Below are 113,009 nucleotides of genomic sequence, written 5' to 3'. Positions count from 1 at the left end.
CACGCCCTTCACGTCCTTGCCGGCCACCGCGACCTGCGAGCCCTGGAGCAGGGGCAGGGTCGGCAGGTCGGCGGCGACGTCGTCCTGGATCTGGCCGATGAGCTCGGCGCGCTTCGTGGAGTCGGACTCCGACAGCTGCTGCGTGATGAGGTCCGTCACGGTGGGGTTGTCGTAGTGGTTCTTCACGAAGGACGTCGGGGAGAAGAACGGCGTCAGGTAGTTGTCCGCGTCCGAGTAGTCGGGGAACCAGCCGAGCTGGTACGCGGGGTACTCGTCGTTGACGCGGGCCTTGCTGTACTGGTCCCAGATCGTGGACTGCAGGTTGACCTGGAACAGGCCGGTCGACTCGAGCTGCTGCTTGATGAGCGCGTACTCGTCGTCCGAGCCGGCCCCGTAGTGGTCCGGGTTGAACTGGAGCTGCAGCGCGACGGGCGTCTGCACGCCGGCGTCCGAGAGGGCCTTCGCGGCCTTGTCGGCGTCCGGCCCGCCGTTCCCGTCGCCGTAGAGGCCCTTGAGCGCCTCGTTGGCGCCGGAGAGGCCGTCGGCCACGTAGGAGTAGAGCGGCGTGTACGTGCCGTTGTAGACCTGGGTCGACAGCTCCTCGCGGTCGACGAGGTCGGCGGCCGCCTTCCGCACCGCGAGGGCCTTGGCCGGGTCGGCCTCGCCCGTCGTCGAGCCGAACGGCTGCGTGTTCAGGTTGAACGTGATGTAGCGGATCTCGCCGCCGGGGCCGTCGATGACCTGGACGGAGTCGTCCTTCTTGAGGTCCGCGATGTCGGTCGCGCCGAGCGAGCGGCCCGCGACGTCGATCTCGCCGTTCTGCACGGCGAGCTTCATCGTGGTCTCGTCCGCGTAGTAGCGGGCGGTGACGCCGCCGTTCGCGGCCTTCGGCAGGACGCCCTGGTAGTCGGGGTTCGGCGCGTAGGCGACGAGCTGGTTGAGCTGGAAGTCGGTGATGACGTACTGGCCCGCGAAGGCGTTCGCCGCGACGATGGCGGCCGGGTCGGCCAGCTTGTCGGCCGGGAAGACCTCCTCGTCGACGATGGGGCCGGCGGGGCTCGAGAGCACCTGCTCGAAGGTCTGGTCGTTCGCGGTCTTCAGCGTGAAGACGACCGTGGTGTCGTCGGGTGCCGCGACGGACTCGACGTTGGCGAGGAGCGACGACGGGCCGTTGCCGTTGTCGGCGCCGTTCGCCGCGATGGTCGCGATGCGGTCGAACGTGAACTTGACGTCGCTCGCGGTGAGCGCGTGGCCGTTCGCGAACTTCAGGTCGGGCTTGAGCTTCACGGTGAAGTCGTTCGGCGAGGTGTACTCGCCGGAGACCGCGAGGTCGGGCTCGACGTCCGGGCTGCCGTACGGGCTGTTGAACAGGAACGGGTAGACCTGGTTCTGGACCGCGAACGAGCCGTTGTCGTAGGAGCCGGCCGGGTCGAGCGAGAGCACCTTGTCGGTCGTGCCGACGACGATGGAGCCGCCGCCGGACGCGCCGTCCTCGGCGAGCGGGTCGCCGGATCCGCCGGAGCAGCCGGCGAGGACGAGGGCCGCGGCGGAGAATCCGGCCGTGGCGAGCAGGACGCGTGAGCGCCGGGGGAATGCGGACGTCATGTTCCGAGAGCCTCTTTCATGAAGGGGATTCGCGCCCGCGCATCGAGACGACACGGACGCTGTGCTGTGCATGATTTCTAACACACAGGAAACAGCAGCCCGGACCCCGGGGACGCGCGCGGACGCTTCTTCACACGAATGAAACATGGCCCGCGCGGCGGGATCCGTCGCGGGACGCGGTCCTCGCGGACGGATCGCGCCTATTCGCGCAGCGCGCGGCGCTCGGCCTCGACCTGCATCAGCTCGCGCTGGATCTCCTGGTAGCGCTCGCGTTCGTGGGTCGCGTCGGTGCGCTGCAGCCGGCCGATGAGGTCGGCCTTGCGGCGCAGCAGGTCGCGCCCGACGAGCTCCGCCGTGACGCCCTTCACGTAGACGGCGAGCTTGTCGGCGTCACCGCGGTTCGGCAGCGGCGCGACGCCGAGCTGCTTGACGAGCGTCGCGAACGACTCCGGCACCTCGAGGGCGACGCGCGACAGCCAGTCCGCGCCGCCGAGCGCCTCCATGCTGGCGATCACGCCGTCCCGCACCACGGCGAGGCTCTCGTTGACGAAGGCGACCTGGGCGGCGCGCATCACGAGGTCGTTCCCGACGAGCTCGGGGTGCTGCAGCATCGCCATCAGGGCGTCGCGCTCGAGGCGGGTCGCGAGGTCGGTCGGGAGGTCCATGAGCGACATCGAGCGGGACGCGTCCAGGGCGCCGTCGTCGTCCGGGCCGTGCCCGCCCGGGGAGTGGCGGCCCTGCGGCGACCCGCCCGAGCGGTCGGCGCCGTCCGCGGGCATGCTGCGTCCGGCGGTCTGGACGGCGCGGCCGACCTCGGTGAGGTCCATGCCGAGCCATCCGGCCAGCTCCCGCGCGTAGCCCGGGCGGAGCGACGGATCGCGGATGTCCGCGACGACGGGCGCGGCGGCGCGCAGCGCGGCGACCCGGCCCTCGACGGTGTCGAGGTCGTGGTCGGCCAGGATCTGCTTGATCGCGAACTCGAACATGGGCTTCTTGCCCTGGATCATGCGGCGCACGGCGTCGTCGCCGCGCGTGAGGCGCAGGTCGCACGGATCCAGCCCCTCGGGGCCGACCGCGACGTAGGTCTGCGCGGCGAACCGGCGCTCCTCGGAGAACGCGCGCATCGCGGCCTTCTGCCCGGCCGCGTCGGGGTCGAACGTGAAGACGACCTCGCCGAGGCCGCTGTCGTCGCCGAGCACGCGTCGGAGGACCTTGATGTGGTCGACGCCGAACGAGGTGCCGCATGTGGCGACGGCCGTGGTGACGCCCGCGAGGTGGCACGCCATGACGTCGGTGTAGCCCTCCACCACGACGACCTGGCGGCCGCGGCTCACGTCGCGCTTGGCGAGGTCGAGCCCGTAGAGCACGGAGCTCTTGTGGTACACGGGCGTCTCCGGGGTGTTGAGGTACTTCGGGCCCTTGTCGTCCTCGCGGAGGCGGCGCGCGCCGAATCCGACGGTGGATCCCGTCAGGTCGCGGATGGGCCACACCAGCCGGCCCCGGAACCGGTCGTAGGCGCCGCGGTCGCCCTGGCTGAGGAGCCCGGCGGTCACGAGCTCGGCCTCCGTGTAGCCCTTGGCCTTCAGATGCGAGGACAGCGCGTCCCAGCTCTGCGGGGCGAAGCCCACGCCGAAGCGCTGCGCCGCGCCCTGGTCGAAGCCGCGCTCCCCGAGGAAGGTGCGGCCGATCTCCGCCTCCTCGGATCCGAGCTGCTCGACGAAGAACTCCGCCGCGGCCTCGTTCGCGCCGAGGAGCCGCGAGCGGTTGCCCTGGTCGGTGGCGGCCTGGCCGTCCTCGTAGTGCAGCTGGTAGCCGATCCGCTGCGCCATCCGCTCGACGGCCTCGGCGAAGGTCACGTGGTCCATCCGCTGCAGGAACGTGTAGACGTCGCCGCCCTCGCCGCAGCCGAAGCAGTGGTAGAAGCCGACCTGCGACCGCACGTGGAAGCTCGGGGTGCGCTCGTCGTGGAAGGGGCAGAGGCCCTTCAGGGATCCGACGCCGGCGGACTTGAGGGTGACGTACTCCCCCACCACGTCGCCCAGGTTGACCCGGGAGCGGACCTCGTCGATGTCGCTCTTGCGGATCAGGGCCATTGGCTCATCCTACGTCCGGGGTCCGGGGCGATCCGGGGCCCTGGACCGTTCCCCGCACGCGTCAGAAGACGGGCCGCGCGCACAGGCGCTCGTACCAGGAGATGGCCGACTGGTCGGTGAGGCTGGCGACCTGGTCGACGATCACCCGCTTGCGCGCCTGGTCGTCGGCGGCCTCCCGCCAGTCGCCCGCGAAGCCCGGGTCGAGCTCGTCGGCGCCGCGCGCGTGCAGCGCGTCAGCGAGGCCCGCGAGCACCTCGCGCTGGCGCGCGTAGATGGGCTGGCGCGTGTTCTTCGACATGACGAACGCGGCGACGATGCCCTTGAGCACGGCGATCTCCGCCTGGATGGCGCGCGGCACGACGACGTGCGCGCCGAAGCGGATGAGGCTGCGGTCGGTGTGCGTGGCGCGCGTGAGCTGCGTGGCGGCGCCCGCGAACCGGCCGATGAGCTGGCTCGTGAGGTCCTTCAGCGCCGCCTGGGCGCCGCGGCCCCCGTCGTACTCATCGACCCACACGTCGAGGGAGTCGAGCCGGTCGAACGCCTGGATCAGCTCATCGTGCGAGTGCGCCCCGCCGATCCACGCGACCATCGAGTCGACGAGCTCCTCGTGGTCGACCCGGGCGCCGAGGGCGCGCACGTCGACGTAGCCCCCGACGATGGCGTCCTCGAAGTCGTGCACGGAGTACGCGATGTCGTCGCTGAGGTCCATGACCTCGGCCTCGATGCAGCGGCGGCCCGTGGGCGCGCCCTCCCGGAGCCAGGCGAAGGCGGCCACGTCGTCGTCGTAGAAGCCGAACTTGCCGCGGCCGGACGGATCCGGCACCGACTGCGAGCTCGGCCACGGGTACTTGCAGCTGGCGTCGAGGCTCGCGCGCGTGAGGTTGAGGCCGTAGGGGCGTCCCTCCGGCCCGATGACCTTGGGCTCGAGCCGCGTGAGCAGGCGCAGCGTCTGCGCGTTGCCCTCGAAGCCGCCGATGTCGGCGGCCCAGTCGTTGAGGGCCCGCTCGCCGTTGTGGCCGAACGGCGGGTGGCCGATGTCGTGCGCGAGGCACGCGGTGTCGACCACGTCGGGATCGAGGTCGAGGCTGGAGGCGAGCTCGCGGCCCACCTGCGCCACCTCGAGGGAGTGCGTGAGGCGGTTGCGCGCGAAGTCGAGGCCGGCCATGGGGCTGAGGACCTGCGTCTTCGCGGCCAGGCGTCGGAGCGCGCTGGAGTGCAGGAGCCGGGCGCGGTCGCGCGCGAAGTCGCTGCGGCGGGACGAGTGCTGCTCCGGGTACCAGCGCTCCGCGTCCGTCTCGCTGTACGTGGACCTCGTCGTCATGCCGTCAACCGCCACTGTTGTGGATCTCCCCGTCCGCGATGTCCATCGCATCCTGCGCGTCGATGTCGCGGCTCTCGAGCCAGCGGTCCGGCAGCGCCGTGCGCTTCATGCTGCCCTGGCGGCCCCGCGCGCCCTCGGCGCCGGCGCCCGGGTAGGGCTGGTCGCGGTCGAGCGTGGCGAGCAGGCCGTCGATCTCCTCGAGCGACGAGGCCGAGGCGAGCGCGGCCCGCAGGTCGCCGCCCACGGGATAGCCCTTGAAGTACCAGGCGACGTGCTTGCGCGCGTCCCGGCAGCCGCGCTCCTCGCTCTCGAAGAACTCGGCGAGGAGCTCGACGTGGCGGCGGAAGGTGTCGGCGACCTGGCCCTGCGACGGGTGCGCGCGCGGGGTGTCGGCGGGATCGAGCCCGGCGGCGCGCGCGTGGAAGGCGGCCGCGAGGTCGCCGAAGAGCCAGGGGCGCCCGAGGCAGCCGCGACCGACCACGACGCCGTCCGCCCCGGTCTCGTCCATCATCCGGATGGCGTCCTCCGCGGCCCAGATGTCGCCGTTGCCGAGCACGGGCACGCTCCGGATGGCCTGCTTGAGCTTCGCGATGGCGGACCAGTCGGCGTGGCCGCTGTAGTAGTCGCTCGCCGTGCGCGCGTGCAGGGCGATGGACGCGACCCCCGCACCCTCGGCGGCGCGGCCCGCCTCGAGGTAGGTGAGGTGGTCGGCGTCGATGCCCTTGCGCATCTTGACCGTGAGGGGGATGTCGCCCGCGGCCTTCACGGCGCCCTCGACGATGTCGGTGAAGAGCCCGAGCTTCCACGGCAGCGCCGCTCCGCCGCCCTTGCGGGTGACCTTGGGCACGGGGCAGCCGAAGTTGAGGTCGATGTGGTCGGCGCGGTCCTCCGCGACGAGCATGGTGACGGCCTCGCGGACGGTCTTCGGATCCACCCCGTAGAGCTGGATGGAGCGCACCTTCTCCGACGGGTGGTGCGTGATGAGCCGCATCGACTCGGGCGTGCGCTCGACGAGCGCGCGGCTCGTGATCATCTCGCTGACGTAGAGGCCGGCGCCGAACTCGCGGCACAGGCGCCGGAACGCGGTGTTGGTGATGCCGGCCATGGGCGCGAGCACCACGGGCACGTCGAGCGGGATGCCGCCGATGCGGAGGGCGGGCTCGGCGGCGGGCGCCGGGGCGCCGGGCGCGTCGGCCGCGGAGGGGACGGGGGCGAGGGTCGGAGAGGACATGACGGCTCGATTCTCCCAGACGGGACGGCGGGCGGCGGACGCGGGGCGCGATCCCCTGCTGAGGCCAGGCGCTGGCGCCTGGGGAGGGACGGTCAGATGGCCCGACCGGCGTCGATCGCGTCGCGGACCCGCGCGAGGTCGGCGGCGCGGGAGGCGTCGGCCGCCACGCCCTCCTCGGCGGACGGCGCACCCGGCACGAGGCACGCGTCGCCCTGGCAGGCGGCCGCGTCCGCGGCGCCGAGCATAGTGAACGGGCTCGCGGCGACGGGCAGCGCACCGGTGGCCGGCGCGGCGCTCATCGGGCCGCCTCCTCGCCCGCGACGACGCGGACCGTGTCGCCGTCGCGCGCGGCGAGGGCCTCGCCGAGCGCGGAGGCGAACACCGTCGGGTCCTGCGCGCCGGAGATGCCGAAGCGCTCGTCGATCACGAAGAAGGGCACGCCCTGGATCCCGTACGCCACGGCCTGCGCCTGGTCGGCGCGCACGTCGTCGAGGTGCCGGTGCGACTCGAGCGCGTCCCGCACCTCGTCGGCGTCGAGGCCCACCTCGACCGCGAGGTCGACGAGGTCCGGCACGCGGCCCACATGGCGACCCTCGGTGAAGTACGCCTTCAGGAGCCGCTCCACCATGTCGAGCTGCACGCCGCGCACGCGCGCCAGGTGCAGCAGCTCGTGGGCGAGGACCGTGTTGGTGTGCTGGAGGGCGTCGTAGTCGTAGGCGAGTCCCTCGGCGGCGGCGAGCCGGGTCATGTCCTCGAGCATCGTCGCGACGCGGTCGGCCGGGATGCCCTTGTGGCCCGCGAGGAAGTCGACCTCGGTGCCCTGGAAGTCGACCGGGGTGTCGGGTGCGAGCTCGAAGGAGCGGTAGGTGATCTCGATCTCCGGGGCGCCCGGCGTCCGCGTCTGGAAGTCGCGCGCGCCGGCCTCGAAGCGCCGCTTGCCGACGTAGCACCACGGGCAGGCGATGTCCGACCAGACGTCGACGCGGATGGCGGGCAGGGCGGGGGCGGAGGAGTCGGTCACGGGTGGGCAACCGGTCGGGAAGGCCGGGCATTCCCGTGGTGTTGCCCGAGCATGGCCGACAGCTCCCCCTCCCCCGTCCCGCCCGCATCCGAGGAGGTCGCTCCGCGCGGCCGCGAGCGCGTGCTCGCCCATGCCGCGCGCCTCGGCATCGACGTGGAGGTCGTCGACCGGCCGGCCGCGGACTCCCTCGAGGAGGCCGCACGCGGGCTCGGCATCCCGCCGTCGCACCTCGTCAAGTCCCTCGTGGTGAAGCGCCACGACGGCGCGCTCCTCCTCGCGCTCGTGCCGGGCGACCGGCAGATCAGCTGGGCGAAGCTGCGCGCGCTCGTGGGCGTCAACAAGCTCTCGATGCCCGCGCCCGAGGTCGCGCTCGAGGCCACGGGGTACGCGCGCGGGACGATCACGCCCCTCGGCGCCCACGGCGACCTGCCCGTCTACGCGGACGCGCGCGTCGCGGGCCGCCGCATCGGCATGGGCGGCGGGGAGCACGGCGTCTCGGCGCTCGTGGACGCGGACGCGCTCGTGGCCGCGCTGGGCGCCACCGTCGGCGACATCACGGACGAACTGACGATCCGCCGCCCCTGATCCGCGCGAGGCGGGTCGGGGACGGCGGATCGGCCGTGCGGCGGAGGTGGGTCAGGCGCCGATGAGCTGCCCGGCCAGGTACCCCACGAGCTGGTCGAGCGGGATGCGCTCCTGCGCCATGGTGTCGCGCTCGCGCACCGTGACGGCCTGGTCGTCCAGGGTGTCGAAGTCGATCGTCACGCAGAACGGCGTGCCGATCTCGTCCTGGCGGCGGTAGCGGCGTCCGATGGCCCCCGCGTCGTCGAACTCGATGTTCCAGACCTTGCGGAGCTCCGCGGCGAGCTCGCGCGCGACCGGCGAGAGCCTCTCGTTGCGCGACAGCGGCAGCACGGCGACCTTCACGGGCGCGAGCCGGCGGTCGAGGCGGAGGACCGTGCGCTTGTCGACGCCGCCCTTCGCGTTCGGCGCCTCGTCCTCGTGGTACGCGTCGACGAGGAACGCCATCATCGACCGGGTGAGGCCGGCCGCGGGCTCGATGACGTAGGGGATCCAGCGCTCGTTCTTCGTCTGGTCGAAGTAGGAGAGGTCCTGGCCGGACGCCTCGGAGTGCGTCCGGAGGTCGTAGTCGGTGCGGTTCGCGATGCCCTCGAGCTCGCCCCACGCGCCGCCGGCGAAGCCGAAGCGGTACTCGATGTCGACCGTGCGGGTCGAGTAGTGCGAGAGCTTCTCCGCGGGGTGCTCGAAGAGGCGCAGGTTCTCGGGGTCGATGCCGAGGTCGGTGTACCAGGCGTAGCGGGCGTCGATCCAGTACTGGTGCCACTCGGCGTCGGTGCCGGGCTCGACGAAGAACTCCATCTCCATCTGCTCGAACTCGCGCGTGCGGAAGATCCAGTTCTGCGGCGTGATCTCGTTGCGGAAGCTCTTGCCGATCTGGCCGATGCCGAACGGCGGCTTCTGGCGCGCCGCGCTCAGCACGTTCGCGAAGTTGACGAAGATGCCCTGCGCGGTCTCGGGACGGAGGTAGTGCAGGCCCTCCTGGTTGTCGACGGGGCCGAGGAAGGTCTTGAGGAGGCCCGAGAAGTTCTGCGGCTCGGTCCAGGATCCGGGCTGGCCGGTGTCGGGGTCGTTGACGTCGGCGAGGCCGTTGACGGGCGGGTGTCCGTGCTTCGCCTCGTACGCCTCGATGAGGTGGTCGGCCCGGTAGCGCTTGTGCGTGTGCAGGGACTCGACGAGCGGGTCGCTGAAGACCTCGACGTGGCCGGACGCCTCCCACACGCGGCGGGGCAGGATCACCGAGGAGTCGAGGCCCACGACGTCGTCGCGGCCGTTGACCATGGTCTGCCACCACTGGCGCTTGATGTTCTCCTTCAGCGCCACGCCGAGCGGCCCGTAGTCCCACGCGGAGCGGGAGCCGCCGTAGATCTCACCCGCCTGGAAGACGAACCCGCGCCGCTTGGCGAGGTTGATGACCGGGTCGAGACGCGAGGGGGTTGCCACGTTTGCTCCTTGGTGGGGCCGGACTGGGTGCCCGGTCGGCGGACGGCGACCGCCGGCGGGATGCCGGCGTCGCCGGGAAAGGCGGCCCCCAGTCTACGGGCGCGGCTCGCTCAGTCCTCGTCGCCCGCGGACCGGCGGTGCGCCAGCTCGACGATGCGGACGGTCTCGAGCGAGTCGCGCGGCTCCACCGGCACGGGCCCGCGGCCGCGCACTGCGTCGGCCATGGCTGCGTAGAAGTCGGCGTAGCGGCCGCGCTCGGTGGGCAGGCGCTCGCCCGCCGGATCGCCCGCCGCCTCGACGAGCGTGCCCCACTCGGCCTCGGGCGCCTCGCCGAAGCCGGGGTCGGTCGGCGCCGCGCCCTGCTTGAGGAGCGGCTCCTGCGGGTCCAGCCCGTGCACGGCGTACGCGCCCGCGGTGCCGAGCACGCGGAAGCGGGGGCCCGCGAGGGCGGCGACCCGGCTGACGGTGATGTGGGACTGCACCCCCGACTCGTGCAGCAGCGAGTAGAAGGCGTCGTCGTCGCTCGCGGATCCGTCGCGCACGGTGGCGAGCTCCGCGGCGAAGTCGGCGACGGGACCGAACAGCTCGAGCGCCTGGTCGATGAGGTGGCTGCCGAGGTCGTACGAGATGCCCGCGGCGTCGGCCGGCGTCTCGCGGTCCTGCCAGCGGTCGCGCACGGGCCCGCCCCAGCGCTCGAACGTCGACTCGAAGCGGTGGACCTCGCCCAGGCGGCCCGACGCGATGAGCGCCTTCACGGTGAGGAAGTCGCCGTCGAGGCGCCGGTTCTGGAAGACGGAGAACGGCACGCCGAGCGCCTCGGCGCGCTCGATGAGCATGAGCGCCTCGTCCACGGTGGCCACGAACGGCTTGTCCATCACGACGGCCAGGTGCGCGTCGAGCGCCTGGAGCCCCTGGCGGAGGTGCGCGGACGCCGGCGACGCGATGACGACCATGTCGAGCTCGGCGGAGCGCGCGAACAGCTCGTCGGCGGACGCGACGACGTCGGCGCCGGGGTGGCGCTCGCGCACCTGCGCGGCACGATCCGGATCCGACGTCGCGACGAGGGCGATGCGGTACTCGGGGCTCGCCGCGAGGAAGGGCGCGTGGAACACGCGGCCGGCGAGGCCGTAGCCGACGATCCCCACGCGGATGGGGGCGTCTCGGGGGTCGTCGGACGGGGCGGCGGGGGCGGTGTCGGGGGTGCTCACCCGACCGATGCTACTGAGCGCCGCGCCCCGGGTCGCCTGCCTCCGGGGCCTCCGGGTCCTCGGCGGACCCCGCGTCGTCGCCTTTCGCGTGCGCGTCGACGGCGCCGCCGAACCGCCGGTCGCGGTGCACGTAGCTCTCGACCGCGTCCCAGAGGTCCTTCCGCCGGAAGTCGGGCCAGAGCCGGTCGAGGAACACCATCTCCGCGTACGCCGACTGCCAGAGCAGGAAGTTGCTCGTGCGCTGCTCGCCGGAGCTGCGGACGAAGAGGTCGACGTCGGGGACGTCCGGCAGGTAGAGGTAGCGCTGGATCGTGCGCTCGTCGACCCGTGACGCCTTGAGCCGGCCGGCGTCCACGTCCTCGGCGATGCGCTTCACGGCGTCGCCGATCTCCGTGCGGCCGCCGTAGTTGATGCACATCGTGAGCGTCATGCCGGTGTTGTCCTTCGTCATCTCCTCGGCGACCTGCAGGTCGTCGATGACGCTGCGCCAGAGGCGGGGTCGTCGGCCGGCCCAGCGGATGCGGACGTTCCACGCGTTCAGCTGGTCGCGGCGGCGGTGGATCACGTCGCGGTTGAAGCCCATGAGGAAGCGGACCTCGGCGGGCGAGCGCTTCCAGTTCTCGGTGGAGAACGCGTAGACGGACAGGTGCGTCGCCCCGAGCTGCACGGCGCCCGCGACGGTGTCGAACCACGCCTCCTCGCCCGCCTGGTGCCCGGCGGTGCGCGGCAGGCCGCGCTGGTTGGCCCAGCGGCCGTTGCCGTCCATCACGACCGCGATGTGCTTCGGCACGAGGTCGGCGGGGATCGCGGGCGGCTGCTCGCCCGTCCAGTCGAGCGGGAGGTCGGTGCGGCCGGGGACCTCGGGGCGTCGGCTCATGGGGTCGTCTCCTGTGCTCGGGGGTGGTCGACGGGGGGCGCGTGCGAGGCATCCGGGTCGGGATCCGCGGCGCGGGGCGTCGCACGGACGACCGAGGCGGTCGCGGCGGCGAGGGCGGCGGCGGGATCCGGGTCCGCGCCGTCGAGGACGGGCGCGTCGAGCGGCACGGGATGCTCGGTGGGCGGCAGCAGCTGGCGCGCGTCGCTGCGGTCCACGAGGCCGAGCGAGCGGATCCCCCGGTCGAGGTGCCACTGCGCGTACGCCGCGACGACCCCGCTCGCGCGGGCCTGCGAACGGAGCGTCGCCGACTCGGCGTGCGGCCAGTCGCCCGTGAGGAGGGCCGAGAGGAGCGCGAGGGTGTCGGGGTCGAGCCGCGGGGATCCGGGCGGGGCGGCCGCGTCCGCCACCACGCCGCCCAGCTGCACGACGAACGCGGAGTGCGGTCCGGGGGCGCCCGTCACGGCGCAGTCCTGGAAGCTCGGCGCCCACCCGGCCATCGAGAGGCTCCGGAGCAGGTACGAGTCGAGCGTGAGGCTCGCGCCGTGCTCCCGTCGGCTGAGCGAGCGGAGCGCGCCGACGAGGAGCAGGTACTGCTGGAGCGAGCCCTCGTCCTCGGTGACGCGGTCGGCCGTCTCGACCATGGCGCTGGCGGCCGTGTAGCTGCCGTAGTCGGCGGCGATGAGGGCGCCGTAGGAGGCGATGGACTCGGCCTGCGTGATGATGTCGAGGGTCCGGCCCTCGAAGAACTGGGCGTCGGCGACCATGAACGGCTCGAGCCGCGCGCCGAACTTCGACTGCGTGCGCCGCACGCCCTTGGCCACCGCGCGGATCTTGCCGTGCTGCCGGGAGAGCATCGTGACGATCCGGTCCGCCTCGCCCAGCTTGTGGGTGCGCAGGACGACGATCTCGTCACGGTAGAGGGGCACCCCTCGATTATCCGCCCCGCGACCGCGCTCCCCCGCCGTCGCCGCGCGGACGGGCCCGGGCCGCCCGGCGTCACGCGGCGGGGCGCGACAGCCGCCCTGTGCTATCAAGGGGAGGCCATGGATCCCGTCCCCCTCACCATCCCGCTCTGGGCGGACCTCCTGGCGGTCAGCATCGGCAGCCTCCAGGGCGCCATGTTCGCCGCGGGCTTCCGCGACCGGCGGCTCGACCTGCTCGGCGTCGCCATCATCGGCACGGCCACGGGCCTCGGCGGCGGCCTCCTCCGCGACGTGTTCCTCGACGTGACGCCCGCGGCGCTCTCCAGCAACTGGCTCATGCTCGTCGCGGTCGCCGCGGCCCTCGGCGGCATGCTCCTCGAGCGGATCTTCACCCGCCTCGACGTGGTCATCACCGCCCTCGACGCGCTCACCATCGGCCTGTTCTGCGCCATCGGCACGTCGAAGGCGCTGGCGGCCGGCGTGCCGGGGGTGCCCGCCGTCTTCATCGGCGTCGTCTCGGCGGTCGGCGGCTCGTTCGTGCGCGACCTGCTGCTCAACCTGCCCATCGCGATGATGCACGTGGGCTCGCTCTACGCCGTCGCGGCGGGCGTGGGCGCGGTCATCGTCGTCGTGCTCGCGGCGTTCGGCGTGCCCATGTGGGTCGCGGCCATCGTGTGCGTCGCCGTCACGGCCACGACGCGGCTCCTCGCGGTGCGCTTCGGCTGGAGCCTGCCGGAGCAGCGCGCGCTCAGCCGCCTGCGCTTCACGGCCCTGCGCCGCCCGCGCCCGCGTCGCTGACGCACGACGGCCGGGCGTCGCCGCCCGGCCGTCGTACATGCGCGGCGTCGCGCGGAGCGGGTCAGACCGCGGCCAGCTCCGGCTCGCGCACGGTGCGGCGGATCGCCCGGTTGACCCCGGAGACGATCGCCTCGAGCGACGCGGTCGAGCTGTCCTCGTCGATGCCGACGCCCCAGAGGCGCACGCCCTCGACCTCGAGCTCCACGTACGACGCGGCCAGCGCGTCGCCGCTCGCGCTCAGCGCGTGCTCCACGTAGTCGAGGAGGCGCACGTCGACGCCCTGGTCGGCCAGCACCTGCAGGAACGCGGCGATGGGCCCGTTGCCGGACGCGGACGCCGCGCGCACCTCGTCGCCGTCGCGGAGCTCGACCTCGAGGGACACGGATCCGCCCATGTCGCTCGACGTGCGCGTGGAGGTCAGCTCGAAGCGGCCCCACTTCTCCTCGGCGCGGTCGAGCGGCGCGGGGAGGTACTCGTCCTGAAAGATCGACCAGATCTGCGCGCTCGTCACCTCGCCGCCCTCGGCGTCGGTCGTGGCCTGCACCACGCCGGAGAACTCGATCTGCAGGCGGCGCGGCAGGTCGAGCGAGTGGTCGGCCTTCAGCAGGTACGCGACGCCGCCCTTGCCCGACTGCGAGTTGACGCGGATCACGGCCTCGTAGGAGCGGCCGAGGTCCTGCGGGTCGACCGGCAGGTACGGCACGGCCCACGGGATCTCGTCCACGGTGACGCCCCGCGCGGCGGCGTCGACGGCCATGGCCTCGAACCCCTTCTTGATGGCGTCCTGGTGGGATCCGCTGAACGCCGTGTAGACGAGGTCGCCCGCCCACGGGCTCCGCTCGGGCACGGCCAGCTGGTTGCAGTGCTCGGCCGTGCGCTTGATCCCGTCGAGGTCGCTGAAGTCGATCTGCGGGTCGATGCCCTGCGTGAACAGGTTGATGCCGAGCGCGACGAGGTCGACGTTGCCCGTGCGCTCCCCGTTGCCGAAGAGGCATCCCTCGATGCGGTCGGCGCCGGCCAGGTAGCCGAGCTCCGCGGCGGCCACGGCCGTGCCGCGGTCGTTGTGCGGGTGCAGCGAGACGAGGACCTCGTCGCGGCGGTCGATGTGGCGGCACATCCACTCGATGGAGTCGGCGTAGACGTTCGGCGTCGCCATCTCGACGGTGGCCGGCAGGTTGAGGATCACCTTGCGCTCGGGCGTGGGGTCGAAGACCTCGACGACGCGGTTGCAGATCTCCGCGGCGAACTCGAGCTCCGTGCCCGTGTAGCTCTCGGGCGAGTACTCGTAGTAGACGTCCACCTCGGGGATCGTCTCCTCATACCGCTTGCAGAGGCGCGCCCCCTCGAGCGCGATGTCGATGATCCCCTGGCGGTCCGTGCGGAACACGACGTCGCGCTGGAGGACGCTCGTCGAGTTGTAGAGGTGCACGATGGCCTGCTTCGCGCCGCGCAGCGACTCGTAGGTGCGGGCGATGAGGTGCTCGCGCGCCTGCGTGAGGACCTGGATGGTGACGTCGTCCGGGATCGCGTCCTCCTCGATGAGGCTGCGGACGAAGTCGAAGTCGGTCTGGCTCGCCGACGGGAAGCCGACCTCGATCTCCTTGTAGCCCATGCGCACCAGCAGGTCGAACATGATCCGCTTGCGCTCGGGGCTCATCGGGTCGATGAGCGCCTGGTTGCCGTCGCGGAGGTCGACCGCGCACCAGCGCGGCGCCTCGGTGATCCGGCGGGCGGGCCAGGTGCGGTCGGGCAGGTCGACGGCGATCTGCTCGTGGTACGGGCGGTACTTGTGGACGGGCATCCCGCTGGGGGTCTGCGTGCTCTTCATGGTCGTCTCCTCGTCTGGTTCGGGTCAGCCGTGACGGGACTCCGCGACGAGGAGGGCCGGATCAGGCCTCGCCGCGGCGACTAAGGAGGAGGCGGCCGGACTGCATGGACCCACGGTACACCGGCGCCGCGGGGATCCGCACCCGCCGCGGCGCCTGCGCGGCGCCCGCGCGGCGCTCAGCGGGCGGAGCGGAGCACGCGCGTGAGGTCGCGCACGGACGTCGACGGCAGGTACGCCCGGGTGAGGGCGAGGCCCACGGTCGGCAGGGCGGTCGCGTCCGGGTACGCCATGATCAGCGGCACGAGCTCCGGCTGGAACTTGCGCTTGAACTCCAGCAGCGAGCGGAAGCCGTAGACCGGCTCCAGCGAGTCGGCGAGGAACTCGAGGATCCGCTCGACCGCGCCCTCCTGCCCCTCCGATCCGGCGTCCGCGTCCGCGTGCTCGCCCCGCGGGGAGGCGGCGCGCGTCTGCGCGAGCGGCGCGGCGGACAGGCTCATGAACTCGATGCCGTCCTCCTTCATGCGCATGGCCGAGCGGGCGATGAGGAACTCCATCACGCCGTTGATGCCGTCCGGCCGGCGGCGCATGAAGTCGAGCGTCCAGCCGATCACCTCGCCGTCGCGCCACGTGGGCAGCCAGCTCGTGGCGGCCTGCACGCGGTCGTCGCCGTCGATGGCGAGCATGAGCCGCACGGCGGGATCGCGGAGCTCCTCCACGCCGCCCAGCGTGAAGCCCATCTCGGGCAGCTCCTTCTCCGCAACCCACTCCTCGGACATCTGCTCGATCTGGCTCGCCCACGCGAGCGGGAGCTCGGCCCACGTCGTCCACTCGGCGCGGATGCCCGCGCGATCGGCCCGGTTGATGGACGTGCGCACGTCCTGCCACTTCTTGCCCGTGGTCTGCCAGGTGCCCGGGCGCACGACGGTCTCCTCGGCGACGACGAGCGTCTCCCAGCCCATGTCGAGGAACAGCGGGGCCATCGACGCGGGCACGCTGTAGAAGACGGGCGTCCACCCGTTGTCGTCGGCGAAGCGCGCGAACTGGCCGAGGACGTCGCGGAGTGCCCCGTCGTCGTCGGGCGGACCGAGCGGCGCGGCGGTCGTGATGGCGACGCTGCCCACGACGCGGTACGCCACGACCGTCTGCCCGTCTGCGGCGATCCAGTACGAGTTCCCCGGCCACGTCGCCATGTGCGACAGCGAGCCGATCGCCCCGCGGCGGAGGGCCGGCGCGACGCGCGCCTGCGCCCGGGGCACCGCGGCGATGCGGACGTCCGCGATGGCGCGCAGGCTCGCGATCACCAGGATGATCCAGAACGCCGGCCCGACGCCGCGGTAGACGATGTCGGTGATCGGGTCGGTCGGCAGGAAGTCCAGGGACTCGCCGCGCAGGAACGACGCCGGGATGAAGCGGTCGGGCGCCTCGGCCAGCAGGTCGTTGAGGTCCACCGGCCGGGTGAAGGCATCGGAGAGCGCCAGCCCGGTCGCCACGAACAGCGCCATGAGCCCGGCCAGGGCCACGCCCGTCGTCACGAGGAACCGTCGGATCGCGGGGGCCGTCGACAGGATCGTGAAGTGCCGGCGCAGGAGCACGAGGACGATCGCGCTGCCGAGCGGCAGCGCCACCGACGCGACGAGCGCGGCCACCGCCTCCGGGTGCGCGGACGGGGACGCCGACAGGCGCGGCGAGACCATGTCGCGGTGCACGAGCATGCCGAACGCGTAGGCGGACAGCACGGCCAGGAGCGTGTTCACGCTCACGGCCAGCCACACGGCGAAGCGCCGCCCGCGCGCCAGCCCGTACGCGGCGACGAGCAGCGCCAGCAGCGGGGCCACGGAGAGCAGGATCGGACCGACCCCGCCGCCGATCCGCGCCAGCATGATCTCCTGCAGGCAGTCGTGCGTGAAGTCGCTCGACAGGCAGCGGGTCGAGATCGCGTCTCCCGGCACCCGGTCGTCGACGAAGAGCAGCGCGATGGGGGCGAGCGGGCCGTAGCGGCTGCGGGACAGCAGGGCGATGACGGGGCCCGTGCCGAGGATGGCGACGACGGCCGCGAGCATCACGCGCACCTCGTGGTGGGAGCTGCGCTGCCAACGCGCTCCCCCGGCCGGCCGGTGCAGCAGCGCGCCGAGGACCCCGCCGACGAGGATCGCGAGCAGACGGTAGAGGTCGCTCGGCTGGCCCGAGTAGAGCAGGAACACGAGCACGACGACGACGATGACCACGCGGATCCGCCGCCGCCACAGGACGCCGGCCCACGCGCTCGACAGGGCGAGCACCCCCGCGACCGCCGTGAGCGGGTCCGCCGTCGCCACGCCGCGCACGCCGTGCGACCAGAGCTCGCCGTCCACGAGCCCGAGCGCCTGCACGGCGATGCCGAGGAGCGATCCGACGGCGCCGGTCAGCACGAACCCGAGGAGCGTGCGCCACCAGCCCATGAGGTGCTCCGCCACGCCGACGAGCACCAGGACCGCCAGGAGCGAGACGACGAGCTCCACGGGCCCGTCGGTGAGGAACGCCGCCGTGGCGGTCGTCCACCAGTGTCCGCGCTCGACGACCGCCTCGTAGCCGGTGGCCAGCTGGTGGTGGACGACGCGGCGCCAGACCTCCGAGACGGCGGGCAGCACGGCGAGCAGCAGGACGACCCCGGCGATCCCGAGGGTCACCGGCTGCGCGACGAGCCGCCCGAGGAGGGCCCGGGCGGCGCCCTGGATCGTCAGGATGCGCGGACGCGCCGTCATCGGGTCAGTCCCAGGCGCTGGCCGAGCGTGGGCAGGGCGTCGGCCGTGCACCACTTCACCGTCCCCCAGTCGTGCGAGCTGCCGGGCGCGATGCTCAGCCGCGCGTCGATGCCGGCGGCGACCGCGGCGGCCTCCACCTGCTCCACGCCGGGACGGTACCCGGAATCCTCCTCGCCCACGCAGAACACGGCCTGGGTGTCGGCGTAGGGCGCTCGGCTCGCCATGACGGCCGACGGGATCGACGCCGCGTACCGGTCGTGCGACCCGCCGAAGGCGACGTCGATGGTCGTGGGACCCGCCCACGGGCCGATCTCGCCGGAGATGTCCACGAACGAGCCGTACACCTCCGGGTGCGCGGCCCCGAGCTGCGCGGCGCACGTGCCGCCCTGCGAGAAGCCGAGCAGGGCCCAGGACGTGCGGTCGTCCAGCACCCGGAGGTTCGCACGGATCCAGGTGGGCACGTCGACCGTGAGGTACGTCTCCGAGTTCCCGAGGGACGAGTCGATGCACATGGGGTTCGCGTCCGACGCGCCCAGCTGGTCGGGCATGACGACGATGGGCGCGAGGCCGTGGTGGGCTGCGGCGTAGGAGTCGAGGATCATCTCGAAGCGGCCCGACGCGAGCAGGTCGAGCGGCTTGCCCGGCTGTCCGGACATGGCGATGAGCACGGGCAGCTCCGGGGCGTCCGGCACCAGGGCCGCGGGCGGGAGGTACACGATGGCGTCGCGCGCCGTGAAGCCCGACTGCGTGCCCGGGATGGTGACGGTCCCGACGCGGCCGTGGCCGGGGATCTCCTCGCCCGGCGTCCACGACTCCTCGATCGGCACGGTGGAGTCCGCGGCCGGCTCCCCGGGGGCGGGCTGCGGCGACGCGAGGTCGGAGGTGTCGAGCGGACCGACGCGGGTGAGGCCGAAGGCGGCCGCCACGTTCGGGTACTCCTGCAGGTCCGCGTTGATCCCGATGGCCGAGGTGAGCACGACCAGGGGCACGACGAGCACGGCCAGCACGCGGTGGAGGACGCGGAGACGGCGCGACGGCCTCCCGGAACCGCCGACCCCGGTGACGCTGCGGCCGCTGCGCACGACGGCGACGACGAGGATGCCGAGGCCCATGCCGCCGACCGCCGTCCAGCCGCGCGTCGGCAGCGACAGCACCACGCCGAACAGGTCCATGACGTCGCCGAGCACGAAGGCGAGGGCCAGGCCGCCCAGCGCGCCGACGAGGGCGCCGAGGGCGAGCTCGCCCGCGGTGCGCCGGGGGTCCGCCGCACGTGCGCCCGTCGTCTGGCGGGCCCGGCGGGCCACGACCGCGAGGAGGATGAGCCCGATCACGGGTGCGAGCGTCGCGGCGGTGACGGTCGACGCGGTCAGCAGCGACAGGTCTTCGAGATCGTGGAGCACGGTGGTCCTCTTGCGAAGGGAGCGGGCAGGCGAGGGGAATCTAGCCGACGGGGATGCGAGCGGCCTCCCGCCGATCGGGAGTGGCTACCCCTGGGTCGGCGATCCGGTGAGCCGGTGCTCGAAGGCGAAGACCACGAGCTGGACGCGGTCGCGGAGGCTGAGCTTCGCGAGGATGCGGCTCACGTGCGTCTTCACCGTCGCCTCGCTGAGGAACTCCGCCTGCGCGATCTCCGCGTTGCTCAGCCCGCGCGCGGCGAGGACGAAGATCTCCCGCTCGCGCGAGGTCAGCGAGGCGAACGCGGGCGGGGCGACGCGGGGCCTCGAGCCCGGGTCGAAGTGCTCGAGCAGCTGACGCGTCGCGGACGCCGCGATGACCGAGTTGCCGGCGTGGACGGTGCGGATGGCGGCGAGCAGGAACTCGGGGTCGGCGTCCTTGAGGACGAAGCCGCTCGCCCCCGCGCGGATGGCGCGCGCGGCGCTCTCGTCGAGGTCGAAGGTCGTGAGGACGAGGACGCGCGGCGGCCGATCGCCCCGCGCGTCGGCCGCGCGCAGGACCTCGGCCGTGGCCTGGATGCCGTCCATCACCGGCATGCGGATGTCCATGAGGATCACGTCGGGACGCTCGGTGCGCGCGAGCTCCACCGCCTCCTGGCCGTTGGCGGCCTCGCCGGCGAACTCCAGGTCGGGCTGCGAGGAGATGAGCATGCGGACGCCCGTGCGGAACAGGGCCTGGTCGTCGACCAGGGCGACGCGGATGGGTGGGGTGGGCACGGGAGGGTCCTTCGATCGAGGTCGGCGGGGGGAGCGTATCGCGTGGGCGCGGCGGGTCAGGATCCGGCGGGCCGGTCGTCGCGGGCGCGACGCGCCGCGGAGGCGGCGGCCCCGCGGGCGGCCGCGGTGCGGTGCGGGCTGACGGGCGCCGCGGGAACGCCGGGGGTCGCCGTGCCCGCGGCCGCGGCCTCCGGCGGGAACAGCTCGTCGAGGGTGAGGGGACGGCTGGGCGCGTCCGCTCCCGTGCCGACCGACGCGCCGGCGACGGGGACGCGGGGGACGGGGCGCGTGGCGGGCGCGAACGGGATCCACGCCGACACGGTCCACACGCCCTCGCGCACGCCCGCGGAGAAGCGGCCGCCGGACAGCGTGGCGCGCTCGCGCATCCCGGCGAGGCCGTGGCCGACGGGCTGCGCGGGGGTGGCGGGGGCGGGAGGGAGCACGGGCAGGGCGATGATGCCCGTCGCGGTGCGCGCCGGGCGCACCGGCTCCGGGAGCGTGCGGCTGCGCACCGTCACCGAGACGCCGTCCGGCTCCCACGCGAGCTCCACCTCGACGGGGTGGCCCACGTCGCCGTGCCGCAGCACGTTGGTCAGCGCCTCCTGCACGATCCGGTACACCGCGAGCTGCTGCCCGGTGCCGAACTCGCCGGGCTGGCCCGTCTCGAGGAACTCGATCGTGAGCCCCGTCGAGCGCATCTGGTCGATGAGGTCGCTGAGCTCCTTCAGCTCGGGCTGCGGGGCGTCGTCCTCGCTGTGCCGGAGCTGCGCCAGCAGGATCCGCACGTCGCCGAGCGCCTGCCGGGCGGTGGTGGAGATCGTGCGGAGCGCCTCGTCCGCGGCCTCGGGATCCACCAGCCGGGCGTAGCGCGCGCCGTCGGCCTGCGCGATCACCACGGCGAGCGAGTGGGCGACCACGTCGTGCATGTCCCGCGCGATCCGGTTGCGCTCCTGCTCGACCACGACGTCCTGCAGCGCCCGGGCCTGGTCGCGCTCGGCGGCCTCCTGCGCGTCGCGGCTGGCGTGCGACGCGCGGGACGCGACGACGAGGCGGCCCGCCGTCCACGACGCGAGCAGCACGCTCCACGCGCAGAGGAGGAGGAAGAGGAAGAGGGTCGCGAACGCGGTCCACTCCCCCGAGCTGAACGCGGCGCTGCCGATGGGGACGCGGCCCGAGGCGTAGGACAGGTAGCAGGCGGCGACCACGCCACCGACGATGGCGGAGGCGAGGCCGAGCGCGCGGACGATCCGGCCGCCGTACGCCGCGGTGCAGTAGACGACGAACGCGATGGCGATGTCGCCGGGCTCGACCGCGGCTCCGGCGCCCATCTGGATGATCGCGCCCGCCCACGCGACGGCCAGCGAGAGCCCCGGCGCGAGTCGACGGACGGCCAGGGCCGCGCCCATGAGCAGCACGAGGACCAGCGAGACCTGGGAGGTCGCGAACGAGAAGACCCCGAACGCGCTCGCGGCGGCGACGCCCACCGATCCGGGGGCGAGGAGGACGACGAAGGCCGCGGCGAGGACGACGTCGAGGACGAGCTGGTACCTCGGGATCCGTCGGAGCATGCGACCACCGTACGTGCCGCGCCCGGCCGGGGCGCGCTCGCGGGCGGATGATCCCCGCGCAGGCGCCCCGATCTCATCCGCGGGATGTACGGCCCGGGGCCCCGCGGATCAGAAGCCGAGTCGGCCGAGCAGCTTCGGGTCGCGCTGCCAGTCCTTGGCGATCTTCACGCGGAGCGACAGGAACACGCGCGTCCCGACGAGCGGCTCGATCTGCGCGCGCGCCACCTGCCCCACGTGCTTCAGCCGCGAGCCCTGCGCGCCGATGACGATGCCCTTCTGGCTGTCGCGCTCGACGAAGAGGTTCGCGTAGATCTCGAGCAGCTCCTTGTCCTCGCGCTGGATCATGTCGTCGATCGTCACGGCGAGCGAGTGCGGCAGCTCGTCCTGGACGCCCTCGAGCGCGGCCTCGCGGATGAGCTCCGAGATGCGTGCCTCGAGCCCCTCCTCGGTGACGGCGTCGGACGGGTAGAGCTGCTCCGACACGGGCAGCGCCTTCAGAAGCTCGCCCACGAGCGCGTCGAGCTGGATCGCCTCGACGGCCGAGACCGGCACGATCGCGTCCCAGTCGCGCAGCTCCTGCACGGCGAGGAGCTGCTCGGCGACCGCGTGCCGGGAGGCGGAGTCGGTCTTGGTGACGATGGCGATCTTGCGGGCGCGCGGGTACTCGTCGAGCTGCTCGTTGATGAAGCGGTCGCCCGGGCCGATGCGCTCGTCCGCGGGGATGCACAGCCCGATGACGTCCACGTCGCCGAGCGTCGTCTGCACCAGCGCGTTCAGCCGCTCGCCGAGCAGCGTCCGCGGCCGGTGGATCCCGGGGGTGTCGACGAGGATGAGCTGCCCGTCCGGCCGGTGCACGATCCCGCGGATGGCCTTGCGCGTCGTCTGCGGCTTGGAGCTCGTGATGGCGACCTTCTCGCCCACCAGGGCGTTCGTGAGCGTGGACTTCCCCACGTTCGGGCGGCCGACGAAGGAGACGAAGCCCGCGCGGTAGGCGGGCGCTCCCCCGCGCGGCTTGCGCTTCGCGCGCGACGGCTCCGCGTCGCGGTCGATGCCCCAGGCCTCGTCCGACAGCGGTGCGGGCGCGGCGGCATCCTCCGCAGGCGCCTCGCGCACCGCCTCGGCGGCCGCGTCGTCGGGCATCCCGTCGTCCTGGGGATCAGTCATGGTCGTGTCCTCTGCTGGCGGCGGCGCCCGCGGGGGCCGCCTCGTGGTCGTCGTCGGCATCGTCCGCGCGGTCGCGCTCGACGAGGATCGTGCTGATGCGCGTGCGGCGCCCCTCGACCCGGTCGGCCGTGAGGACGAGGCCGCCGACGCGCACCACGGATCCGCGCTCGGGCAGACGGCCCAGGGTCTTGGCGAGGAGTCCGCCGGCGCTGTCCACGTCGTCGTCGTCGAGCTCGAGCCCGAACAGGTCGCCCAGCTCGTCGATCGGCAGCCGGGCGCTCACACGGTACACGCCGTCCCCCAGGTCCTCGAACTCGGGGACGTCGCGGTCGTACTCGTCGCTGATGTCGCCCACGAGCTCCTCGATGAGGTCCTCGAGCGTCACGAGCCCGGCGATGCCGCCGTACTCGTCCACGACCATCGCGAGGTGGTTCGACTCGAGCTGCATCTGCCGGAGCAGCGCGTCGGCCTTCTGCGACTCGGGGACGAACACGGCGGGGCGCGCGAGCTGGTCCACGGTGGTGCGCTCCGCCTCCTCGGGCCGCTCGTAGACCATGCGCGCGAGGTCGCGCAGGTACAGCACGCCCTCGATCTCGTCGGAGTCGCGACCCGTGACGGGAGCGCGGGAGATGCCGCGGGAGAGGAAGAGCCCGAGCGCGGATCCCACGAGCACGCTCTGCTCCACCACCACCATGTCGGTGCGCGGGATCATCACCTCGCGGACCACGGTGTCGTTGAACTCGAAGATGGAGTGGATGAGCTCGCGGTCGTCCTCCTCGAGCACCTCGAGCTCGGTGGCCTCGTCGACCATGCTCAGCAGCTGCTCCTCGCTGGTGAACGTCGCGACGGTCTTGGGGCGGCCGGGCGTCACGCGGTTGCCGAGGGCGACGAGGGCGTCGGCGACGGGGCCGATGGCCACGCGGATCACGCGCACGAGCAGCGCCGTCCACGACAGCAGCGGGCGCGCGTGCACCCGGCCGACCGAGCGCGGGCTCGCGCCCACGAGCACGAACGAGACGGCCGTCATGATCGCTGCGGCGACCAGCAGCGTGATCCACCACTCGTCGATCGTCGACGCCAGCGCGAGCGTCACGAGGACCGCGGCGCCGGTCTCGGCGATGATGCGCACGAAGCCGAGCGCGTTGATGTACGCCCCCGTGTCGACCGAGATCGCGAGCATCGAGCGGCGGGCGCGCGAGGTGATCGCGAGCTCCTGGATGTCCGCGCGGGACAGCGAGGAGATGGCGGACTCGGCGGCGGCGAAGAGGCCGCCGAGGACGACCAGGAGGAACGCGGGGAGGAGGAGGGTGAGCATCGAGGCGGTCAGCGCCCGCGCTCGCTCATGGCGAAGCCGATCAGGATGTCGCGCTGGAGCCCGAACATCTCGCGCTCCTCGTCGGGCTCGGCGTGGTCGAAGCCGAGCAGGTGCAGGATGCCGTGCGCCGTCAGCAGCAGGATCTCCTCCATCGTGGAGTGCCCGGCCGTCACCGCCTGCTCGGCCGCGACCTGCGGGCACACGACGATGTCGCCGAGGAGGCCGGCGGGCGTCGGGCGGTCCTCGGTGCCGGGGCGCAGCTCGTCCATGGGGAAGCTGAGGACGTCGGTGGGGCCCGGCTCGTCCATCCACTGCACGTGCAGCTGCTCCATGGCGCCCTCGTCCACCATCACGATGGCGAGCTCCGCGTCGGGGTGCACGTGCAGGGTGTCGAGCGCGTACGTGGCGAGCCGCTGGATGAGCGGTTCATCGACCTCCACGGCCGACTCGTTGTTGATCTCGATGCTCATCGGGTGCTCCCAGGGGCGGTGCGGCGCTCGGCGCGGAGGTGGTCGGCGGCCTGGCGCTCCGCGTCGTAGCGCGTGTACGCGTCCACGATGCGGCCGACCAGGGTGTGCCGCACGACGTCGTCGCTCGTGAGGCGGGAGAAGTGGATGTCGTCCATGCCGTCCAGCACGCGCGTGACCAGCTGCAGCCCGCTGGACCCGGTGGGCAGGTCGACCTGCGTAATGTCGCCCGTGACGACCATCTTCGAGCCGAAGCCGAGGCGCGTGAGGAACATCTTCATCTGCTCGGGCGTGGTGTTCTGCGCCTCGTCGAGCACGACGAACGCGTTGTTGAGCGTGCGACCGCGCATGTAGGCGAGCGGCGCGACCTCGATGGTGTTCGAGGCCATGAGCCTCGGGACGAGCTCGGGATCCATCATCTCGTTGAGCGCGTCGAACAGCGGGCGCAGGTACGGGTCGATCTTGTCGGTGAGGGAGCCGGGCAGGTAGCCGAGCCGCTCCCCCGCCTCGACGGCCGGACGCGTGAGGATGATCCGCTCGACCTCCTTGCGCTGCAGCGCCTGCACGGCCTTCGCCATGGCGAGGTAGGTCTTGCCGGTGCCGGCGGGGCCGATGCCGAACACGATGGTGTTCTCGTCGATGGCCTGCACGTACTGCTTCTGGCCCTGCGTCTTGGGCCGGACCGTGCGGCCGCGCGACTGCACGATCGCCTCGCTCAGCACGTCGGACAGGGTCCGCGCGTCGTCCTCGCCGAGCCGGCGCGCGCTCGTCTCGATCTCCTGGGGTTCCACGTGCTGTCCGTCCTCCACCATCGCCACGACCTCGTCGATGAGCCGACGGGCCGCGGCCACGTCCGCCCGGGTGCCGACGAGCGTGATCTCGTTGCCGCGGACCCGGACGTCGACGTCCGGGTGCTCGCGCTCGATCTGCCGGAGCAGCCGGTCCTGCGGCCCGAGGAGGCGCACCATGAGCACGCCGTCCATCGTCGCCGTCTGCTCGACGCGGTCCGCCTCAGGCGACGCGCCGCCCCGCGGGTCAGAGCCCGACATGGTCCCCCTGGGCGAAGCCGGCGAGCACGTGCGCGTGCACGTGGAAGACGGTCTGGCCGGCGTCGGCCCCCGTGTTGAACAGGAGGCGGAACTGGCCGCCCGCGCGCTCCGCGGCGATGCGCGACGCGACCTCGACGACCTCCGCGAGGAGCGCGGGATCGCCCGCGGCGAGCTCGACGACGTCGCGGTACGCGGCCGTCTTGGGCACCACGAGCACGTGCACGGGCGCCTTGGGCGCGATGTCCTCGAAGGCGATGACGCGGTCGGTCTCCGCGACGATCTCGGCCGGGATCTCCCGCGCGACGATGCGCTCGAAGACGGTGGGCTCTGCGCTGCTGGTCATGCGCCCAGCCTACGCGGGACCCGCGACGTCACCAGCGCCCGAGCGCGGCGTTGACGAGCGCCAGCGCGGCGGGCCCGGCGGTGGACGTGCGGAGGATCCCGGACCCGAGCGCCACGGGGATCGCGCCCGCCGAGCGGAGCGCCTCCACCTCGGCCGGGCCGATGCCGCCCTCCGGTCCCACGACGAGGAGCACATCCGACGTCGCGTCGCGTCCGCACGCGGTGAGGTCGAGCCGGGAGAGCCGCGCGTCGGCGGTCGGATCGAGCACGAGCACGCGCGCGGTCTGCGCCCGGCGCACGAGGTCCTTCGTGGACGCGAGCTCCTCCACCGCGGGCACGCGGGGCCGGATGGACTGCTTCACGGCCTCGCGGACGATCGCGCGCCAGCGCTCCCGGCCCTTGGCGACCTTGGCGCCCTCCCACCGGGAGACGGAGCGCTGCGCCTGCCACGGGATCACGGCGTCGACACCCAGCTCGGTGGCCGCCTGCACGGCGAGCTCGTCGCGGTCCCCCTTCGCCAGCGCCTGCACGAGGACGACGCGCGGCGACGGCTCCGGGTGCTCCTCGACGGACTCCACGCGCAGCTCGAGCCGCTGCGGATCCGCCGTCGTGACGACGCACGACGCGATGACGCCGCGGCCGTCCCCGACGAGCAGTCCCTCGCCCGCGCGGATCCGCCCGACCGTCACGGCGTGCCGCGACTCCTGCGGTCCGAGCGCGACGGCCCGGCCGACGGCGAGGTCGGTCGCGTCGAGGTCGTCGGCGAGGTGGAAGTGCGCCACGGTCAGACGTTGAGGAAGCGGTCGCGGAGCTTCTGGAACAGGCCCTGCTGGAAGTGGGCCAGGTGCGGCGCCGGCGCCTTGTGGCGGCGCGCGAACTGCTGGATGAGGTCGCGCTCCTTGTGGTCCAGCTTCTGCGGCGTGACGACCTGGATGCCGATCTTGAGGTCGCCGCGCCCGGAGCCGCGGAGCTTCGTCACGCCGCGCCCGCGGACCGTGATGATCTCCGCGCTCTGGATGCCGGGGCGCAGCTCCAGGTCGACGTCGCCGTCGAGCGCCTCGATGCGCGCGTCGCTGCCGAGGATCGCGTCGACCATGCTCACCTCGACGGTGGCCAGCAGGTCGTCGCCGTTGCGGCTGAAGACGTCGTGGTGCGCGACCTTGATCTCGAGGTAGAGGTCGCCGTTCGGCCCGCCCGCGGGGCCGACCTCGCCGGAGCCGGGCATCTGGAGGCGGAGGCCCGTGTCGACGCCCGCCGGGATGTCGACCGGGACGGTGCGACGCGCGCGGACGCGACCCTGGCCCTGGCAGGTGGGGCACGGGTGCGGGATGACGGTGCCGTAGCCGCGGCAGGTGCCGCAGGGGCTCGACGTCATCACGTTGCCGAGGAGCGAGCGCACCTGGCGCTGGATGCTGCCGGAGCCGCGGCAGATGTCGCACGTGACGGCGCTCGTGCCGGGCTGCGCGCAGGATCCGTGGCAGGTGTCGCACACGACCGCGGTGTCGATCTCGAGGTCGCGGTGCACGCCGAAGATGACCTCGTCGAGCTCGACCTCGACGCGGAGGAGCGCGTCCTGGCCGCGCTCCTGGCGCGAGCGCGGACCGCGTCCGCCGCCGCCCTGCTGGCCGCCGAAGAAGGTCTCGAAGATGTCGCCGAACCCGCCGAAGCCCTGGCCGCCGCCCCCGAAGCCCGCCTGCGGGCCGAGGTCGTACTGCTGGCGCTGCTGGGGATCCGACAGCACGTCGTACGCGTGCGTCACGAGCTTGAACCGCTCGGCGGCGTCCGGAGCGTCGTTGACGTCCGGGTGGAGCTGGCGCGCCTGCTTGCGGTACGCCTTCTTGATCTCCTCGGGCGTCGCCTCGCGGCTCACGCCCAGTACTTCGTAGTGGTCAGCCACGTCGGGCCCTTCGGTGGTGATGGTCGTGGGAACAGGGGGCGGTGCGCCGGCGTGCGGGCGTCACCGCTCCTCGAGCAGGCGCGAGAGGTAGCGCGCGACCGCGCGCACCGACGCCATGTTGGTGGAGTAGTCCATCCGGGTCGGGCCCAGCACGCCGAGGCGCGCGAGGACGCCGCCGGAGGAGCTGTAGCCGCTCGTGAGCACGCTGGTCTCCCCGAGGCCGAACGGGGCGTTCTCCCGGCCGATGCTCACGGAGACGCCGTGCTGGTCGGCCTCCATCTCGCCGAGCAGGCGCAGGAGCACCACCTGCTCCTCGATGGCCTCGAGGACGGGCGAGATGCTGCCGGGGAAGTCCCGCTCCGTGCGGGCGAGGTTCGCGGATCCGGCGAGGAGCAACCGCTCCTGCCTGTTCGCGAGCACCTGCTCGACGAGCGTGCCCGCGAGGACGGATGCCGCCGCCCGCTGCGCCGGCTCGACCTCGTCGGCCAGGGTCTCGAGCCGGGTCGCCGCCTCCGCGAGGCCGAGCCCGCCGACCGCCTGGTTGATGCGCGTGCGCATGATCGCCAGGAACGCGTCGTCCGGGTCGCCCGCGAGCTCGACGACACGCTGCTCCACGCGCCCCGTGTCGGTGATGAGCACCGTGAGCACGCGCGTGGTCGACAGCGCCACCAGCTCGACGTGCTTGACGTGGCTCGTGGCGAGCGACGGGTACTGGACGAGCGCGACCTGGTTGGTGAGCTGCGCGAGGAGCCGGACGGTCCGCGCGAGCACGTCGTCGAGGTCGACGGACTCGCCGAGGAACACGTGGATCGCCTGGCGTTGCGCGGGCGTGAGCGGGCGCACGTCGGCGAGCTGGTCCACGAAGAGGCGGTACCCCTTGTCGGTGGGCACCCGGCCGGACGACGTGTGCGGGGCGGCGATGAGCTCCTCCTCCTCGAGGAGGGCCATGTCGTTGCGGATCGTGGCGGCCGACACCCCGAAGGCATGGCGCTCCACGATGGACTTGGAGCCCACGGGCTCCCGCGAGGACACGTAGTCCTGCACGATCACCCGGAGGACGTCGAGTCCGCGTTCCGAGACCATGGCCGCTCCCTCCTGGCACTCGTCGGTTCTGACTGCCAATCGTACCGCGGGTGCGGGGATGGTCGACATTGCCGGTCGCGCGTCGTCGGCGGTACCGTGGAGGGGCCCGGTGCTACCAGGCCCCACCCACGATCCGTCCGCGTCCGCCGATCCCCGGTCGTCGCCCGGCACCGAGAGGCTCCCCGCGATGTCCGCACCCGATCCCCACCCCTACGGGGCGCCCGCTCCGCTCACCCCGAGCGAGGACCGCCTGTGGGCGTCGCTCACGCACTTCCTCGCGATCCTCATAGTGCCGTCGTTCATCGTGTGGCTCGTGTTCCGGGAGCGCGGCCGGTTCACCGACCAGGAGGGCAAGGAGGCGACCAACTGGACCATCAACGTCGCCGGCGCGCTGGTCATCCTCAACGTGCTGCAGGTGGTCTTCGGGGTCATCCCGTTCCTCGGCGTGATCATCTCCCTGCTGCTCGGCCTCGTGATCTTCGCGGTGGTCGTGGTCAACATCGTGTTCGCCATCATCGGCGGCACCCGCGTGCAGGCCGGACGGCCGTACCGCTACCCGCTCAACATCCGGTGGATCAAGTAGGCGGTCGTCCGTGAGCGCCAGGATCCGGCACGTCGCGATAGACTGCGGCGATCCGCACGCGCTCTCCCTCTTCTGGGCCGGTGTGACCGGCTTCGAGGAGGATCCGGACGAGCCCAACCTCCCCGGCGAGGACGCCGCGTGGCTCGGCGATCCCGTGTCCGGGCTCGGCATCATCCTGCAGCGCGCCCAGACGCCGAAGACCGCGAAGAACCGGGTCCACCTGGACCTCGCCCCCGACGACCGCACGCGCGACGAGGAGGTCGACCGCGTGCTGGCCCTCGGGGCGTCGCTCGTCGCCGACCGGCGCAACGCCGACGGCAGCGGCTGGGTGGTGCTCGCGGACCCCGAGGGCAACGAGTTCTGCGTGGAGCGCAGCGACGCCGAGCGCGAGGCCGGCGACGAGGTGGGCGCGGTCGTCCTCTGAGGTGTCCCCGCGGCGCTCCGGGCGGGCCCCGGCCTAGTCCTCGAGGAGCCGGCGCACGACCGCGTCGGCCAGCAGGCGCCCCTGCAGCGTGAGCACGAGGGTGCCCGACAGCGCGGCGCGCGGATCCACCAGGCCGTCGGCGATGAGCCCGGCGACCTGGCGGCGGCCCTCGGCCGTGAGCGTCGGGATGGCGAGGCCGTCGCGGATGCGGGCCCCGAGCAGCACGCGCTCCACCTCGCGCGTCGCGTCGTCGAGCGACTCGCGTCCCGCGCCCGGTGACGCGCCCGCGAGCACGCGGTCGGCGTAGGCGGCCGGGTGCTTGACGTTCCACCAGCGGACGCCGCCCACGTGGCTGTGCGCGCCCGGGCCGACGCCCCACCAGTCGTGGCCCTGCCAGTAGGCGAGGTTGTGGCGGCTGCGGCGGCCGTCGCGGGCCCAGTTGCTCACCTCGTACCATTCGTAGCCCGCCTCGCCGAGCATGCGGTCGGCGAGCTCGTACATGTCGGCCTGGAGGTCCTCGTCGGGTTCGGGCACCTCGCCGCGGCGGATCTGCCGTGCGAGCTTGGTCCCCGGCTCCACGATGAGCGCGTACGCGGAGAGGTGGTCCGGCTCCTGCGCGATCGCCTGCTCGAGGGAGGCGCGCCAGTCGTCGATGGTCTCCCCCGGCGTCCCGTAGATGAGGTCGAGGCTCACCTCGAGGCCGGCCGCCCGGGCACCGCGGACGACGGGCGCGATGCGGGCCGGGTCGTGCGTGCGCTCCAGGGTCGCGAGCACGCGCGGGACGGCGGACTGCATGCCGAAGGACACGCGCGTGAAGCCGCCCGCGGCGAGGGCCGCGAGGTAGGCGTCGTCGACGCTGTCGGGATTGGCCTCCGTCGTGACCTCGGCGCCCTCGGCGACGCCCCACGTGTCGCGCACGGCGTCGAGCATCCGGACGAGGTCATCGACCGGGAGGAGCGTCGGCGTGCCGCCGCCGAGGAAGACGGTGGACGCGGGACGCGGGGGCACGCCGGAGTCCCGCAGCGCGGATCCGGCGAAGCGCACCTCCTGCACGGCCTGCGACGCGTAGTCGGACTGCTTCACGCCGCGCAGCTCCGGCGCCGTGTAGGTGTTGAAGTCGCAGTAGCCGCAGCGGACGCGGCAGAACGGGACGTGCAGGTAGACGCCGAATGCGCGGTCGTCCGCGCCGACCGACGCCGAGGCGGGGAGCAGGCCGTCGGCGGGGGCGGGATCGGCGAGGGGCAGGGCGGACGGCATCCGTCCATCATCCCCCGGCCGGCGGGCGCGTCGGTGCGCGCGCCCGGGGTGGCCCTCCGCTCCGGCAGGATGGGGGCATGACCGACGCGCGAACGTCCCGGCCCCTGCACGTCCTCTGGGACGTCGACGGCACGCTCCTCCTCAACGGCCCGCGCGCCGGCAGCATGTACCACCGGGCGATCGAGCTCGCCGCGGGCGAGGCGCTCGAGGACCGCACCGTGCACGCGCACGGGAAGACGGATGGCCAGATCATCTGGGAGACCCTCGACCTCTACGGTCTGCCGGAGTCGCTGCACGCGGCCGTGCGGGAGCAGCTCGAGGGCATGTCGCGCGTCGAGCACTACGGCGCGGGTCGGCGGGAGGTGCCGGTCGGCGTTCCGCGCCTCGTCGCCGACGTGGCCGCACGCGGCTGGGTCAACGCGCTGCTGACGGGCAACTCGCCGCTGCGGGCCCGCTACAAGCTCGACGGCGCGGGGCTCGACGTCGACCTGTTCGACTGGGAGGCGTCGTTCTTCGGGCACGAGGCGCGGATCCGCAGCGACCTCACGCGCCGCGCGGCGGAGGCGCTGGCCGGGGCAACGGTCGTGATCATCGGCGACACCCCGGCGGACGGCGTCGCCGCCGACGCCGCGGGCTTCCCGTTCGTCGCCGTCGCGACGGGCGCCTACGACGTCGCGCAGCTCCGGTCGCCGGATGCGCACGCCGCCGTGGTGGTGTCGGACCTCCAGGCCGGCCACGACGAGGTCATGGCCTACCTGGACGGGCTCGCCGCGCGCTGACGCCGCTCGGCGAGCAGCGGATCAGGCGGACGCGACCGCCGGGTGCAGCGACCGCAGGTACCGGCGCATGAACACGCCCTGCACGATGCGGAGCACGGGGCTCGCGAGCCGCATCGGCCACGATGCGGGCCGGGAGAACACGCGCAGGGTGAGCCAGACGCTGCCGTCCGGCTCCCGGGAGACGAGGAACGCCTCCTCGCCGCTCAGCGGGTGCCCGTGCACCGTGCCGTACGCGAAGCCGACGCGGTCGGTCTCCTGCACCGTGTACACGACGCGGACGGGCGCCTCGGGGCGGAACGGGCCGAACGGCATGCGGAGCACGGCGGACGTGCCGGACGTGATCCACGCGGTGCCGTCGTCGCCGTACAGCGCCTCGCGCGGGCGGTCGGCGGGGACCTGCGGCACCCCGTCCCCGTCGAACTCCAGCCCCTGGTAGCCGGGCTCGTCGGGGACCTCCTGCTCGATGCGGGTGACGTCGATGCCGCTGCCCCGCTGCACGCCCCAGGTCATGAGGAGGGCGACGGCCTGCTCGAAGCGCTCGTCGCCGCTGCCGAGCCGGGCGCTCGCCTCCGCGGGACGGTAGCCCTCGGGCGGATAGGTCATGAGGTCGACGGCCTGGGTGCCGCCGACGGAGCCGTACGTGACGGCGGTCGCGGTGTAGGTGCTGCGGCGCATGCCGATCAGACTACGGCGTGTCGCTGGACGTCCCGGCGCGCGCCGGGCGGGGCACACCGGGTCGGCCGCCGCCGCCCCCGCTCGGGGGCGGCAGCGGGGGTCATGCGGCGCCCGAGGAGCCCGACGTCATCCGCCCGGATTACCCGCCCCACCAGGTCCTCAGCCCTGCGCTGTACGGGGTCCCGGACCGTCATCGGATCGAGACCTGGGAGCCCATCGCCGTTCCCCGCGGAGCCATAGCCTTCACTCGACGCCGGGCTCCCCGAGCGCCGCCCCACCCCACCCCATTCCCGACGCTCGTCGTCGCTCCCCGGAAGGCCCTCCCGTGCTCCGCTCCCTCACCGCCCTCGCCATCGCCGGCACCCTCGCCGTCGGCGGGCTCGCGGTCGCGACCCCCGCATCCGCCGCATCGGCCAGCGGCACGTTCTACTCGGTGCCCTATGACTCCACCCTCTTCAAGGTGACGACCGTCGACGGCCGCCCGGAGGCCGGCCCCGCCACCTTCCAGGACTGGTCGGCTGCCGGCCGCCCCGCCCCGCGCGCTGCCGCCACCGTCTACGTGCGCTTCACATGGGAGTCCACGGTCCAGGCCGACAGCACGGCGGGCGGCGCGCGGTTCTCGACGTCCCTGTCCGCCGATGACTGGCGCCGCGCCGGCTCGCCCACCCCGCGGACCGACCGCCTCCCGGCCGCGGCGAGCATCCTGCAGTACGACGCGTCGGACGAGCTCTTCGTCGTGGAGGGGTTCTCCTCCTTCTCCGACGTCATCGCGTACCACCAGCTGACCTTCGCCGAGTGGACGCACCTCGGCTCCCCTGCCGTGGACCGGATGTCGCCGCGCCCCTTCTCGAAGCTCTCGTGGTACGCCACGCTCGTCGGCCCGATCTCGGACGACGGCACGACCGGCCCCGTGTCCTTCGAGATCTGGGACAGCTACGCCCGCCCCACGCCCGAGGTGGTCTCGTCCTACCCCGGTGACAAGTACTGCCGGGCCGCCGGCGCGCAGGAGATCCGCTACATCGGGAAGGCCGCCCCGGACGGCGTGGCGATGACGTTCGACCAGTGGCTCGCCGCCAGCAAGCCGCAGCCCGGCATCTGCTGAGCCCCGCTCCGATCAGACGACGCGCCCCCCGCCTCCCCGGCGGGGGGCGCGTCGTGCGTCCGGGCTCCGGCAGCCGATCGGGACATAGCACGGGTCGGATCCCCTGTCATCACCCCGCGTGGTGACGGCCTCTCATCCCCTCGCGCCACCCCGTCCAGGGGTCATTTCCTACGTGATGAAACCGTGATCAGAAAGGGATTCCGGCGACGTGGGGAACCGCTAGCTTGAGCGTGCGACGGCAAGCCGGAACGGGTCGGAGCGGATCGGGTCACCCGATGCGCACGTGCCACATGGACGCCGCAGCTCCTGTTCCCCTCCACCCCATCCACCCTCTCCGACGCTCGTCGTCGACCACCGGAAGGCCACCATGAACCGCTCACTGCCCGCCCTCGCCCTCGTCGGGGCGCTCGCCCTCGGCGGCTCGCTGCTCGCCGCGGCGCCCGCCCAGGCCGCCGCCGGGGGGACCTACTACTCGGTCCCCTTCAGCGACTCCCTCATCCTGGAGTCCTCCATCTCCGCCGACGAGCCCGGCGTCGGGTACGCGTCCTACGCGGAGTGGAAGGCCGACGGCTTCCCGCGTCCCGTGCCCGCCGACGTGGAGTACCGCGTGCTCCCCTGGGACAGCACCGTCTTCGCCGACGTGATCGGCACGCACTCCGGCCTCACCGCGACGCTGTCCGGTGCCGAGTGGCGCCGCGCGGGATCGCCGACCCCCACGCGCAACGTGCTCCCGATCTCCTCCCTCGTCGTCCAGTACGACACGTCCGACGAGCTGCTCGTCCGCACCGGCACGCTCTGGGGCTCGGACGCCGCCGAGTGGCACACGATGACCTTCTCCGAGTGGCGGACCCTCGGCTACCCCGCCGTCGACTACCGCCCCGGGACCGGCTTCTCACGGCTGGCCTGGCTCGACACGATCGTCGGCCCGGACCCCGTCACGGGCGAGGACGCTCCCATCTCCTACGACACGTGGCTCGACGCCGGGCGCCCGACGCCGAAGGTCCTGCAGGCCTTCCCGTTCGACAAGTACTGCTCCGCCCCCGGCAGCACCGAGATCCGCTACATCGGCATGGCCGCTCCCGAGGGGCTCGCGCTGACGTTCCGCCAGTGGGTCGCCGCCGGCTCGCGGACGCCGACCGCCTGCTGACGCTCCCTCCCCGCACGCGACGCGCCCCCTGCCTCTGAGGCAGGGGGCGCGTCGTGCGTGCGGCCAGGATGAGACGGATCCGTGACCGCGCGGGGTCGCCCGCTCGCCGCCCAGGACCTACGGTGGAGATCCGACCGCAGCCCTCGCGACTCGACGGGCGGACACCGATCTCCTCGGGAGGTCGTCGGGAGCGGCGACGATGCCGCCGCCGGGAAGGTCGTCATGCACCGCTCGATCACCGCCCTCGTCATCGGCGCCGCGCTCGCCCTAGGCGGAGCCGTCGCGCTCCCCGCGCCGGCCGAGGCACTTCCCGGGAGGCCGTACTACTCGTTGCCGTTCACCGACGCGCTCGTCTACACCCCGCGGTATCCGGACCGCGGCTACGCCTTCGCCACGACCGAGCAGTACCAGGCCGACGGGTCGCCCGTCCCGATCCCGGCGACGGTCGCGTATCGGCTCCTCCCGTGGGATTCCACGGTGTACGCCGACGTGCACGTGGGCATCTCGGACTTCGGGCTGGCCCTGGACGCCGCCCAGTGGCGACGCGCGGGATCACCCGAGCCGTCCCGGGGCGTCCTGCCCGAGGCGTCGGAGATCTGGCAGCACCCCGGCTCCGACGAGCTCCTCGTCCGGACGAGCTCCGGATGGGACCAGCACTCCGCGGTCTGGCACACGATGAGCTTCCCCGAGTGGCGGACGCTCGGGTTCCCGCCCGTCGACCGGCGCGGCGAGTACGTCTACGAGCGGCTCAGCTGGCTGGAGACCGTCATGGCGCGACCGGATCGCGGGGTCGACAGGCACCGCGTCTCCTTCGACGAGTGGTCGGAGGCGGGCCGACCGACCCCCGGCGTCGTCGCGGCGTTCCCGGGCGACCGGTACTGCTCGGTGCCGGGGAGCGGGGAGATCCGTTACGTCGGCATCGCGGAGCCCAACGGCCTCGCGCTGTCCTTCGAACGGTGGATCGCCGCGGGATCACCCCAGCCGTCCGGCTCCTGCTGACGCGTCGGGCTACTTGGCCTTCTTCTCCGTGTCGCCCGAGAGCGCGGCGATGAACGCCTCCTGGGGGACCTCGACGCGGCCGACCATCTTCATGCGCTTCTTGCCCTCCTTCTGCTTCTCGAGCAGCTTGCGCTTGCGGGTGATGTCGCCGCCGTAGCACTTGGCGAGGACGTCCTTCCGCATGGCGCGGATGGACTCGCGGGCGATGATCCGCGCGCCGATGGCGGCCTGGATCGGCACCTCGAACTGCTGGCGCGGGATGAGCTCGCGGAGGCGGCCCGTCATGAGCACGCCGTACGCGTACGCCTTGTCGCGGTGCACGATGGCGCTGAACGCGTCGACCTGCTCGCCCTGCAGCAGGATGTCGACCTTCACGAGGTCGGAGTCCTGCGAGCCCGCGGGCTCGTAGTCCAGCGACGCGTAGCCGGCGGTCTTGCTCTTGAGGTTGTCGAAGAAGTCGAACACGATCTCGCCCAGCGGCATCGTGTATCGGATCTCCACCCGGTCCTCGCCCAGGTACTCCATGCCGAGCAGGACCCCGCGCCGCGACTGGCACAGCTCCATGATCGTGCCGACGTAGTCCTTGGGCGCGAGGATCGCGGCCTTCACCACCGGCTCGGAGACGCTGACGATCTTGCCGCCCGGGAACTCGCTCGGGTTGGTGACCGTGACCGTCTTCTTGTCCTCGCTGGTGACCTCGTAGATCACGCTCGGGGCCGTGGTGATGAGGTCGAGGCCGAACTCGCGCGAGAGGCGCTCGGTGATGATCTCGAGGTGCAGGAGGCCGAGGAAGCCGCAGCGGAAGCCGAAGCCGAGCGCGACCGAGGTCTCGGGCTCGTAGACGAGCGCGGCGTCGGAGAGCTTGAGCTTGTCGAGGGCGTCACGGAGGTCGGGGTAGTCGGATCCGTCGATCGGGTAGAGCCCGGAGAAGACCATCGGCAGCGGCTCGGTGTAGCCCGGCAGCGCCTCGGTCGCCGGGCGCGCGGCGGTCGTGACGGTGTCGCCGACCTTGGACTGCCGCACGTCCTTCACGCCGGTGATGAGGTAGCCCACCTCGCCGACGCCCAGTCCGTCGGAGGGCGTGGGCTCGGGCGAGCTGACGCCGATCTCGAGGATCTCGTGGGTGGCGCGCGTCGACATCATCGAGATCTTCTCGCGCGGGCTGAGCTTGCCGTCGATCATGCGGACGTAGGTGACCACGCCGCGGTAGGCGTCGTAGACCGAATCGAAGATCATGGCCCGCGCGGCGGCGTCGGGGTCGCCGACGGGGGCGGGGATGGTGCGCGAGACGCGGTCGAGGAGGTCCTCGACGCCGGCGCCGGTCTTGCCGGAGACGCGGAGGACGTCGGACGGGTCGCCGCCGATGAGGGAGGCGAGCTCGGCCGCGTACTTGTCGGGGTCGGCCGCAGGGAGGTCGATCTTGTTGAGCACCGGGATGATGGTGAGGTCGTTCTCGAGCGCGAGGTAGAGGTTCGCGAGCGTCTGCGCCTCGATGCCCTGCGCGGCGTCGACGAGGAGGATCGCGCCCTCGCACGCGGCGAGCGACCGGCTCACCTCGTAGGAGAAGTCGACGTGGCCCGGGGTGTCGATCATGTTGAGCGCGTACGTCTGGCCGTCCAGCTCCCACGGCATGCGGACCGCCTGGCTCTTGATCGTGATGCCGCGCTCGCGCTCGATGTCCATGCGGTCGAGGTACTGGGCGCGCATGGAGCGCGAGTCGACGACGCCCGTCATCTGCAGCATGCGGTCGGCCAGCGTGGACTTGCCGTGGTCGATGTGGGCGATGATGCAGAAGTTGCGGATGGACGCGGGGTCGGTCGCGGCGGGCCGGAGGGCCTTCGTTGCTAGGGGGCTCACGCGTTCCTTACGGGTCTTGTCGGTGGAGCGGAACCACGATCATCCCATGGCAGGCCCGCCGAGCCGTCGTCGCGGCGAGCGACCCGCCCCGCGGTCGCGCGCCGCGGCGCGGTCAGCGGCGCACGATGTCGGCGACGGCCGCGTCGAGCTCGGGCCACCGGAACCGGTACCCCGCGGCCTCGAGCGTCTCCGGCACGACCCAGCGGCTCTTGAGGACGAGCTCGGGCTCCGTGCGGAACAGCCACATGCCGACCTCGAGCATCCACCGGTTCGCCGCGAGCCCGACGGGCATGCCGACCGCGCGGCGGAGGACCTTCATCAGCCGGCGGTTCGTGACGGGCGCGGGGCTCGACGCGTTGACCGGACCCTCGAGCGACGGGGTGTCGCGCACGAATCGGATGATGCCGACCAGGTCGTCGATGTGCAGCCAGCTGAAGACCTGGCGGCCGTGGGTGGGCTGGTACGCGTGGTGGGCGCCCGCGCGGATACGCGACGGACGGCCCGGGAAGCGGCCGTCGAGCTGGGGGCCGCCGAGGCCGAAGCGCGCGAGGCCGAGGAGCGGGTGGAGGGCGCCGTCGCGACCGAGCACGATCGCGATCCGGAGCGCCACGCGCCGGGTGGACGGCAGCGGGGGCGCGAAGAACGCCCGCTCCCAGGCGCGGCCGACCGAGGGCGAGAAGTCGTCGCCGAGCTCCCCCGTCGACTCGGTCTGCGGCCGGTCGGTCGCGTGGCGGTACACCGTGGCGGTGGAGGCGTTGATCCACACGGGCACGGGTCGGGCGCTGTCGGCGACGGCGCGGGCGAGCTCGGCGGTCGTCTCCACGCGCGACCGCAGGATCTCCCGTCTGTTCGCGACGCCGTAGCGGCAGTTCACGCTCTTGCCCGCCAGGTTCACGAGGAGGTCGGCGCCGTCGACGATGCGGCGGATCCCGTCCTCGTCGCCCCAGCGCGCGTCCGCCCCCGAGCGGCCCACGGTGAGCACGCGGTAGCCCTCGTCGGCGAGCTCCCGCACGAGCACCTGTCCGATGAAGCCCGATGCTCCCGCGACGACCGCGGTGCGCGCGGGGGCCGACCCCGGTGCGTCGCTCATGCGCCGAAGCGCGTGCGGCGCTCGACCGTCGTGCCCTGGCCGTCGGCCCAGGTGTAGACCGTGCTGCCGCCGATGATGACGTGCTCGGCGCGGGACCGGACGTCGAGCGGGTCGCCCGACCAGATCACGACGTCGGCGTCGAGGCCCGGCGTGAGCGCGCCGACGCGGTGGTCGAGGCGGAGGATCGCGGCCGGGTTCGCCGTGATGGCGCGGAGGGCGACGTCGGCCGGCAGGCCGTCCTTCACCGCGAAGGACGCCTGGTGCACGAGGAAGTCGATCGGCACGACGGGCGCGTCGGTCGTGATGGCCACGAGGACGCCCGCGCGGTGCAGCGCCGCGAGGTTCGCGACGGCGCGGTCGCGGAGCTCGACCTTGGAGCGCGAGGTGATCATCGGGCCGAAGATCACGGGGATGCCGCGCTCGGCGAGCACGTCCGCGATCTTGTCGCCCTCGGTGCCGTGGTTGACGACGAGGCGGTAGCCGAACTCGTCGGCGAGGCGGATCGCGGTGGCGATGTCGTCGTGGCGGTGCGTGTGCTGATCCCAGGCGAGCTCGCCGTCGAGCACCCGCACGAGCGTCTCCTTGCCGAGGTCGCGGGAGAACGGCGTGCCCTCCTTCGCGGCGTGGTCGCGGGCGGCGCGGTAGTCCTCGGCGTCGCGGAAGGCGCGGCGGATCACCATGGCCACGCCCAGGCGCGTCGACGGCGTGCGGTCCTTGGCGCCGTAGACGCGCTTCGGGTTCTCGCCGAGCGCGCTCTTGACGCTCACCGCGTCGCTGACCACCTGCTCGTCGATCGTGCGGCCGCCCCACGACTTGATGGCGACGGACTGGCCGCCAATCGGGTTGCCCGAGCCGGGCTTGACGACGATGGTCGTGACGCCGCCCTTGAGCGCGTCGCGGAAGCCCTCGTCGTCGATGTCGATGGCGTCGATCGCGCGCACCGAGCTCATGTCCGGGTCGGTCATCTCGTTCGTGTCGTCGCCCGCGGGGCCGTTGGCCTCCTCGTGGATGCCCACGTGGCCGTGCGCCTCGACGAAGCCGGGGAGCACCCAGCGGCCGGTCGCGTCGATGACGGTCGCGCCCCCGGGGACCTCGACGTCGCCGGCCTGGCCGACCGCGGCGACGAGGCCGTCGCGGAGGAGGACGGTGCCGCCCGGGATCGGGGCGCCGTCGACGGGGACGACGTGGCCGCCGACGATGGCGGTGACGGAGCTGGCGGATGCGCGGACGGGGGCGGTGCTGTCGGGGAGGGGCATGCTCCGAGCCTAGGACGCGGGCCGGACGCGGCGGGCGATGCGGGGCATCCGGTGCCGGCGGGACGCCGCCGGGGTGTCGGTACGCTCGGGGGATGGGCATCCCCGACTTCATCGTCTCCCTCCGCGAGCGGGTCGGCACCGCTCCCCTGTGGCTCTCGGGCGTGACCGCCGTGATCCTCGACGGACCCCGCGTGCTCCTGGTCCGTCGCGGGGACACCGGAGCGTGGGCGCCCGTCTCGGGGATCCTCGAGCCCGGCGAGGAGCCCGCCGTCGGCGCCTGGCGGGAGGCCGAGGAGGAGACCGGCGTGACCGTGGAGGTGGAGCGGCTGGTCGGCGTCGGCACGACCGGCGAGATCACCTACCCCAACGGCGACCGCGCGAGCTACCTCGACCTCACCTTCCGCTGCCGCTACCTCTCGGGCGAGGCGCGCGTCAACGACGACGAGTCGCTCGAGGTCGCGTGGTGGCCGGTGGACGCGCTGCCGGACATGCCCGCGGACTTCCTCGGGCGGATCCGCGCCGCGGTCGACGACGAGCCCGAGACCCGGTTCGTGCGGCCGGGCGACGACGCCCCGCGCCCGTCCCGCGACGCGCGCGGCTCCGCGGCCTGATTTCCGGCCCGCGACCTGGTATCGTCGCCTGTTGGCTTGCGTGTGATCCTCCCCGATCACGCGGTATCGCCGCAGGCGCCCTCTCTCGCTGAGCGGCAACTCATACGACGACAACTCGAACGGAAGACATAACACGTGGCAAACATCAAGTCGCAGATCAAGCGCATCGGCACCAACAAGAAGGCCCAGGAGCGCAACAAGGCCGTCAAGAGCGAGCTGAAGACGGCCATCCGCTCCGTCAAGACGGCCATCACCGCGGGCGACAAGGACGCGGCCGTCAAGGCCGTCAGCCTCGCGGGCAAGAAGCTCGACAAGGCGGCCAGCAAGGGCGTCATCCACAAGAACCAGGCCGCGAACCGCAAGGGCGCGATCGCCAAGCAGGTCGCCAAGATCGGCTGACCTCCCCTGGTGTGAACGACGGGCCCCGCGCATCGCGCGGGGCCCGTCGTCATGTCCGGGCGCGGATCGCGGGGGCCGGCGCTCGGCTGTCAGCGGTCGGCGGCCTCAGTCGCGGCCGCGGGAGGCGACGGTGCGCACCATGCGCTCCAGCGAGTAGACGGGATCGCGCCCGCCGCCCTTGACCCGCGCGTCCGCCTCGGCGAGGGCCTCGATGGCCCGGCCGAGGCCCTGGTCGTCCCACAGCTGCAGGTCGCGCCGGGCGCGGTCGACCTGCCAGGGCGCCATGCCCAGCTTCGAGGCCAGCTGACCCGATGCGCCGGAGACGCCGGAGACCTTCGCCATGGTGCGGATCTTCATGGCGAACGCCGCGATGAGCGGCACCGGGTCCGCACCCGAGGTGAGCGCGTGCCGGAGCAGCACGAGCGCCTCGCCGCTGCGGCCGGCGATCGCCGAGTCCGCGACGGCGAAGGCGTTGATCTCGACGCGCCCGCCGTAGTACTGGTCGACCGTGACCTCGGTGATGTCGTGGGCGGTGTCGGAGATCAGCTGCTGGCACGCGGAGGCGAGCTCGCTCACGTCGTCCTGGAACGCGGCCACCAGCTGTCGCACCGCGCCCGGGGTGATGGAGCGCTTGGCGGCCCGGAACTCTGCGACGGCGAAGTCGTGCTTCTCGCTGTCCTTCTTGAGCTCCGCGCACACGATCTCGATGCCGCCACCGGTGCCCGCGCGCACGGCGTCGAGGAGCTTCTTGCCGCGCACTCCCCCGGCGTGCCGGAGCACGACGTACGTGTCGTCCGCCGGCGAGTCGAGGTACGCGACGGCATCCACCAGGAACTGGTCGGAGCACTTCTCCACGTTGACCACGCGGATGAGCCGCGGTTCCGCGAACAGGGACGGGCTCGCCAGCGTGATGAGCTCGCCCGGCGCGTAGGAGTCGGCCTCGATGTCGGACACCTCGATGCGGGGATCCTCCGCCGTGAGGATGTCGCGGAGGCGTCGCATCGCCCGGTCGGCGAGGAGGGCCTCGGTGCCGGACACGAGGACGATGGGGGCCGGCCGCACCGCGTCCCAGGAGAGCTGCGGGATGGCCGCGGAGGGCTTCGCCGCCGGGCTGCGGGACGTCCTGGTCGCCATGCGGGTCCTTCCGGGTGGGTGCGGGGTGCGGCGTGAGCGGGGCGGTGTCGTGCGCCGGGCGGGCCGGCGGTCGGGCGCATCCAGGTTAGCCGTCGGGTGCGACGTCGACCGGCCCGGCGACGGGACCCGGAGGATGCCGGGGCGGGTCAGGTCGGCCGAGCGCGACCACCGCGACGACCAGGGCTATCGCGACCGCGAGGGCGATGACGCCCGCCGGCCCCGACGCCCACGGCACGCGGCCCGCGGGGAGGCGGGACATGACGGAGGCGACGGCGGCGATCCACGCGGCGGGCAGCCACGCCAACCGCAGCACCAGCCCGCCCGCCGCCGGCCAGATCGGGAGGACGACGCACGCGACCAGACCGCCGATGGTGGCGGGTGCGGCAGCGGGCTCGGCGAGGACGTTCGCGAGGACCCCGTGCACGGGCAGACCCGGTTGCAGCACGAGGAGGACCGGCTGGCACGCCACCTGCGCGGCGACGGGGATCGCGAGCGCCTCGGCCAGGCGGCGGGGCAGGTGACGCGACAGGCGCTCCGCGAGCGGTGGGGCCAGGACGAGGAGCCCGGCCGTCGCCAGCACGCTCAGGGCGAAGCCGAGGTCGCGCGCCAGCCAGGGATCGCTCGTGAGCAGGACGACCACCGCCAGGGAGAGGCCGGGCAGGCCGCGCGACGGCCGGCCGGACGCGGTGGACACGATGAGCACGGCGGCCATGACGGCGGCGCGCAGCACGCTGGGCTGCGGGGTCACCAGGATCACGAACGCGCCGAGGGCCGCCAGCGCCGCGACCGCGCGCGCGGGTCGTCGGAGCCCGGCGGCGGCCGCCAGCGCGAGCACGAGTCCGACGATGACCGCGCAGTTCGCGCCCGAGACGGCCGTGAGGTGCGTGAGCGAGCTGTCCTTCATGGTCTGCGCGAGCGCGGGTGTCACGGCCGACACGTCCCCGATCGCGAGGCCGGGCAGGAGCTGCGCCCCCGGTCCGCGGAGGTCGGCGGCCGCACCGGCGAGGCCGGAACGGAGGTCGTCCGCGATCCCGAGCGGCCCGACGGGATCGCCCACGGGCTCGGGTGCGCCGCGCGCGAGGAGGAGGTACGCCGCGCGATCACCCGGATCCGCGTCATGGACGGCGGCGCTCAGCCGCACGACGACGCCCACGCCCAGGCGGCCGACGCCGGATCCGCCGCCACGGCCGCCGCCGCCCGTGGCGAACACCGCGACGGGCACCGGGGCCGGCAGTCGGACCGTCTCGTCGACCGTGCGTCCGCCCGCCTCGCGGCCGACGTGGACGGCGGTGAGGTGCGCGACGAGACGCACCCGCGCGGCGCCGCTCCCGGCGCCCTTCCCGGAGTGCGAGGCCATCGGGGCGGGCGGCTCGTCGACGACGGCGTCCGCGACCACCGTTCCGTCCGCGTGCGCGGCGCTCTCCAGGATCTCCGGGTGACGTGACGGCTCCCGGGCGGCGGCCGCGCCGAGGACCATGGCCGTCACCCCGGCGGCGACGGCCAGCGCCGCCGCACCTCGGCGGAACCGGGCGCCCGACTCCGCATCCGCGCGCCGTGACCGCCGTCGGCGGACGCGGGGCCCATCGCTGGCCGTCGCCGTCGCCGTCGTGGAGGCAGGCACCCGCGAGCGCACGGCCCACCGGACGGCGATCCCGGCGGACACCAGCGCCAGCGCCGCCGCGGCGACGGCCGACGGCGCCGACGCACCGCGGACGCCGATCGCGGCCGCCGCGCTCGCCCAGCCGGCGGCGGCGGGGACCGCCAGCCGGAGGTCGATGTCCGCCGTGATCGCGCGCGACCACCCGCGCGACGGTCGGCCCGAGCCGCCGGCGCCCAGCGACCTCCGCGTCACACCCGCACCAGCGGGGTGAGCGACGCGAGCGTGCGATCGCCGATGCCCGGGACGCGTCCCAGGTCGGCGACGCGCGTGAAGCGCCCGTGCGCGGACCGCCAGGCGATGATGCGCGCGGCCAGGGAGGGGCCGACGCGCGGCAGTGTCTCCAGCTGCTCCGCCGTCGCGGTGTTGAGGTCGACCGGCGCGGACGGGCTCGCGCTCCCGCCGACGGCGCCGGACGCGCCGGACGGGGCCGCCGGCGTCTCCCCCTGGCGCGGGACGACGAGCTGCTCGCCGTCGGACAGGACGCGCGCCAGGTTCACGCCCGCCGTGTCCGCCCCGTCGGCGAAGCCGTGCGCCGCGGCGAGCGCGTCGACGACGCGGCTGCCCGGCGCCAGGGGGAACAGCCCCGGGGAGACGACCGCGCCGACCACGTGGACGTAGATCGGCGTCCGGTCGCCGGCCGCGGATGCGCCGGTCGCGCCGTCCGCGTCGCCCGCGTCGGAGGGATCCGCCGCCCCGGGGGACCCGGCCGCCTGACCGTCCTCGGGAGCAGCGTCCACGGTGTCGGAGCCCGTGCTCGCGTGCGACGACGGGCTCGGGCGCCCGGCCTCGGGTGCCGACGAGGCGGACCCGTCGGCCGACTGGACGGCGGTGACGAGGACCGTCACCACGAGCGCCGCGCCGACCAGCAGGGCCGCCGCCCCGATGCCGACGCGGAGCCGGACGCGCACCCTCTGGCCGGGCAGCGGATGCGCGTCAGCGGGCGCTTCGGCCGCGGGCGCGGGGTCGACGGCCCGCTCGGCGTCCACGGGCGCACGTCGGGGCGGCCCGGCGTCCCAGGGCCATGCCGCGTCGGGCTCCCCGTCGTGGCCCGCCCATCGCGGCTGCTCGCCCGCATCGGGTCCGGGACGGGGACGGCGGAGGGGGCGCATGCGGGCACGGTAGGCGGTGCGCGCCAGCGCCAGCGCCGTTCGGCGGGGTCTGGGGATCGCCGTCGCGGATCCGCCCTGGGATGGAGCGGGGCGGCCCGTCGCCGGACCGCCCCGTCTCACCGCGACGCGGGGTCGCGGGCCGTCCCTCAGGGAGCCGGCGTGGTGGTGATGCTCACGATCTTCGGCGCGCGGACGATGACCTTGTCGATCGTGCGCCCCGCGGTGGAGCGCTTGACGCCCGCCGTCTCACGCGCGAGCGCCTCCAGGTCCTCCGCGGTGATCTTCGCGTCGACGTCGAGCTTGTCGCGCACCTTGCCGTCGACCTGCACGACCGCGGTCACCGTGTTCACGACGAGCAGGTTGCGCTCCGCCTTGCGCCACCCCGCGAACGCCACGGAGCCCTCGCGGCCGAGGCGCTTCCACATGTCCTCCGCCGTGTACGGCGCGAACAGGCTGAGGGCGACGGCGACGACCTCCGTCGCCTCACGCACGGCCGCGTCCCCGCCGCCGGGGCCCTGGTCGATGGTCTTGCGGATGGCGTTGACGAGCTCCATGGTGCGGGCGATGACGACGTTGAACTTGAACGCCTCGAGCATCCCGGGCGCCTCCGCGAGGAAGCGGTGGGTGACGCGGCGGAGCGCCTCGTCCCCCGACTTCCACTCGATCTCGGGCGCGCTCGTGATGTCCCCGGTGAGGCGCCACGCGCGGGCCAGGAACTTCGCGGAGCCCGACGGGGACACGTCCTCCCAGTCGATGTCGTCCTCCGGCGGGCCGGCGAAGGCCATGGTGAGGCGGATGGCGTCGACACCGTGACGGTCCATCTCGCTTCCGAGGTCGACGCCGCCCTTGCTCTTCGACATCTTGCTGCCGCCGGAGAGCACCATCCCCTGGTTGAGCAGCGCGCTGAACGGCTCCGTGAAGGTGACGTAGCCGAGGTCGAACAGGACCTTGGTGATGAAGCGCGAGTACAGCAGGTGCAGGATCGCGTGCTCCACGCCGCCCACGTACTGGTCGATGGGCGCCCAGCGGTCGGCGTCGGCCGGGTCGAACGCCTTCGTGGCGTCGTTGGGCGACAGGAAGCGCAGCCAGTACCAGGAGCTGTCCATGAACGTGTCCATGGTGTCGGGGTCGCGCGTGGCCGGGCTGCCGTCCACGGGGCTCGGCACGTTCGTCCACTCCGTGGCGGCCGCCAGCGGCGACTTGCCCTTCGGCGTGAGGTCGAGCCCCTCGGTGTCCGGCAGGCGGACGGGCAGCTGGTCCTCCGGCACGCGGATCTCGTTGCCCTCGGCGTCGTAGACGATCGGGATGGGGGTGCCCCAGAAGCGCTGGCGCGAGATGAGCCAGTCGCGCAGGCGGTAGTTCTTCGCCGCGCGGCCGCGGCCCTCCGCCTCCAGCTGCTCGATGACGCGCTTGATCGCGGGCTGCTTGCTCAGGCCGTTCAGCGAGCCGGAGTTGATGAGGCGGCCCTCGCCGGGCAGCGCGACACCCGTGCGGCCGGGCAGCACCTCCTCGAGGTCCGGCAGCTCGCCGTCCTCGGGGATGATGCGGATCGCGCCCGTGACGGGCTGCGTCGTGTCGACCACGACGCGCACCGGCAGGTCGAAGGCGCGCGCGAAGTCGAGGTCGCGCTGGTCGTGCGCGGGCACGGCCATGACCGCGCCGGTGCCGTAGTCGGCGAGCACGTAGTCGGCCGCCCAGACGGGGATCCGCTCGCCGTTGACCGGGTTGATCGCGGTGCGGCCGAGCGGGATGCCGGTCTTCGGACGGTCGGTCGTGGAGCGCTCGATCTCGTTGAGGCGCTGCGTGCGCTCGAGGTAGCCGCGGAAGTCCGCGCGGACCTCGTCCGACGCGCCCTCGACGAGCTCGGCGGCCAGGTCGCTGTCGGGCGCGACGACCATGAAGGTCGCGCCGTGCAGCGTGTCGGGACGCGTGGTGAAGACCGTGACCGGCTCGTCGCGGCCCTCGACGACGAAGTCGACCTCGGCGCCGATGGACCGGCCGATCCAGTTGCGCTGCATGCTGAGGACCTTCGCCGGCCATGTGCCCTCGAGCTGGTTGAGGTCGTCGACGAGGCGGTCGGCGTAGTCGGTGATGCGCAGGTACCACTGCGTGAGCTTCTTCTTGACGACCACGGCGCCCGAGCGGTCGGACGTGCCGTCCGGCAGCACCTGCTCGTTGGCCAGCACCGTCTGGTCCACCGGGTCCCAGTTGACCCAGCTGTCCTTGCGGTAGGCGAGGCCCTTCTCGTGCATCTTGAGGAACAGCCACTGGTTCCACGTGTAGTACTCGGGGTCGCTCGTGTGGAGCTCGCGCTCCCAGTCGAAGGACAGGCCGTAGCGCTTCATCGACTGCTTCTGCGTGGCGATGTTCGCGTAGGTCCACTCGCGCGGGTCGACCCCGCGCTTGATGGCGGCGTTCTCCGCGGGCAGGCCGAAGGAGTCCCAGCCGATGGGGTGCAGAACGTTGAAGCCCTGCTGGCGCCAGTAGCGCGCGACCGCGTCGCCGAGCGCGAACGCCTCCGCGTGGCCCATGTGGAGGTCGCCGGAGGGGTACGGGAACATGTCGAGGATGTACTTGCGGGGGCGGGTGTCGCTCGCGTCCGGCGTGCGGAACGGCTGCTCGCGCTCCCAGACCTCCGACCACTCGGCCTCGATGGCGCGGAAGTCGTAGGTGTCGCCGGGGGTGTCGGGGGTCTCGTGTGCCAAGGGCGCTCTCGATTCGATGCGGGGGTCGCGGCCGTGAAGGCCTCGACAAGACTAGTGAACGCGCGAGGCCCGTCCCGAACCCGTGGGAGGGGCTGCCGGTCAGGCCGGGTGGCGCGCGCTGGGGAGGGACGGACCCGCCCCGCCTGCACCGCCGGGCGACGTGGCCACGCGAGCCGCGCGGACGGCGGCCAGGAGCGGCGCGGCCTTCACGCGCACCTCCTCGAGCTCCTCCCGGGGGACGGAGAGCGCGGTGATCCCCCCGCCCGCGCCGACGGTGGCGTGGCCGCGGGTGACGACGACCGAGCGGATCACCATGGCGAGGTCGACGCGACCGTCGTCGCCGAACCAGCCGAACGCGCCCGCGTAGACGCCGCGCGGACCGCGCTCGAGCGCGGCGAGGATGCCGACGGCCGCGGACTTGGGGGCGCCCGTCATGGATCCCGCCGGGAAGAGCGCCCGCACCGCGTCGACGGCGGTGACGCCCGGGGCGAGCTCCCCCTCGACGCGGCTCACGAGCTGGTGCACCTGCGCGTAGGCCTCCACGGCGAACAGGCTCGTGACGCGCACGGATCCGAGGACGCACACGCGGCTGAGGTCGTTGCGCATGAGGTCGACGATCATCACGTTCTCGGCGCGCTCCTTCTCGCTGGCGAGGAGCTCGGCGCGCGCCCGGGCGTCGGCGGCGGGATCCGCGTGGCGGGGGCGCGTGCCCTTGATCGGCAGGGTGCGGAGCGTGCGGGCCGCGTCGACCTCCACGAACCGCTCGGGCGAGGCGCTGACGAGGGTCGTGTGGCCCACGCGGAGGAACGCGCCGTGGTGGGTGGGGCTGAGGGCGCGGAGCGCGAGGTGCACGAGGACCGGGTCGACCTCGCCGGGGACCTCCGCGCTGTTGGTGAGGCACAGCTGGTACGCGTCGCCGCGCCGGATGGACTCCTGGCAGGAGCGGATGAGTCCGAGGTAGGCGTCGTCGTCGTGGCGCCAGACGGGGGTCGCGTCGGCGGCGTCCTCGGCGCGCGGCACGGGGTGCGTGCCGGGGCGCGTGCCGGTCGCGCCCACGCGGGCGAGCTCCGCCCCGACCGACTCCGGCCAGGGATCCCCCGGGCGCGCGACGGCCCACACCTCGCCGGCCCGGTGGTCGAAGGCGATGAGGCGATCGACGCGCATGGCGGCGGCGGGGACCTCGCCCGCGGCGTCCGCCGGCGCGCTCGGCGGGGCGTGGTGGAGCGGCACGGTCTCCCTCCACGCGTCGTGCGGGATCCAGCCCACGACGCCGAGCCGGAAGGCGAGGCCGTCCGGGAGGCCGTCGGGGTCGGAGTCGGCGTCGGCGGATGCGGCGCGCGCCCCGGTGGGCGCGGGGAGGAGCTCCGCCAGCCCCGCGAAGACGCCGTGCGGCCACTCCGCGACGGTGCAGGCGGAGGCCGCGAGGTAGCTCCACCCCTCCCCCGCCGAGTCGTCGAGCCACGCCACGTCGCCGACGGTCTCCGCGGCGAAGAGCGCGAGGAAGACCGCCTCCGGATCGTGCCAGCCGTCCAGCCGCCGGCCGACGATCCGCGGCGCGGGCTGCGCGTCGCCCTCGTGCATGCTCGGCCTCCCGGTGTCGTGAGCGCACCCGACGGCCGCCTAGCCTCAAGGGTATGAGTTCCGAGACGATCCTCCGGTGGAGCGCGGCCGGATGGGCGACGACGGCCCCGGATCCCGCCGGTGGAGGAGCCGAGGAGCCGCGACCCGCCGCCCATCGGGTGCTCGCGGCCGACTCGTTCCTCGTCGACGACGGCCGCGTGCTCGCGCTCGACGTGCACCGGCAGCGGTTCCTCGCGTCGCTGCGCCTGCAGTCCGCCGCCGTGCCGGATCCCGCCGCCTTCCTCGACGCCGCGGTGGCCGCGCTGCCCCGCGAGGGCGCGTGGTTCCCGCGCGTGGAGGCGCTCCGCGGGCCCGACGGCGACGTCGCGCGACTCCTGGTGCGGCCGGCGCCGGAGCGCACGGCGTCGGTGGTCCTCCGCGACCACGACGGCCCGGATCCGCGCACGATGCCGCGCGTCAAGGGACCGGACCTGCACGCGCTCGGCGCGCTGCGGAGCCGCGCGGCCCGGTACGGCGCAGGCGAGGCGGTGATCCTCGCGGATGACGGCACGATCGTGGAGGGCGCGTACAGCGCGATCCTGTGGTGGCACGGCGACGCGCTCGCGGTCGTCGAGGGGGACGTGCCGCGGATCCCGAGCGTCACGGAGCGCAGCATCGTCGCCCTGGCCACGGCCCTCGGCGTCGACGTGCTGCACGAGCGCGCGCGGCCGGCCGACCTCGACGGCCGCGAGGTGTGGGCGGTCAGCGCGCTGCACGGGATCCGCCTGGTGCGCGGCTGGATCGACGGGCCGGCCACCGCGGCCGAGCCCGGCCGCGTGCGCGCCTGGCGGACGCGGCTCGACGCGCTGCGGCGCGAGCTGCCCGCGGGCTGACGCCGGCCCTCAACCCGTCCGGGCGCCGTCCGTCCGGACGCGCAGCTCGACCGTCCGGTCCACGAGGTCGCCGGGCACCTCCGTGTGCGTGAGCAGGAGCACCCCGCGGCCGCGCTCCCGGGCCGCGACCAGCACGTCCCGCAGCACCGCCTGCGCGCGTCCCGCGTCGACGTCGGCCGTCGGCTCGTCGAGCACCAGCACCGGGAAGTCCGCGAGCAGCGCGCGGGCGAGGGCGATGCGCTGCGCCTGGCCGCCGGAGACGAGGCCGCCGCGGTCGCCGACGCGCGCGTCGAGGCCGCCCCGCTCGGCCGTCCACCCCGCCAGGCCCACGCGCGCGAGGGCGGCGAGGAGATCGTCGTCGGTCGCGTCGTCGCGGGCGAAGAGCAGGTTCTGCCGGACGCTCGCGTCGAACAGGTGGGGCGCCTGCTCGCAGAGGCCGACGATCCCCCGCACGGCAGACGGGGCCATCGACCGGGCGTCCCGGCCGTCCAGCTCGTAGGCGCCGTCCGACTCCAGGAACCGGGCGAGGGCGGCCGCGAGCGACGACTTGCCGGATCCGCTCGGGCCGCGCACGACGACGGTCTCCCCCGGCCGCACCACGAGCGACACGGGCGCGAGGGCGTCCTGCCCGGCGCCCGGCCAGCGCGTGACGAGGTCGCGGACCGCGAGCGTCGTGCCCCCGGGCGGCGTGGCCTCCGGGACGGGCTCCCCGGCGGAGGCGTCCGGCTCGCGCGGGATCTCCGCGGGCACCGCCTCCGGCACGACCCCCGCCACGCGCTCCGCGCTCGTGCGCACGCGCCGCCACGCCTGCACCGCGAGCGGCACGGCGGTCGCCTGCTCGACGAGCGCGAGCGGGACCAGCGCGGCCAGGGCCAGCCAGGCGGGATCCAGCGTCCCGGAGGCGAGCCCCGGCACGCCCTGCAGCACGGTCCAGCCGGCGACCGTGCCCGTGCCGGCGAGCACCACGCCCGTCGTGACGCCCGCGGCGGAGGCGCTGCGGAGCTCCGCGCGCCCCAGGTCGGAGGCGGCGCGGTCGATGGCGGCGAGGCGCGCGTCCACCGCCCCGAACGCGGTCAGGACGTCGAGGCCGCCGACGAGGTCGAGCACCAGGTCCTGCAGCCGGGCGCGGAGCGGCGCGATGCGCGTCTCGGCGCGTCCCGCGATCGCCGTGGTCGCGCCGACCCCGACCGCGAGGCCCAGCGCGAGCACGACGGCGAGCGCGATCCCCGCCGCCGGCAGCACAGCCGCCACGACCGCGACGCTGGCCACCTGCACGATCACCGACACCGCGAGCGGCTGCACGACGCGCAGCGGCAGGTCCTGGAGCCGGTCGACGTCGCCGACGAGCCGGGTGAGGAGATCACCGCGACGTGTGTCGCGGAGCCCGGCGGGCGCGAACGGCAGGAGGCGCTCGAAGACGCCCACGCGCAGCGTCGACAGCGCCCGGAACGCCGCGTCGTGGCTCGTGATGCGCTCGAGGTAGCGGAACGCGGCGCGGCCGAGCGCGAACGCGCGGACGCCCACGATGGCCATGCCGAGGAACAGGATCGGCGGCTGCTCGGACGCGCGCGTGATGAGCCAGGCCGAGGTCGCGAGCAGCGCCACGGCGCCGACCGCGCTCGCGAGACCCGCGGCGAGGCCGGGCAGGGCGCGGCGCGCGGGCGGCTGCGCGAGGCGGAGGACGTCGTCGCGGTTCACGGCGCCACCTGCGCGCGCCAGGCCGGCTCGGGGGCGATGCGCGCGGGGGCGGGGGTGGCCGCACGGTCGTCGCCGGCCGCGGGGCCGGTGTCCGCCGGCATGGGCTCCGCAGCGGATCCGTCGCCCAGCCGCAGCTCCGCGTCCGCCGCCCGCACGAGCGCGCCGCGGTGGGTCACGACCACGACCGCGCGTCCCTGGTCGGCGAGCACCCGGATCCCCGCGGCCAGCCGCTCCTCGGCTGCCGCGTCGAGCGCGGAGCTGGGCTCGTCGAGCAGCACCAGCGGGCAGTCGAGGGCGAGCGCGCGGTGCACCGCGCGCGCGACGGCGACCCGCTGCGCCTGCCCGCCCGAGAGGCCCTGCCCGCCGACGCCGAGCACGAGGTCGGGGTCGATGCCGTCGGCCGCCGCCAGGTCGAGCGCGCGCCGGACGACCGCGTCGTCGGGATCCGCGACGCCCAGCGCCACGTTCTCGCGCACCGTCCCCGCGACGAGCCCCGGCCGCTGACCGGCCCACGCGATCTGGGTCGGGACGGGCGGGCGCGGCGTCGGGTCGTCCGCGCCGTCGACCCAGCCGACGGATCCGCCCGCCGGCAGCTGCTCGAGCACCGCCTGCAGGAGCGAGGACTTCCCCACGCCGCTCGGCCCGGTGACGGCCGTGACGCGTCCCCGCGGGAACCGCGCGGAGACGCCCGCGAGCACGGCCTGGTCGCCCCGCGCGACGACGAGGTCGCGGATCACGAGCGCGTCGCCGGCAGCGGGCGGCCCGGTCGCGGGACCCGCCGTGGGACGCGTCGCGCGCATCGCCCGCTCCTCCTCGAGGATCCCGAGCACGTCGTCGGCGGCCGCGACCCCCGCGGCGGCGGCGTGGAACTGCACGCCCACCTGCCGGATCGGCAGGAACGCCTCGGGCGCGAGCAGCAGCACGAAGAGCCCGACCTCGAGGTCCAGCTGCCCGCCGATGAGGCGCACGCCCACCGACACCGCCACGATCGCGACCGACAGCGACGCCGCGAGCTCCAGCACGAAGCCGGAGAGGAACGAGATGCGGAGCACCCGCATGGTCTCGACGCGGTACTCCTCCGTCACCCGGCGGATGCGGGCGGTCTGGCGCCGCGCGCGTCCGTACACCAGGAGCGTCGACAGCCCGTCGACCACCTCGAGGAAGCCCGACGCGAGGTCCGTGAGGCGCGACCACTGCCGCCGCTGCACCTCCTGCGTCGCCCAGCCGACGAGCACCATGAACACCGGGATCACGGGCAGCGTCGCGAGCACGGTCACGCCCGTGAGCGGGTCGGAGACGAGGAGCACGGCCACCACGATCGGGGTGGCGAGCGCCGTGAGGATCAGCTGGGGCACGTAGCGCGCGAAGTACGGGTCGAGCGCGTCGAGACCGGGACCCGCGATCGTCACGAGGCGCCCGCGGCTGCGACCGGCCGTCCAGGCGGGGCCGAGGCCGGCGATCGCCCGGAGCGCGCGTCGGCGCAGCTCCGCGGTGACCTGTGCGGCGCCGCGCGCGCCGGCCACCTCGAGGAGCCATGACGCGGCGCCGCGCCCGACCGCGGATCCGACCGCGAGCGCGAGCACGGGCGCGAGCGCGGACTGGTCCGCCCCGCCGATCGCCCGCACGACGAGCTGCGTGAGCGACCAGCAGAAGGCCACGAGCGCGATGGTCTGCACCACGCCGAGCAGGGCGCCGATGACGAGCATCGTCCGCGCCGACGCGGAGTGCCGCAGCAGCCGGGGATCCAGGGGCTTCACGTCGCCCCTAGTGCGCGGCCTGGGCGATCACGGCGCGCGTGATGCGCTTCCGGAACACCCAGTACGTCCACGCCTGGTAGGCGAGGATCAGCGGCAGCGCGAACCCGGCGACCCACGTCATGATCGTGAGCGTGTACGGCGACGAGGACGCGTTCTCGAGCGTGAGCCCGTTCGCGGGATCGTTCGACGCGGGCATGACGAACGGGTGCAGCGCCGTGAAGAGGCTCGCGACCGCGAGCGCGATGGTCGCCGCGAGCAGCCCGAACGCCCACCGCTCGCGCCCCCGCACGTTGGCGAGGTACGACCCGACGAGGGCGACGGCCGCGAGCGCGGACACGAGCCCCGACAGCGCCGTCCCGTGCGCGAGCGTCGTCCAGACGAGGAAGGTCGCCGCGATCACGATGGTCACGGCGCCGACGCGCATCGAGAGCAGCCGGGCGCGGGCGCGGATCGGCCCGTCGGTCTTGAGCGCCGCGAACTGCAGCCCGTTCACGAGGAACAGCGAGAGCGTCGTGAGGCCGCCGAGGAGCGCGTACGGGTTCAGCAGGTCGAGCGTGGATCCCGTGTAGTCGTGGTGCCGGTCCATCGGCACGCCGCGCACCACGTTCGCGAACACGACGCCCCAGAGGAACGACGGCACCGCGGATCCGACCACGATCATCGCGTCGAACCACCCGCGCCACCGGTCCGACGCCCCCTGGTGGCGGAACTCGAACGAGACCCCGCGGAGGATGAGCGTGAGGAGGATCGCGACGAGCAGCAGGTAGAAGCCGCTGAACATCGTGGCGTACCACCCGGGGAACGCCGCGAAGAGCGCGGCGCCCGCGACGATGAGCCACGTCTCGTTGAGGTCCCACACCGGCCCGATGGTGTTGATCAGCACGCGGCGGTCGGTGTCGTCCTTCGCGAGGAACGGCAGGCTCATCCCCACGCCGAAGTCGAAGCCGTCGAGCACGAAGTAGCCGACGAAGAGGAAGGCGATGACGCCGAACCAGATGGTGGGCAGGTCCATCAGTACACGCTCGCTTCCCGGGCGAGCTCGCCCGTCTCGGGGTCCGGCTCCCGCTCGGGATCCGGCCCCTTCTGCGCGGCCTTCAGGATGAGGCGGAACTCGACCACCGCGAGCGACCCGTAGACGAGCGTGAACGCGACGAGCGAGAGCAGCACCTGGATCCCGGTGACGTTCGGCGAGACCGCGGACGAGGTCTGCAGCAGGCTGAAGACGATCCAGGGCTGGCGGCCCATCTCCGTGAAGATCCAGCCGACCGTCATCGCGAGCAGCGGCAGCGGGGCGGCCCAGATGGCGACCCTCCACATCCAGGCGCGAGTGATGCGGCGGCCCCGGCGGGTGAACCAGAGGCCCGCGACCGCGACGGCGATGGCGGCCATGCCGAAGCCCATCATCCAGCGGAACGCCCAGTAGGTGACCCAGATGGTGGGCGTGTAGTCGCCGGGTCCGTAGCTCGCCACGTACTGCGCCTGCAGGTCGTTGATGCCCTGCACGGTGCCGTCGAGGGTGTGCGTCGAGAGGAACGACAGCAGGTACGGGATCCGGATGGAGAACAGCTCGCTCGACCCGTCCGGCGTGCCCCAGGTGAAGAGCGAGAACGACGCGGCGGCGCCGGAGGAGGTGTCGTAGTGCGCCTCGGCCGCGGCCATCTTCATGGGCTGCGTCTGCACCATGGCCAGTCCCAGCTGGTCGCCCGACAGGATGGTGAGCGCGCCGGAGACGACCATGAACCACATGCCGAACCTGAGCGCCGGCATCATCGTCTCGGGGTGCTGGTTGCGCGACAGGTGCCAGGCGGCGACCGAGATGATCACGGCGGCCGCGCACATGAAGGCCGCGAAGATCGTGTGGGGGAACGCCGCGAGGGCGACCTTGTTGGTGAGGAGCGCCCCGATGTCGGTGAGCTCGGCGCGTCCGCGGGCCTCGTCGATGCGGTAGCCCACGGGGTTCTGCATGAACGCGTTGGCCGACAGGATGAAGTAGGCCGACAGGATCGACGCGATCGACACCACCCAGATGGACGCGAGGTGCAGCCGCTTCGGGAGCTTGTCCCAGCCGAAGATCCACACGCCGATGAACGACGCCTCGAGGAAGAACGCGAGGAGCCCCTCGAGGGCGAGCGGGGCGCCGAACACGTCGCCGACGAAGCGCGAGTACTCGGACCAGTTCATGCCGAACTGGAACTCCTGCACGATGCCGGTGACGGTGCCCATCGCGAAGTTGATGAGGAAGATCCTCCCGAAGAACCGCGTGAGCCGCAGGTAGTGCTGCCTCCCCGTGCGCACCCAGGCCGTCTGGTACAGCGCGCAGACGAAGGCCATGCCGATCGTGAGCGGCACGAAGAGGAAGTGGTAGACGGTCGTGAGGCCGAACTGCCAGCGCGAGAGGAGGAGCGGGTCGAGGAGGTCGTTCACTCGGGGCGACCGCTCGGGCGACGGCCGGCCGCGGCGGGATCTGCGGGGCGGGGACCTGCGGGGCTGGTGCCCGCGGCGAGGTGCTGCGGTGTCATGGCGACCGGATGCGCTTCCTGTGGAGGGCGGATCATGCGGGGGTGAGGCTCCATCGCGACGCTTCGATTCTACGTCTTGTAGACGATCCGCGCGAGCCCGGCGCGCGGATCCCGGCCGCGTCGCGTTGGCCGGCCGGCGGCGCGCGCGACACCGGGCGTTCACCCGGCCGGGCGAGGGTCGGAGCACGCTGCCGGATCGACGTCGACCCGGTGCGCCCACGCGCGTGGCCGGCACCGGCCCCGCGCCCGCCGTCGGCATCCGGATCCGGCACCGCACCCACCCGCACCGCGCACGTCGACCGAAGGGCCGCCGCCATGACCTCCTCCGCCCCCGCCTCCTCCGCGTCCGGCCTCACCCGCGGATCCGTCGCGGCGACCGCGCCCGCCGCGGGCGCGCCCGCCGCGGGCGCGCCCGCATCCGCGTTCGTCGCCCTGCTGGTGGCCGACGGCGCGCACGTCACGGCACGGGTCGCCGAGGCGGCCGACCGCCTCGCGGCCGGAGAGGACACCGCGCGCTACGAGGCACGCACCGCCTCCGTCGAGGACGCCGTCGTCGTGGCCCTCGCGCTCGTGGCCGGCGGGCTCGACGTCCGCGACGCCGCGCAGCACGCCGTGGACGGGGATCCCGCGCCCGTCATCCAGGCGCTCCAGTCGCTCGCCGGACGCGGCGGCGTGGAGCCGTACCTCCTGCGCAACGGGCTCACGGTCGACCAGTTCCACGCGCTCCGCGACGCCGTCGTCGCGGTCGGCGGACGCGAGCTCGACGAGTCCCAGGACTGACCCGACGGCGGGCGCCGTCCCGCTCGCCGGACGCGCCCCTCCTTCTGGGGCCACCCCGGGGTGTCCGCACAAATGAGGACACGGCTAGAGTCGGCGATGAGCGCACGGCCCTTACCCCCCCTTGGGCCTGGCGCTCGCAACCCGACGAGCACGTCCGTCCACCCCCCCCGGATCGGACGGCTCCCGGACCACGGAGATCGCCCGTCCCCCGAAGGACCGCGATCACCGGAGAGGCCCGGCACCCGTGGCGTTCCCGCGCCCCGTGCCGGGCCTCTCGATCGTCCGCCGCCGCGGGACCGCGCGCGTCAGCCCGCCTGGCCGGGATGCCCGCCGGCCGCGTCGTCGACCAGCGGCAGATGCAGGATGGCGAGATCCAGCGGCCGGCCGAACTTCCAGCCGATGCCGGGCAGCAGCCCGACCTGCCGGAATCCGAGCCGCTCGTGCAGGCGGATGGAGCCGGTGTTGCCGGCCTCGATGTCGGCGAACACGGCGCGCTTGCCGGCGTCCCGCGCGTGCGCGACGACCGCCTCGACGAGCGCGCGGCCGATGCCCCGCCCCTGGAAGGCGTCGCGCACGTAGACCGAGTCCTCCACCGAGAAGCGGTAGCCGGAGAGGCGCCGCCACGGGCCGTAGGTGCCGTAGCCCGCGAAGGCCCCGTCGACCTCGGCGACGAGGATCGGGTCGCCCGCCGCCGTCGTCTCCCGGAACCACGCCTCGCGGTCGGCGCGATCCACGGGCTCCTCGGTCCAGAGGGCGGTGCCGGTGAGGATCGCGTGGTTGCGGATCTCCAGCAGGTCGTCGATGTCACGGGGCTCGGCGGGGCGGATCCTCATCCCGGAAGGGTAGCGGAGCGGTCGGGCGACGCCGTGCGGCAGGATCGACGCATGGACCTCACCATCTCGCGGGTCGCGTGGGACGACGACGCGGCCGTCTCCCTCCGCGCCGCTCAGCGCGCCGAGCTCGACCTCCGCTACGGCGGCGACACGGAGCCGGGCACGAAGCCCACGGCCGACGACGTGGCCGCGTTCCTCGTCGCGCGCGACGCGGACGGGACGCCCGTCGGCTGCGGCGGGATCCGGCCGCTCGGCGACCGCGGCGACGGGACGCCGTGGGCGGAGCTCAAGCGCATGTACGTGGTGCCCGCCGTCCGCGGCACGGGCGTCGCGACGGCCCTCCTCCGCGCCCTCGAGGAGGCGTCCCGCGAGCTCGGCGTGGTCGACCTGGTGCTGGAGACCGGCCCGGAGCAGCCCGACGCCATGCGGTTCTACGTCCGCGAGGGCTGGACGGAGATCCCCCGGTTCGGCGCCTACGCCGACTCCGAGGGCTCACGCTGCTACGGGCTGACGCTCGCGTGATCCGCCGCCTCCGTCTCCTCGCGCTCTCCTCGCACCCGGGCCCGACGGCCACCGTCACCGTGCTGGCCGCCGTGCTCGCGATCGCGCTCGGCCACGGCCCCGGGCGCGTGGTCGCGGTGGCGCTGGCGGTGCTCCTCGGGCAGCTGTCCATCGGGCTGTCCAACGACTGGATCGACGCCGAGCGCGACCGCAGCGTCGCTCGCGTCGACAAGCCGGTGGCGCGCGGCGAGATCACGGTCGGCCAGGTGCGCGCCGCCGCGCTCGCGACGGCGGCCGCCTGCCTGGTCGCGTCGGCGGCGCTCGGACCCGCGTTCCTCCTCGCGCACGTCGTGCTGGTCGGCGCCGGCTGGGCCTACAACGCGGGGCTCAAGCGCACCGCCGTCAGCGTGGCGCCGTTCGTCGTGGCCTTCGGGATCCTGCCGACCGTGGTCGCCCTCGGCGCCGCGGACCCCGTGCCGGCGGCCGCCTGGGCCATGGCGACGGGCGCGGTGCTCGGCGTCTCCATCCACTTCACCAACGTGCTGCCCGACCTCGAGGACGACGCGCGCACGGGCGTGCGCGGCCTCCCGCACCGGCTGGGACGCGTGCCATCCGGCCTCGTCGCGTTCGGGGCGCTCGCGCTCGGCGCGGTCGTGGTCGCGGTCGGACCGGTGCTCGCGGATCCCGCGCACACCGTGACCCCGCTCGCCGTGGTCGGGCTCGTCGTCACGCTGGGCATCGCCGCGTGGGGCGCCGTGCTCGTCGTCACCCGGCCCCCGGGACGCCTGCTGTTCCAGCTGATCATGGCGGCGTCGCTGCTGCTCGTCGCCCAGCTCGCGCTGAACGCGACGCGCCTCACCTGACGCGCGCGCCCGCGTCCCGGCCCATGGCGTAGACGGAGGCGAGCCCGGCGGCGGCGGCGGGCGAGGCGAGGACCGCGCGCAGTCCCGCGTCGCGCACCAGCCGGGTGAGGCCCCGGACGGGCCGCCCGAGGGCGGTGTTGATCTCCGACTGCACGGCCGCGCGCCGCGCGCTGGCGAGCCGGTCGCGCTCCCAGCGGCCCAGGCGGGCGGCATCCGGCACGCCGCCGCGTGTGCGCACGGCATCGACCAGGATCGGCGCGAGGGCGTCCGCGTCGAGCCAGCCGAGGTTCATGCCCTGCCCGCCGATGGGGCTGATCTCGTGGGCCGCGTCGCCGATCAGGAGGCCGCGTCCGGCGGCCATGCGGCGGGCGAGGCGCCGGCGCACCCCGAAGCCGCTGACCGGATCGAGCTCCGCCGCCGCCACGAGGTGCCCGGTGCGCTCGGCCACGGCACGGGACAGGACGGTCGCCGGATCCCCCTCCCGCTCCCCCGGGCGGAGGCCCACGACGAAGCGCCGCCGGCCGGCGGGCAGCGGGAAGGACTCGACGACGCCGTCCGGATGCAGCGTGACGACCGCGTCGTCGCCGCCGCCGGTGCGGTCGGGCGCGTCGCCCATGAGGAAGCGGTCGGGCAGGGGGCGCTCGTCGACGCCGATCCCCAGGAGCCCGCGGACGGCACCGCGCGTGCCGTCCGCGCCGATCACGAGGGACGCGGTGACCTCGACGGCGGCGCCCGCAGCGTCCCGCCCGCGCGCGCGGACGCCGCCGCCCGGCAGCCGCACGGGATCCGCGTCGAGGTCCGTGAGCGTGACCCCGCGACGGACGGCGTCGGGCGCGAGCGCGTCCAGGCGCCGGGTGAGGATCGCCTCGGTGCGCCACTGCGGGAGCGCCGCGACATAGGGGTGCGTGGCCGAGACCCCCGCGAACGAGACGCGTCCGAGCTCCCCGCGGGGCCCCATCGCGATCCCCTGCCGGACCAGCACCGCCTCCGCGACCATCTCGCCCGCCACGCCGAGCCGGTCGAACGCGTCGAGCGACGGCGCGTGGATGCCGATGGCGCGGGACAGCAGCGCGGGGGCGGGGCGCGCCTCCCACACGCGCACGTCGAGCCCAGCCCGGGCGAGGAGCGCGGCGAGGTGGATCCCCACGGGCCCGCCGCCCACGACCAGCGCGTCGACGCGGGTCATCGGCCCGTGCGCCGGACGAGGCCCCCGCCGGCCGCGGCCGGGTCGCGGACCACGAGCACGCGGAACGGCACGGCGCCCTCGACGCGCCAGCCCGCGGGCACGCGGAGGGCGAGCTCCGCGGGCGTCCAGCTCCGGCGGATCGACCGGAGCCCGTCGACGTGCACGAAGGAGCCGCGAGCGACGAGCCGGGATGCCGGCCCGTACAGGGCGTAGGCGAGCCGGCCGCGCGCGATGTCGCCGTGGATCGCGCGCGGCGCGAGCGCGGCGGAGTCGGCGAGGAGCGCGTCGAACGCCGCCTCGTCGAGGTGGTGGAGCACGTGGTTGCTCGTCACGATGTCGAAGCGGCGGCCCTCGGCCACGAGCTCGGCGCTCGACGCGGGGAGGAACGCCACGTCCGGATCCGCGGGCCGGGCGGACGCGAAGGCGGCCGCGCGCGGATCCGGGTCGATGCCCGTGATGCGCAGCCGCAGCCCGTCGCGCCGGGCCCACCGCGCGAGCGCGATCGGCACGTCGCCGCCGCCCGACCCGATGTCGAGGAGCGTCGTCTCCCGCTCGCCGGACAGCAGCGGCCGGATCCGGGACCGGTAGACCCCGCGCCATCCCGCGACCACGCGGTTGACGAGCGCGAACCGCGCGTACGTGCGGTCGAGCGCCACGGGATCGCAGCCCGGGTCGTCCATGAGCTCGGTGAGCTCCGTGTCGCGCCGGGAGAGGTCCATCACGCGGTCCGACGCGTCATGAGCGCCGTCTCGACCGTGAGGCCGGGCCCGAACGCCATCGCGCACACCCGCCCCGCGCCCGGGCCGATCGCCGGGATGGGCGGGGCGTCCGCGATGTCGGGGCGTCCGGGGACGTCGGCGGCAGGCGTCCGGTGCAGGATCCGCCGCAGCACGAACAGCACCGTCGCGCTCGACATGTTCCCGACCTCCGCGAGCGTCGACCGCGACGCCTGCAGCTGCGCGGGCGCGAGCCCCAGGCGGTCCTCGACCCGGTCGAGGATGCTGCGGCCGCCGGGATGGATCGCCCAGTCCTCGATCGCGGCGGGCGCGACGCCCTGGAGCGCGGGCACCTGCGCCCACAGCGGCTCCAGCGCGCCCGTGATGTGCTCGTCGATGATCTTCGGCACGTAGCTCGACAGGATCATGTCGAAGCCCTGGTCGCCGATGGTCCACGCCATGTCGTCCTCGCCCACGGGCGTGAGCACGGTCTCGAACGCCTCGAGGTCGAGCACGGTGGATCCGGCGGGGGCGGGCCGCGCGGTGACGACGGCGGCCGCCGCACCGTCGCCGAAGACCGACGAGGCGACGATCGTGTCCGCGTCGTCCGACGAGTGCAGGTGGAGCGAGCAGAGCTCCACGCACACCACGAGGACGACGGCGTCGGGGTCGGCGGCGCAGAACTGCGCGGCCATGCGGAGGGCCGGGAACGCGCCGTAGCAGCCCATGAAACCGAGGTGGAAGCGCTGGGTGGATGCTCCGAGGCCGAGGCCCCGGACGACCTGGTAGTCGGGCCCGGGCGCGTAGAAGCCCGTGCAGGAGACGGTGACGACGTGCGTGACGTCCGACGCCTCGATGCCCGCCACCTCGTCGACCGCCTGCCGCGCCGCCTCGAGCAGCAGGGCGGGGGCCTCGCGGATGTACGTGTCGTTCCGCGCGCCGGTGCCGGGGGTGAGGATCCGCCCGCGCTCCCGGTCGTAGAACACCGGATCGCCGTCGCCGGCCTCGAGATCCGCGTCGGCGCCCGCCATGCCCGGCGCGGTGCCGAGCTCCCGGATCACCGTGTGCCGCGTGCGGATCCCCGACGCGTTGAAGGCCGCGGACACGAGCCGCGTGCCCAGCCGGCCGAGCTCCGGCTGGCTGCCGAAGAGGTCGCGCACGCCGTCCTGCGCGAGGACCGTCGGCGGCACCGCCGTGGCGATCGAGCGGATGGAGGCGATCAGCGTCGGCCGCCGGAGACGACGGCCGCGCCGACCGCGAGCACGACGGCGACGGCGCCCGCGCCGATCGAGGCCGCGACGGCCGGGTCCTCCTTCGTGAACGCGCGTGTGCGGCGCGCCACGTCCCGGCCGGTGGCGCGGACGCGCGTGGTGACGTCGTCGCGGATCGCGCGGGCCCGGGCCGAGGCGTCGGCCTTCAGCTCGGAGGCGCGGGCCGGCACGTCGAGCGCGGTCTCGAGCTCCCGGACGGTGCGCGCGAGCTCGTCGCGGCCGGCGCGGATGTCGCGCTTGAGCTCCTCCGGGCTGCGCTTGGGCGCCGGGGGGATGTGCGCGCCCTCGCCCTGCGGCGCCGACTCGGCCACCGCCTTGTGCTTGCGGACCTCGCGGGCCACCGTCGTCACGGCGCCCAGCACGCTCACCTCACCTGTCGGGGACTTCTTCTTCGCCATGCGCGGGCTCCTGCCATCGGGGACGTACGTGCGGTGGATCCATCATGCTCCGTCGTGCCCACGCGGGCACCCACGGGGCGAGGGGCCGGCGCGCGTGCGTCGACCCCTCGCGGGTGCCGGGCGCCTCCGCCCGGTCGGCGCCTCCTAGAAGAGGGCCTTCTCCTTCAGCCAGTCGGCGGCGATGGCGGCCGGCTCGGCCTTCTCGTCGCCCTGGTTGCGGCGGTTCATCTCGGTGAGGTCCTCGGTGGTCAGCGCGGCGGACACCTTGTCGAGGATCGCCGTGACGTCGGGGTTCATCTTCGCGGTGTTCACGAGCGGCACGACGTTCTGCGCCTTGATGAGGTTCTCCGGGTCGGTGAGCGTGACGAAGTCGTTGTCGAGGATCGACGGCGTGGTCGAGTAGATGTTCGCCATGTCGACCTGGCCGTCGAGGAGCGCCTTGACGGTGTTGGGGCCGCCCTGGTCCTCGATGGTGACGAGGCTCGCGTCGATGCCGTACGTGCCCGTGAGCCCGGGGATCCCGTACTCGCGCTCTCCCAGGACCGCGCCGCCGCCGACGCGGACGGTCTTGCCCTTGAGGTCGGAGAGGCTCGTGACGCCGTTGGTCTCCGAGTACTGCTTCGTGACGTTGTACGAGTCCTTGTCCTCGGCGGGCGACTCGTCGAGCACCTCGAAGCCGGACGGCAGCGCGCCGCTGAGCGCCGAGTACACGTCGTCGCTGCTGGTGGCGGTCGAGTCCGCGTCGTACGCGGCGAGCAGGTTGCCCGTGTACTCGGGGATGAGGTCGATGGACCCCTCCTCGAGCGCCTTGAGGTAGACCTCGCGCTCGCCGATCTGCAGGTTGCGCGTGACCTTCACGTCGTTGGCCTCGAGCGCCTGCGCGTAGACCTCCGCGAGGATGACGTTCTCGCCGAACGCGGCCGAGCCGACGGAGATCGTGTCGGTGGGGGCTGCCGATGCGGGCTGGCCGCCGGTGGGGTCGGTGGGGTCGCCGGACGCGCAGCCGGCGAGGGCCATCGCGGTGCCGACCGCGACGGTGCCGAGGAGGACCCGGCGGGAGATGCTGAGGGACATTGCTGTGTTCCTTTCAGGAGGTGGTGCTGACCGCCGGCCTCGACGAGGCACGGGCGGAGTCGGAGGGACGGCCCGCCGCGGCGACGACGCCTCGGGGGACGACGAGGCGCTGGACGATCGCGAGCACGCCGTCCACGACCAGCGCGAGGACGGTGACGAGGATGGAGGCGGACACCATCAGCGGGTAGTTGCTCGTCGTGAGGCCGGTGAAGATGTCGGGGCCGAGGCCGCCGAGCCCGAGGTAGGCGCCCAGGGTCACGGTGCTGATGACCTGCAGGGTCGCGGCCCGGAAGCCGCTGATGATGAGCGGCAGGGCCAGCGGGATCTCGACCTTCCCGAGGATCTGCCACTCGGTCATCCCGACGGCGCGAGCGGCGTCGACGGTCGCCCGGTCCACGGCCTGCAGCCCCGCGTAGACGCCGGCGAGCAGCGGCGGGATCCCGAGGATCGCGAACGTGATCATCGGGCCGGTCAGGCCGATCCCGAAGACGAGCCCGAAGAGGACGAGGACGCCGAGCGTGGGGAGGGCTCGGAAACCGCCGGAGACCGAGACCGCGATGGTGCGGCCGCGCCCGGTGTGGCCGATGTAGAGCCCGGCGGGGACCGCGACGAGCGCCGCCAGGAAGATGGCGAGGAACGTGTAGGAGAGGTGCTCCCCCAGCCGGACGCCCGTGCCGGTCGCTCCGCTCCAGCGGCTCGCGTCGAAGACGAGGCCGAACGCCTCGGCGAACAGGTTCACGGCAGTCCTCCGGTCACGGCGATCGGGGATGCGGCAGCCGCGCTGCGTCGCCGGCCCCGGGCGGACATCGAGCGCGACCAGGGCATGAGCGCGCGGCCGAGCAGCACGAGGATCAGGTCGAACGCCAGGGCGATGACGAGGATCCCGACGACGCCGGTGAATATCTCCGTGTAGAAGGACCTCTTGTACCCGCTGAGGATCATGGTGCCGAGGCTCTGCACGCCGATGAGCGAGCCGACCGTCACCATGCTCACCGTGCTCACGGAGACGACGCGGAGGCCTGCCAGCAGCACGGGCCCGGCCAGCGGGAGCTCCACGCGCCAGAAGCGCGCCCAGCCGGCGTAGCCCATGGCGGTGGCCGACTGCGTGACGTCCGCGGGGACCGAGGCGAGCGCGTCCGTGGTGATGCGGACCATGAGCGCCACGGCGTAGACGGTCAACGCGATGACGATGTTCCCGGCGAAGAGGAACGAGGTGCCTATGAGGCCCGGCACCACGAGGATCAGCGCGATGGACGGGATCGTGTACAGCAGCCCGCCCACAGTGAGGAGGAGGCCGCGGACCCGGGTGTAGCGGTTCGCGAGCCAGCCGAGCGGGAGGGAGAGGAGGAGCCCCAGGACGATCGGCGGCGCGGCCAGCGCCACGTGCGCGACGGTCAGGTCGAGCACCGTCTGGATGTTGGCGATGACCCAGTTCACGCGGGTCCCGCACCCTGCGCCGGGGCACCGGGGGCGTGCGCGGCCCCCGCCTCGGTCGGGGCGGATGCGGAGCGGACGGCGGCGCGCCCCGCGTCGTCGAGCACGCCCACGAGCCGGCCGTCGCGGTCGACGAGCACCTGTCCCGTGCCGGTGTCCTCGACGTGCAGCGCGCGCTTGCCCTTGTCGGCGCCCACGAAGTCGCGGACGAAGTCGTTCGCCGGGTTCGAGAGGATCTCCTGCGGCGTGCCCTGCTGGGCGATGCGGCCGCCCTTCTCGAGGATCACGACCTGGTCGCCGAGCAGGAACGCCTCGTCGATGTCGTGCGTCACGAAGACGACGGTCTTGTCGAGCTGGGTGCGCAGGCGGATGAGCTCCTGCTGCAGGTCGTCGCGCACGAGCGGGTCGACGGCGCCGAACGGCTCGTCCATGAGCAGGATGTTCGGATCCACCGCGAGGCCGCGGGCGACGCCCACACGCTGCTGCTGGCCGCCGGAGAGCTGAGACGGGTAGCGATCGGCCATCGAGCGGTCGAGGCCCACGGTGTCCATGAGCTTCAGGGCGCCCTCGCGCGCGGTCCGCTTGTCGACGCCGGTGAGGCGTGGCACGGTGGCGATGTTGTCGACGACCTTGCGGTGCGGCAGGAGGCCGGAGTTCTGCATCACGTAGCCGATGCTGCGGCGGAGCTTCACGGCGTCCTGGGTGGCGATGTCGGTGCCGTCGATCTCGATGCGGCCCGAGGTGGGCTCGACCATGCGGTTGATCATGCGCATGAGGGTCGTCTTGCCGCAGCCCGAGGATCCGACGAGGACCGTCGTGGTCTGCGAGGGGACGACGAGGCTGAAGTCCTCGATCGCGAGCGTGCCGTCCGGGTACTGCTTGCGGACGTGGTGGAACTCGATCATGGTGGCTCATTCCTCGTACGCGCTACGAATCGACACTTGCCAGGTCCTCCAGCGAACCATGCCGGCGTCGGAACGACCGCACCGGGTCGGCCCCTGTCGCCACTTCGTAACAAATGGGCGTTCCGCGGACAGCCCCCTGATGCCGCGCGCGGGTCGGTCGGCGTCGGACGCGTCCGCCAGGATGGAGGGCATGACGCGCATCCTCGCCAGGTCCACGACCGCCGACGACCTGGTCGGGCTGCTCGACGTGGATCACGCGGGCGAGGCCGTCCCCGGCCCGTCCTGGCGCATCGTCCCCGGCCAGCGCGTGGCGGTCCTCGTCGACACGCTGCCGCGTCGCGCGGAGGGCGACACCGAGGACCAGGTGCCCGTGCGGCGCCTCGAGTCCGCCAGGTGGGGCCTCGTGCCCGCGGGCTCCGCGGGGCCGGACCAGGGTCCGCCGCTCGCCGAGGTCCCGGCCGAGCAGCTCGCCTCCCGGCCGGAGCTGCTGCAGGCCCTCGTGTCCCGGCGCGCGGCCGTCCCCGTGTCGGGCTACTACGAGCACCACGAGACCGACGACGGCCTGCGCACCCCTTACCTCGTCGGCGCGGGCGCGGGCACCGTCCTGCTCGCCGCGCTGTACGGGTGGTGGCGCGATCCGTCGCGCGGCGCCGACGATCCCGCCCGCTGGGTCCTCAGCTGCGCCGTGCTCACCCGGCCGGCAGCCGGCACGGTGGAGGCGCTGGCGGAGCGCATGCCCGTCGTGCTCTCCCCCGACGTCGTCGAGGAGTGGCTCGATCCCACGGCGGAGGGCTCCCCCGACCTGCTGCGGGCCGTCGCTGCGCAGGCGGAGGACGTGATCGAGGAGCTGGCGATGGACGAGGTCGGCCCCGGCATCGACGAGGACGCGCCCGACACGGCGGAGCTCGCCCGGCCGGTGTGACGACCGGCCGCCTCCCCCGGGTCTGGTTGACTGTGCCCGTGGCCCCCTCCTCGAAGAAGAAGAAGCACGCGACCCGCACGCTCCTCGAGTCACCGGCCGCCGCACCCGTGCTGCACCGGGCGGCGCGCATCGAGGACCGCATCCACGAGATCCGCGAGGGACGTGCCCGCAAGCGCGGGCTGACGCCCACTGTCATCCCCTACGCCGGCTACGGATCCGTGCGCTGGGTCCGCGTCCTCTGCCGCGTCCTCCTCACCGACCCGAAGAGCAAGCGCGCGCTGGCCGGCGACAAGGTGGTCCGCGGCTGGCGGAGCTTCACGAGCGTCCCGCTCACCGACGTCGACGTGGTCGTCGAGATCGACGGCACCGAGCACCACGTGCGGGCCGACCGCGGCGGCGTGGTCGACCAGGTCGTGGAGGCGAGCCTGCCGAGCGGCTGGCACACGATCCGCATCCGGTCCGAGGGGTCCGAGACCGTCGAGGCGCCCGTGTTCATCGTGGGCGACGACGTGCGCACCGGGATCCTCAGCGACGTCGACGACACCGTCATGGTCACCGCGCTCCCCCGGCCGTTCCTCGCCGCCTGGAACACGTTCGTGCTCGACGAGCACGCGCGCACGCCCACGCCGGGCATGGCGGTGCTCTACGAGCGGCTGCGCGTGCGGCACGCCGGCGCGCCCGTCCTCTACCTCTCGACCGGGGCATGGAACGTGGCGCCCACGCTCTCGAGGTTCCTGTCGCGGAACCTGTACCCGCCGGGCCCGATCCTCCTCACCGACTGGGGCCCCACCGTCGACCGCTGGTTCCGCAGCGGCATGGAGCACAAGCGGCTGAACCTCCGGCGGCTCGCGGAGGAGTTCCCGCGGGTGAAGTGGATCCTCGCGGGCGACGACGGCCAGCACGACGAGCTGCTCTACGGCGAGTTCGCGGAGCAGCACCCCGACAACGTGAAGGTCGTGCTCATCCGTCAGCTCAGCGCGGGCGAGGCCGTGCTCGCGGGCGGCCGGGCCAAGGCCGAGAAGCGCGCGCTCGACAGCTCGATCCCGTGGGTCTACGCCCCGGACGGCGCGAGCCTCCTCGCGCAGCTCGACGACCTCGGGCTCGCGGACGACTCGGGCACCCGGATCGGCACCTAGCGCACGGCGCACGAGGGCCCCGCAGGAGATCTCCTGCGGGGCCCTCGTCGTGCGGGTGGATCAGACGGCGTCGGTGAGCGCCTGGAACTCGTCGTCGGTGAGCTCGATGCCCGCCGCGGCGATGTTGTCCTCCACGTGCCCGACCGACTTGGTGCCGGGGATCGGCAGCATGACGGGCGAGCGGCGCAGGAGCCACGCGAGCGCGAGCTGCGAGGCGCGCGCGTCGTGCTGCTTCGCGAGGGCGTCGAGCGGGCCGCCGTCCTTCGCGAGCTCGCCGGTCGCGAGCGGGAACCACGGGATGAAGGCCAGGCCCTCGGCCTCGGCGTAGTCGAGCAGCGGCTCGGCGTCGCGCTTGGCGAGGTTGAAGAGGTTCTGCACGGAGACGATCTCGGCGATCTCGCGCGCGGCCTTCACGTCGTCGACGGACACCTCGGACAGGCCGATGTGGCGGATCTTGCCCTCGGACTGCAGCTCCGTGAGCACGCCGATCTGGTCGGCGAGCGGCACGGCGGGGTCGATGCGGTGCAGCTGGTAGAGGTCGATGCGCTCGAGGCCGAGGTGGCGCAGGCTCAGCTCGGCCTGCTGGCGCAGGTACTCGGGGCGGCCGACGGGGCGCCAGTCTCCGGGGCCGGGGCGCGTGAGCCCGCCCTTGGTCGCGATGACGACGTCGTCGGCGTACGGGTGGAGGGCCTCCTTGAGGAGCTCCTCGGCCACGAACGGGCCGTAGGAGTCGGCCGTGTCGAAGAACGTGACGCCGAGCTCAGCGGCGCGGCGGATGACGCGCACGGCCTCGGCCGGGTCCTCGGGGGCGCCCCAGACGCCCTCGCCGGTCAGCTGCATGGTGCCGTAGCCGAGCCGGACGACGGGCAGGTCGCCGCCGATGGTGAACGTGCCGGATGCGCCGGCCGCGGTGGTGGTGTCGGTCATGTGGACCCTCCTCGGGTGTCGATGACGAGGGGGCGTCTGCCGCCCTCGGGACCCTGGTGCCAACGCGCCGACCCGCCGATCCATGCCCGATGCGCGCGACGAGGACGAGACCCTCAGGCTCCGGTCGAGGGTGAGGTGGATCCGCCCGCTCCCCTCGTGGATGTCGGCGGGCGTTCCTACACTCGGATCAGACGTTCGAACATCCGTTCGAACGCGGGAGCGCGGCCGGCGCGACGGGCGAGAGGAGCGGCACCATGCGGATCGACGAGGACGTGGAGGTCGAGCTCTCGGGCGACGGATCGCCGCTGCGGTTCACCTGGCGGGGCGTGGTCTACGGGGTGGTGAGCTCGCCCGAGCGGTGGATCGCGCGCGTCGACTGGTGGCAGCGCACGGGGCGCGCGCCCCGCGGCGCGAGCGCCCACCTGCTGGAGCTGCGGATGTGGCGCGTCGAGGCCGTGCCGCTCACCACGGGCGCGCGCCGGGTCGACGGCTCGTTCGACCTGAGCGTCGACGCGCGCGGCCGCTGGTCGCTCGTCACCGCGTCGGACGAGGAGCTCGACACGCGCCTGTTCGCCTGAGGCCGCCTCCTCGCCGGGTGCCGGGCGGGCAGGGGCATGGCCGAGGGGCCGGGGAATAGCCGGGGGCGTCCGCGCCTTCACCCCATCGGCGCCGCGCACGGCGTCCCGCACGCAGGTCACCCGGACCGCGGCGCACGGAGGGAACCCGCATGGCGGCACTCGAGTGGCTGTTCGACGCGCAGCTCCGCATCGGCGACCAGACCATCCTCTGGCGCGAGATCGTCGGCAACCTCTTCGGCCTCGCCAGCGCGCTCGGCGGCATGCGCCGCAAGGTGTGGGCATGGCCCGTCGGCATCGTGGGCAACGTGCTCCTCTTCACCGTCTTCCTCGGCGCGGTCTTCGGCACGCCGAACCCCGTGAACCTGCTCGGCCAGGCCGGCCGCCAGGTCATGTTCATCGCCGTGTCGGTCTACGGCTGGTACCGCTGGCAGCAGGCGAGGCACGGCGGCGCGCCCGTCGTGCCGCAGTGGGCGTCGGGACGCGAGCGGATCCTGCTCGTGGTCGCGCTCGTCGGCGGCACCGCGATCCTCACCCCCGTCTTCCGCGCGCTCGGCTCCTACGAGCCCGTCTGGGCCGACGCCTGGATCTTCGTCGGCTCGCTCCTCGCCACCTACGGCATGGCCAAGGGCTGGGTCGAGTTCTGGCTGGTCTGGGTCGCCGTCGACCTCGTCGGCGTGCCGCTGCTGGTGAGCGCCGGCTACTACGCGTCCGCCTTCATGTACGTCTTCTACGGCGCGTTCACGCTCACGGGCTTCTTCGTCTGGATGCGCGCCCGCGGCAGCGGCGCCCCCGCGGTCGAGACGGTCTTCCCGGATCCGCGGATCGTCGAGGCCCCCGCCGAGCGCTGACCGCGGCCCGCTGACGCACGGTGTCGGCGTGCGGCCCCGGTGCCGTGCGCCTAGCGGCCCCGCCCGTTCGAGCAGGTCGCCTGCGCCGCGGTCTGCCCCGTGATGCTCTCGTCGAGCACCTCGGAGGTCGGCGCGGGGGCGGACGTCGCGCCGTCGGTCGGCGCCGTGCCGTCGGCGGGCGCGGTCGGATCCACGGGTGGCGTCGTCGCGGTGCCGTCCGCCGGCACGCTGCCCGACTCGTCGGTCGTCGCCTTCTCGCCGAGCGTGAAGTCCGCGTCCGAGGCGAGGAGGCCGACGAGCTGCTGCGCCGCCGCGTCGTCCGGCTGCACGCGGCCGTTGGCGAGCACCGTGCCCGGGTACTGGAGGAACACGACGTCGTCGAGCGGGATGTCCTTGAACGTGAGCGCGACCGAGACGAGCGTGTCGAGATCGGCGAGCGACGTGGACAGCTGCATGTTGTCGACCACGGCGCGCGCGATGCCGTAGAGCTTCGCCGGGTTGGTGAGCGTGTCCGCGCTCTTGATGGTGCGCACGAGCGCGCTGAGGAACACCTGCTGGTTGCCGATGCGGGAGATGTCGCTGGCGTCGCCGACGCCGTAGCGGGTGCGGAGGAACTGCACGGCCTCCTTGCCCTGGAGCGGGTGGATGCCCGGATCCAGCGAGAGGTCGGTCTTCTTGTCGTAGATCCCGTTGGCCACGCACACCTCGACCCCGCCGACGGCGTTGGACATCTCGACCACGCCGTTGAACTGCACGACGCCGCCGTACGGGATGTCGAGCCCGGTGAGCCCCTCGACCATCCGGACGGTGCACTCGAACCCGCCGCGCGACAGCGACTCGTTGAGCTGCGCGCGCGAGCTGGCGGGGTACTTCGTACCGTCGGAGCCCTCGCACTCGGGGATCGGCACGAGCATGTCGCGCGGGAACGAGATCACCGTCGCGCGGCTGCTGTCCTGGCTGATGTGGAGCAGCATCGTCACGTCGTTGAGGCTGGCCGTGCCCACGTCCTTCGCGGCGCCGTAGCCGTCGCCCTGGCCGGCCCGGCTGTCGCTGCCGACGATGAGGATGTTGGCACCGCCGTCGATGCCGCCGAGCGAGGGCGGCAGGCTCTGGCCGCCCGAGATGTCGACCGTGTTGTCGGCGACGGTGCGGGAGAGGTCCCAGGCGGCGATGCCCACGACCGAGAGCGTGCTCACGAGGGCGACCGCCACGGTCATGCCGACGCCCTTCATCACGGCGCGTCCGGCGCTCGGGGTCCGGAGGCGGCCGTGTCGCGCGATGCCGCGGACGCGAGCGCGGTCGGCGCGGGTCCTCTGGGGGGCGTGCTGCATGGCTGGATCTCTCGTCGCCGGGCGGGGAGCGCCGGGCAGGGGCACCCGGATCCTCCACAGGGTAGCCGAGGCCGGTGGAGAATCCCGTCGGCGCGCAGGGTCGATGCGCTAGGCGCCCGGACGCTCCTGGTCGCGCAGGTGGGTGTCCAGGAAGGCGTCGATCCGGCGCCATGCGTCGGCAGCCGATGCGGGCTCCGGCCCCATGCCCACCGCGCGCAGCACCGGGCGGAGCGGACGGGGACCCATCTCGGCGTCGTTGAGGAAGGAGTGCCCGGCGGCCGGGTACTCCCGCACGTCGTGGTCGATGCCGTGCGCCACGAGGGCGGCCTCGAGCCGGTCGGCGGATCCCACGAGCTGGCGATCGCGTCCGCCGTAGCTCGCGACGATCGGGCAGGCGCCCTCGAGCACGCCGTCGAGGTCGTCGGGGAGCATGCCGTAGTTGACGCTCGACGCGTCGAAGCCGCGGGTGGCCGCCGCGAGGGCGAATCCGCCGCCCATGCAGAAGCCGATGACGCCCACGCGGCCCGTGCAGTCGGCGCGGGCGAGGAGCGCGCGCCGGGCGGACTCGACGTCGACGAAGGCGCGGCCCTCCCCGGCGGCCAGCGTGCGGAAGGTCGCGACCAGGCAGCGGCGCGCGCCGCCGGCCGAGAAGAGGTCCGGCATGAGCGCCAGGAAGCCGGCCTCGGCGAGCCGCTCGGCCTGGCGGCGCATGACGTCGGTGACGCCGAACGCCTCGTGCACCACCACGACCGCGGGCCAGGGCCCCTCGCCGTCCGGCACCGCCAGCACGCCGTGCAGCCCCGGTGACGCCCCGGGCGAGGCGGCGGGCAGGGGGATCTCGGTGAGGATCACGGGCATGCCCTCACGCTAGGACGCGACGAGGGCGCCGCCGCCGGGAGGCGACGACGCCCAGGGAGCCGTCATGCGGCGGGCGGCGCGGGTGGTCAGCGCCAGGCGGTGGGCCCCGCGGATCCGGCGCGGTACTCGGCCATGGGCACGCGGTCGCCCTTCCAGGCGCGCATGACCGGCGCGACGATGCGCCAGCAGCGCTCGGCCACGTCGCCGCGGACCGAGAGGCGCGGGTCGCCCGCGAGGATCCCGTCGAGGACCTCGCCGTACGGGGTGAGCTCGGGCTCGGCGAACTCCGCGCGGAACGTGGACTGCGTGAGCGTGAAGGGCTCGCCCGTGCCGTCCATCGTGACCTCGAGCGAGATGCCGTCGGGCTTGAGGTCGATGACGAGGCGGTCCGGCCGCGCCGAGCCGTGCAGGCCACGCGGCAGGTGCGCCACGGGCTTGAAGGTGACGATGATGCGCTTGGACGCCTCCTTGAGGGCCTTGCCCGAGCGGAGGCGGAACGGGACGCCCGCCCAGCGCGCGTTCGCGACGCCGAACGTGACCTCGGCCAGCGTCTCCGTCTCGTTGGCCGGATCCACCCCCTCCTCCTTCGCGTACGCGGGGATGCGGGTGCCGTCGATCGTCGCGCCCGTGTAGCGGGCGCGACGGCTGTGGGCGATGGGGTCGTTGTCCCACACCTCGGTGGCGCGGAGGACCGAGGCGATGTTCGAACGCAGGTCGTCCGGGTCGATGCTCGCGGGCGGCTCCATCGCGAAGACCGCGAGCACCTGCAGCAGGTGGCTCTGGATCATGTCGACGAGCGCGCCCGACTTGTCGTAGTAGGCGGCGCGGCCCTCGAGCGCGAGCGTCTCGTCGTAGAGGATCTCGACCTTCTCGATGTCCTTCGCGCTCCACACCGACTCGAAGAAGCGGTTGGCGAAGCGCAGCGACACGAGGTTGAGCACGGTGGAGAGCCCGAGGAAGTGGTCGGTGCGGTGGATGCGGTCCTCCGGCACGAGCTTCAGCAGCTGGCGGTTGAGCTGCGCGGCGCTGCGGCTGTTCGACCCGAACGGCTTCTCGAGCGCCAGCGTGGTGCCCTCCGGCAGGTCGAGCTTCGCCAGCTGCTCGCACACGGCGATGGAGATGGCCGGCGGGAGCGCGAAGTACAGGGCCGGCGCGCCCTCGCACGCGTCGAGGATGCGCTTCAGGTCGTCGAGATCCGTGGGGTCGGCCTGGATGTACTTCGTGGACGAGACGATGCCCGCCGCGCGGCGTCCCGTGGCGTCCACCGAGTCGAACGCGGTCTTGACCGTCTTCGTCCACTCCTGGGGCGTCCGCTCGCTCCGGCCGGTGCCGATGAGCTGGATCCGCCGCCCCCGATCGCTCGCCACGAGGCTGCCGAGACCGGGCAGGAGGAGGCGTTCCGTGAGGTCGCCGCTGGCGCCGAGGATGACGAGGGTGGAGGGTTCGCTGGTCATCCTCCGAGACTACGGGTCGCGGCTGCCGGGCAGCCGACCTACACTGGGCGAGTCGAACATCCGTTCGAAGATCGCGCCCGGGGAGGACGCGGGCGGACATCGAGGGAGGTGCGCGTGAGCTTCACCCACCTGCACGTCGCGTCCGCCTTCTCCGCCCACTTCGGCACCTCGGCGCCCGAGGCGCTCGTCGACCGGGTCGCGTCCGAGGGCGCGTCGGCCGCGGCCATCACCGACCGGGACGGGCTGTACGGCGCCGTCCGCCACATCCGCCGCTCCCTCGCCGCCGGGGTCTCCCCCGTCGTCGGGGCGGAGCTCGGGCTCACGGGCGAGCCCCCGGGCCGGATCACGGTGCTCGCGCACGGCGGCACGCGGGGCCAGGGCTGGGCGGCGCTCAGCCGGCTCATCAGCGCGAGCCACGGTCGGGGCACGGCGCGGAGCACCGCCCGGAGCGCCCAGGCCGGCATCGCGCGCACCCGGCCGCCCGCGTTCCTCCTCGGCGAGGAGGGCCCGGTCGGCACCGTCATGCTCGGGCCCGACTCGGACGTGGGCCACGCCGTCGCGGCGGGCGACCACGCCCTCGCATCCCGCCACCTGGCCGAGTGGGCCCGGCTCCTGCCCGGCGCGATCGTCGTCGAGGTGGTCTGCCACTTCACGGAGCCCGGCGAGTCCGCCAGCCTCCGCCACGCCGCCCGCATGCTCGAGCTCGCCGACGCCCACCGCGTCCCCGCGGTGCTCACCAACGCCGTGCGCTACCTCGAGCCCGACGACGCGCTCACGGGCGACGTGCTCGACTCCGCGGCCACGCTCCGGCCCCTGGGGTCGTTCCGCCCGCAGCCCAACGGCCAGGCCTGGCTCAAGACCCCGGCCGAGATGCAGGAGATCGCGCGGGAGGTCGCGGGCGCGTCGTCGCTCGACCGTCGCGCCGGCGAGGCCCTGCTGCGCGCCACCGAGGAGCTCGCCGACCGCTGCCGGCTGGATCCCGACGCCGACCTCGCCTGGCGGAAGCCGAAGCTGCCGGAGAAGGAGGTCATCGGGATCACGGGCGATCCGGACGAGGCGCTCTGGCGGAAGGCCGAGGCCGGCGTCACCGAGCGGTTCGGGCACGTCGACGAGGCCATGCGGCAGCGCGTGCTCGCCCGCATGCGCACGGAGCTGACGACCATCACGGGCTTCGGCTTCGCCACCTACTTCCTCACGGTCGCCGACGTGTGCGCGCTCATGCGCGACATGGGCGTGCGCAACCAGGCGCGGGGATCCGGCGCGGGCAGCCTCGTCAACTACCTGCTGCGCATCTCCAACGTCGACCCGCTCGAGCACGACCTGCTGTTCGAGCGCTTCCTCGGCAAGGTGCGCTCGACGCTGCCGGACATCGACATCGACGTGGAGTCGGCCAGGCGGCACGAGGTGTACCACCGCGTGTTCGAGAAGTACGGCAGCAACCGGGTCACCCTGCTGTCGATGCAGAACACCTACCGGGCGCGCGGCGCCGCGCGCGACGCGGGGCTCGCGCTCGACCTCGACGAGCAGCAGGTCGACTTCATCGCCAAGAACATCTGGCGCTTCAACGCGCGCGAGTTCCGGGCGGTGCTCGAGACGAAGCCCGAGCTCAAGCCCATCGCCGACCTCGTGCGCGACGATCCCAGCATCGACCTGCTGGTCGACCTCACGGAGCGGCTCGACCGGCTCCCCCGGCACATCTCCATGCACCCGTGCGGCGTGATCCTCGGCGACTCCGACCTGCTCAGCACGAGCCCCGTGCAGCCGAGCGGCATGGGCCTGCCCATGAGCCAGTTCGACAAGGACGACATCGACGACATGGGGCTGCTCAAGCTCGACATCCTCGGCGTGCGGATGCAGAGCACCATGGCGTACGCGCTGGACGAGATCCACCGCGTCCACGGCACGCGCTCGGCGGTCGCGGGAGGCATCCCGGTGGACGCGCGCTACGTGCACCGCGACGGGCGCATCGAGCTGGACGAGATCCCGCACGACGACGAGGAGACCTTCCAGGCCATCCGCACCACGCACACGCTCGGCATGTTCCAGATCGAGTCGCCCGGGCAGCGCGAGCTCATCGGCAAGATGCAGCCGGACGTCTACGAGGACCTCATCGCCGACATCTCGCTGTTCCGGCCGGGCCCCATGAAGGGGAACATGGTCGCGCCGTTCCTCGACACGAAGCACGGCATCACCCGGCCCGACTACCTGCACCCCCGGTTCGCACCGTTCCTCGCGTCCACGTTCGGCGTCGTCATCTACCACGAGCAGGTCATCCGGATCTTCGCGGACTGCATGCAGGTCTCCCTCGCGGAGGCCGACGAGCTGCGCCGCAACATGGAGCGGATGGACACCGTGGTCGAGCAGGCGTTCCGGGAGCGCACGTCCGCGCACGTCGACGGGCGCACGGGCCGGCGCCCCTTCTCGGATGCCGACGTCGAGCGCATCTGGAAGGCGCTGAAGGGCTTCGGCTCGTTCGGGTTCTGCAAGGCGCACGGCGCCGCGTTCGCGCTGCCCACCTGGCAGAGCGCGTGGTTGAAGACGCACTACCCGGCGGAGTTCCTCGCGGGGATCCTCACGCACGACCCCGGCATGTACCCCAAGCGGCTGCTCCTCACGGAGGCCCGTCGCATGGGGGTGCCCGTGCTGCCGCTCGACGTGAACCGGTCGACCGGCGTCTACCGGGTGGAGCGCGTCGCGGGCGAGGAGACGACCGGGCGCACGCGCATCGGCGAGCTGGGGATCCGGCTGTCGCTGCAGGACGTGCACGGCATGAGCCAGGCGGAGCTGGAGCGCATCGAGCGGGGCCAGCCCTACGACTCCATCAGCGACTTCTACGCGAAGGCGCAGCCGTCGCGCGCGCTGCTGGAGCGGCTCGCCGCGGTGGGCGCGCTCGACTCGCTCGCGACGTCCGCCGAGGACTCCGCCTCCCGCGGGGCCGCGTCGCGCGGCGACGTCATGGCGTACGCGCGGCGGCTCACGGCGCGCGCGGCCCGGCCCGCGGATCCGGCCGGCCAGCTCCCGCTCTTCGTCGACGACCGCGACCTCATCCCGCGCGGCTCCCCCGACCCCGACGGGCGCGCGCGGGTCGCCACCGAGCTCGACATCCTGCAGATGGAGGTCACCGACCACGTGCTGGAGAGCTACCGGCCGATGCTCGACGAGCTCGGCGTGATCCCGGCGAGCCAGCTGCTCGAGGTGCGCAGCGGCTCCGAGGTGGTGGTCGCGGGGATCCGCATCGCCACGCAGACCCCGCCCATGCGCAGCGGCAAGCGCGTGGTCTTCATCAGCCTCGACGACGGCACGGGCTGCTCCGACTCCACCTTCTTCGACGAGGCCCAGCAGAAGGCCGGGCCCATGCTCTTCGGCACGCGGCTGCTCGTCATCCGGGGGCGCACCCGGCGCACCGGCGAGCGCGGCGTCTCCATCCAGGCGGAGGACGCGTGGGACCTCAAGGAGATGTGGGCGCGCTGGCAGGACGCCAGGCGGCAGGGCGGCGGGGACGACGGCGGGGCCGACGGCATGGGCGGGATGGACGACGCGGCCGAGGTGGCCTGAGGCCGCCAGCCCGCGGGATGATGGACGCACCCGAGACGGAAGCCCGAGGCCGCACGTGCGCATCACCACGACCGTCCGCACCACCACGCGGATCCCGTTCGTCCAGGTGGTCAAGACCTCGGTCGCCGCCATCATCGCCTGGTTCGTGTGCATCGCCCTGCTGCCCGCGCAGCTGCCCATCTTCGCGACCATCGCGGCGCTGCTCGTGGTGCAGCCGAGCATCAACCAGACCTTCGGCAAGGCGGTCGAGCGCAGCCTCGGCGTGATCACGGGGGTGCTGCTCGCGCTCGGGCTCGGCCTCGCGCTCGGCACGTCGAGCGGCGTGGTGCTGCTCGCGGTCGTCGTCGCCGTCCTGGTGGGCTGGGTCTTCCGGCTGACGCCCGGGTCGAGCACGCAGATCCCCATCAGCGCCATGCTCGTGCTCGCCATCGGCCAGCTCTCGCCCGTCTACGCGGTCGACCGCATCGTGGAGACGATCCTCGGCGCGGCCATCGGCGTGGTCGTCAACATCGCGATCGCGCCGCCCGTGCTGCACGAGGCGAGCCGCCGCGCGGTCCTCGGCCTCGCGGGCGACTGCGCCGCGGCCCTCGACCGGCTGGCGGGCGCGCTCGCGGAGCCCGTCGACCGCGAGGAGCTCGATCGCATGCTCGCCCGCGCGCGCGAGCTCCGGCCGCGGCACACGAAGGCCGTCGCCGAGGTCGACCGGGGGCTCGAGAGCCTCACGCTCAACCCCCTCCGGCGGCGGCACCGGGCGCTGCTCGAGGCCGACCGGGAGCTGCTCGCGACGCTCACCGTGCTCGTGAACCGCGTGGTCGGCATGACGCGCGCCGTGCACGACCGCTACGACCCGGCGCTCGGTGAGGAGCCCGTCGTCCGCGGGATCGCGACCGAGCTGACGCGCGCCGCCCACGACGTGCGGCTCCTCGCCGAGCACGCGCTGCCGGATGACGGCCGCTCGGGCGGCGCCGACCCGCGGGAGGAGCCCGCGCTCACCGCGCCGCTCGTGGTGCTGCAGCCGAGCGAGGAGCACTGGATCCTCATCGGCTCGCTTCTGGAGGACATCCGCCGCATCCGCTCGGAGATCATCGGCGGCGCCGAGTGAGCCGGCCCCTGCCCGGCTACAGCCCGCTCGAGCTCGACGCCGACCCGCGCGCGTCCGGCCTCGTGCGGGGCAGCACGCGCACCGGGCTCGGCGTCGTGCGGCACCACCACGTGCAGGTGCGCGGGTCGGACACCGCGACGGTGCTCCTGCACGGGGCCGCCGGATCCTGGACCACCTGGACGCCGCTGATCCGCACCGCGCGCGACGCCGGCGTCCCGTTCGCCGACGTGGTCGCGATCGACCTGCCCGGCTGGGGCGGCTCGGAGCTCGACGCGACCGACGAGGAGGCGACGGTGGACGCCATCGCCGACGCCGTCCGCGCCGTGGTCGACGGCCTCGGCTACGCGCGCTGGCGGCTCGTCGGGCACTCGATGGGCGGCTTCATCGCGCTGCACCTGGCCGCGCGCGACCCCGACCGCGCCGTCTCCGTCGAGCTGGTCTCGCCCACGACGTACTCGGTCATCGCGAGCGTCGCGCACCCCGTGCGGGAGTTCCGCCTCATCCCCGGCTTCACGATGATGCTCGGCGTGATGCGCGCCATGCGCCGGCTCGGCCGCCCCGGCACCGCGCTCATCCGCGGCGTCGGCCGCATCCGGCTCATGCGGCCGATCGCCCTCCCGCTCTTCGCGCACGGCTGGCGCGTGCGCCGGTCGGTCGTCGACGCCATCGCGACCGAGGCGCGGCCCCGGGCGTTCTCCCTCGCCGCGGAGGTCACGCGGGGCTACGACGCCGACGGTCTCTGGGCGCGCATCGCCTGCCCGGTCGTGGCGGTGCGCGGCGACGACGACGTGTTCGTCTCCCGCGACGACCTCGACCTGTTGGCGCGCGCGGTGCCCGCCTTCCGGTCCGCGGTGATCCGCGACGCCGGCCACTTCGCGCACGTCGAGCGCCCGGCCGAGACGATGCGCGCGCTCGGCCGCCTCGCCTGAGACCCCGCGAGCTCGGGTCCGCGCGGGACCGGCGACGGGCGCGAGGGACGGCGCGCTGGGGAGAGGGCCCACGGGCCGCCGCCGCCGTCGGCGACCCTGTGCGGATCCCCGTCCCGTCCCGGAGGTCATCCGTGCGCGTCCCCCATCCCCCGTCCCCCCGTCCCCTGCCGCGCCGGACGGGGCTCGCCGCGCGCGGCACCGGGCGGGGTCCTCGCGCGGTGGACGGCTACAGCCCCTACGAGCTCGACGCCGACCCCCGGGGATCCGACCTGGTCGCCGGGACGACGGCGACGCCGACCGGGGTGGTCCGGCACCACCACGCGCCCCGGCGCCGTTCCGGGACGGCCACCGTCCTGCTCCACGGCGCCGCCGGGTCGTGGACCACCTGGACGCCGGCCCTCCGCGCGGCCCGGGACGCGGGTGCGCCGCTCGAGGACGTCGTGGCGGTCGACCTCCCCGGCTGGGGCGCGTCCCCGGCCGCGGCCGGCGACGGGGAGCTCGCGCTGGACGCGGTGTCCGACGCGGTGATCCGGGTGGTCGATGACCTGGGGTACGACGGATTCCGCCTCGTGGGGCACTCGATGGGCGGGTTCCTCGCCCTCCACCTGGCCGTCCGGCATCCGGACCGCGTGCGCTCCGTGGCCCTGGTGTCCCCGACGGTCTACGCCGTCATGCGCAGCGCCGCGCACCCCGTCCGGCGCCTCGACGTCCTCCCGGGGTTCAGCATGATGCTCGGCGCGATGCACGTGACGCGGCTCCTCGGCCCCGCCGGGCTCGCGTATGTCCGGTTCCTCCATCGCACGGGCGTCCTGCGCCAGCTCACCCGGCCCCTCTTCGCGCACGGCGGGCGGATGAGCGGGTCGGTCATCGCGGCGCTGGCCGACGAGGTGCGGCCGCGCGCCTTCCTCCGGGCCACGGCGATCGCCGCCGCCTACCCCGCCGGCGAGCTGTGGCCGCGGATCGCGTGCCCCGTCACCGCGGTGCGCGGCAGCAGGGACGTCTTCGTCGCGCCGGGCGACCTGGCCCGGCTGGGGGGCGACCTCGCGGACGCCTCGCCCGCGGTGATCCCCGACGCCGGCCACTTCGCGCATGTGGAGCGCCCGCTCGAGACGCTGCGCACGCTCGGCCTCGTGCCCTGACGCGCGACCCTGCACGACGACGCCCCCGGTCCCGATGAGGGGAACGAGGGCGTCGGATCCGCGCGAGGCGGAGACAGCCGGCGGGTGCCGGCCGGGCGTCGGCTAGGCCGCGGGGGTCGCGAGGACCGCCTGGATGTCGAGCGTGATGGTGACCTTGTCGCCGAGCAGCACGCCGCCGGTCTCGAGGGCCGCGTTGTAGGTGAGGCCGAAGTCCTCGCGGTTGATGACCGTGGTGGCCGTCGCGCCGAACTTGGTGTTGCCGTAGGGGTCGCCGCCGAAGCCGCCGAACTCGACGTCGAACGTGACGGGCTTGGTGACGCCGCGGACGGTGAGCTCGCCGTCGACCTTCGCGTCGCCGTCCTTCTCCACGCGCACGGCGGTGGAGACGAAGTCGATGGTGGGGTGGTTCTCGGCGTCGAAGAAGTCGTTCGTGCGGAGGTGCTGGTCGCGGTTCGGCTCGTTGGTGTCGATCGAGGCGATGGTCGCATGGGCCTTCACGGAGCTCTGCTCGGGCGTGGCGCCCGTGACGATCTCGGCGTCGAAGTCCTTGAACGTGCCCTTGACCTTGCTGATCATGATGTGGCGGATGCTGAAGCCGACGGAGCTGTGGGTCTTGTCGATGGTCCAGGTGCCGGCGATGTAGCCGGGGACGGTGCTGGTGTCGCTCATGTGCGTGCCTTTCGTACAGGGGTCATGGGTGCGGGCCGACGGCCTCGAAGGTATGCAAGCGCATGGATCCCCGGCCTATTCCCGTATTTAGTTGCGAGTTCATGTACTTCTGGGGCGGGTCGCTCACGAGCTGCGGCGGCGTACCGTGGCGGGATGCGCGCGATCACCTTCCCCTCCCCCGGCGGCCCCGACGTCCTCTCCCTCACCGAGCTCCCGGATCCCGTGCCCGGTCCCGGCGAGGTCCTGATCCGCGTGGCCGCCGCGGGCGTCAACCGGGCCGACCTCAGCCAGCGGGAGGGCGCGTACCCGCCGCCCGCCGGGGCCCCGACGCACCTCGGGCTCGAGGTGTCCGGCACGATCGGGGCGGTCGGCGACGGCGCGACGCGCTGGAGCGTCGGCGACCGCGTGTGCGCGCTGCTCGCGGGCGGCGGCTACGCCGAGCTCGTGGCGGTCGACGAGCGCCACGTCCTGCCGGTCCCCGACGGGCTCGACCTCGTCGAGGCGGCGGGGCTGCCCGAGGTGGTGGCGACCGTGTGGTCGAACGTCGTGCTCGACGCCTGCCTCGCTCCGGGCGAGACGCTGCTCGTGCATGGCGGGTCGAGCGGCATCGGCACCATGGCGATCCAGCTGGCCGCCCGGCTCGGCGCCCGCGTCGCGGTCACGGCCGGCAGCCCCGCGAAGCTCGAGGCCTGCCGCGCGCTCGGCGCGGACATCCTCATCGACTACCGGGAGCAGGACTTCGTGGCGGCGCTCCTCGAGGCCACAGACGGGCACGGTGCCGACGTGATCCTCGACGCGATCGGCGGCGACTACATCGACCGCGACATCCGGGCGCTCGCGCGCGACGGCCGGATCATGGTCATCGGCGCCCAGAGCGGCGCACCGACGAGCATCGCGCTCGGCCAGCTCATGGCGCGCCGCGGGCGGATCTGGGGCACGACGCTCCGGGCCAGGGACGCCGACGACAAGGCCCGCATCGTCGCCGCCATCCGCGCCGATGTGTGGCCGGCGGTGGCCGACGGATCCGTGCGACCGGTCGTCGACCGCGTCTTCCCGCTCGCCGAGGCGGCCGCCGCGCACGCGCACGTGGCGTCGTCGCAGCACGTCGGCAAGGTGCTGCTGGCCGTCTAGCCCGCCGCGTCGTCCGCGGCCGCTCCCGAGGCATGACGGGAGCGGATCCCGACGAGCGACACCAGCCCGCCCGCCACCAGCAGCGCCGCGGTCACGAGCACCACGCGGTGGAACGCGGCCACGTCGAGGTCGGGCCCCGCGACCAGGCCGATCGCGGCGATGGACACGAGCCCGGCGACGCGCGACACGGCGTTGTTCACGGCCGACGCGATCCCCGCCTGCGCGGACGGCACCGCCTCGAGGATCGTGGCGGTCAACGGCGCGACCGTCATCGACAGGCCCAGGCCGAACACGAGGATGCCCGGCAGGAGCTGCCCGACGTAGTCGACGGGCTCGGCGACGCGCAGCATCAGCAGGTAGCCGCCGCCCGCGATGATCGGCCCCGCGCCCATCAGGAGCCGCGGCCCGATCCGCCCGGCCAGCGCACCGAAGCGCGTCGACAGCAGCAGCATGATCACGGTGGTCGGCACGAGCGCGAAGCCCGCGGCCGTCGCCAACAGGCCGCCGGTCTGCTGCAGGAAGACCGCGATCACGAAGCCGCCGAGCGACAGCGCGCCGTAGATCCCGACGGTCGCGATGTTGCCGACGAGGAAGTCCCGCTCGCGGAAGAGCGACAGCGGCAGCATCGGATGCGCGGTGCGCCGCTCGCGGATGACGAAGAGCACGAGGCACCCGACGCCGACCACGAGGCTGCCGACCACGAGCGGGTGCGAGATCCCGAGGCGCGACTGCTCGATGAGCGCGAAGACGGGGCCGCCGATCCCGAGGGCGCCGAGCACCGCGCCCGGCACGTCGACGCGCGTGCCGTCGGCGACGGGCGCGTCGTGCGGGAGCCGCGCGAGGAGCACGAGGGTCACGGCGATGGGGAGCACGTTGATCCCGAACACGAGCCGCCAGTCGAGCGCGTCCACGAGCACGCCGCCGAGGACCGGGCCGACGAGCATCGCCGTGCCGGTCCACGCCGTCCACGAGCCGATGGCCCTGGCCTGCGCGGGGCCGCGGAAGGCCTGCGCGATGAGGGCGAGCGAGCTCGGCACGAGCAGCGCCCCGGCCGCGCCCTGGGCGGCGCGCGCGGCGATGAGGATCCCGGCGGTCGGCGCGATGGCGCAGACGAGCGACGTGACGCCGAAGCCGATGAGCCCGGCGCGGAGCACGCGCACCCGGCCGAACGCGTCGGAGAGCGAGCCGGCCAGGAGGATCAGCGCGCCGAGGGTGATGAGGTACGCGTCGACGACCCACTGCTGCACGACGAGGCCGCCGCCGAGGTCCGCCCCGATGGCGGGCAGCGCGACGTTGACGACCGTGCCGTCGAGGAAGGCGACGAAGGAGGCGAGGATCGCGACCGCGAGCACGGTGCGGCCGCGGCCGTCGGCGGTGCCGTCCGGGTGGCCGTCTGCGGTGCCACCGCCGCGAGCGGGAGCGGCGGGGTCGGGCATGTGCCCAGTATGCGCCGCGCCCGGAGGTGCGTCAGGCGAGAGCCGAGGGTGGCGTCCCGGCGCGGTCGATCGCCGCCTCCACCCGCCGCAGCACGTCCTCGTCGCCCATGATCCGGAAGTGGCCCGACGCCTCGACGCGCTCGTCCGTCGCGCCGTCGAGCGAGCTCCCGCCCGGGATGTGCGGGTCGAAGCGCGCGAAGACGCTCGTGATCCGCCCGTTGACCTCGCGCGCGCGGCCGAGCTCCACCAGCGCGGCGTTCCGCGGCGAGAAGTCGCGGATGCTCGGGACCGGGAAGAGGCGCGCGTACGAGGATCCGCCGAACGGCGCGTTGATCGCGACCATCGCGCGGATCCGGCGGTCCGGGTCGCCGAACGCCATGAGGTGCTTGCCGATGAGGCCGCCCTTGCTGTGCGCGACGATGACGACGTCGCGCAGGTCCTCCGCCTCGAGGTACGCGCGGGCGCGGCGCGACATCTCGGCGATCCGGCCCACGTTCGCGCCGAGCGCGCCGACCACGTGCACGCCGTGCCCGCGCGCGTGCAGCCGCCGGATGATCGGGAGCATGAACTGCCAGCGCTCGTAGACGCCGGGCAGCACGAGGATGGTCGGCCGGTCGTCGCGGCCGTCCTCGAAGGAGCGGGCGTCGTCGCGGGAGATCGCGGCGGCCGCCTGCCAGCGGAGGACGTAGGCGTAGTCGAGGGCCCAGTCGAGCGCCTTCCGGAGGAGCGTGAGCGGCGGCAGGGGGTCGGGTCCGGCGGCGGTCACCGTCCCATCCTGCCCGCCGGGGCCGGGGCCGGCACCGGGGAGGTCGGGCGGCCGGCGGCCACGGGATCAGCCGACACGGGCATGCTCGACGATCGCCCGGGCGACGCCCACGGGGTCCGTGAACATGACGACGTGCGGGCCGTGCGCCACGTGCAGCCGGCCGCGCGGGATGCGGTCGGCGAGGTGGCGCGCGAACGAGGTCGCCACCACGGTGTCGCGGTCGCCCACGACGACGAGCGTCCGCGCGCGGATGAGACCGGCCCGGTCCTCGACGCGGTCGGCGATGAGGTGGGGCAGCTGCGCGAGGTAGTAGCGGATCCCGCAGCGCAGGAAGTAGTCGCCGAGCACGACCGCGTTCGACAGCAGCGGCTCGCGCAGGGTGTCGTGGCCGAGCGCGAGGGCGGCGCGGATCACGCCGCGCTTCCGCGGGTCGAGCGTCGGCGCCATGAGCACGATCCGGTCCGCGACCTCCGGGTGGTCGACGGCGAGCCGCGACACGATCTGCGAGCCCATGGAGTGGCCGACGACGACCGGATCCACGAGGCCGTGCATGCGGATGACCTCCGCGACGACGGCCGCGTGGTCGGCCAGCGTCACGTCGCGGCGCACGCGCGGCGACTCCCCGTAGCCGGGCAGGTCGACCGCGTAGACGGCGCCGTGCTCGGCGAGGAGCGCGGCGACGGGGTGGAAGTAGCGCGAGGAGACCCCGATCCCGTGCACGAGCACGAACGACGGCCGGACCGCCGTGGGTCCGGCCGAGCCGACGCCCGACGGGGCGCTGGAGAGCGTGCGGCCCGCGTTCGCCCCCGGCGACCGGAACACCTTGATCGCGATGCGGAAGCCGAGCACGGTGCGGCGCTCCAGGTCGTGGCCGACCGGGATCGCGCGCGAGCCGTAGCGGCGGGAGAGCAGCAGCCAGCGCGGCGGCGCCGACTCGGTGCGGTGCACGTCCCCGGGCCGCCGGACGCGGGTGAGCCGGGCCAGGGGGGAGCGCATCCGACGACCCTAGCCGCCCGACGCCGGGCGGCCGCCGGGCACGTCGATGGGAGGATGGGAGCCAGACGACTCCCGAGGAGACCCATGAGCCCCGACTGGTCCGAGACCACCCTCGCCGACCTGCCCCTGCGCGACGGGATCCGCGGCGAGGAGCCCTACGGCGCCCCCCAGCTGGACGTGCCCGTGCTCCTCAACGTGAACGAGAACCCGTACCCGCTGCCCGAGGAGGTCGCGGTCGCGGTGAGCGAGGCGGTGCTCGAGGCCGCGCGCGGGCTCAACCGCTACCCGGACCGCGAGTTCCTCGAGCTCCGCACCGAGCTCGCCGACTACCTCACGGCCGACAGCGGGCTGGCGCTCGGGCCGGAGAACGTGTGGGCGGCGAACGGATCCAACGAGGTGCTGCAGCAGGTGCTCCAGGCCTTCGGCGGCACCGACCGCGTCGCGCTCTCGTTCGCGCCGCACTACGCGATGTACCCGGAGTACGCGCGCAACACCCTCACCACCTGGGTCTCCGGCCGACGCCAGGACGACTTCACGCTGGACCTCGCGAACGTCACGGCGCTCGTCGAGCAGCACCAGCCGAGCGTCGTGTTCCTCACCTCGCCGAACAACCCGACCGGCACCGCGCTCACGACCCGCGAGATCGAGCACGTGCTCTCCGTGGCGCCCGGCGTCGTGGTGATCGACGAGGCGTACGCCGAGTTCCGTCGCGAGGGCGTGCCGACGGCGATCTCGCTGCTGCCGGAGCACCCGCGCCTCATCGTCTCGCGCACCATGAGCAAGGCCTTCGCGTTCGCGGGCGGCCGGCTCGGGTACCTGGCGGCCTCCCCCGCGGTCGTCGACGCGCTCCGCATCGTGCGCCTGCCGTACCACCTGTCGCGGATCACGCAGGTGAGCGCGACCGCGGCGCTCCGGCACAGCCGCGTGCTGCTCGCCCAGGTCGCGTCGCTGCGCGAGGAGCGCGACGGGCTCGTCGAGTGGCTCCGCGGCCGCGGCTTCGAGGTGGCGCCGTCGGATGCGAACTTCGTCCTCTTCGGCCGGTTCCCGGACCGGCACGCCGTGTGGCAGGGGCTGCTCGACCGCGGCGTCCTCATCCGCGAGACGGGGCCCGAGGGCTGGCTGCGGGTGTCCGTCGGCACGCCCGAGGAGACAGCGGCCTTCCGCGACGCGCTCGACGACGTGCTCGGGACGCCGCAGGGCTGAGCCCGTCCCACGGGCGGCGGCGCCGTCAGGGCCGGAAGCGGATCCCCGTGGCGTCCTCGGCGGCCGCCCAGAGCTGCTCGGCGACGGCGTGCGACCGCGCGTGCTCCGCGACGAACGCGGGAGCCGGCGCGCCCTTCAGCTCGAGCGGCCCAACGGGTCCCCAGAAGGAGCCGCCCGCGACGCCGTCGGCCGCGGCCGCGTGCGCCACCGGCCACGCACCGGCGTCCTTGCCCTGCACGAGGACGCGGCCGGCCGCCGCGATCCGTCGGCGCGCGGCGGCGATCCCGTGCGGGCGGCGGGCGGGATCCTGCGGCGGCGTCAGCGCGTCCACCGCGTAGCCGGGGTGCGCGGAGAGGGCGACGCGGTCGGATCCCGCCGCCCGCCACCGCCGGTCGAGCTCGACGGCGATCGTCATGCACGCCGTCTTCGACCGGCCGTAGCGCACGAGCGCGGGCATGCGCCGCTCCCCCGCGAGGTCGCCGAGGTCGAGCGGCGAGAAGCGGTGGGCGAGGGATCCCAGCATCACGACGCGGCCCCCGGCCCGCAGCCGCGGCGCGAGCCCGGCCACGAGCGCGAAGTGCCCGAGCGCGTTGGTGCCCATCATCTCCTCGAACCCGTCGACGGTGGTCCGGCGATGGCGCGCGCGACCGCCCGCGGGCGTGATGCCGGCGTTCGCGACGATCGCGTCGAGGTCGTCGCGGACGGCGGCGACGCACGCCTCCACGCTCGCGAGGCTCGCCAGGTCGAGGGAGACGACGTCGACCTCGGCCCCCGGCACGCGCGCTCCGATCGCGCGGGCAGCCGTGTCCCCGCGCTCCGCGGAGCGGCAGGCCAGCAGCACCCGGGCGCCGGCGGCGGCGAGCTGCGCGGACGTCCAGAACCCGACGCCGCCGTTGGCGCCGGTGACGAGGATCGTCCGCCCGGCGAGGTCGGGTAGGCGCGGCGCGTCGCTCACGAGAGGGTGCCCACGCGGGTCACGCGCACGACGGCCTCGCCTGCCTCGTTCGACGCGTCGAGGTCGACGGTCGCCTCGATCCCCCAGTCGTGATCGCCCTCGGGGTCGTGCAGCGCCTGCCGCACGACCCACTCCGTCGGCCGCTCCTCGATCGTCACGAGCGTCTGGCTGCGGGCGTCGCCGTCGGTGAGGATCCGGTCGTACTCGCCGAAGTAGCCGTCGAGCGCGTCGCCCCACGCGTCCGCGTCGAACCCGGCGGCGCCGTCGAGCTCGCCGAGGGCCTGGAGGTCCTCGCGGGCCGCGAGCTGCACCCGGCGGAACAGCTCGTTGCGCACGAGGATCCGGAACGCGCGCGTGTTCGACGTGAGCAGCTTCGGCGCGGGCGGCAGCACGGGCGCGTCGCCGAGTGCCGTGGTCGGATGCGACAGCTCCTCCCACTCGTCGAGCAGGCTCGAGTCGACCTGCCGCACGAGCTCGCCGAGCCACTCGATCACGTCGAGCAGCTCCTCGGTCTTCGCCTCGTCGGGGATGGTCTGGCGCAGCGCGCGGAACGCGTCGGAGAGGTAGCGGAGCACGAGCCCCTCGGAGCGCATGAGCCCGTAGAAGGAGATCAGCTCGCTGAACGACATCGCCCGCTCGTACATGTCGCGGACGACCGACTTCGGGCTGAGCGCGAAGTCGCCGATCCACGGCTGGCTCGCGCTGTAGGTCGCGAACGACTGGTCGAGCAGCTCCTCGAGCGGCTTCGGGTGGGTGATCTCCTCGAGCAGCTCCATGCGCTGGTCGTACTCGATGCCCTCGGCCTTCATCGCCTGCACGGCCTCGCCACGGGCCTTGAACTGCTGCTGCGAGAGGATCGGCCGCGGGTCGTCGAGGGTCGCCTCGACCACGCTCACCATGTCGAGCGCGTACGTCGGCGACTCCCGGTCGAGGATCTCGAACACCGCGACCGCGAACGGCGACAGCGGCTGGTTGAGCGCGAAGTCGGCCTGCAGGTCGACCGTCAGCGTGATCCGCGTGGGCCCGCCGTCGGGGTCATCCACCTGCTCGACGATGCCGGCCGTCCGCAGCGTGCGGTAGATGGCGAGGGCACGACGCGCGAGCGCGAGCTGGCGGACCCGCGGCTCGTGGTTGTCCTCGACGAGCGCCCGCATGTTCGCGAACACGTCGCCGCCGCGCGCGATGACGTTGAGCATCATCGCGTGGCTCACCTGCATGCTCGACGTCAGCCGCTCGGGCTCCGCGTCGATGAGCTTGCGGAAGCTCGGCTCGCCCCACGAGACGAAGCCCTCGGGCGCCTTCTTCCGCACGAGCTTCCGGCGCTTCTTCACGTCGTCGCCCGCGCGCTCGAGCATCTTGATGTTCTCGGTCTCGTGCTCGGGGGCCTGCGCGACCACGGTCCCCGCGGTGTCGTAGCCGGCACGCCCCGCGCGTCCGGCGATCTGGTGGAACTCGCGCGCGTTGAGCTGCCGCATCCGGGTGCCGTCGTACTTGGTGAGGCCCGTGAAGAGCACCGTGCGGATGGGGACGTTGATGCCGACGCCGAGCGTGTCGGTGCCGCAGATCACCCGGAGGAGCCCCTGCTGCGCGAGCTGCTCGACGAGGCGCCGGTACTTCGGCAGCATGCCCGCGTGGTGCACGCCGATCCCCGCGCGCACGAGCCGCGACAGCGTCTTGCCGAACGCGGTGCTGAAGCGGAAGCCGCCGATCATCTCCGCGATCTCGTCCCGCTGCTCCCGCGTGACGATCTTGATGCTGGACAGCGCCTGCGCCCGCTCGAGGGCCGCGGCCTGCGCGAAGTGCACGATGTAGACGGGTGCCTGCTTGGTGTCGAGCAGCTCCTCGACCGTCTCTTGCACGGGCGTGACGGCGTAGTGGAAGAAGAGCGGCACGGGACGCTCGATGCCCGTGATCCGCGCGGTCGGCCGCCCCGTGCGCCGGGTGAGGTCGTCCGCGAGGTCGGTGACGTCGCCGAGCGTCGCCGACATGAGCACGAACTGCGCGTGCGGCAGGAGCAGGAGCGGCACCTGCCAGGCCCAGCCGCGCTGCGGATCCGCGTAGAAGTGGAACTCGTCCATCACCACCTGGTCGACGCTTGTGTCCGCGCCGCCGCGCAGCGACCGGTTGGCGAGGATCTCCGCGGTGCAGCAGATGATGGGCGCGTCCGGGTTCACGGAGGAGTCGCCCGTGACCAACCCCACCTGCGCCGCGCCGAACAGCTCCACGAGCGCGAAGAACTTCTCGGAGACGAGAGCCTTGATCGGCGCGGTGTAGTACGAACGGCGTCCCCGGGCGAGCGCCGCGAAGTGCGCCGCCACCGCGACGAGCGACTTCCCCGTGCCCGTCGGCGTCGAGAGGATGAGGTTCGCGCCCGACGCGATCTCCAGCGCCGCCTCGTCCTGCGCCGGGTACAGCTCGATCCCCCGCGCGATCGCCCACTCGGCGAACGCGTCGTAGATGGCGTCGTCGGTCGCCCCGTCCACGGCGAGTCGGGCCGCCTCCTCGGTGAGCGTGGGGGCGAGCGCGGTGTCCGACATGATGCGTCCATCCTCCCCCACGCGCCCCGCCGCCGAGTTCTCCACAGGCAGCAGGGACCTCGGGTCGTCAGCGCGTACGGTCGGCGGATGCCGTCCCTCCCGCTCGACCCGCGTCCCGACCGCGCCCCGCTCGACCACGTCTCCCCGCCGCACACCGACGCGGATGGGCAGACGGCGCCCGAGCAGGATGCGGCCGCCGGCGTCCGGGCCCCGGAGGCCGTGCCCGTCGATCCCGAGGCGCAGCGGGCGCGCTGGCGCGACCGCCGCACCGGGCTCATCGCCCTGGTGGTCGTCACGATCGCCCTCTGGGCGGTCATCGCCGCCGCGGTCGGGTTCGCGACCACGATGTAGCGCCGCCCCGGGCCACCGCCCGTCGCCCGGGAGACCCCGACGCCCCGGGTATCATCTCCTGTGCCCTCCGACGCCCTGCCCGACGACCCCACCCGCCCCGCGGATCCCGTCGCCCCCGTTCCCGACGCCGCCGCGCCCGCCCAGGTCGCCGCCCCCGGGTCGGCCATCGATCCCGACGACCTCGCCGTCGCCCTCCGCGTGCTCGGCTCGCTCGCCGACATCGACGAGGAGCACCCCGACTTCGTCGCCGTCCGCCGCGCCACCGCCTCCATGTTCAAGCAGGTCAAGAAGGCCCGCCGGCTCGAGAAGCGCGAGGCCGTCGCGACCGCCGACCGCGCCGTCGTCGCGGCCACCGCCACGGGCGCGCCCGACCGCATCGACGACGAGACCCGCGGGATCCCGCTCGCCATCACGACCGCGAAGCCCACCGCGGGCACGCTCCTGCGCTCCCGGCCCTGCTACATCTGCAAGCAGCACTACACGCAGGTCGACGCGTTCTACCACCAGCTCTGCCCCGACTGCGCGCTCCTCAACCACGCGAAGCGCGAGGCCCGCACCGACCTGTCGGGCATGCGGGCGCTCCTCACGGGCGGCCGCGCGAAGATCGGCATGCACATCGCGCTGCGCCTCCTCCGCGACGGCGCGCACACCACCATCACCACGCGCTTCCCGCGCGACGCCGTCCGCCGCTTCGCCGGCCTGCCCGACGCGCACGAGTGGGTGCACCGCCTGCGCATCGTCGGCCTGGACCTGCGCGACCCGGCGCAGGTCATCGGCCTCACGGACGCCGTGGCCGCGGCCGGCCCCCTCGACATCCTCATCAACAACGCCGCGCAGACCGTGCGCCGCTCCCCCGGCTCGTACGCGCCGCTGTCGGAGGCCGAGGCGGCGCCCCTCCCGGACGGCGACCTCCCCGAGCTGCTCACGTTCGGCCACACGGCCGATGCGCACCCGGCGGCCCTCGCCGCGTCCGTCGCGGCGCACCCCATCCTCTCGACCGCGACGGGGATCACGGCCGCCGAGGTCACCGAGCTCGCGATGACGGCCGGCTCCTCGTCGCTGGCCCGTCTCGCGGCCGGCACGGCCATCGACGCGGGCGGCCTGGTGCCCGACCTGCACGACGCGAACAGCTGGACCCAGGTCGTGCACGAGGTGGATCCGCTCGAGATGCTCGAGGTCCAGCTCGCCAACGTCACGGCGCCGTTCCTGCTCGTCAGCCGGCTGCGCCCCGCGATGGCCGCGTCGGCGTCGCGCCGGAAGTACGTCGTGAACGTGAGCGCCATGGAGGGCCAGTTCGCCCGCGCGTACAAGGGCCCCGGCCACCCGCACACGAACATGGCGAAGGCCGCGCTCAACATGATGACCCGCACCTCGGCGCGCGAGATGCGCGAGACCGACGGCATCCTCATGACGAGCGTCGACACCGGCTGGATCACCGACGAGCGCCCCCACCCCACGAAGGTGCGCCTCGCCGAGGAGGGCTTCCACGCGCCGCTCGACCTGGTGGACGGCGCCGCGCGCGTGTACGACCCCATCGTCATGGGTCAGGCCGGCGAGGACATCTCGGGCGTCTTCCTCAAGGACTACCGCGTCGCCGAGTGGTGACGCCGCCGGTCGCCTGACACGACGAGAGGGCCCGTCCACCGCATCGCGGTGACCGGGCCCTCTCGTCGTGCGGGCGACTACTCGACGGCGTCGAGGTCGCTCTCGAGCAGGGCCGCCAGCTCGTCGAGCGCGGCGTCCGCGCCGTCGCCCTCGGCCGTGAGGACGACCTGGTCGCCGTTCGCGGCGCCGAGGCTCATGAGCGACAGGATGCTCGTCGCGTCGAGCGGCGTGCCGCCCGGCTTGCTGATCTTCACCGGCACGCCCGTGCGGCGCACGGCCTCGATGAAGAGGGATGCGGGTCGGGCGTGCAGGCCCACGCGGCTGCCGATGGTGGCGGTGCGCTCGGTCATGGACGTTCTCCTTCTGGTGGTGGGGTCGGTTCGGGGACGGGACGGGGTCAGGCCGGGACGGGGTCAGGCCGGGACGGGGACGCCCTGCTCGACGGGTGCGGCGGCGGCCGCCTCCGGGCGCTTCGTCGTGAAGCGCTTGAGGAGCACGACGAGGAACGCGGAGACCACGGCGCCGACCGCGACGGACGCGAGGAAGCCGAGGAACGTGCCGTTCATCGCGAAGAGCACGAAGACGCCGCCGTGCGGGGCCTGCGACACGACGTCGAGCCCCATGATCATGGCACCCGTGACGGCACCGCCGACGATGCTCGCGGGGATCACGCGCAGCGGGTCGACCGCGGCGAACGGGATGGCGCCCTCCGAGATGAATGCGGCCCCGAGGAGCCACGCGGCCTTGCCGTTCTCGCGCTCGGCCGGGCTGAACAGGCGGCGGTCGATCACGGTGGAGGCGAGCGCGAGGGCGAGGGGCGGCACCATGCCTGCGGCCATGACCGCGGCCATGATGTGCCACGGCGCCTGGTCGGTGATGGATCCGGCGCCGAGGCCGGCGACCGCGAACGAGTAGGCGACCTTGTTGATCGGGCCGCCGAGGTCGATGCACATCATGACGCCGAGGATGATGCCGAGGACGATGGCCGACGTGCCGGTGAGGCCGGAGAGGAAGCCGTTGAGCCCGCGCGTGAGAGCGGCGATGGGACCGCCGAGCACCATGACCATGAGGCCGGAGGCGACGATCGAGGCGAGCAGCGGGATGATCACGACGGGCATGAGGCCCCGCAGCCAGCGCGGCACGTCGATGCGGCCGATCGCGTAGGCGATGCCACCCGCGAGGAGGCCGCCCACCAGGCCGCCGAGGAAGCCGGCGCCCATGATGACGGAGATGGATCCCGCGACGAATCCGGGCGCGATGCCGGGCCGGTCGGCGATGGCGTAGGCGATGTAGCCCGCCAGCGCCGGCACGAGGAAGGCCATGGACGCGTTGCCGATGACGAACGCGACCGCGCCGAGGTACTGGCCGAGGCCGCCCGCGGGCAGGTTCGCGAGCGAGTTCTGCAGCACGACGTCGGCGGCTGTCTCGGTGATCCGGTAGCCGCCCAGCAGGAACCCGAGCGCGATGAGGAGCCCGCCGCCCGCGACGAACGGGATCATGTAGCTGACGCCCGTGAGCAGCCAGCGCTTGAGGCGCGCGCCCACCGACTGCGACGACTGCGGGGACGCCTGCTCCGAGCCCGTGGCAGCGGATGCGCCGCCCGGCACGCGCGGGGCGCTCGGGTCCTTCGCGGCGGCGACGGCCTCGGCGACCATCTGGTCGGGCTGGTCGATGCCGCGCTTGACGGGCGACTGGATGACGGGCTTGCCGGCGAACCGGGCCCGATCGCGCACGTCCACGTCCACCGCGAAGATCACGGCCGTGGCCCGCGCGATGATCGCGGGGTCGACGGGCGTGACCGAGGAGGATCCCTGGGTCTCGACGTGCAGCTCGACGCCCGCGCGCTTGGCCGCGGCGACGAGCGAGTCGGCCGCCATGTAGGTGTGCGCGATGCCGGTGGGGCACGCGGTGACGGCGATGAGCACCGGCGCGTCGGCGGGGGCCGCGGCGGGAGCGGATGCCGACGCGGCGGGGGTGGCGGCGGCCGGGCCGCCGGTCGAGGAGGCGGGCTCGTCCACGAGCGCGCCCTCCACGAGCGAGACGACCTGGTCCTCGTCCGTCGCCGAGCGCAGCGCCGCGACGAACTCCGGCTTGATGAGCGACCGGGCGAGGCGCGACAGCAGCACGAGGTGCTCCTGGTCGGCGCCGTCGGGCGCGGCGATGAAGAACACGAGGTCGGCGGGGCCGTCGGGCGCGCCGAAGTCGACGGCGGGGGCCGGGCGCGCCATGACGAGCGTGGCCTCGGTGACCGCGGCGGAGCGGCAGTGCGGGATGGCGAGGCCGCCGCCCATGCCGGTGTCGGTCTTCGACTCGCGCTCCCACGCGTCGGCGAAGAGGGCGTCGGCGTCGGTCGCGCGGCCCTCGGCGACGACGCGCTCGGCCAGCGTGCGGACGGCGTGCTCACGGTCGGCGCCGAGGTCGGCGTCGAGGAGCACGAGGCGGTTCGTGATGAGCGATGGCATGTTCTTCTCCAGGTGGGACGGGTCAGCGATCGGCGGCGATCGGGAGGAGCGGCTGGACGGTGACGCTGCCCGGCCGGGTCTGCTCGGGGGACGGCATGGTGCTGCCGGGCAGGGACGCGGCGGCGGACCCGTGGGCGACGGCCTGCGCCAGCCGCCCCTCGGGTCCGGCCCCGCGGTGGTCGGCGAGCAGGTAGCCCGCGAGCGACGAGTCGCCCGCGCCCACGGTGCTCACCGGCACGATCGGGGGCATGGTGGCGAGCCACCCGCCCTCCGCCGTGGTGAGGACGGCCCCCCGCGCGCCGAGGGTCGCGAGGACCGCCCGGCAGCCGCGGGAGACGAGGGAGCGGGATGCGTCGTGGGCCAGCCGGGGGTCGGCCTCGAGCGCATCCGGGTCGGGGAGGCCGACGAGCTCGGCGAGCTCCTCGGCGTTGGGCTTGATGAGGTCCACGACCGCGTGGGACGCGACGAGCGCGGCCATGGGCGCCCCCGACGAGTCGACGGCGATCCGCGGTGCCGCGTCGCCGAGCTCGGCGCGCACGGCGTGCACCACGCGCGCGGCGAAGTCGTCGTCGAGGCCGGGCGGCAGGGATCCCGCCAGCACGAGCCAGCTGGCCCGGCGCGCGTGCCGGATGACGAGGGCCACCAGCGCGTCCGCCTCGGCCGCGGAGAGCACGGGCCCCGGCTCGTTGACCTTGGTGGTCGTGCCGTCGGGCTCCGTCAGCGTGACGTTCTGGCGAACGCGGCCGTCGATGTCGAGGTGGTCGAGCGGGATCCGCTCGGCGGCCAGCGCAACGAGCATGGGGTCGTCGAGGCGCCCGGGCAGCAGCGCGATCGTGTCGAGCCCCGAGGCGATGAGCGCGCGCGAGACGTTGACGCCCTTGCCGCCCGGCTGCTCGGCGACGCCCCGGGCGCGCTGGACCGCGCCGCGCGCGAGCGCACCGGCGAGGTCGATGGTGCGGTCGAGGCTCGGGTTGGCGGTGAGGGTGAGGATCACGCGACCATCACCTCCACCTCGGCCGCCGCCAGCGCCTCGGCCAGCGGGCCGCCGGGCGCGACGTCGGTCACGAGCGCGTCGAGGTCGTCGAGGGCAGCGAAGCCGACGAGCGCCTCCTCCCCCGCCTTCGACGCGTCGACGAGCGCCACCGCGCGTCGGGATCCTCGGGTCAACGCGGTCTTCACGGCCGCCTCCTCTTCGTCGGGGGTGCTCAAGCCGAACTCCGCGTGGATCCCGTTGGCGCCGATGAAGGCGATGTCGGGCCGCAGGCGCGACAGCTGACCGAGCGTCGCGGGTCCGACCGCGGCGCTCGTGATCCCGCGGACGCGGCCGCCGAGCAGCTGCACCTCGACGGCGGGGTTGCGGGTGACGGTCTGCGCGACGGCCATGGAGTGCGTGACGACCACGAGCGTGCGGCCGGGGACGTCGGGCCGCCAGGCGGCGACGCGCTCCGCCACGAGGCCCGTGGTGGTGCCCGCGTCGAGCGCGATGGATCCCTCGAAGCTCGCGGGCAGGAAGGCCATGGCCGCGTCGGCGATGCGCGCCTTCGCCTCCGTGTTGCGGGAACCGCGGGTGTCGAGGCTCTCCTCGGCCCGGGTGGACCGGTCAGCCCGGACGGCGCCGCCGTGCACCCGGCGGAGCACGCCGCGGCTCTCGAGCTGCGCCAGGTCCCGGCGCACGGTCTCGGTCGTCACGTCGAAGTCGCGGGCCAGGCCGAGGACCGCCACGCGGCCGGTGCGCTCGAGGAGGGCGACCACCCTGTCCTGGCGCTCTTCGGCGTACATGGGCGGTCTCCTTCGACTCCGTGGGGCACTGTCGCCTCGCGTCCTCGCACTGTAGCCCTGATCCGCGGGAGAAGCAACACGATCCCACATGAACCCACACGATCCAAGAATCCCTGTCCCCGGCGGCGGCGCGGTTCAGCGGCCGAGCGCCGCCGACTCCTCGCGCAGCACGTCCGCGATGACCCCCGACTCCCACTCCAGTCCGGCCGCGTTGGGATGGAGGGGCACGTCTCCCGCGCTGCCACCGAGCCCAGCCACATACGGATCCCCCGCGTCGCCGACGCATGCTCCGTGCGTGGCCGTCGGCGTCTCCTGGTCCACGAATCGCGCGCCCGCGTCGGCGGCCGCGCGCGCGATCGCCCCGTCGAGCTCGCGCTGGATCCCCGCCAGCCACACCGCGTCCCGGTCGGCGAGGAGCACCTGGCCGTTGACCGCCGACGTGGCCGTGGCTCGTAGGCATCCCTCGGCCGGGAGCGCATCCGGGTCGCCGAGCACGGTCAGGTAGCCGAGCGCGACGATGCGGGCGTCGGGTGCCGCGGCGCGGATCCGCTCGAAGGCCTCGGCGAGACGCGTCGCCACCGCGCCGTCGATGCGGGCGCGGACGGCGTCGGTCCCGCCCGAGGGCGCGAGTGCGTCCACGCACGTCGTCGGCCCGGCGGACACCGGCCCGTCCGGATCCCGGGCGAGGCACCCGCCGACGAGGGCGGGGAAGCCGAGGTCGTTGCCCCCTAGGCGCACGAGCACGACGTCGGCGCCGTCGGTCAGAGCGTCCAGCTGCGCGGGCACCGTCTGTCCGCCGCGCTCGCGCGGGGCGACGAGGTCCGCGGTGCTGGCGCCGTCGCAGGCCGCGTCGACGAGATCCGCGCTGACCGCGGCCGCGGCGACCCGGACGGACGAGGCGACGGTGCGCCCGCACACCCCCGCGTCGCCGGGCAGCGGCTCGGCCGGTCCCGTGCCCGTGGAGTAGGAGTCCCCGAGGGAGACCACCCGGAGCGGGGCCGTCGGCGGTGCTGTCGGCGGCGCGACGACGTCCGGCGAGGTGCACCCGCTCACGAGGAGGAGGACGGCGGTCGTCGCCGCGACGAGGGCGGCTCGTCGGATCCGTGGACGGAGACGGGCGGGACGGGCATGCATCCCCTCGACCCTAAGCGCTCGCGGGATCAGGGTCGGCCCGGCTCAGTCCTCGACGTGGCGCTGCCGCGCGTAGACGACGACGGCCACGATGAGCCCCACGAGGAGGCCCGCAGCCAGCGGGAAGAGGAACCCGCCCGGGCCGATCTGCGTCACGACGCTGCCGTGGTCGATGCGGGTGTCGACCACGCCCGGCACGTCGAGTCCGGGGTAGCCCTCGGTCCCCTGCGCGAAGGAGGTGATGAGGAGCGTCACGATCACGGCCGCGCCCACCACGAAGGCGGACATGAAGCCCAGCACCGCGGAACCGACCACCGACGTGCGGTGCGGGTCGGTGGTGTGCGTGCGGTGCAGGGTGGCGTGCGACATTGTGGAGCTCCAGGGGTCGATGACCTGAGCAACGGTACGCCGGTCCTCCAAGTGGAGGACAGTCCCCCGATCGGGGAGCGGACACCGCCGCTGTGCATGGTCTTCGCCGACCGAGGCACGAGGTCACTATCCTGCGGTCACGACGGCGAGGGGAACACGTGATCGGTTGGCGGCTCGCACGGGCGATCATCACGAAGGCCGAGACGGACGCCGAGGGCATCGCGAAGGCGACCACGATGATGGAGACCGCGATCGGCCACGCCTCGGCAGCGGTCGGCACGGGTTCCCAGGCGGCAGCCGCTCTCGCCGATCTCAGCATCGATCCCCTGGGGATCGACCTCCAGGCCGTGAAGAACCAGGTGGCCACGGCGATCTCCGCGACGCGCTCCTCCATCTCGGACTACGAGCAGGGTGACGAGCAGATGGCGACGGACGCCGCGAAGCACGTGGCGGATGTCCGCTGGGGCGGTTCCGAGTGCTCGAGATCGGGACCCTCGCCGACGTGCCCAGCTCCGCGGCCGTCGAGATCGCGGCAGGAGAGTTCGCGGACGTCGCCACCCAGCTCGACGGGGCGATGGATGCCGTCGCCTCCGGGTGGACCGGGCTCGCCTCGGAGGACGTGTATGACGGTCCTGGTGCTGACCGTGTCCACGCCGCGATGGATGGCCCGAAGACGGTCGCCCAGATGGTCGCGGCGGAGGCGAAGAACGCCCGCCGCGTGCTCGATGACTACGCCTCCACGCTCGCCGACCTCGCCACCCGACGTGCCGCCCTCGCTTCGGACGTAGATGCGCACACCTCCTCCATGGACGACACCTTCGACGACGAGGACTCCATCGGGGCGCGGGACACCCCAGGCGGCCGGCTGGCCGACGATGTGGCGAAGTTCAACCGCGATGTCGCCGCGGCCGATGAGGACTGCGCGCGACGCCTCCGGGCTCTGGCGAAGTACCGCGGGACCTCCGCCGTGACAAATACCCTCGGCTTCCTCTCGGACGAACCGGCCGGCCTGGCTATGGGATTCACGATAGACATCCTCAAACGCGTTCGTAGACTCGAGGTCGCGGTCAACGCCGATTTTGACGAACCCGCTCCCGTGGTCGTGACGGAGAGGTGGATGGAGCAGGACTACTCCTCTCTTCGTGAGAACGGCTTCCTTGTGCGCCGGGAACTCGCGCAGTCGATGGAACCACAGGTGGATCCGGAGATCGAGACGCGATCACATCTGCTGCTGGTTAACGACGAGGCTGCAGCGCCCACTGCGGTGCTCAAGTCGGCGAGAATAGCGGGTGGGGCGCTGGGCATAGCCGGGACGGCGATCACATTCGCCGATGCCTGGTCCGACCAATACCAGAGGGATACGCAAGACCATCCCGAGTGGACAGAGACGCACAAGCGGCAGTCCGCCGCCGAGAACACAGCGATCGTGGGGACCGCCTCCGCGGCAGGGGGTTGGGGCGGCGCTCTTGCCGGTGCTGAGATCGGTGCGGCATTCGGGAGTGTCTTCCCTGGCCCAGGCACTGTGATCGGCGGCATCCTCGGTGGCGCGATAGGGGGAATGTGGGGCAGTGACATGGGCAAGGAGCTCGGCGAGCACGTGAAAGCCGGATGGGATGGTATGGGCCGATGAGCGATGAGACCGCGAACATGCAGCGGGGCTGGAAATCATGCCCGAGTGCCATAGGGGCCATATGGGTACCCAGCGGCTGGACCGAGGAATCGGTGGGGAACGCGGCGACCGCGTACGTGGGCAAAGAGAGACCAAGCACGGAGTTCCGCGAGAACATCGTGCTGTCTGTCATCGATTCGGCCGGCTCCCTCGTCGACGACTCATCCGCGGCCGTGTCCGAAGCGCTTCGCATGGAACCGTGGTCACACGTCATCTCGGTGTCTCCATGGTCCCACGGCATCTTCCGGAGGCGAATGCAATTCATCTACGAGCACGACGGATTCTCTGTAGCCGTCTCCAAGTTCACCGCCACGTCCTCACGGGGTCGAATCGATCTGACGTGCAGCGCGGGATTCGAACGGTACTACGACTTGTCCCGGGTCTTCGACGAAATCGCCACGTTCAGCCCGTTGGAGGGAGCAGACGTTGACAACCTCGATTGACGAGTTCGCGTCCGAGAGGTTCGGAGAGCCACTGGAAGCACTCGAAACGACGCGGCAGCAGGCGCTGCCGTCCGCGCGATTCAATTTGCCCAAGGGCTCGATGCACGAGCTGTGCGAGATCAGGGGTCGCGGGCTCGTCAGCGGTACGCGACGCAACTCGCCCGTGGGCGTCGCGCTCCGCGAGGCCGGCCTCACCGGTCGCTTCGGCGCCCTGACTCCGGATGGGGTCCAACTCACCACGGGTATCAGAACGGCGCGCTACAAGCTCGTCGCGGAGAGGAGCACGCCGGCTGGCACGCATTCCTGGCGGTTGTGGGTGCAGCCGGGCGTCGGGAGCGTGACCGTGAGCAATGAAGGCGATCGGGAGAAGGTGGACGTGCTGTCGTTTGCGGCCGCTGTCGCTCGTCTCACGGCCTGGCTGCCCCTCAACCCCTTCTGGCCTTTCGTCGACGGCGAGGAGACCGAAGATCACGTGATTTCGGATGAGGTCATCGACGCCCGTGTGCGAGGGGAGCACGTCGACATCCCCGACTGGGCTCCATCAGGGTTGGCGCATCGCTGGCCCGGCGAATGGACGTCGTTCGTCGTCGGCGATCCGAAGACGGAGGAAGGCGTCCCGATCGTCGTGATCGATGGCGCGACGCACCTGCGCCGACGCTTCGACGAGGGCTGCAGGCTGCAGCTCGTCCCATCTGACTGGGTCCTCACCGCGATATGGGATCTCATCGCGCGCGGTCGAACGCGATCATAGCGATGCCGTCCCCGGACGGCAGTCCCGATCCCGAGACTATCGATCCGAGTATCGGGTCATCGTTCTCCTGGCCGAGGGTGCGGGAGCACGAGCCCGAATCGGACCCGCTAGGTCCTCGAAGTGGACCGGCATACAACGTGAATCGGATGCCGTGACGAACCTCGTTGATGCGCTTGTCCTCACGGCATCGGTCTCCGCCCGTCCTCCGACGTTTGTCTACGTGTGGAGAGACAGCTATCACCTTCACGCATCGGCTCTATCCTGACGCTTCCGGGATCGTGCAGGAGGAGACCGATGGCATGCGCTCTCGGCGTGCTCCTCATGGCGATCGGGCTCCTCGGATACACAGGCGTGTGGCGATCGTGGGCACGCCAGGGCTTCCACTTCTACGTCTTCGGTCTGTTCTGGTTCGGCTTTGGGTCGTTCCTGATCGGAGCGACGAGCGATCTAGAGCCGCTACCCGGATGGGTGCGCTTCGCGTTCATCGCGATCCTGCTCGCTGGCGGAGGCGGGACCTGGTATATGCCTCCGTTCATGACACCGCGGTGGTTTCGAGCCATGCGCCGGGGGACGCGATGAGCGCAGTCGTGGCCAGTTCGCCTGTCTGCCCCCCCTCTCGAGCGATGGAGGACGACCACGGGGATATCCAGTAGAAGTCGCGACGGATGAAGACTCGCCAGCTATGACGCAGCCGCTCAGGGGACGGCTCGATTCTTGGAGAAACTCCGCCGCCGGTCCGCGATGATGCTGACCCTCCTCGGAGCCGCCCTCACGTGCGTGGCGCTCCTCGCGTACACGGGACTCAGGCGCTCCTGGTCCCGAGGCGGCTATCACTTCTTCGTCCTCGGCCTCTTCTGGTACGGGCTCGCCATGCTCATCGCTTCGACTCTGTCCTGGTTCCGCCCCGTGCCGGACTGGACGCGCCATGTGGTGATCGGAGTCATGCTCGTCGGTGTGATTGGCGGGTTCTACCTGCCGCCGTTCGTGACGCCGCGGTGGTTCCGAGCCATGCGGCGCGCGCGCCGGTGACGTCGGCGCAGCGCCGATGTCGGGGCGGCTCTCGCCGGTAGCCGACGCCGATCAGCTGATGCAGTGTTCAGTGCGACGGGACGGCCACCGCGAACGAGAAGAGCCCCGCACCTCGATGAGGTGCGGGGCTCGTGCGGTGGATCTGAGGGGATTCGAACCCCTGACCCCCTGCATGCCATGCAGGTGCGCTACCAACTGCGCCACAGACCCGTTCTCCGCTTCCCTGCGGAAGCGACTCGTCTACATTACTACACATTCCGACCGCCCCATGACCAGGGCATCCTCCACGGCGGCCGTCGCCGGACGACGGGTCAGTCGAAGAGCTCGCTGAGCCAGCTCTCCTTCTCGCGGCGCTTCCCGCCGTACCCGGCGCGCTGCCCGAAGCCCCCGGCGGAGGGGAATCCGGACCCGTGATCGTCCCGCGAGCCGTACGAGCGGTCGCGGTCGTCTCCGCTCCGGCGATCGCCCTCACGTCGGTCGCGGAGATCGCCATCGTGGTCGCGCCGACGGCCGTCGCGCGCGGGATCCGGGTAGCCGCCCAGCGGTGCGGCCGGGGCCACAGGAGGCGCGGCCGGTGCCGGGGGCCGCATCTCCTGCTCGGCGCGATCGAGGATCTTGTCGAGCTCCCCGCGGTCGAGCCACACGCCCCGGCAGTCGGGGCAGTAGTCGATCTCCACCCCGCTGCGCTCGCTCATGACCAGGGTCGCGGAGTCCTTGGGGCACTTCACGCGGGGATCTCCTCGCGGGTGGGACGGGGGTGGATCAGGATGCGGAGGCCGTCGGCTCGATCTCGAGGGCGACGACGGGGCAGTCCTTCCAGAGGCGCTCCAGCGAGTAGTACATGCGGTCCTCCTCGGTGAAGACGTGGGCGACGACGTCGCCGAAGTCGAGGAGGATCCAGCGCCCCTCGCTCTTCCCCTCGCGGCGCAGCGGCTTGGCGCCGGCCTCGATCATCTTGTCCTCGATCTCGTCGGCCACCGCCTGCGCGTTCCGCTCGTTGCGGGCCGAGGCGATGAGGAAGACGTCGGTGAGGGGCAGGGGCCCGGAGACGTCGAGCGCGACCAGGTCGATGGCCTGCTTGGAGTCGGCAGCGGAGGCGGCGACCTTGAGCAGGTCGAGGGCGCGGGGAGAAGCGGTCACAGAGTCCTTCCGGGACGGGTGGGATGGTGCATCAGACGATCAGAATACATTCGTCATGAACGCGACGATGACGAGGCCCGCGCCGATGACGGCGACTCCCCCGGCTGCGACGGCCGCGACCACGGGCGCGGTGAAGCGCTTGCGGGGCGGCGGCTGCACGACGGCGCGCGTCGAGGTGTGGGTGCTGACGGCCCGGCTGGCGCGCACGGGTTCCGAGTCGGTGCCGCCCGGGGCGTGGTCGTGGTCGTCGCCCTGCTCGAGGATCCTGTCCATGTCCGCGGTGTCGAAGCGGTCCGGGTGCGTGCCCATGGAGCCGAGGCTGCGGGGCAGGTCGATCGACCCGGTGATGATGATCTCGCCCGTGCTGTTCAGCGCCTGCTGCATGTCGTTGGCGTGCGGCACGGTCGGGAGGATGAAGTGGTTGCCCGTGTGGGGCTGGTCCTCGTCGACCTGGTCCTGCACGGACCAGTGCCCGGCCGGCGGGGTGAAGGGCGTTCGGGTGTCGGGCACGTCGGCTGCGACGGCATCCGCGGCGGACGCGGCGCCGGAGGCGTCGGGCGTCTCCGTCCGATCGCCCGGGAGGTCCGCGGCGGCGGTGGAGGCGCGCGTGCCGAATGCCGGCTCGATCGAGGGCTCGGCGGAGCCCGTGATCCACGGGGTGGGCTCGAGGGACGGCGCGGGGCGCGGATCCTCGTCCTGGCGTGGGACGTGGGACGCGAGGGGCGGGACGGTCGGCTGCTCGCCCGAGGTGTCCACATCGCGAGCGTCGCGGTCGCCCGACGGGAGGATCGGCGCGAAGGGCCATGCCGACGGCGTCTCGGCGGGGGTCGCCTGGCGGTCCGACGCATCGCCCGACGTCGCCTGGAGGTCGTCCTCGGCAGTGGGGGCGGCACCATCCGTGGCATCCGCGAGCGCGGCACGACGGTACGCGCTCCCGTACGGGGCACGCGGTCGCGGCGTCGCGCGGGACCCGCGGCCGTAGCGCGCGTACGAGGGGACGGACGTCTCGGACGACGGCGGTGGCGCGTCGTCGACGGCCGGGGTGGATCCGGCCGGCATGGACTCGGCCGGCGTGGACTCGGCGTCATCGTGATCGGATCCGCGCTGCTGGCGGGCGGCCTCCTCGGCCTCGCGGATGGCGCGCAGCTGGCGACGGGTGAGCACGCCGCCGGACAGCAGGATCGCGGACGTGTCGGGGCCGACGCCCGGTGCGGAGAGGGGGGCGGGCTGCGACGGCGTCGTCGCGTCGTCGGACCCGACGCCGCCGGCCGGGGCCGAGGTGGAGGCCTCGGACTCGGCGTCCGAGGGACCGGCGGGAACCGCCGCCGCGGAGGGATCCTCGACGGATGCCGCCCCATCGGCCGGGGCGTCGTCCGCCTCGTCGATGCCGAGCGCCAGCGCGCGGGCGCGCTCCGCGGCGCGCATCTCGCGGCGGCTCAGGCCGAGGGTCGCCGGAGCGGGACCGTCGTCGAACGAGGTGGGCCCGGTGTCGGGCGCATCGTGGGAGGGGGTCATTGCGGGCTCCGATACAGGTGGTGCTTGGAGATGTACTGGACGACTCCGTCGGGGACGAGGTACCACACGGGGAAACCGCGTCCGACTCGGATCCGGCAGTCGGTCGAGGAGATCGCCAGCGCCGGGACCTCCAGCAATCTTACGTCGGCGTGCGGCAGGCCGCTCTCGGTGAGGTCGTGCCCGGGGCGGGTGACGGCGACGAAGTGCGCGAGGTCCCACAGCTCCGCGACGTCCTTCCAGCCGAGGATCTGCTGGATCGCGTCCGCGCCGGTGATGAAGAAGAGCTCCGCGTCCGGGTGCGTGCGCCGGATGTCGCGGAGCGTGTCGATCGTGTACGTGGTGCCCGCGCGGTCGATGTCGACGCGGCTGACGGTGAAGCGCGGGTTGGCCGCGGTGGCGATCACGGTCATCAGGTAGCGGTGCTCCCCGTCCGTGACGGTATGCTTCTGCCACGGCTGCCCGGTGGGGACGAAGATCACCTCGTCGAGCTGGAGGTGCTGCTGCACCTCGCTCGCGGCGACGAGGTGGCCGTTGTGGATGGGGTCGAACGTGCCGCCCATGACCCCGATGCGGAGGCGCGGGGTCGCGGGTGTCGTCATCTGGCGGATGCTCGCGCTCAGTGCGTCGAGTCGGCGGTGCCGTGGCCCTGCTCGGCCACGGGGGGCTTGCCCCACTTCTCCGAGTGGCGGTTGCTCACGTCGCGGAAGCTGAACATGACCACCCCGAGCGCGAGGAACACGACCGCGGCGACGGCCGGGAACACCCAGAGCGGGGCCGCGAGCTCCATGGCGTGCTCGGTCTCGGCGAGGATGGTGGTGGTCAGCGCGTGCATGGGATCTCCGTTCGTGGCACGCCCCGTCGAGCGGAGGCGGCGCCTGCCATCCTACCGGCGGGCCCCCGCACGGGGCGCACGCCCGCCGGGCGTGCCGTCAGCCGCGGACCTGGCCGCTGCCCCGCACGATCCACTTGGTGCTGGTGAGCTCCTGCAGGCCCATCGGACCCCGCGCGTGCAGCTTCTGCGTGGAGATGCCGACCTCCGCGCCGAACCCGAACACGGATCCGTCGGTGAAGCGCGTGGACGCGTTGACCATGACGACGGCAGAGTCCACGGCGGCGAGGAAGCGCTCGGCGACGGCGAGGTCGGACGTGACGATGGACTCGGTGTGGTGCGTCGACCAGCGGGCGATGTGGGCGACCGCGTCCTCCGGGGAGTCGACGACGCGCACCGCGACGTCGAGCGAGAGGTACTCGGCCGCCCAGTCCTCGTCCGTGGCGGGGACGGCGTGGGGCCACAGCGCGCGGACCGCGGCGTCGCCGTGCACCGTCACGCCGCGGTCGCGGAGCGCGTCGAGCACGGCGGGGAGGACGCGCGGGGCGGCGTCCCGGTGCACGAGCAGCGTCTCCATCGCGTTGCACACGCTCGGGCGGCTGACCTTGGCGTCGACCGCGATGTCGACGGACATGCGCGCGTCGGCCGACGCGTCGAGGTACACGTGCACGACGCCGGCGCCGGTCTCGATGACGGGCACGGTCGACTCCTCGACGACGGTGCGGATGAGCTCGGCGGAGCCCCGGGGCACGAGCACGTCGACGAGGCCGCGTGCCCGCATGAGCCGGGCGGCGCCCGTGCGGCCGTGCGCGTCGACGGTCTGCACGGCGTCCGCCGGGAGGCCGGCCCGCTCCAGGGCGCCGCGCATGATCTCGACGAGGACGGCGTTGGTCCGCAGCGCCGCGGATCCGCCGCGGAGCACGACGGCGTTGCCGCTCTTCAGGGCGAGGGCCGCGATGTCGACCGTGACGTTGGGACGGGCCTCGTAGATCGCGCCGATGACGCCGAAGGGCACGCGCACCTGCGCGAGCAGCAGGCCGTTCGGGAGCGTGCGGCCGCGGACGACGTGGCCCAGCGGGTCGTCGAGGGACCGGATCCCGGCGACGGCGTCGGCCAGGGCCGCCACGCGCCGCGCGTCGAGCGTCAGGCGGTCGAGGAGGCCGGCGGCCAGCCCGGACGCCCGGCCGGCGGCGAGGTCGTCCGCGTTGGCCGCGACGATGCGCTCGGCGTCGGAGACGAGGGCCGTCGCGATGGCGTCGAGCGCGGTGTCGCGGCGGCCGGCGGTGGTGGCGGCGAGGAAGGCGGACGCCGTGCGGGCGGCCACGAGGATCCGCTCGAGCGCGTCAGGCGGAGGCGCGTCAGCCGCGCTGGTGGACGCTGCGGGCGCGACGGCAGGGGCTCCGGGGACGTTCGAGGGCATGCACGGCAGCCTAGCCAGGCGCCCCGGCCTGCGCGGGGTGACCGGACGTTCAGCTCCGGGGCGCGAACCAGGTGCCGACGTGGTCGCCGGCGAGGGCGGCGGCGACCTGCGCCGTCGACGTGAGCAGGACACCGGTGCCCGCCTCGGCCGCCAGGCGGGCGGCCGCGACCTTGGTCACGGCTCCCCCGGTACCGACGCCCGTGCCGGTGCTGCCGATCTCGACGCCCGCGAGGTCGTCGCCGTACGCCACGTGCTCGATGCGCCGGGCGCCCGGCTCCAGCGGCGGCCGCGTGTAGAGCGCGTCCACGTCGGAGAGGAGGAGCAGCAGGTCGGCCTCGACCAGCTGCGCGACGAGCGCCGCGAGCCGGTCGTTGTCGCCGAAGCGGATCTCGTGCGTGGCCACGGTGTCGTTCTCGTTCACGACGGGCAGCAGCCGGAGTCCCAGCAGCCGCTCCATGGCGCGCTGCGCGTTCTCCCGGTGGTCGGGTGCCGCGAGGTCGCCGGCGGTGAGGAGGACCTGGCCCGCGACGATGCCGTAGCGGTCGAGGCTCTCCTGGTACCGGAAGATCAAGACGCTCTGACCCACGGCGGCCGCCGCCTGCTGCGTGGCGAGGTCGGCCGGGCGGTCGTCGAGGCGCAGGAACGGCATCCCGGTCGCGATCGCGCCGGAGGAGACGAGCACGATCTCGGCGCCGCGGGCGTGCACGGACGCGATCGCGTCCACGAGGGGCGCGATCTGCCCGGCGTTGTCCCCGCTGATGGAGGACGACCCGACCTTCACGACGATGCGCCGCGCGGATGCGATCCCCGCACGCGAGGCCGTGCCCACCCGCTACGCCTTCGCGTCGGAGGACGTGTCGTCGTCCGTCCCGTCCTCGTCCGCCCAGAGGCCGGCCTCGCCCTCGCGCACCAGCTGCGCGCGCGCCTCGGCCTTCGCGTCCATGCGGGCGAAGTAGTCCTCGCGGCGCGCCTGGTTGGTGCGGCGGCTGATCGGGTCGACGCGGGCGTCGGCGCCGCGGGGGCTCGTGATGAGCTCCGCGGTGGAGGTGAGGGTGGGCTCCCAGTCGAAGACGATGCCGTCGCCCTCGCCGATGACGACGCTGGATCCGGCCACCGCGCCGGCCTTGAACAGGCCGTCCTCGACGCCGAGCTTGGCGAGACGGTCGGCCAGGTACCCGACGGCCTCGTCGTTCGTGAAGTCGGTCTGCTGCACCCAGCGCTCGGGCTTGGTGCCGATCACGCGGTAGACGTCGCCGTAGCTGCCGCCGTCGACGCGGATGACGAACGGCTTCTCGTTGACCGCCCGGGGACGCAGCACGATGCGCGGCGCCGCGGGCTCCTCCGCGGCCTTCGTCCGGGCGTCCTCGACGAGCTCGGCGAGGGCGAAGGACAGCTGGCGCAGTCCGTCGTGGCTGACCGTGGAGATGTCGAACACGCGGTAGCCGCGGGCCTCGAGCTCCGGACGCACGAGCTCCGCGAGCTCCCGGGCCTCGGGCACGTCGATCTTGTTGAGCGCGATGAGCTGGGGGCGCTCGAGGAGCGGCACCTGGCCGTCGGGCACCGGGTACGCGGCGAGCTCCGTGAGGATGATGTCGAGGTCCGAGATGGGGTCGCGTCCGGGATCCAGCGTCGCGCAGTCGAGCACGTGCAGGAGGGCCGAGCAGCGCTCGACGTGGCGGAGGAACTCGAGGCCGAGGCCCTTGCCCTCGCTCGCGCCCTCGATGAGGCCGGGCACGTCGGCGACGGTGTAGCGCGAGTCCGCGACCTCGACGACGCCGAGGTTCGGGTGCAGCGTGGTGAAGGGGTAGTCGGCGATCTTGGGCTTCGCGGCCGAGATGGCGGCGACGAGGCTCGACTTGCCGGCGCTGGGGTAGCCCACGAGCGCCACGTCGGCGACGACCTTCAGCTCGAGGACGACGTCGCCCTCGTAGCCGCGCGTGCCGAGCAGAGCGAATCCGGGGGCCTTGCGCTTCGTGGTGGCGAGGGAGGCGTTGCCGAGCCCGCCCTGGCCGGCCTCGGCGGCGATGAAGCGCATGCCGGGCGTGGCCATGTCGGCGAGCTCGTTGCCGTCGACGTCCTTGACGACTGTGCCGACGGGGACGGGGAGCTCGAGCGCCTCGCCGAGCGTGCCGTGACGGTGGTCGCCCATGCCGGGACCGCCGTTGCGCGAGGAGCGGTGGGGCCCGCGGTGGTAGGCCAGGAGCGTGGTGACCTGCGGGTCCGCGACGAGGACGATGTCCCCGCCGTTGCCGCCGTTGCCGCCGTCGGGTCCCGCGAGGGGCTTGAACTTCTCGCGGCGGACCGAGACGCAGCCGTTGCCGCCGTTTCCCGCCCGCAGGTGGAGGGTCACGGTGTCGACGAATGTCGCCATGGCTGTCGCTCGTTTCTTCTTGGAGGTGTTCCCCTGCGGAACGCACGCAAGGGCGGGCCGAGGTGGCCCGCCCTTGAGGTGCTGCGCGGCAGTGCCGCTGCAGGGTCCGTGCTGTCGGCCTGCGCTAGGCCGGGACGACGATGTTGACGACCTTGCGGCCGCCCTTGACGCCGAACTCCACCGAACCGGCGGAGAGGGCGAACAGCGTGTCGTCGCCACCACGGCCGACGTTGACGCCGGGGTGGAAGTGCGTGCCGCGCTGGCGGACGATGATCTCGCCGGCGCCGACGACCTGGCCGCCGAAGCGCTTCACGCCGAGGCGCTGGGCGTTCGAGTCACGGCCGTTGCGGGTAGAGCTCGCGCCCTTCTTGTGTGCCATCTGTATCTCCCTGCGGTCTGAGGTGCTAGTTGATCTCGGTGACCTGGACGCGCGTGAGGTCCTGGCGGTGCCCCTGGCGCTTCTTGTACCCGGTCTTGTTCTTGAACTTCTGGATGACGATCTTGGGACCGCGGAGGTCGTTGAGGATCTCGGCGCTGACGGTGACGTCGGCGAGCTTCGCGGCGTCGGTGGTGATGGTGTCGCCGTCGACGAGCAGGACCGCGGGGAGCACGACCTTGCCGCTCTGCTGGTTCTTGACCCGGTCCATCGTCACGATGGTCCCGACCTCGACCTTCTCCTGCCGACCGCCGGCGCGCACAACTGCGTAAACCACTTTTCCGTACCTGTTTTCTCTCGCGGGCTTGACTCACTGGGGACTTGACGCCCTGTGGCCCGAATCATTGGAGGAAGTCTGCCGCAGGCGCACGATCTCAGCGGATCGGCGCATGCCAGCGACTCACGTTACCGGAACGCCGGACAGGGGTCAAACTCCGTGGACCCCCGGCGTCCTGGGTCGATCATACGCGACGGGGTCCGGGTCCCCGCGCATGCGCGCCGGGCGCGTCGCGGTCCGCCGGCAGCGCGCGACGTCCTCCCGTCGCGGCGCGGCCTGCCTAAGCTCGGAGGATGAGCGTGCTCCTGGATCGACCGGCCTGGCCCGCGCACGGCCGGCTCTGGGCGCATCTCGTGAGCGACGCGTCCCTCGAGGAGCTGCACGCGTTCGCCCGCGCGGCCGACATCCCGGAGCGCGCCTTCGACCGCGACCACTACGACGTTCCCGAGGAGCGCCACGCGGAGCTGGTGGCGCGGGGTGCCGTCGCCGTCTCCAACCGCGAGCTCGTGCGGCGCCTGCAGGCGAGCGGCCTGCGGGTCACGCAGCGGGAGAGGCGCGCGCCCGCCTCCTGACGCCGGCATGCGCGTCGCGGACGACGAGGGGGCCCGGAGCGGATGCTCCGGGCCCCCCTCTCCGTCGGCCGCCCCGGGGCGGCCGACGGATCAGCTCGCGTCGTCGGCCGGGGCCGGCGTCGTCAGCGTCGGGGTCGAGACCCGGCGGCTGCGTGAACGGCCCTGGCCGGGCTCCTTGGGCTGCGGCAGCGCGTCGAGCACGGATCCGAGGAGCTGCTCCGCGTCGGCCGAGCTCACGCGGCGCGGGGCCGTGCGGGTGCTCGCGACGGGGATGTCGAGGATCTGCACCGGCTCGAGGCGGATGGCCTCGCGCGGTTCGAGCGTCGACAGGGCGGGCTCCTCCACGGCGGCGTCGGCGGGCGTCGGGTCCTCCGCGGGGGCGGCCGGCGTCTCGTCGGCGGTCACCGGCGGCTCCGGGCGCTCCGGGGCCTCAGCGGTCGTGGACGACGCGCGTCCCCGGCCCCCGCGGCTCCGTCGGGGACGGTCGCCGCGCGACTGCTCCGTGGCGGGAGCGCTGTCGACCTGCGGCGCGGCCTCGGCCGGCTCGTCCGGGGTGCGCACGACGTCCTCGACCCGGTCGATCGCCTCGTTCACCGTCTGGATGGTGCTCGTGGCGATCTTGGCGAGGGCCGAGCGCGCGTCGTCCGTGATGCTGTGCGTGCTGGCCGCGGGCGTGCGCGCCGGCTGCGCCTGGCCGCCGCCGTTCCCGCGACCACCGCCGTTGCCGCCGTTCCCGCTGCCGTGCTCCTGCTGGCCCTTGCCGCCGCGACGACGGCCCTGGCCCTGGCCCTGCACGGGCTCCTGCGGCGTCTGCTTGTGGGCCATGAGCGGGTCGTGGTGGATGATAATCCCCCGCCCGGCGCACGTCTCGCAGTTCTCCGAGAACGACTCGAGCAGCCCGAGGCCGAGCTTCTTGCGGGTCATCTGCACGAGCCCGAGCGACGTCACCTCGGCGACCTGGTGCTTGGTCCGGTCGCGGCTGAGGCACTCCACCAGACGGCGCAGCACGAGGTCGCGGTTGGACTCGAGCACCATGTCGATGAAGTCGACGACGATGATGCCGCCGATGTCGCGCAGGCGCATCTGGCGGACGATCTCCTCCGCGGCCTCGAGGTTGTTCTTGGTGACGGTCTCCTCGAGGTTGCCGCCGGATCCGACGAACTTCCCCGTGTTGACGTCGACCACGGTCATGGCCTCGGTGCGGTCGATGACGAGCGAGCCGCCGGAGGGCAGCCAGACCTTGCGGTCGAGCGCCTTCTCGATCTGCTCGCTGACGCGGTAGTGGTCGAACGAGTCCTTCTCGCCCGAGTACGTCTGCACCCGGTCGATGAGGTCGGGCGCCACGCCGCGGAGGTAGCCCTCGATGATCTCCTGGGCGTCGCCGCCGTCGATCACGAGCTCGCGGAAGTCCTCGTTGAAGACGTCGCGGATGATCTTCAGCAGCAGGTCCGGCTCCGAGTGCAGGAGCGCGGGCGCCTGCGCCTTCTCCACCTGGCGGCTGATCTCGGCCCACTGCGACGTGAGGCGCTCGACGTCGAGCTTCAGCTGCTCCTCGGTCGCGCCCTCTGCTGCGGTGCGGACGATGACGCCCACGTTCTCGGGGAGCACCTCCTTGAGGGTCTTCTTGAGGCGCGCGCGTTCCGTGTCCGGGAGCTTGCGGCTGATGCCGTTCATCGACCCGTTGGGCACGTACACGAGGTAGCGGCCGGGGAGGCTCACCTGGCTGGTGAGGCGGGCGCCCTTGTGGCCGACCGGGTCCTTCGTGACCTGGACGAGCACGCGGTCGCCGGGCTTCAGCGCGACCTCGATGCGGCGGGCGTGGCTGCCGCCGCCCTTGTCGGCGTTCGCGGCCTCCCAGTCGACCTCGCCGGAGTAGAGCACGGCGTTGCGGCCGCGGCCGATGTCGATGAAGGCGGCCTCCATGCTCGGGAGGACGTTCTGGACGCGGCCGAGGTACACGTTGCCGATGAGCGACGCCTCGTCGGCGCGGGCGACGTAGTGCTCGACGAGCACCTGGTCCTCCAGCACGCCGATCTGGATCTTGCCGTCGCGCGAGCGCACGATCATGCTGCGGTCGACGGACTCGCGACGCGCCAGGTACTCCGACTCGGTGAGGACCGGACGGCGGCGTCCGGCGTCGCGACCGTCGCGGCGGCGCTGCTTCTTCGCCTCGAGCCGCGTGGATCCCTTGATCCGCTGCGGCTCGGTGATGAGCTCGGGCTCGCGCGGCGTGCGGACCTTGACGACCGTGCCGGGCGCGTCGTCGCCGTCGCGGCCCTCCTCGCCGGAGCGGCGGCGCGCGCGGCGGCGGACCGAAGGCGAGTCGTCCTCGTCGTCGTGGTCGTCGTCGCGGGTGTCGCGGCCACGGCCGTCGCGACTGACGCCGCGGTCCTGGCTGCGGTCCTGTCCGCGGCCGCCGCGGCGCGAGGAGCGCGAAGGGCGGTCGCGGTCGAGGTCGTCGTCCTCGTCGCGGGCGTCGTCGCGCCTGT

General features: G+C 73.5%; 103 protein-coding genes, 1 tRNA gene and 1 pseudogene (2 of these 105 running past the window's edge). 31 read left to right on the top strand and 74 right to left on the bottom strand.

The features are described from left to right. From ITJ40_RS08065 to ITJ40_RS08040, 6 genes are all read right to left on the bottom strand, one after another. Nucleotides 1-1,605, bottom strand: the 5' portion of a protein-coding gene (locus tag ITJ40_RS08065; RefSeq protein WP_194666541.1) for an ABC transporter substrate-binding protein. 51 nt of this gene lie to the left of the window's left edge; the window shows 1,605 of its 1,656 coding nt (coding positions 1-1,605); the start codon lies at nt 1,603-1,605; the stop codon falls past the left edge of the window. Nucleotides 1,606-1,805: 200 nt separating this feature from the next. Then, entirely contained in the window at nt 1,806-3,698 is a 1,893-nt protein-coding gene (gene dnaG / locus ITJ40_RS08060; protein ID WP_194666540.1) for a DNA primase, read from the bottom strand. 61 nt (nt 3,699-3,759) lie between these two features. After that, complete coding sequence (locus ITJ40_RS08055; protein WP_194666539.1) at nt 3,760-5,019, bottom strand: deoxyguanosinetriphosphate triphosphohydrolase; 1,260 nt, start codon at nt 5,017-5,019, stop codon at nt 3,760-3,762. A 4-nt stretch (nt 5,020-5,023) separates the two neighbouring features. Then, nucleotides 5,024-6,250: a tRNA dihydrouridine synthase DusB gene (gene dusB / locus ITJ40_RS08050; RefSeq protein WP_194666538.1), complete on the bottom strand. Its 1,227-nt coding sequence runs from the start codon at nt 6,248-6,250 to the stop codon at nt 5,024-5,026. Between the two features lie 92 nt (nt 6,251-6,342). Beyond that, the gene (locus ITJ40_RS08045; RefSeq protein ID WP_194666537.1) at nt 6,343-6,549 is read right to left on the bottom strand and encodes a hypothetical protein; all 207 of its coding nucleotides are present in this window, start codon (nt 6,547-6,549) and stop codon (nt 6,343-6,345) included. Beyond that, complete coding sequence (locus tag ITJ40_RS08040; protein ID WP_194666536.1) at nt 6,546-7,271, bottom strand: DsbA family oxidoreductase; 726 nt, start codon at nt 7,269-7,271, stop codon at nt 6,546-6,548. The genes ITJ40_RS08045 and ITJ40_RS08040 overlap by 4 nt, the downstream gene beginning before the upstream one ends. A 51-nt stretch (nt 7,272-7,322) precedes the next feature. Here ITJ40_RS08040 and ITJ40_RS08035 point away from each other — a divergent pair, with 51 nt between their 5' ends. Beyond that, nucleotides 7,323-7,856, top strand: coding sequence for an aminoacyl-tRNA deacylase (locus ITJ40_RS08035; protein ID WP_194666535.1), 534 nt, complete (start codon nt 7,323-7,325; stop codon nt 7,854-7,856). Nucleotides 7,857-7,907: 51 nt separating this feature from the next. Here ITJ40_RS08035 and ITJ40_RS08030 read toward each other — a convergent pair whose 3' ends face one another. The 4 genes and pseudogenes from ITJ40_RS08030 to recO all read right to left on the bottom strand — a co-directional run. Then, the gene (locus ITJ40_RS08030) at nt 7,908-9,293 is read right to left on the bottom strand and encodes a glycine--tRNA ligase (RefSeq protein ID WP_194666534.1); all 1,386 of its coding nucleotides are present in this window, start codon (nt 9,291-9,293) and stop codon (nt 7,908-7,910) included. Nucleotides 9,294-9,403: 110 nt separating this feature from the next. Then, a complete protein-coding gene (locus ITJ40_RS08025; protein WP_194666533.1) occupies nt 9,404-10,501 on the bottom strand; it encodes a Gfo/Idh/MocA family oxidoreductase in 1,098 nt (365 codons plus the stop codon). A 10-nt stretch (nt 10,502-10,511) separates the two neighbouring features. Continuing rightward, complete coding sequence (locus ITJ40_RS08020; RefSeq protein ID WP_194666532.1) at nt 10,512-11,378, bottom strand: isoprenyl transferase; 867 nt, start codon at nt 11,376-11,378, stop codon at nt 10,512-10,514. Between the two features lie 212 nt (nt 11,379-11,590). Next, nucleotides 11,591-12,304 (bottom strand): annotated as a pseudogene (gene recO / locus ITJ40_RS08015) (DNA repair protein RecO); the annotation flags it as partial. A 117-nt stretch (nt 12,305-12,421) separates the two neighbouring features. Here recO and ITJ40_RS08010 point away from each other — a divergent pair. Further along, nucleotides 12,422-13,099, top strand: coding sequence for a trimeric intracellular cation channel family protein (locus tag ITJ40_RS08010; RefSeq protein WP_104294084.1), 678 nt, complete (start codon nt 12,422-12,424; stop codon nt 13,097-13,099). A gap of 61 nt (nt 13,100-13,160) precedes the next feature. Here the strand turns inward: ITJ40_RS08010 and leuA are convergent, their stop codons facing one another. The 13 genes from leuA to hrcA form a co-directional block, all read right to left on the bottom strand. Then, nucleotides 13,161-14,927 (bottom strand): 2-isopropylmalate synthase, encoded by a 1,767-nt coding sequence (gene leuA / locus ITJ40_RS08005; RefSeq protein ID WP_194666530.1) that lies wholly within the window; start codon nt 14,925-14,927, stop codon nt 13,161-13,163. A 176-nt stretch (nt 14,928-15,103) separates the two neighbouring features. Then, on the bottom strand, nt 15,104-17,668 hold the full coding sequence (locus ITJ40_RS08000; RefSeq protein ID WP_194666529.1) for a bifunctional lysylphosphatidylglycerol flippase/synthetase MprF: 2,565 nt from the start codon (nt 17,666-17,668) through the stop codon (nt 15,104-15,106). Continuing rightward, on the bottom strand, nt 17,665-19,068 hold the full coding sequence (locus tag ITJ40_RS07995) for an alpha/beta hydrolase-fold protein (protein WP_194666528.1): 1,404 nt from the start codon (nt 19,066-19,068) through the stop codon (nt 17,665-17,667). The genes ITJ40_RS08000 and ITJ40_RS07995 overlap by 4 nt, the downstream gene beginning before the upstream one ends. A gap of 84 nt (nt 19,069-19,152) precedes the next feature. Next, a complete protein-coding gene (locus ITJ40_RS07990; protein WP_194666527.1) occupies nt 19,153-19,839 on the bottom strand; it encodes a response regulator transcription factor in 687 nt (228 codons plus the stop codon). Between the two features lie 56 nt (nt 19,840-19,895). Then, a complete protein-coding gene (locus ITJ40_RS07985) occupies nt 19,896-21,407 on the bottom strand; it encodes a sensor histidine kinase (protein WP_194666526.1) in 1,512 nt (503 codons plus the stop codon). Between the two features lie 108 nt (nt 21,408-21,515). Further along, nucleotides 21,516-22,571, bottom strand: a complete 1,056-nt coding sequence (era, locus tag ITJ40_RS07980; RefSeq protein WP_194666525.1) for a GTPase Era — start codon at nt 22,569-22,571, stop codon at nt 21,516-21,518. Next, entirely contained in the window at nt 22,564-23,886 is a 1,323-nt protein-coding gene (locus tag ITJ40_RS07975; protein WP_194666524.1) for a hemolysin family protein, read from the bottom strand. The genes era and ITJ40_RS07975 overlap by 8 nt, the downstream gene beginning before the upstream one ends. An 8-nt stretch (nt 23,887-23,894) precedes the next feature. Then, entirely contained in the window at nt 23,895-24,356 is a 462-nt protein-coding gene (gene ybeY / locus ITJ40_RS07970) for an rRNA maturation RNase YbeY (protein WP_012299081.1), read from the bottom strand. Then, a complete protein-coding gene (locus tag ITJ40_RS07965) occupies nt 24,353-25,402 on the bottom strand; it encodes a PhoH family protein (RefSeq protein ID WP_194666523.1) in 1,050 nt (349 codons plus the stop codon). The genes ybeY and ITJ40_RS07965 overlap by 4 nt, the downstream gene beginning before the upstream one ends. Then, nucleotides 25,389-25,745 (bottom strand): histidine triad nucleotide-binding protein, encoded by a 357-nt coding sequence (locus ITJ40_RS07960; RefSeq protein WP_194666522.1) that lies wholly within the window; start codon nt 25,743-25,745, stop codon nt 25,389-25,391. Before ITJ40_RS07960 ends, ITJ40_RS07965 begins: the two co-directional genes overlap by 14 nt. 28 nt (nt 25,746-25,773) lie before the next feature. Further along, entirely contained in the window at nt 25,774-26,526 is a 753-nt protein-coding gene (locus ITJ40_RS07955) for a 16S rRNA (uracil(1498)-N(3))-methyltransferase (protein WP_194666521.1), read from the bottom strand. Between the two features lie 2 nt (nt 26,527-26,528). After that, complete coding sequence (gene dnaJ / locus ITJ40_RS07950) at nt 26,529-27,641, bottom strand: molecular chaperone DnaJ (RefSeq protein WP_194666520.1); 1,113 nt, start codon at nt 27,639-27,641, stop codon at nt 26,529-26,531. Nucleotides 27,642-27,701: 60 nt separating this feature from the next. Beyond that, nucleotides 27,702-28,724, bottom strand: a complete 1,023-nt coding sequence (gene hrcA / locus ITJ40_RS07945; RefSeq protein ID WP_194666519.1) for a heat-inducible transcriptional repressor HrcA — start codon at nt 28,722-28,724, stop codon at nt 27,702-27,704. A 187-nt stretch (nt 28,725-28,911) separates the two neighbouring features. Between hrcA and ITJ40_RS07940 the strand changes: the two genes are divergently transcribed. After that, the gene (locus ITJ40_RS07940) at nt 28,912-29,307 is read left to right on the top strand and encodes a DUF4870 domain-containing protein (protein ID WP_194666518.1); all 396 of its coding nucleotides are present in this window, start codon (nt 28,912-28,914) and stop codon (nt 29,305-29,307) included. A gap of 10 nt (nt 29,308-29,317) precedes the next feature. Then, entirely contained in the window at nt 29,318-29,731 is a 414-nt protein-coding gene (locus ITJ40_RS07935; protein ID WP_194666517.1) for a VOC family protein, read from the top strand. Between the two features lie 33 nt (nt 29,732-29,764). Here ITJ40_RS07935 and hemW read toward each other — a convergent pair whose 3' ends face one another. Beyond that, nucleotides 29,765-30,988 (bottom strand): radical SAM family heme chaperone HemW, encoded by a 1,224-nt coding sequence (gene hemW / locus ITJ40_RS07930; protein WP_194666516.1) that lies wholly within the window; start codon nt 30,986-30,988, stop codon nt 29,765-29,767. A gap of 77 nt (nt 30,989-31,065) precedes the next feature. On the opposite strand from hemW, the gene ITJ40_RS07925 reads away from it, so the two are divergent. Next, entirely contained in the window at nt 31,066-31,767 is a 702-nt protein-coding gene (locus ITJ40_RS07925) for an HAD family hydrolase (RefSeq protein ID WP_194666515.1), read from the top strand. 21 nt (nt 31,768-31,788) lie between these two features. Here ITJ40_RS07925 and ITJ40_RS07920 read toward each other — a convergent pair whose 3' ends face one another. Further along, on the bottom strand, nt 31,789-32,442 hold the full coding sequence (locus ITJ40_RS07920; RefSeq protein WP_194666514.1) for a DUF1990 family protein: 654 nt from the start codon (nt 32,440-32,442) through the stop codon (nt 31,789-31,791). Nucleotides 32,443-32,767: 325 nt separating this feature from the next. Between ITJ40_RS07920 and ITJ40_RS07915 the strand changes: the two genes are divergently transcribed. From ITJ40_RS07915 to ITJ40_RS07905, 3 genes are all read left to right on the top strand, one after another. Then, nucleotides 32,768-33,544, top strand: a complete 777-nt coding sequence (locus ITJ40_RS07915) for a hypothetical protein (protein ID WP_194666513.1) — start codon at nt 32,768-32,770, stop codon at nt 33,542-33,544. A 367-nt stretch (nt 33,545-33,911) separates the two neighbouring features. After that, entirely contained in the window at nt 33,912-34,691 is a 780-nt protein-coding gene (locus tag ITJ40_RS07910) for a hypothetical protein (protein ID WP_194666512.1), read from the top strand. A 222-nt stretch (nt 34,692-34,913) separates the two neighbouring features. After that, complete coding sequence (locus tag ITJ40_RS07905; RefSeq protein ID WP_194666511.1) at nt 34,914-35,690, top strand: hypothetical protein; 777 nt, start codon at nt 34,914-34,916, stop codon at nt 35,688-35,690. A 9-nt stretch (nt 35,691-35,699) separates the two neighbouring features. Here ITJ40_RS07905 and lepA read toward each other — a convergent pair whose 3' ends face one another. From lepA to ITJ40_RS07890, 3 genes are all read right to left on the bottom strand, one after another. Beyond that, nucleotides 35,700-37,547 (bottom strand): translation elongation factor 4, encoded by a 1,848-nt coding sequence (gene lepA / locus ITJ40_RS07900; RefSeq protein WP_194666510.1) that lies wholly within the window; start codon nt 37,545-37,547, stop codon nt 35,700-35,702. A gap of 112 nt (nt 37,548-37,659) precedes the next feature. Next, nucleotides 37,660-38,637: an epimerase gene (locus ITJ40_RS07895; protein WP_194666509.1), complete on the bottom strand. Its 978-nt coding sequence runs from the start codon at nt 38,635-38,637 to the stop codon at nt 37,660-37,662. Then, complete coding sequence (locus tag ITJ40_RS07890; protein ID WP_194666508.1) at nt 38,634-39,893, bottom strand: amidohydrolase; 1,260 nt, start codon at nt 39,891-39,893, stop codon at nt 38,634-38,636. The genes ITJ40_RS07895 and ITJ40_RS07890 overlap by 4 nt, the downstream gene beginning before the upstream one ends. Before the next feature lie 92 nt (nt 39,894-39,985). On the opposite strand from ITJ40_RS07890, the gene ITJ40_RS07885 reads away from it, so the two are divergent. Beyond that, nucleotides 39,986-40,504 (top strand): NUDIX domain-containing protein, encoded by a 519-nt coding sequence (locus ITJ40_RS07885; protein WP_194666507.1) that lies wholly within the window; start codon nt 39,986-39,988, stop codon nt 40,502-40,504. A gap of 135 nt (nt 40,505-40,639) precedes the next feature. Then, nucleotides 40,640-40,903: a 30S ribosomal protein S20 gene (gene rpsT, locus ITJ40_RS07880; protein WP_012038238.1), complete on the top strand. Its 264-nt coding sequence runs from the start codon at nt 40,640-40,642 to the stop codon at nt 40,901-40,903. Nucleotides 40,904-41,008: 105 nt separating this feature from the next. On the opposite strand, the gene holA is transcribed toward rpsT, so the two are convergent. From holA to ITJ40_RS07855, 5 genes are all read right to left on the bottom strand, one after another. Beyond that, nucleotides 41,009-42,037: a DNA polymerase III subunit delta gene (gene holA / locus ITJ40_RS07875; protein WP_194666506.1), complete on the bottom strand. Its 1,029-nt coding sequence runs from the start codon at nt 42,035-42,037 to the stop codon at nt 41,009-41,011. An 85-nt stretch (nt 42,038-42,122) separates the two neighbouring features. After that, on the bottom strand, nt 42,123-43,889 hold the full coding sequence (locus tag ITJ40_RS07870; RefSeq protein WP_194666505.1) for a ComEC/Rec2 family competence protein: 1,767 nt from the start codon (nt 43,887-43,889) through the stop codon (nt 42,123-42,125). Next, nucleotides 43,886-44,806: a helix-hairpin-helix domain-containing protein gene (locus ITJ40_RS07865; protein WP_228511867.1), complete on the bottom strand. Its 921-nt coding sequence runs from the start codon at nt 44,804-44,806 to the stop codon at nt 43,886-43,888. The genes ITJ40_RS07870 and ITJ40_RS07865 overlap by 4 nt, the downstream gene beginning before the upstream one ends. Before the next feature lie 146 nt (nt 44,807-44,952). Beyond that, the gene (gene leuS, locus ITJ40_RS07860; RefSeq protein WP_194666504.1) at nt 44,953-47,511 is read right to left on the bottom strand and encodes a leucine--tRNA ligase; all 2,559 of its coding nucleotides are present in this window, start codon (nt 47,509-47,511) and stop codon (nt 44,953-44,955) included. Nucleotides 47,512-47,610: 99 nt separating this feature from the next. Continuing rightward, the gene (locus ITJ40_RS07855; protein WP_194666503.1) at nt 47,611-49,092 is read right to left on the bottom strand and encodes an anthranilate synthase component I family protein; all 1,482 of its coding nucleotides are present in this window, start codon (nt 49,090-49,092) and stop codon (nt 47,611-47,613) included. 53 nt (nt 49,093-49,145) lie between these two features. On the opposite strand from ITJ40_RS07855, the gene ITJ40_RS07850 reads away from it, so the two are divergent. Beyond that, nucleotides 49,146-49,964 carry an aminotransferase class IV gene (locus ITJ40_RS07850; protein WP_194666502.1) on the top strand — a complete coding sequence of 273 codons (819 nt, stop codon included), beginning with the start codon at nt 49,146-49,148 and terminating at the stop codon, nt 49,962-49,964. Nucleotides 49,965-49,973: 9 nt separating this feature from the next. Here ITJ40_RS07850 and cydC read toward each other — a convergent pair whose 3' ends face one another. From cydC to ITJ40_RS07830, 4 genes are read right to left on the bottom strand one after another with little or no spacing between them, the layout of a single operon-like run. Beyond that, complete coding sequence (gene cydC / locus ITJ40_RS07845) at nt 49,974-51,662, bottom strand: thiol reductant ABC exporter subunit CydC (RefSeq protein WP_194666501.1); 1,689 nt, start codon at nt 51,660-51,662, stop codon at nt 49,974-49,976. Beyond that, nucleotides 51,659-53,419, bottom strand: a complete 1,761-nt coding sequence (cydD, locus tag ITJ40_RS07840; RefSeq protein WP_194666500.1) for a thiol reductant ABC exporter subunit CydD — start codon at nt 53,417-53,419, stop codon at nt 51,659-51,661. Before cydD ends, cydC begins: the two co-directional genes overlap by 4 nt. A gap of 7 nt (nt 53,420-53,426) precedes the next feature. Then, nucleotides 53,427-54,431, bottom strand: a complete 1,005-nt coding sequence (gene cydB / locus ITJ40_RS07835) for a cytochrome d ubiquinol oxidase subunit II (RefSeq protein WP_194666499.1) — start codon at nt 54,429-54,431, stop codon at nt 53,427-53,429. Then, entirely contained in the window at nt 54,431-55,843 is a 1,413-nt protein-coding gene (locus ITJ40_RS07830; RefSeq protein WP_194666498.1) for a cytochrome ubiquinol oxidase subunit I, read from the bottom strand. Before ITJ40_RS07830 ends, cydB begins: the two co-directional genes overlap by 1 nt. A 410-nt stretch (nt 55,844-56,253) precedes the next feature. Between ITJ40_RS07830 and ITJ40_RS07825 the strand changes: the two genes are divergently transcribed. Then, nucleotides 56,254-56,718: a hypothetical protein gene (locus ITJ40_RS07825; protein ID WP_194666497.1), complete on the top strand. Its 465-nt coding sequence runs from the start codon at nt 56,254-56,256 to the stop codon at nt 56,716-56,718. Between the two features lie 305 nt (nt 56,719-57,023). Here the strand turns inward: ITJ40_RS07825 and ITJ40_RS07820 are convergent, their stop codons facing one another. After that, nucleotides 57,024-57,551, bottom strand: a complete 528-nt coding sequence (locus ITJ40_RS07820) for a GNAT family N-acetyltransferase (RefSeq protein WP_194666496.1) — start codon at nt 57,549-57,551, stop codon at nt 57,024-57,026. A gap of 51 nt (nt 57,552-57,602) precedes the next feature. On the opposite strand from ITJ40_RS07820, the gene ITJ40_RS07815 reads away from it, so the two are divergent. Together ITJ40_RS07815 and ITJ40_RS07810 are read left to right on the top strand one after the other, a co-directional pair. Further along, nucleotides 57,603-58,073 (top strand): GNAT family N-acetyltransferase, encoded by a 471-nt coding sequence (locus ITJ40_RS07815; RefSeq protein ID WP_194666495.1) that lies wholly within the window; start codon nt 57,603-57,605, stop codon nt 58,071-58,073. Beyond that, entirely contained in the window at nt 58,070-58,915 is an 846-nt protein-coding gene (locus ITJ40_RS07810; RefSeq protein ID WP_194666494.1) for a UbiA family prenyltransferase, read from the top strand. Before ITJ40_RS07815 ends, ITJ40_RS07810 begins: the two co-directional genes overlap by 4 nt. On the opposite strand, the gene ITJ40_RS07805 is transcribed toward ITJ40_RS07810, so the two are convergent. From ITJ40_RS07805 to ITJ40_RS07770, 8 genes are all read right to left on the bottom strand, one after another. Beyond that, nucleotides 58,908-60,101 (bottom strand): NAD(P)/FAD-dependent oxidoreductase, encoded by a 1,194-nt coding sequence (locus ITJ40_RS07805; protein WP_194666493.1) that lies wholly within the window; start codon nt 60,099-60,101, stop codon nt 58,908-58,910. The two genes, ITJ40_RS07810 and ITJ40_RS07805, sit on opposite strands and share 8 nt — an antisense overlap. Further along, nucleotides 60,098-60,820, bottom strand: coding sequence for a class I SAM-dependent methyltransferase (locus tag ITJ40_RS07800; protein ID WP_194666492.1), 723 nt, complete (start codon nt 60,818-60,820; stop codon nt 60,098-60,100). The genes ITJ40_RS07805 and ITJ40_RS07800 overlap by 4 nt, the downstream gene beginning before the upstream one ends. Continuing rightward, entirely contained in the window at nt 60,820-62,040 is a 1,221-nt protein-coding gene (locus ITJ40_RS07795; protein WP_194666977.1) for a type III polyketide synthase, read from the bottom strand. The genes ITJ40_RS07800 and ITJ40_RS07795 overlap by 1 nt, the downstream gene beginning before the upstream one ends. Further along, nucleotides 62,037-62,486: a DUF3618 domain-containing protein gene (locus ITJ40_RS07790; protein WP_228511865.1), complete on the bottom strand. Its 450-nt coding sequence runs from the start codon at nt 62,484-62,486 to the stop codon at nt 62,037-62,039. The genes ITJ40_RS07795 and ITJ40_RS07790 overlap by 4 nt, the downstream gene beginning before the upstream one ends. A gap of 144 nt (nt 62,487-62,630) precedes the next feature. Further along, on the bottom strand, nt 62,631-63,560 hold the full coding sequence (locus ITJ40_RS07785) for an ABC transporter substrate-binding protein (RefSeq protein ID WP_194666491.1): 930 nt from the start codon (nt 63,558-63,560) through the stop codon (nt 62,631-62,633). Between the two features lie 13 nt (nt 63,561-63,573). Further along, the gene (locus tag ITJ40_RS07780) at nt 63,574-64,299 is read right to left on the bottom strand and encodes an ABC transporter permease (protein ID WP_043587050.1); all 726 of its coding nucleotides are present in this window, start codon (nt 64,297-64,299) and stop codon (nt 63,574-63,576) included. Beyond that, nucleotides 64,296-64,997 carry an ABC transporter permease subunit gene (locus ITJ40_RS07775; RefSeq protein WP_194666490.1) on the bottom strand — a complete coding sequence of 234 codons (702 nt, stop codon included), beginning with the start codon at nt 64,995-64,997 and terminating at the stop codon, nt 64,296-64,298. The genes ITJ40_RS07780 and ITJ40_RS07775 overlap by 4 nt, the downstream gene beginning before the upstream one ends. Then, a complete protein-coding gene (locus ITJ40_RS07770) occupies nt 64,994-65,899 on the bottom strand; it encodes an ABC transporter ATP-binding protein (RefSeq protein ID WP_194666489.1) in 906 nt (301 codons plus the stop codon). The genes ITJ40_RS07775 and ITJ40_RS07770 overlap by 4 nt, the downstream gene beginning before the upstream one ends. A 190-nt stretch (nt 65,900-66,089) precedes the next feature. Here ITJ40_RS07770 and ITJ40_RS07765 point away from each other — a divergent pair, with 190 nt between their 5' ends. Next, nucleotides 66,090-66,821 (top strand): SOS response-associated peptidase, encoded by a 732-nt coding sequence (locus ITJ40_RS07765; protein WP_194666488.1) that lies wholly within the window; start codon nt 66,090-66,092, stop codon nt 66,819-66,821. A 38-nt stretch (nt 66,822-66,859) separates the two neighbouring features. Beyond that, the gene (locus tag ITJ40_RS07760) at nt 66,860-67,957 is read left to right on the top strand and encodes an App1 family protein (RefSeq protein WP_370532014.1); all 1,098 of its coding nucleotides are present in this window, start codon (nt 66,860-66,862) and stop codon (nt 67,955-67,957) included. A 60-nt stretch (nt 67,958-68,017) separates the two neighbouring features. Here the strand turns inward: ITJ40_RS07760 and ITJ40_RS07755 are convergent, their stop codons facing one another. Beyond that, nucleotides 68,018-68,884 carry an aldo/keto reductase gene (locus ITJ40_RS07755; RefSeq protein WP_194666487.1) on the bottom strand — a complete coding sequence of 289 codons (867 nt, stop codon included), beginning with the start codon at nt 68,882-68,884 and terminating at the stop codon, nt 68,018-68,020. 254 nt (nt 68,885-69,138) lie between these two features. Between ITJ40_RS07755 and ITJ40_RS07750 the strand changes: the two genes are divergently transcribed. Both ITJ40_RS07750 and pnuC read left to right on the top strand, forming a co-directional pair. Then, complete coding sequence (locus ITJ40_RS07750; protein ID WP_194666486.1) at nt 69,139-69,462, top strand: DUF6504 family protein; 324 nt, start codon at nt 69,139-69,141, stop codon at nt 69,460-69,462. Between the two features lie 149 nt (nt 69,463-69,611). Further along, the gene (pnuC, locus tag ITJ40_RS07745) at nt 69,612-70,310 is read left to right on the top strand and encodes a nicotinamide riboside transporter PnuC (protein ID WP_194666485.1); all 699 of its coding nucleotides are present in this window, start codon (nt 69,612-69,614) and stop codon (nt 70,308-70,310) included. Between the two features lie 50 nt (nt 70,311-70,360). Here the strand turns inward: pnuC and ITJ40_RS07740 are convergent, their stop codons facing one another. From ITJ40_RS07740 to ITJ40_RS07730, 3 genes are all read right to left on the bottom strand, one after another. Continuing rightward, nucleotides 70,361-71,641 (bottom strand): LCP family protein, encoded by a 1,281-nt coding sequence (locus ITJ40_RS07740; RefSeq protein ID WP_194666484.1) that lies wholly within the window; start codon nt 71,639-71,641, stop codon nt 70,361-70,363. Between the two features lie 108 nt (nt 71,642-71,749). Beyond that, a complete protein-coding gene (locus ITJ40_RS07735; protein ID WP_194666483.1) occupies nt 71,750-72,499 on the bottom strand; it encodes a dienelactone hydrolase family protein in 750 nt (249 codons plus the stop codon). Between the two features lie 86 nt (nt 72,500-72,585). Further along, entirely contained in the window at nt 72,586-73,953 is a 1,368-nt protein-coding gene (locus tag ITJ40_RS07730) for a glucose-6-phosphate dehydrogenase (protein ID WP_194666482.1), read from the bottom strand. A gap of 114 nt (nt 73,954-74,067) precedes the next feature. On the opposite strand from ITJ40_RS07730, the gene ITJ40_RS07725 reads away from it, so the two are divergent. The 4 genes from ITJ40_RS07725 (at nt 74,068) to ITJ40_RS07710 (ending at nt 80,678) form a co-directional block, all read left to right on the top strand. Next, complete coding sequence (locus ITJ40_RS07725; protein ID WP_194666481.1) at nt 74,068-77,508, top strand: DNA polymerase III subunit alpha; 3,441 nt, start codon at nt 74,068-74,070, stop codon at nt 77,506-77,508. A gap of 55 nt (nt 77,509-77,563) precedes the next feature. After that, nucleotides 77,564-78,610, top strand: coding sequence for an FUSC family protein (locus ITJ40_RS07720; protein ID WP_194666480.1), 1,047 nt, complete (start codon nt 77,564-77,566; stop codon nt 78,608-78,610). Then, nucleotides 78,607-79,539, top strand: a complete 933-nt coding sequence (locus tag ITJ40_RS07715) for an alpha/beta hydrolase (RefSeq protein ID WP_194666479.1) — start codon at nt 78,607-78,609, stop codon at nt 79,537-79,539. The genes ITJ40_RS07720 and ITJ40_RS07715 overlap by 4 nt, the downstream gene beginning before the upstream one ends. Before the next feature lie 218 nt (nt 79,540-79,757). Continuing rightward, nucleotides 79,758-80,678, top strand: coding sequence for an alpha/beta fold hydrolase (locus ITJ40_RS07710; protein WP_370532013.1), 921 nt, complete (start codon nt 79,758-79,760; stop codon nt 80,676-80,678). Between the two features lie 102 nt (nt 80,679-80,780). Here the strand turns inward: ITJ40_RS07710 and ITJ40_RS07705 are convergent, their stop codons facing one another. Further along, nucleotides 80,781-81,347, bottom strand: coding sequence for a YceI family protein (locus tag ITJ40_RS07705; RefSeq protein WP_194666477.1), 567 nt, complete (start codon nt 81,345-81,347; stop codon nt 80,781-80,783). Nucleotides 81,348-81,500: 153 nt separating this feature from the next. Between ITJ40_RS07705 and ITJ40_RS07700 the strand changes: the two genes are divergently transcribed. Next, the gene (locus ITJ40_RS07700; protein ID WP_194666476.1) at nt 81,501-82,478 is read left to right on the top strand and encodes an NAD(P)H-quinone oxidoreductase; all 978 of its coding nucleotides are present in this window, start codon (nt 81,501-81,503) and stop codon (nt 82,476-82,478) included. Here the strand turns inward: ITJ40_RS07700 and ITJ40_RS07695 are convergent. The 3 genes from ITJ40_RS07695 to ITJ40_RS07685 all read right to left on the bottom strand — a co-directional run bounded on the left by ITJ40_RS07695 (nt 82,475) and on the right by ITJ40_RS07685 (nt 85,676). After that, the gene (locus ITJ40_RS07695; protein WP_194666475.1) at nt 82,475-83,914 is read right to left on the bottom strand and encodes an MFS transporter; all 1,440 of its coding nucleotides are present in this window, start codon (nt 83,912-83,914) and stop codon (nt 82,475-82,477) included. The two genes, ITJ40_RS07700 and ITJ40_RS07695, sit on opposite strands and share 4 nt — an antisense overlap. A 31-nt stretch (nt 83,915-83,945) precedes the next feature. Beyond that, on the bottom strand, nt 83,946-84,680 hold the full coding sequence (locus ITJ40_RS07690; protein ID WP_194666474.1) for an alpha/beta hydrolase: 735 nt from the start codon (nt 84,678-84,680) through the stop codon (nt 83,946-83,948). A gap of 66 nt (nt 84,681-84,746) precedes the next feature. After that, nucleotides 84,747-85,676: an alpha/beta fold hydrolase gene (locus ITJ40_RS07685; RefSeq protein ID WP_194666473.1), complete on the bottom strand. Its 930-nt coding sequence runs from the start codon at nt 85,674-85,676 to the stop codon at nt 84,747-84,749. Between the two features lie 84 nt (nt 85,677-85,760). Between ITJ40_RS07685 and ITJ40_RS07680 the strand changes: the two genes are divergently transcribed. After that, a complete protein-coding gene (locus ITJ40_RS07680) occupies nt 85,761-86,879 on the top strand; it encodes a histidinol-phosphate transaminase (protein ID WP_194666472.1) in 1,119 nt (372 codons plus the stop codon). 25 nt (nt 86,880-86,904) lie between these two features. On the opposite strand, the gene ITJ40_RS07675 is transcribed toward ITJ40_RS07680, so the two are convergent. Together ITJ40_RS07675 and ITJ40_RS07670 are read right to left on the bottom strand one after the other, a co-directional pair. Further along, nucleotides 86,905-87,834, bottom strand: coding sequence for an SDR family NAD(P)-dependent oxidoreductase (locus ITJ40_RS07675; protein ID WP_194666471.1), 930 nt, complete (start codon nt 87,832-87,834; stop codon nt 86,905-86,907). Next, nucleotides 87,831-90,371 carry an RNA helicase gene (locus tag ITJ40_RS07670; RefSeq protein WP_194666470.1) on the bottom strand — a complete coding sequence of 847 codons (2,541 nt, stop codon included), beginning with the start codon at nt 90,369-90,371 and terminating at the stop codon, nt 87,831-87,833. Before ITJ40_RS07670 ends, ITJ40_RS07675 begins: the two co-directional genes overlap by 4 nt. Nucleotides 90,372-90,458: 87 nt before the next feature. Between ITJ40_RS07670 and ITJ40_RS07665 the strand changes: the two genes are divergently transcribed. Next, the gene (locus tag ITJ40_RS07665) at nt 90,459-90,722 is read left to right on the top strand and encodes a hypothetical protein (protein ID WP_194666469.1); all 264 of its coding nucleotides are present in this window, start codon (nt 90,459-90,461) and stop codon (nt 90,720-90,722) included. A 60-nt stretch (nt 90,723-90,782) separates the two neighbouring features. Then, nucleotides 90,783-92,327 carry an SDR family oxidoreductase gene (locus ITJ40_RS07660; RefSeq protein WP_194666468.1) on the top strand — a complete coding sequence of 515 codons (1,545 nt, stop codon included), beginning with the start codon at nt 90,783-90,785 and terminating at the stop codon, nt 92,325-92,327. A gap of 77 nt (nt 92,328-92,404) precedes the next feature. Here the strand turns inward: ITJ40_RS07660 and ITJ40_RS07655 are convergent, their stop codons facing one another. From ITJ40_RS07655 to ITJ40_RS07630, 6 genes are all read right to left on the bottom strand, one after another. Beyond that, nucleotides 92,405-92,677, bottom strand: a complete 273-nt coding sequence (locus ITJ40_RS07655; protein ID WP_086514791.1) for an HPr family phosphocarrier protein — start codon at nt 92,675-92,677, stop codon at nt 92,405-92,407. A 63-nt stretch (nt 92,678-92,740) separates the two neighbouring features. Further along, the gene (locus ITJ40_RS07650) at nt 92,741-94,789 is read right to left on the bottom strand and encodes a fructose-specific PTS transporter subunit EIIC (RefSeq protein WP_194666467.1); all 2,049 of its coding nucleotides are present in this window, start codon (nt 94,787-94,789) and stop codon (nt 92,741-92,743) included. A gap of 22 nt (nt 94,790-94,811) precedes the next feature. Continuing rightward, nucleotides 94,812-95,783 carry a 1-phosphofructokinase family hexose kinase gene (locus ITJ40_RS07645; RefSeq protein WP_194666466.1) on the bottom strand — a complete coding sequence of 324 codons (972 nt, stop codon included), beginning with the start codon at nt 95,781-95,783 and terminating at the stop codon, nt 94,812-94,814. Further along, nucleotides 95,780-96,568 (bottom strand): DeoR/GlpR family DNA-binding transcription regulator, encoded by a 789-nt coding sequence (locus ITJ40_RS07640; RefSeq protein WP_194666465.1) that lies wholly within the window; start codon nt 96,566-96,568, stop codon nt 95,780-95,782. The genes ITJ40_RS07645 and ITJ40_RS07640 overlap by 4 nt, the downstream gene beginning before the upstream one ends. Nucleotides 96,569-96,703: 135 nt before the next feature. Next, nucleotides 96,704-97,702, bottom strand: a complete 999-nt coding sequence (locus ITJ40_RS07635) for an SGNH/GDSL hydrolase family protein (protein ID WP_194666464.1) — start codon at nt 97,700-97,702, stop codon at nt 96,704-96,706. A gap of 42 nt (nt 97,703-97,744) precedes the next feature. Beyond that, nucleotides 97,745-98,068 (bottom strand): hypothetical protein, encoded by a 324-nt coding sequence (locus ITJ40_RS07630; protein ID WP_228511863.1) that lies wholly within the window; start codon nt 98,066-98,068, stop codon nt 97,745-97,747. Nucleotides 98,069-98,570: 502 nt separating this feature from the next. Here ITJ40_RS07630 and ITJ40_RS07625 point away from each other — a divergent pair. The 4 genes from ITJ40_RS07625 (at nt 98,571) to ITJ40_RS07610 (ending at nt 101,960) form a co-directional block, all read left to right on the top strand. Beyond that, nucleotides 98,571-99,698 carry a glycine zipper domain-containing protein gene (locus tag ITJ40_RS07625; protein WP_194666462.1) on the top strand — a complete coding sequence of 376 codons (1,128 nt, stop codon included), beginning with the start codon at nt 98,571-98,573 and terminating at the stop codon, nt 99,696-99,698. Further along, nucleotides 99,695-100,180, top strand: coding sequence for a hypothetical protein (locus tag ITJ40_RS07620; protein ID WP_194666461.1), 486 nt, complete (start codon nt 99,695-99,697; stop codon nt 100,178-100,180). The genes ITJ40_RS07625 and ITJ40_RS07620 overlap by 4 nt, the downstream gene beginning before the upstream one ends. Then, nucleotides 100,164-100,931, top strand: a complete 768-nt coding sequence (locus ITJ40_RS07615; RefSeq protein WP_194666460.1) for a hypothetical protein — start codon at nt 100,164-100,166, stop codon at nt 100,929-100,931. Before ITJ40_RS07620 ends, ITJ40_RS07615 begins: the two co-directional genes overlap by 17 nt. Before the next feature lie 741 nt (nt 100,932-101,672). Further along, nucleotides 101,673-101,960, top strand: a complete 288-nt coding sequence (locus tag ITJ40_RS07610) for a hypothetical protein (RefSeq protein ID WP_194666459.1) — start codon at nt 101,673-101,675, stop codon at nt 101,958-101,960. A 137-nt stretch (nt 101,961-102,097) separates the two neighbouring features. Here ITJ40_RS07610 and ITJ40_RS07605 read toward each other — a convergent pair. The 11 genes from ITJ40_RS07605 to rplU form a co-directional block, all read right to left on the bottom strand. Continuing rightward, nucleotides 102,098-102,170 (bottom strand) — tRNA-Ala (locus ITJ40_RS07605). A 101-nt stretch (nt 102,171-102,271) separates the two neighbouring features. After that, nucleotides 102,272-102,688 (bottom strand): zf-TFIIB domain-containing protein, encoded by a 417-nt coding sequence (locus ITJ40_RS07600; RefSeq protein ID WP_194666458.1) that lies wholly within the window; start codon nt 102,686-102,688, stop codon nt 102,272-102,274. 34 nt (nt 102,689-102,722) lie between these two features. After that, on the bottom strand, nt 102,723-103,100 hold the full coding sequence (gene rsfS / locus ITJ40_RS07595; protein WP_012299154.1) for a ribosome silencing factor: 378 nt from the start codon (nt 103,098-103,100) through the stop codon (nt 102,723-102,725). A gap of 39 nt (nt 103,101-103,139) precedes the next feature. Further along, nucleotides 103,140-104,615: a hypothetical protein gene (locus ITJ40_RS07590; protein WP_194666457.1), complete on the bottom strand. Its 1,476-nt coding sequence runs from the start codon at nt 104,613-104,615 to the stop codon at nt 103,140-103,142. After that, nucleotides 104,612-105,214 carry a nicotinate-nucleotide adenylyltransferase gene (gene nadD, locus ITJ40_RS07585; protein ID WP_194666456.1) on the bottom strand — a complete coding sequence of 201 codons (603 nt, stop codon included), beginning with the start codon at nt 105,212-105,214 and terminating at the stop codon, nt 104,612-104,614. The genes ITJ40_RS07590 and nadD overlap by 4 nt, the downstream gene beginning before the upstream one ends. Nucleotides 105,215-105,231: 17 nt before the next feature. Then, nucleotides 105,232-105,447, bottom strand: coding sequence for a hypothetical protein (locus ITJ40_RS07580; RefSeq protein ID WP_015490178.1), 216 nt, complete (start codon nt 105,445-105,447; stop codon nt 105,232-105,234). Nucleotides 105,448-105,544: 97 nt separating this feature from the next. Then, nucleotides 105,545-106,864, bottom strand: coding sequence for a glutamate-5-semialdehyde dehydrogenase (locus tag ITJ40_RS07575; RefSeq protein ID WP_194666455.1), 1,320 nt, complete (start codon nt 106,862-106,864; stop codon nt 105,545-105,547). A 49-nt stretch (nt 106,865-106,913) separates the two neighbouring features. Then, nucleotides 106,914-107,693, bottom strand: coding sequence for a glutamate 5-kinase (gene proB, locus ITJ40_RS07570; RefSeq protein ID WP_194666454.1), 780 nt, complete (start codon nt 107,691-107,693; stop codon nt 106,914-106,916). A 3-nt stretch (nt 107,694-107,696) separates the two neighbouring features. Next, the gene (obgE, locus tag ITJ40_RS07565; protein WP_194666453.1) at nt 107,697-109,235 is read right to left on the bottom strand and encodes a GTPase ObgE; all 1,539 of its coding nucleotides are present in this window, start codon (nt 109,233-109,235) and stop codon (nt 107,697-107,699) included. A 124-nt stretch (nt 109,236-109,359) separates the two neighbouring features. After that, the gene (rpmA, locus tag ITJ40_RS07560; protein WP_012299161.1) at nt 109,360-109,614 is read right to left on the bottom strand and encodes a 50S ribosomal protein L27; all 255 of its coding nucleotides are present in this window, start codon (nt 109,612-109,614) and stop codon (nt 109,360-109,362) included. A gap of 25 nt (nt 109,615-109,639) precedes the next feature. After that, nucleotides 109,640-109,948 carry a 50S ribosomal protein L21 gene (gene rplU, locus ITJ40_RS07555; protein WP_012038175.1) on the bottom strand — a complete coding sequence of 103 codons (309 nt, stop codon included), beginning with the start codon at nt 109,946-109,948 and terminating at the stop codon, nt 109,640-109,642. A gap of 293 nt (nt 109,949-110,241) precedes the next feature. On the opposite strand from rplU, the gene ITJ40_RS07550 reads away from it, so the two are divergent. After that, nucleotides 110,242-110,520 carry a DUF4031 domain-containing protein gene (locus tag ITJ40_RS07550; protein WP_194666452.1) on the top strand — a complete coding sequence of 93 codons (279 nt, stop codon included), beginning with the start codon at nt 110,242-110,244 and terminating at the stop codon, nt 110,518-110,520. Nucleotides 110,521-110,610: 90 nt separating this feature from the next. Here the strand turns inward: ITJ40_RS07550 and ITJ40_RS07545 are convergent, their stop codons facing one another. Then, nucleotides 110,611-113,009, bottom strand: the 3' portion of a protein-coding gene (locus ITJ40_RS07545) for an Rne/Rng family ribonuclease (RefSeq protein WP_194666451.1). It continues 601 nt past the right edge of the window; the window shows 2,399 of its 3,000 coding nt (coding positions 602-3,000); its start codon lies beyond the right edge, outside the window; its stop codon occupies nt 110,611-110,613.

This window comes from Clavibacter sp. VKM Ac-2872, from assembly GCF_015351105.1.
In the GTDB taxonomy this organism is placed as follows: Bacteria; Actinomycetota; Actinomycetes; order Actinomycetales; family Microbacteriaceae; genus Clavibacter.
Note: the sequence above shows the minus strand (reverse complement) of the source record. Positions and strands in the feature narration are given on the sequence as shown.

Coding starts and splice junctions, on each gene's coding strand:
- dnaG (WP_194666540.1), bottom strand. CDS start 3,698: ATGGCCCTGATCCGCAAGAGCGACATCGACGAGGTCCGCTCCCGGGTC.
- ITJ40_RS08055 (WP_194666539.1), bottom strand. CDS start 5,019: ATGACGACGAGGTCCACGTACAGCGAGACGGACGCGGAGCGCTGGTAC.
- dusB (WP_194666538.1), bottom strand. CDS start 6,250: ATGTCCTCTCCGACCCTCGCCCCCGTCCCCTCCGCGGCCGACGCGCCC.
- ITJ40_RS08045 (WP_194666537.1), bottom strand. CDS start 6,549: ATGAGCGCCGCGCCGGCCACCGGTGCGCTGCCCGTCGCCGCGAGCCCG.
- ITJ40_RS08035 (WP_194666535.1), top strand. CDS start 7,323: ATGGCCGACAGCTCCCCCTCCCCCGTCCCGCCCGCATCCGAGGAGGTC.
- ITJ40_RS08020 (WP_194666532.1), bottom strand. CDS start 11,378: ATGAGCCGACGCCCCGAGGTCCCCGGCCGCACCGACCTCCCGCTCGAC.
- ITJ40_RS08010 (WP_104294084.1), top strand. CDS start 12,422: ATGGATCCCGTCCCCCTCACCATCCCGCTCTGGGCGGACCTCCTGGCG.
- leuA (WP_194666530.1), bottom strand. CDS start 14,927: ATGAAGAGCACGCAGACCCCCAGCGGGATGCCCGTCCACAAGTACCGC.
- ITJ40_RS08000 (WP_194666529.1), bottom strand. CDS start 17,668: ATGACGGCGCGTCCGCGCATCCTGACGATCCAGGGCGCCGCCCGGGCC.
- ITJ40_RS07985 (WP_194666526.1), bottom strand. CDS start 21,407: ATGCTCCGACGGATCCCGAGGTACCAGCTCGTCCTCGACGTCGTCCTC.
- era (WP_194666525.1), bottom strand. CDS start 22,571: ATGACTGATCCCCAGGACGACGGGATGCCCGACGACGCGGCCGCCGAG.
- ITJ40_RS07975 (WP_194666524.1), bottom strand. CDS start 23,886: ATGCTCACCCTCCTCCTCCCCGCGTTCCTCCTGGTCGTCCTCGGCGGC.
- ybeY (WP_012299081.1), bottom strand. CDS start 24,356: ATGAGCATCGAGATCAACAACGAGTCGGCCGTGGAGGTCGATGAACCG.
- ITJ40_RS07965 (WP_194666523.1), bottom strand. CDS start 25,402: ATGTCGGGCTCTGACCCGCGGGGCGGCGCGTCGCCTGAGGCGGACCGC.
- ITJ40_RS07960 (WP_194666522.1), bottom strand. CDS start 25,745: ATGACCAGCAGCGCAGAGCCCACCGTCTTCGAGCGCATCGTCGCGCGG.
- hrcA (WP_194666519.1), bottom strand. CDS start 28,724: ATGGTCTCGGAACGCGGACTCGACGTCCTCCGGGTGATCGTGCAGGAC.
- ITJ40_RS07940 (WP_194666518.1), top strand. CDS start 28,912: ATGTCCGCACCCGATCCCCACCCCTACGGGGCGCCCGCTCCGCTCACC.
- hemW (WP_194666516.1), bottom strand. CDS start 30,988: ATGCCGTCCGCCCTGCCCCTCGCCGATCCCGCCCCCGCCGACGGCCTG.
- ITJ40_RS07925 (WP_194666515.1), top strand. CDS start 31,066: ATGACCGACGCGCGAACGTCCCGGCCCCTGCACGTCCTCTGGGACGTC.
- ITJ40_RS07920 (WP_194666514.1), bottom strand. CDS start 32,442: ATGCGCCGCAGCACCTACACCGCGACCGCCGTCACGTACGGCTCCGTC.
- ITJ40_RS07910 (WP_194666512.1), top strand. CDS start 33,912: ATGAACCGCTCACTGCCCGCCCTCGCCCTCGTCGGGGCGCTCGCCCTC.
- ITJ40_RS07905 (WP_194666511.1), top strand. CDS start 34,914: ATGCACCGCTCGATCACCGCCCTCGTCATCGGCGCCGCGCTCGCCCTA.
- ITJ40_RS07895 (WP_194666509.1), bottom strand. CDS start 38,637: ATGAGCGACGCACCGGGGTCGGCCCCCGCGCGCACCGCGGTCGTCGCG.
- ITJ40_RS07890 (WP_194666508.1), bottom strand. CDS start 39,893: ATGCCCCTCCCCGACAGCACCGCCCCCGTCCGCGCATCCGCCAGCTCC.
- ITJ40_RS07885 (WP_194666507.1), top strand. CDS start 39,986: ATGGGCATCCCCGACTTCATCGTCTCCCTCCGCGAGCGGGTCGGCACC.
- holA (WP_194666506.1), bottom strand. CDS start 42,037: ATGGCGACCAGGACGTCCCGCAGCCCGGCGGCGAAGCCCTCCGCGGCC.
- ITJ40_RS07865 (WP_228511867.1), bottom strand. CDS start 44,806: ATGCGCCCCCTCCGCCGTCCCCGTCCCGGACCCGATGCGGGCGAGCAG.
- ITJ40_RS07855 (WP_194666503.1), bottom strand. CDS start 49,092: ATGCACGAGGGCGACGCGCAGCCCGCGCCGCGGATCGTCGGCCGGCGG.
- ITJ40_RS07850 (WP_194666502.1), top strand. CDS start 49,146: ATGAGTTCCGAGACGATCCTCCGGTGGAGCGCGGCCGGATGGGCGACG.
- cydB (WP_194666499.1), bottom strand. CDS start 54,431: ATGGACCTGCCCACCATCTGGTTCGGCGTCATCGCCTTCCTCTTCGTC.
- ITJ40_RS07825 (WP_194666497.1), top strand. CDS start 56,254: ATGACCTCCTCCGCCCCCGCCTCCTCCGCGTCCGGCCTCACCCGCGGA.
- ITJ40_RS07820 (WP_194666496.1), bottom strand. CDS start 57,551: ATGAGGATCCGCCCCGCCGAGCCCCGTGACATCGACGACCTGCTGGAG.
- ITJ40_RS07815 (WP_194666495.1), top strand. CDS start 57,603: ATGGACCTCACCATCTCGCGGGTCGCGTGGGACGACGACGCGGCCGTC.
- ITJ40_RS07805 (WP_194666493.1), bottom strand. CDS start 60,101: ATGACCCGCGTCGACGCGCTGGTCGTGGGCGGCGGGCCCGTGGGGATC.
- ITJ40_RS07800 (WP_194666492.1), bottom strand. CDS start 60,820: ATGGACCTCTCCCGGCGCGACACGGAGCTCACCGAGCTCATGGACGAC.
- ITJ40_RS07790 (WP_228511865.1), bottom strand. CDS start 62,486: ATGGCGAAGAAGAAGTCCCCGACAGGTGAGGTGAGCGTGCTGGGCGCC.
- ITJ40_RS07785 (WP_194666491.1), bottom strand. CDS start 63,560: ATGTCCCTCAGCATCTCCCGCCGGGTCCTCCTCGGCACCGTCGCGGTC.
- ITJ40_RS07770 (WP_194666489.1), bottom strand. CDS start 65,899: ATGATCGAGTTCCACCACGTCCGCAAGCAGTACCCGGACGGCACGCTC.
- ITJ40_RS07765 (WP_194666488.1), top strand. CDS start 66,090: ATGACGCGCATCCTCGCCAGGTCCACGACCGCCGACGACCTGGTCGGG.
- ITJ40_RS07755 (WP_194666487.1), bottom strand. CDS start 68,884: ATGACCGACACCACCACCGCGGCCGGCGCATCCGGCACGTTCACCATC.
- ITJ40_RS07750 (WP_194666486.1), top strand. CDS start 69,139: ATGCGGATCGACGAGGACGTGGAGGTCGAGCTCTCGGGCGACGGATCG.
- pnuC (WP_194666485.1), top strand. CDS start 69,612: ATGGCGGCACTCGAGTGGCTGTTCGACGCGCAGCTCCGCATCGGCGAC.
- ITJ40_RS07740 (WP_194666484.1), bottom strand. CDS start 71,641: ATGCAGCACGCCCCCCAGAGGACCCGCGCCGACCGCGCTCGCGTCCGC.
- ITJ40_RS07735 (WP_194666483.1), bottom strand. CDS start 72,499: ATGCCCGTGATCCTCACCGAGATCCCCCTGCCCGCCGCCTCGCCCGGG.
- ITJ40_RS07730 (WP_194666482.1), bottom strand. CDS start 73,953: ATGACCAGCGAACCCTCCACCCTCGTCATCCTCGGCGCCAGCGGCGAC.
- ITJ40_RS07705 (WP_194666477.1), bottom strand. CDS start 81,347: ATGAGCGACACCAGCACCGTCCCCGGCTACATCGCCGGCACCTGGACC.
- ITJ40_RS07700 (WP_194666476.1), top strand. CDS start 81,501: ATGCGCGCGATCACCTTCCCCTCCCCCGGCGGCCCCGACGTCCTCTCC.
- ITJ40_RS07695 (WP_194666475.1), bottom strand. CDS start 83,914: ATGCCCGACCCCGCCGCTCCCGCTCGCGGCGGTGGCACCGCAGACGGC.
- ITJ40_RS07685 (WP_194666473.1), bottom strand. CDS start 85,676: ATGCGCTCCCCCCTGGCCCGGCTCACCCGCGTCCGGCGGCCCGGGGAC.
- ITJ40_RS07680 (WP_194666472.1), top strand. CDS start 85,761: ATGAGCCCCGACTGGTCCGAGACCACCCTCGCCGACCTGCCCCTGCGC.
- ITJ40_RS07670 (WP_194666470.1), bottom strand. CDS start 90,371: ATGTCGGACACCGCGCTCGCCCCCACGCTCACCGAGGAGGCGGCCCGA.
- ITJ40_RS07665 (WP_194666469.1), top strand. CDS start 90,459: ATGCCGTCCCTCCCGCTCGACCCGCGTCCCGACCGCGCCCCGCTCGAC.
- ITJ40_RS07655 (WP_086514791.1), bottom strand. CDS start 92,677: ATGACCGAGCGCACCGCCACCATCGGCAGCCGCGTGGGCCTGCACGCC.
- ITJ40_RS07650 (WP_194666467.1), bottom strand. CDS start 94,789: ATGCCATCGCTCATCACGAACCGCCTCGTGCTCCTCGACGCCGACCTC.
- ITJ40_RS07640 (WP_194666465.1), bottom strand. CDS start 96,568: ATGTACGCCGAAGAGCGCCAGGACAGGGTGGTCGCCCTCCTCGAGCGC.
- ITJ40_RS07635 (WP_194666464.1), bottom strand. CDS start 97,702: ATGCATGCCCGTCCCGCCCGTCTCCGTCCACGGATCCGACGAGCCGCC.
- ITJ40_RS07630 (WP_228511863.1), bottom strand. CDS start 98,068: ATGTCGCACGCCACCCTGCACCGCACGCACACCACCGACCCGCACCGC.
- ITJ40_RS07620 (WP_194666461.1), top strand. CDS start 99,695: ATGAGCGATGAGACCGCGAACATGCAGCGGGGCTGGAAATCATGCCCG.
- ITJ40_RS07610 (WP_194666459.1), top strand. CDS start 101,673: ATGATGCTGACCCTCCTCGGAGCCGCCCTCACGTGCGTGGCGCTCCTC.
- ITJ40_RS07590 (WP_194666457.1), bottom strand. CDS start 104,615: ATGACCCCCTCCCACGATGCGCCCGACACCGGGCCCACCTCGTTCGAC.
- nadD (WP_194666456.1), bottom strand. CDS start 105,214: ATGACGACACCCGCGACCCCGCGCCTCCGCATCGGGGTCATGGGCGGC.
- ITJ40_RS07580 (WP_015490178.1), bottom strand. CDS start 105,447: ATGCACGCGCTGACCACCACCATCCTCGCCGAGACCGAGCACGCCATG.
- ITJ40_RS07575 (WP_194666455.1), bottom strand. CDS start 106,864: ATGCCCTCGAACGTCCCCGGAGCCCCTGCCGTCGCGCCCGCAGCGTCC.
- obgE (WP_194666453.1), bottom strand. CDS start 109,235: ATGGCGACATTCGTCGACACCGTGACCCTCCACCTGCGGGCGGGAAAC.
- rpmA (WP_012299161.1), bottom strand. CDS start 109,614: ATGGCACACAAGAAGGGCGCGAGCTCTACCCGCAACGGCCGTGACTCG.
- ITJ40_RS07550 (WP_194666452.1), top strand. CDS start 110,242: ATGAGCGTGCTCCTGGATCGACCGGCCTGGCCCGCGCACGGCCGGCTC.